The 113,031-nt window shown below is 64.2% G+C and carries 107 protein-coding genes, 1 tRNA gene and 1 pseudogene (1 of these 109 cut by a window edge); 47 read left to right on the forward strand and 62 right to left on the reverse strand.

Translation table 11 applies throughout. The features are described from left to right. Positions 1-32 precede the first annotated feature (32 nt). The 5 genes from IVB31_RS11075 to recO all read right to left on the reverse strand — a co-directional run bounded on the left by IVB31_RS11075 (position 33) and on the right by recO (position 7,001). The gene (locus tag IVB31_RS11075) at positions 33-1,577 is read right to left on the reverse strand and encodes a GMC family oxidoreductase N-terminal domain-containing protein (RefSeq protein WP_247321729.1); all 1,545 of its coding nucleotides are present in this window, start codon (positions 1,575-1,577) and stop codon (positions 33-35) included. Positions 1,578-1,581: 4 nt separating this feature from the next. Further along, positions 1,582-3,132 (reverse strand): ABC transporter substrate-binding protein, encoded by a 1,551-nt coding sequence (locus tag IVB31_RS11080; RefSeq protein WP_247321730.1) that lies wholly within the window; start codon positions 3,130-3,132, stop codon positions 1,582-1,584. Between the two features lie 407 nt (positions 3,133-3,539). After that, a complete protein-coding gene (parC, locus tag IVB31_RS11085) occupies positions 3,540-5,798 on the reverse strand; it encodes a DNA topoisomerase IV subunit A (RefSeq protein WP_247321731.1) in 2,259 nt (752 codons plus the stop codon). Between the two features lie 69 nt (positions 5,799-5,867). Beyond that, a complete protein-coding gene (locus IVB31_RS11090) occupies positions 5,868-6,146 on the reverse strand; it encodes a hypothetical protein (protein WP_247321732.1) in 279 nt (92 codons plus the stop codon). Positions 6,147-6,248: 102 nt separating this feature from the next. Continuing rightward, positions 6,249-7,001 carry a DNA repair protein RecO gene (gene recO / locus IVB31_RS11095; RefSeq protein ID WP_247321733.1) on the reverse strand — a complete coding sequence of 251 codons (753 nt, stop codon included), beginning with the start codon at positions 6,999-7,001 and terminating at the stop codon, positions 6,249-6,251. Positions 7,002-7,058: 57 nt separating this feature from the next. Here recO and IVB31_RS11100 point away from each other — a divergent pair, with 57 nt between their 5' ends. After that, complete coding sequence (locus tag IVB31_RS11100; protein WP_247321734.1) at positions 7,059-7,373, forward strand: hypothetical protein; 315 nt, start codon at positions 7,059-7,061, stop codon at positions 7,371-7,373. Between the two features lie 59 nt (positions 7,374-7,432). Here the strand turns inward: IVB31_RS11100 and IVB31_RS11105 are convergent, their stop codons facing one another. The 8 genes from IVB31_RS11105 to rpoZ form a co-directional block, all read right to left on the reverse strand. Then, a complete protein-coding gene (locus tag IVB31_RS11105) occupies positions 7,433-7,813 on the reverse strand; it encodes a hypothetical protein (protein WP_247321736.1) in 381 nt (126 codons plus the stop codon). 21 nt (positions 7,814-7,834) lie between these two features. After that, positions 7,835-8,761, reverse strand: a complete 927-nt coding sequence (gene era / locus IVB31_RS11110) for a GTPase Era (RefSeq protein WP_247321738.1) — start codon at positions 8,759-8,761, stop codon at positions 7,835-7,837. Further along, the gene (gene rnc, locus IVB31_RS11115; protein ID WP_247321739.1) at positions 8,751-9,647 is read right to left on the reverse strand and encodes a ribonuclease III; all 897 of its coding nucleotides are present in this window, start codon (positions 9,645-9,647) and stop codon (positions 8,751-8,753) included. The genes era and rnc overlap by 11 nt, the downstream gene beginning before the upstream one ends. After that, the gene (lepB, locus tag IVB31_RS11120) at positions 9,644-10,408 is read right to left on the reverse strand and encodes a signal peptidase I (protein ID WP_247321740.1); all 765 of its coding nucleotides are present in this window, start codon (positions 10,406-10,408) and stop codon (positions 9,644-9,646) included. Before lepB ends, rnc begins: the two co-directional genes overlap by 4 nt. Before the next feature lie 245 nt (positions 10,409-10,653). Further along, positions 10,654-11,073 (reverse strand): holo-ACP synthase, encoded by a 420-nt coding sequence (gene acpS / locus IVB31_RS11125; RefSeq protein WP_247321741.1) that lies wholly within the window; start codon positions 11,071-11,073, stop codon positions 10,654-10,656. Beyond that, positions 11,070-11,822 (reverse strand): pyridoxine 5'-phosphate synthase, encoded by a 753-nt coding sequence (locus tag IVB31_RS11130; RefSeq protein ID WP_247321742.1) that lies wholly within the window; start codon positions 11,820-11,822, stop codon positions 11,070-11,072. The genes acpS and IVB31_RS11130 overlap by 4 nt, the downstream gene beginning before the upstream one ends. 45 nt (positions 11,823-11,867) lie before the next feature. Continuing rightward, the gene (locus IVB31_RS11135) at positions 11,868-14,153 is read right to left on the reverse strand and encodes a bifunctional (p)ppGpp synthetase/guanosine-3',5'-bis(diphosphate) 3'-pyrophosphohydrolase (RefSeq protein ID WP_247321743.1); all 2,286 of its coding nucleotides are present in this window, start codon (positions 14,151-14,153) and stop codon (positions 11,868-11,870) included. 208 nt (positions 14,154-14,361) lie between these two features. Then, the gene (gene rpoZ, locus IVB31_RS11140) at positions 14,362-14,754 is read right to left on the reverse strand and encodes a DNA-directed RNA polymerase subunit omega (protein WP_007603391.1); all 393 of its coding nucleotides are present in this window, start codon (positions 14,752-14,754) and stop codon (positions 14,362-14,364) included. Positions 14,755-15,083: 329 nt separating this feature from the next. Here rpoZ and IVB31_RS11145 point away from each other — a divergent pair, with 329 nt between their 5' ends. Then, entirely contained in the window at positions 15,084-15,731 is a 648-nt protein-coding gene (locus tag IVB31_RS11145) for an NYN domain-containing protein (RefSeq protein ID WP_247321744.1), read from the forward strand. Beyond that, complete coding sequence (locus tag IVB31_RS11150; RefSeq protein WP_247321752.1) at positions 15,712-16,386, forward strand: uracil-DNA glycosylase; 675 nt, start codon at positions 15,712-15,714, stop codon at positions 16,384-16,386. The genes IVB31_RS11145 and IVB31_RS11150 overlap by 20 nt, the downstream gene beginning before the upstream one ends. A gap of 123 nt (positions 16,387-16,509) precedes the next feature. Here IVB31_RS11150 and IVB31_RS11155 read toward each other — a convergent pair whose 3' ends face one another. From IVB31_RS11155 to dapA, 4 genes are read right to left on the reverse strand one after another with little or no spacing between them, the layout of a single operon-like run. Beyond that, complete coding sequence (locus tag IVB31_RS11155; RefSeq protein ID WP_247321754.1) at positions 16,510-17,091, reverse strand: peroxiredoxin; 582 nt, start codon at positions 17,089-17,091, stop codon at positions 16,510-16,512. An 18-nt stretch (positions 17,092-17,109) separates the two neighbouring features. Continuing rightward, positions 17,110-17,583: an SsrA-binding protein SmpB gene (gene smpB, locus IVB31_RS11160; RefSeq protein ID WP_247321757.1), complete on the reverse strand. Its 474-nt coding sequence runs from the start codon at positions 17,581-17,583 to the stop codon at positions 17,110-17,112. 60 nt (positions 17,584-17,643) lie between these two features. Further along, positions 17,644-18,057: a large conductance mechanosensitive channel protein MscL gene (gene mscL, locus IVB31_RS11165; RefSeq protein ID WP_247322119.1), complete on the reverse strand. Its 414-nt coding sequence runs from the start codon at positions 18,055-18,057 to the stop codon at positions 17,644-17,646. Between the two features lie 53 nt (positions 18,058-18,110). After that, positions 18,111-19,001, reverse strand: a complete 891-nt coding sequence (gene dapA, locus IVB31_RS11170) for a 4-hydroxy-tetrahydrodipicolinate synthase (protein ID WP_247321759.1) — start codon at positions 18,999-19,001, stop codon at positions 18,111-18,113. A gap of 241 nt (positions 19,002-19,242) precedes the next feature. Here dapA and IVB31_RS11175 point away from each other — a divergent pair, with 241 nt between their 5' ends. Next, complete coding sequence (locus tag IVB31_RS11175; protein WP_247321761.1) at positions 19,243-21,741, forward strand: transglycosylase SLT domain-containing protein; 2,499 nt, start codon at positions 19,243-19,245, stop codon at positions 21,739-21,741. 591 nt (positions 21,742-22,332) lie between these two features. On the opposite strand, the gene IVB31_RS11180 is transcribed toward IVB31_RS11175, so the two are convergent. After that, entirely contained in the window at positions 22,333-23,943 is a 1,611-nt protein-coding gene (locus IVB31_RS11180; protein ID WP_247321764.1) for a porin, read from the reverse strand. Between the two features lie 596 nt (positions 23,944-24,539). Continuing rightward, positions 24,540-27,152: a tetratricopeptide repeat protein gene (locus IVB31_RS11185; protein ID WP_247321775.1), complete on the reverse strand. Its 2,613-nt coding sequence runs from the start codon at positions 27,150-27,152 to the stop codon at positions 24,540-24,542. 359 nt (positions 27,153-27,511) lie between these two features. On the opposite strand from IVB31_RS11185, the gene IVB31_RS11190 reads away from it, so the two are divergent. After that, positions 27,512-27,604: transfer RNA gene (locus tag IVB31_RS11190), tRNA-Ser, on the forward strand. 292 nt (positions 27,605-27,896) lie between these two features. On the opposite strand, the gene IVB31_RS11195 is transcribed toward IVB31_RS11190, so the two are convergent. The 10 genes from IVB31_RS11195 to IVB31_RS11240 all read right to left on the reverse strand — a co-directional run bounded on the left by IVB31_RS11195 (position 27,897) and on the right by IVB31_RS11240 (position 37,431). Further along, positions 27,897-28,163: a hypothetical protein gene (locus tag IVB31_RS11195; protein ID WP_247321777.1), complete on the reverse strand. Its 267-nt coding sequence runs from the start codon at positions 28,161-28,163 to the stop codon at positions 27,897-27,899. Between the two features lie 312 nt (positions 28,164-28,475). Then, positions 28,476-29,372, reverse strand: a complete 897-nt coding sequence (locus tag IVB31_RS11200; protein WP_247321779.1) for an ankyrin repeat domain-containing protein — start codon at positions 29,370-29,372, stop codon at positions 28,476-28,478. A gap of 1,201 nt (positions 29,373-30,573) precedes the next feature. After that, the gene (gene gatB, locus IVB31_RS11205; protein WP_247321783.1) at positions 30,574-32,058 is read right to left on the reverse strand and encodes an Asp-tRNA(Asn)/Glu-tRNA(Gln) amidotransferase subunit GatB; all 1,485 of its coding nucleotides are present in this window, start codon (positions 32,056-32,058) and stop codon (positions 30,574-30,576) included. Continuing rightward, on the reverse strand, positions 32,055-32,939 hold the full coding sequence (locus IVB31_RS11210; protein WP_247321784.1) for an FkbM family methyltransferase: 885 nt from the start codon (positions 32,937-32,939) through the stop codon (positions 32,055-32,057). Before IVB31_RS11210 ends, gatB begins: the two co-directional genes overlap by 4 nt. Next, a complete protein-coding gene (locus IVB31_RS11215; RefSeq protein WP_247321785.1) occupies positions 32,936-33,229 on the reverse strand; it encodes a hypothetical protein in 294 nt (97 codons plus the stop codon). Before IVB31_RS11215 ends, IVB31_RS11210 begins: the two co-directional genes overlap by 4 nt. A 2-nt stretch (positions 33,230-33,231) precedes the next feature. Next, positions 33,232-34,707: an Asp-tRNA(Asn)/Glu-tRNA(Gln) amidotransferase subunit GatA gene (gene gatA, locus IVB31_RS11220; RefSeq protein WP_247321786.1), complete on the reverse strand. Its 1,476-nt coding sequence runs from the start codon at positions 34,705-34,707 to the stop codon at positions 33,232-33,234. After that, positions 34,704-34,916, reverse strand: a complete 213-nt coding sequence (locus tag IVB31_RS11225; RefSeq protein WP_247321788.1) for a hypothetical protein — start codon at positions 34,914-34,916, stop codon at positions 34,704-34,706. Before IVB31_RS11225 ends, gatA begins: the two co-directional genes overlap by 4 nt. Positions 34,917-34,998: 82 nt before the next feature. Then, positions 34,999-35,286 (reverse strand): Asp-tRNA(Asn)/Glu-tRNA(Gln) amidotransferase subunit GatC, encoded by a 288-nt coding sequence (gene gatC, locus IVB31_RS11230; RefSeq protein ID WP_247321791.1) that lies wholly within the window; start codon positions 35,284-35,286, stop codon positions 34,999-35,001. Between the two features lie 78 nt (positions 35,287-35,364). Beyond that, positions 35,365-36,441: a nitronate monooxygenase family protein gene (locus IVB31_RS11235; protein WP_247321793.1), complete on the reverse strand. Its 1,077-nt coding sequence runs from the start codon at positions 36,439-36,441 to the stop codon at positions 35,365-35,367. 18 nt (positions 36,442-36,459) lie between these two features. Continuing rightward, a complete protein-coding gene (locus IVB31_RS11240) occupies positions 36,460-37,431 on the reverse strand; it encodes a nitronate monooxygenase (RefSeq protein WP_247321795.1) in 972 nt (323 codons plus the stop codon). A 97-nt stretch (positions 37,432-37,528) separates the two neighbouring features. On the opposite strand from IVB31_RS11240, the gene IVB31_RS11245 reads away from it, so the two are divergent. Then, on the forward strand, positions 37,529-38,419 hold the full coding sequence (locus tag IVB31_RS11245; protein WP_247321797.1) for a LysR family transcriptional regulator: 891 nt from the start codon (positions 37,529-37,531) through the stop codon (positions 38,417-38,419). 216 nt (positions 38,420-38,635) lie between these two features. Continuing rightward, a complete protein-coding gene (locus IVB31_RS11250; protein ID WP_247321799.1) occupies positions 38,636-39,571 on the forward strand; it encodes a cyclase family protein in 936 nt (311 codons plus the stop codon). 50 nt (positions 39,572-39,621) lie between these two features. Here the strand turns inward: IVB31_RS11250 and IVB31_RS11255 are convergent, their stop codons facing one another. After that, positions 39,622-39,840, reverse strand: a complete 219-nt coding sequence (locus tag IVB31_RS11255) for a hypothetical protein (RefSeq protein ID WP_247321800.1) — start codon at positions 39,838-39,840, stop codon at positions 39,622-39,624. A gap of 47 nt (positions 39,841-39,887) precedes the next feature. Between IVB31_RS11255 and ruvX the strand changes: the two genes are divergently transcribed. Beyond that, entirely contained in the window at positions 39,888-40,379 is a 492-nt protein-coding gene (gene ruvX / locus IVB31_RS11260) for a Holliday junction resolvase RuvX (protein ID WP_247321801.1), read from the forward strand. Positions 40,380-40,382: 3 nt separating this feature from the next. Continuing rightward, positions 40,383-41,306, forward strand: a complete 924-nt coding sequence (locus IVB31_RS11265) for an AEC family transporter (protein ID WP_247321802.1) — start codon at positions 40,383-40,385, stop codon at positions 41,304-41,306. Here the strand turns inward: IVB31_RS11265 and IVB31_RS11270 are convergent. Together IVB31_RS11270 and IVB31_RS11275 are read right to left on the reverse strand one after the other, a co-directional pair. Continuing rightward, a complete protein-coding gene (locus IVB31_RS11270) occupies positions 41,303-42,067 on the reverse strand; it encodes a type II CAAX endopeptidase family protein (protein WP_247321804.1) in 765 nt (254 codons plus the stop codon). The genes IVB31_RS11265 and IVB31_RS11270 overlap by 4 nt on opposite strands. Positions 42,068-42,105: 38 nt before the next feature. Further along, a complete protein-coding gene (locus IVB31_RS11275; protein WP_247321806.1) occupies positions 42,106-42,861 on the reverse strand; it encodes a M15 family metallopeptidase in 756 nt (251 codons plus the stop codon). Positions 42,862-42,993: 132 nt separating this feature from the next. Here IVB31_RS11275 and IVB31_RS11280 point away from each other — a divergent pair, with 132 nt between their 5' ends. From IVB31_RS11280 to IVB31_RS11295, 4 genes are all read left to right on the forward strand, one after another. Then, positions 42,994-43,941: an aspartate carbamoyltransferase catalytic subunit gene (locus tag IVB31_RS11280; protein WP_247321808.1), complete on the forward strand. Its 948-nt coding sequence runs from the start codon at positions 42,994-42,996 to the stop codon at positions 43,939-43,941. A 5-nt stretch (positions 43,942-43,946) separates the two neighbouring features. Further along, positions 43,947-45,248, forward strand: a complete 1,302-nt coding sequence (locus tag IVB31_RS11285; RefSeq protein ID WP_247322122.1) for a dihydroorotase — start codon at positions 43,947-43,949, stop codon at positions 45,246-45,248. A 98-nt stretch (positions 45,249-45,346) separates the two neighbouring features. Further along, complete coding sequence (gene plsY, locus IVB31_RS11290) at positions 45,347-45,943, forward strand: glycerol-3-phosphate 1-O-acyltransferase PlsY (protein WP_247321809.1); 597 nt, start codon at positions 45,347-45,349, stop codon at positions 45,941-45,943. Between the two features lie 145 nt (positions 45,944-46,088). Continuing rightward, positions 46,089-47,291 carry a patatin-like phospholipase family protein gene (locus tag IVB31_RS11295; protein WP_247321810.1) on the forward strand — a complete coding sequence of 401 codons (1,203 nt, stop codon included), beginning with the start codon at positions 46,089-46,091 and terminating at the stop codon, positions 47,289-47,291. On the opposite strand, the gene IVB31_RS11300 is transcribed toward IVB31_RS11295, so the two are convergent. Next, the gene (locus tag IVB31_RS11300; RefSeq protein WP_247321811.1) at positions 47,283-48,527 is read right to left on the reverse strand and encodes an amidase; all 1,245 of its coding nucleotides are present in this window, start codon (positions 48,525-48,527) and stop codon (positions 47,283-47,285) included. The genes IVB31_RS11295 and IVB31_RS11300 overlap by 9 nt on opposite strands. A 182-nt stretch (positions 48,528-48,709) precedes the next feature. Between IVB31_RS11300 and IVB31_RS11305 the strand changes: the two genes are divergently transcribed. After that, a complete protein-coding gene (locus IVB31_RS11305; protein WP_247321812.1) occupies positions 48,710-49,681 on the forward strand; it encodes an ABC transporter substrate-binding protein in 972 nt (323 codons plus the stop codon). Between the two features lie 214 nt (positions 49,682-49,895). Then, a complete protein-coding gene (dprA, locus tag IVB31_RS11310; RefSeq protein ID WP_247321813.1) occupies positions 49,896-51,038 on the forward strand; it encodes a DNA-processing protein DprA in 1,143 nt (380 codons plus the stop codon). On the opposite strand, the gene IVB31_RS11315 is transcribed toward dprA, so the two are convergent. Then, complete coding sequence (locus IVB31_RS11315; RefSeq protein WP_247321814.1) at positions 51,035-51,448, reverse strand: helix-turn-helix domain-containing protein; 414 nt, start codon at positions 51,446-51,448, stop codon at positions 51,035-51,037. The genes dprA and IVB31_RS11315 overlap by 4 nt on opposite strands. An 83-nt stretch (positions 51,449-51,531) precedes the next feature. Here IVB31_RS11315 and IVB31_RS11320 point away from each other — a divergent pair, with 83 nt between their 5' ends. Then, positions 51,532-52,140, forward strand: a complete 609-nt coding sequence (locus tag IVB31_RS11320) for an NAD(P)H-dependent oxidoreductase (RefSeq protein WP_247321815.1) — start codon at positions 51,532-51,534, stop codon at positions 52,138-52,140. A 66-nt stretch (positions 52,141-52,206) separates the two neighbouring features. Here the strand turns inward: IVB31_RS11320 and IVB31_RS11325 are convergent, their stop codons facing one another. Both IVB31_RS11325 and IVB31_RS11330 read right to left on the reverse strand, forming a co-directional pair. Next, on the reverse strand, positions 52,207-52,389 hold the full coding sequence (locus tag IVB31_RS11325) for a hypothetical protein (RefSeq protein WP_247321816.1): 183 nt from the start codon (positions 52,387-52,389) through the stop codon (positions 52,207-52,209). A 177-nt stretch (positions 52,390-52,566) separates the two neighbouring features. Then, positions 52,567-53,340 carry an SDR family oxidoreductase gene (locus IVB31_RS11330; RefSeq protein WP_247321818.1) on the reverse strand — a complete coding sequence of 258 codons (774 nt, stop codon included), beginning with the start codon at positions 53,338-53,340 and terminating at the stop codon, positions 52,567-52,569. 121 nt (positions 53,341-53,461) lie between these two features. Between IVB31_RS11330 and IVB31_RS11335 the strand changes: the two genes are divergently transcribed. After that, positions 53,462-53,959 (forward strand): helix-turn-helix domain-containing protein, encoded by a 498-nt coding sequence (locus tag IVB31_RS11335; protein WP_247321820.1) that lies wholly within the window; start codon positions 53,462-53,464, stop codon positions 53,957-53,959. A 123-nt stretch (positions 53,960-54,082) separates the two neighbouring features. Here IVB31_RS11335 and IVB31_RS11340 read toward each other — a convergent pair whose 3' ends face one another. Next, positions 54,083-54,238 carry a hypothetical protein gene (locus IVB31_RS11340; protein ID WP_247321822.1) on the reverse strand — a complete coding sequence of 52 codons (156 nt, stop codon included), beginning with the start codon at positions 54,236-54,238 and terminating at the stop codon, positions 54,083-54,085. A 310-nt stretch (positions 54,239-54,548) separates the two neighbouring features. Here IVB31_RS11340 and topA point away from each other — a divergent pair, with 310 nt between their 5' ends. The 4 genes from topA to IVB31_RS11360 are packed head-to-tail and all read left to right on the forward strand — an operon-like array spanning position 54,549 to position 60,901. Further along, entirely contained in the window at positions 54,549-57,308 is a 2,760-nt protein-coding gene (topA, locus tag IVB31_RS11345) for a type I DNA topoisomerase (protein ID WP_247321833.1), read from the forward strand. A 7-nt stretch (positions 57,309-57,315) separates the two neighbouring features. Further along, entirely contained in the window at positions 57,316-59,685 is a 2,370-nt protein-coding gene (gene rnr, locus IVB31_RS11350) for a ribonuclease R (RefSeq protein WP_247321846.1), read from the forward strand. Continuing rightward, positions 59,679-60,119: a DUF983 domain-containing protein gene (locus tag IVB31_RS11355; RefSeq protein WP_247321857.1), complete on the forward strand. Its 441-nt coding sequence runs from the start codon at positions 59,679-59,681 to the stop codon at positions 60,117-60,119. Before rnr ends, IVB31_RS11355 begins: the two co-directional genes overlap by 7 nt. Positions 60,120-60,151: 32 nt before the next feature. Beyond that, positions 60,152-60,901, forward strand: a complete 750-nt coding sequence (locus IVB31_RS11360; protein WP_247321858.1) for an NUDIX hydrolase — start codon at positions 60,152-60,154, stop codon at positions 60,899-60,901. Positions 60,902-60,911: 10 nt separating this feature from the next. Here IVB31_RS11360 and IVB31_RS11365 read toward each other — a convergent pair whose 3' ends face one another. Continuing rightward, positions 60,912-61,454, reverse strand: a complete 543-nt coding sequence (locus IVB31_RS11365; RefSeq protein ID WP_247321859.1) for a hypothetical protein — start codon at positions 61,452-61,454, stop codon at positions 60,912-60,914. 152 nt (positions 61,455-61,606) lie between these two features. Between IVB31_RS11365 and IVB31_RS11370 the strand changes: the two genes are divergently transcribed. From IVB31_RS11370 to rpmG, 3 genes are all read left to right on the forward strand, one after another. Next, positions 61,607-62,944: an amidohydrolase gene (locus IVB31_RS11370; RefSeq protein WP_247321860.1), complete on the forward strand. Its 1,338-nt coding sequence runs from the start codon at positions 61,607-61,609 to the stop codon at positions 62,942-62,944. A 181-nt stretch (positions 62,945-63,125) separates the two neighbouring features. Further along, the gene (locus IVB31_RS11375) at positions 63,126-64,451 is read left to right on the forward strand and encodes an LLM class flavin-dependent oxidoreductase (RefSeq protein WP_247321862.1); all 1,326 of its coding nucleotides are present in this window, start codon (positions 63,126-63,128) and stop codon (positions 64,449-64,451) included. A 207-nt stretch (positions 64,452-64,658) separates the two neighbouring features. Next, positions 64,659-64,826 carry a 50S ribosomal protein L33 gene (gene rpmG, locus IVB31_RS11380; protein WP_247321864.1) on the forward strand — a complete coding sequence of 56 codons (168 nt, stop codon included), beginning with the start codon at positions 64,659-64,661 and terminating at the stop codon, positions 64,824-64,826. A gap of 155 nt (positions 64,827-64,981) precedes the next feature. On the opposite strand, the gene IVB31_RS11385 is transcribed toward rpmG, so the two are convergent. Then, positions 64,982-66,865, reverse strand: coding sequence for a caspase family protein (locus IVB31_RS11385; protein WP_247321867.1), 1,884 nt, complete (start codon positions 66,863-66,865; stop codon positions 64,982-64,984). A gap of 1,327 nt (positions 66,866-68,192) precedes the next feature. On the opposite strand from IVB31_RS11385, the gene IVB31_RS11390 reads away from it, so the two are divergent. Then, entirely contained in the window at positions 68,193-69,425 is a 1,233-nt protein-coding gene (locus IVB31_RS11390) for an acyltransferase (RefSeq protein ID WP_247321878.1), read from the forward strand. 21 nt (positions 69,426-69,446) lie between these two features. Here the strand turns inward: IVB31_RS11390 and IVB31_RS11395 are convergent, their stop codons facing one another. Then, positions 69,447-70,685 (reverse strand): MFS transporter, encoded by a 1,239-nt coding sequence (locus tag IVB31_RS11395; protein ID WP_247321879.1) that lies wholly within the window; start codon positions 70,683-70,685, stop codon positions 69,447-69,449. A gap of 141 nt (positions 70,686-70,826) precedes the next feature. Between IVB31_RS11395 and IVB31_RS11400 the strand changes: the two genes are divergently transcribed. Then, complete coding sequence (locus tag IVB31_RS11400; protein ID WP_247321880.1) at positions 70,827-71,429, forward strand: TetR/AcrR family transcriptional regulator; 603 nt, start codon at positions 70,827-70,829, stop codon at positions 71,427-71,429. A gap of 345 nt (positions 71,430-71,774) precedes the next feature. On the opposite strand, the gene IVB31_RS11405 is transcribed toward IVB31_RS11400, so the two are convergent. Together IVB31_RS11405 and IVB31_RS11410 are read right to left on the reverse strand one after the other, a co-directional pair. Continuing rightward, on the reverse strand, positions 71,775-73,148 hold the full coding sequence (locus tag IVB31_RS11405) for a PleD family two-component system response regulator (RefSeq protein WP_247321881.1): 1,374 nt from the start codon (positions 73,146-73,148) through the stop codon (positions 71,775-71,777). A gap of 13 nt (positions 73,149-73,161) precedes the next feature. Continuing rightward, complete coding sequence (locus IVB31_RS11410; protein WP_008130064.1) at positions 73,162-73,527, reverse strand: response regulator; 366 nt, start codon at positions 73,525-73,527, stop codon at positions 73,162-73,164. 278 nt (positions 73,528-73,805) lie between these two features. On the opposite strand from IVB31_RS11410, the gene IVB31_RS11415 reads away from it, so the two are divergent. From IVB31_RS11415 to IVB31_RS11425, 3 genes are read left to right on the forward strand one after another with little or no spacing between them, the layout of a single operon-like run. Next, the gene (locus tag IVB31_RS11415) at positions 73,806-74,117 is read left to right on the forward strand and encodes a DUF3572 domain-containing protein (RefSeq protein WP_247321882.1); all 312 of its coding nucleotides are present in this window, start codon (positions 73,806-73,808) and stop codon (positions 74,115-74,117) included. Further along, positions 74,114-75,418, forward strand: coding sequence for a DNA polymerase IV (locus tag IVB31_RS11420; RefSeq protein WP_247321883.1), 1,305 nt, complete (start codon positions 74,114-74,116; stop codon positions 75,416-75,418). Before IVB31_RS11415 ends, IVB31_RS11420 begins: the two co-directional genes overlap by 4 nt. After that, positions 75,418-75,828: an ACT domain-containing protein gene (locus IVB31_RS11425; RefSeq protein WP_247321884.1), complete on the forward strand. Its 411-nt coding sequence runs from the start codon at positions 75,418-75,420 to the stop codon at positions 75,826-75,828. Before IVB31_RS11420 ends, IVB31_RS11425 begins: the two co-directional genes overlap by 1 nt. Before the next feature lie 34 nt (positions 75,829-75,862). On the opposite strand, the gene IVB31_RS11430 is transcribed toward IVB31_RS11425, so the two are convergent. Both IVB31_RS11430 and IVB31_RS11435 read right to left on the reverse strand, forming a co-directional pair. Next, positions 75,863-76,264 (reverse strand): RidA family protein, encoded by a 402-nt coding sequence (locus tag IVB31_RS11430; protein WP_247321885.1) that lies wholly within the window; start codon positions 76,262-76,264, stop codon positions 75,863-75,865. Positions 76,265-76,467: 203 nt separating this feature from the next. Continuing rightward, positions 76,468-77,313 carry a cell envelope integrity EipB family protein gene (locus IVB31_RS11435; RefSeq protein ID WP_247321886.1) on the reverse strand — a complete coding sequence of 282 codons (846 nt, stop codon included), beginning with the start codon at positions 77,311-77,313 and terminating at the stop codon, positions 76,468-76,470. Positions 77,314-77,549: 236 nt separating this feature from the next. Here IVB31_RS11435 and IVB31_RS11440 point away from each other — a divergent pair, with 236 nt between their 5' ends. The 5 genes from IVB31_RS11440 to IVB31_RS11460 all read left to right on the forward strand — a co-directional run bounded on the left by IVB31_RS11440 (position 77,550) and on the right by IVB31_RS11460 (position 82,988). Then, positions 77,550-78,017: a RidA family protein gene (locus IVB31_RS11440; RefSeq protein WP_247321888.1), complete on the forward strand. Its 468-nt coding sequence runs from the start codon at positions 77,550-77,552 to the stop codon at positions 78,015-78,017. Between the two features lie 16 nt (positions 78,018-78,033). Further along, on the forward strand, positions 78,034-78,780 hold the full coding sequence (locus tag IVB31_RS11445; protein ID WP_247321889.1) for a glycerophosphodiester phosphodiesterase: 747 nt from the start codon (positions 78,034-78,036) through the stop codon (positions 78,778-78,780). Between the two features lie 117 nt (positions 78,781-78,897). After that, on the forward strand, positions 78,898-80,139 hold the full coding sequence (locus IVB31_RS11450) for a GNAT family N-acetyltransferase (protein ID WP_247321891.1): 1,242 nt from the start codon (positions 78,898-78,900) through the stop codon (positions 80,137-80,139). Positions 80,140-80,217: 78 nt separating this feature from the next. After that, entirely contained in the window at positions 80,218-80,646 is a 429-nt protein-coding gene (locus IVB31_RS11455) for an HIT family protein (RefSeq protein WP_247321892.1), read from the forward strand. Between the two features lie 152 nt (positions 80,647-80,798). Further along, positions 80,799-82,988 (forward strand): hypothetical protein, encoded by a 2,190-nt coding sequence (locus tag IVB31_RS11460; RefSeq protein WP_247321893.1) that lies wholly within the window; start codon positions 80,799-80,801, stop codon positions 82,986-82,988. Between the two features lie 13 nt (positions 82,989-83,001). On the opposite strand, the gene tsaA is transcribed toward IVB31_RS11460, so the two are convergent. The 4 genes from tsaA to IVB31_RS11480 all read right to left on the reverse strand — a co-directional run bounded on the left by tsaA (position 83,002) and on the right by IVB31_RS11480 (position 85,664). Continuing rightward, on the reverse strand, positions 83,002-83,493 hold the full coding sequence (tsaA, locus tag IVB31_RS11465; protein ID WP_247321894.1) for a tRNA (N6-threonylcarbamoyladenosine(37)-N6)-methyltransferase TrmO: 492 nt from the start codon (positions 83,491-83,493) through the stop codon (positions 83,002-83,004). Positions 83,494-83,523: 30 nt separating this feature from the next. After that, positions 83,524-83,874, reverse strand: coding sequence for an AzlD domain-containing protein (locus IVB31_RS11470; RefSeq protein ID WP_247321895.1), 351 nt, complete (start codon positions 83,872-83,874; stop codon positions 83,524-83,526). Then, positions 83,871-84,611, reverse strand: coding sequence for an AzlC family ABC transporter permease (locus IVB31_RS11475; RefSeq protein ID WP_247321896.1), 741 nt, complete (start codon positions 84,609-84,611; stop codon positions 83,871-83,873). Before IVB31_RS11475 ends, IVB31_RS11470 begins: the two co-directional genes overlap by 4 nt. Before the next feature lie 102 nt (positions 84,612-84,713). Next, positions 84,714-85,664, reverse strand: coding sequence for a lytic transglycosylase domain-containing protein (locus tag IVB31_RS11480; protein ID WP_247321897.1), 951 nt, complete (start codon positions 85,662-85,664; stop codon positions 84,714-84,716). Between the two features lie 108 nt (positions 85,665-85,772). Between IVB31_RS11480 and IVB31_RS11485 the strand changes: the two genes are divergently transcribed. Together IVB31_RS11485 and IVB31_RS11490 are read left to right on the forward strand one after the other, a co-directional pair. After that, positions 85,773-86,837, forward strand: coding sequence for a TRAP transporter substrate-binding protein (locus tag IVB31_RS11485; RefSeq protein ID WP_247321898.1), 1,065 nt, complete (start codon positions 85,773-85,775; stop codon positions 86,835-86,837). An 82-nt stretch (positions 86,838-86,919) separates the two neighbouring features. Then, positions 86,920-87,558: an HAD family hydrolase gene (locus IVB31_RS11490; RefSeq protein ID WP_247321899.1), complete on the forward strand. Its 639-nt coding sequence runs from the start codon at positions 86,920-86,922 to the stop codon at positions 87,556-87,558. Positions 87,559-87,585: 27 nt separating this feature from the next. Here the strand turns inward: IVB31_RS11490 and IVB31_RS11495 are convergent. Next, positions 87,586-87,751: pseudogene (locus tag IVB31_RS11495) on the reverse strand (transposase); the annotation flags it as partial. A 67-nt stretch (positions 87,752-87,818) separates the two neighbouring features. Here IVB31_RS11495 and IVB31_RS11500 point away from each other — a divergent pair. Further along, entirely contained in the window at positions 87,819-88,403 is a 585-nt protein-coding gene (locus tag IVB31_RS11500; RefSeq protein ID WP_247321900.1) for a DUF1349 domain-containing protein, read from the forward strand. A gap of 91 nt (positions 88,404-88,494) precedes the next feature. Here the strand turns inward: IVB31_RS11500 and IVB31_RS11505 are convergent, their stop codons facing one another. Together IVB31_RS11505 and IVB31_RS11510 are read right to left on the reverse strand one after the other, a co-directional pair. Beyond that, positions 88,495-89,535 (reverse strand): phenylacetaldoxime dehydratase family protein, encoded by a 1,041-nt coding sequence (locus IVB31_RS11505; protein ID WP_247321903.1) that lies wholly within the window; start codon positions 89,533-89,535, stop codon positions 88,495-88,497. 28 nt (positions 89,536-89,563) lie between these two features. Further along, positions 89,564-90,580 (reverse strand): carbon-nitrogen hydrolase family protein, encoded by a 1,017-nt coding sequence (locus IVB31_RS11510; RefSeq protein WP_247321905.1) that lies wholly within the window; start codon positions 90,578-90,580, stop codon positions 89,564-89,566. 210 nt (positions 90,581-90,790) lie between these two features. On the opposite strand from IVB31_RS11510, the gene IVB31_RS11515 reads away from it, so the two are divergent. Together IVB31_RS11515 and IVB31_RS11520 are read left to right on the forward strand one after the other, a co-directional pair. Next, on the forward strand, positions 90,791-91,747 hold the full coding sequence (locus tag IVB31_RS11515; RefSeq protein WP_247321907.1) for a helix-turn-helix domain-containing protein: 957 nt from the start codon (positions 90,791-90,793) through the stop codon (positions 91,745-91,747). A 102-nt stretch (positions 91,748-91,849) separates the two neighbouring features. Next, positions 91,850-92,083, forward strand: a complete 234-nt coding sequence (locus tag IVB31_RS11520; RefSeq protein ID WP_247321909.1) for a hypothetical protein — start codon at positions 91,850-91,852, stop codon at positions 92,081-92,083. Here the strand turns inward: IVB31_RS11520 and IVB31_RS11525 are convergent. Together IVB31_RS11525 and IVB31_RS11530 are read right to left on the reverse strand one after the other, a co-directional pair. Beyond that, on the reverse strand, positions 92,080-92,982 hold the full coding sequence (locus tag IVB31_RS11525; RefSeq protein ID WP_247321910.1) for an amino acid ABC transporter substrate-binding protein: 903 nt from the start codon (positions 92,980-92,982) through the stop codon (positions 92,080-92,082). The genes IVB31_RS11520 and IVB31_RS11525 overlap by 4 nt on opposite strands. Positions 92,983-93,002: 20 nt before the next feature. Beyond that, on the reverse strand, positions 93,003-94,325 hold the full coding sequence (locus IVB31_RS11530) for an aspartate aminotransferase family protein (RefSeq protein WP_247321911.1): 1,323 nt from the start codon (positions 94,323-94,325) through the stop codon (positions 93,003-93,005). A gap of 225 nt (positions 94,326-94,550) precedes the next feature. Between IVB31_RS11530 and gcvA the strand changes: the two genes are divergently transcribed. From gcvA to IVB31_RS11550, 4 genes are all read left to right on the forward strand, one after another. Continuing rightward, positions 94,551-95,453 (forward strand): transcriptional regulator GcvA, encoded by a 903-nt coding sequence (gene gcvA, locus IVB31_RS11535; protein ID WP_247321913.1) that lies wholly within the window; start codon positions 94,551-94,553, stop codon positions 95,451-95,453. Positions 95,454-95,574: 121 nt separating this feature from the next. Then, positions 95,575-96,600, forward strand: coding sequence for an aldo/keto reductase (locus tag IVB31_RS11540; protein ID WP_247321915.1), 1,026 nt, complete (start codon positions 95,575-95,577; stop codon positions 96,598-96,600). A gap of 177 nt (positions 96,601-96,777) precedes the next feature. Then, on the forward strand, positions 96,778-98,199 hold the full coding sequence (locus IVB31_RS11545) for an MFS transporter (protein WP_247322124.1): 1,422 nt from the start codon (positions 96,778-96,780) through the stop codon (positions 98,197-98,199). 127 nt (positions 98,200-98,326) lie between these two features. After that, on the forward strand, positions 98,327-98,785 hold the full coding sequence (locus IVB31_RS11550) for a PEGA domain-containing protein (protein WP_247321926.1): 459 nt from the start codon (positions 98,327-98,329) through the stop codon (positions 98,783-98,785). A 73-nt stretch (positions 98,786-98,858) separates the two neighbouring features. On the opposite strand, the gene clpA is transcribed toward IVB31_RS11550, so the two are convergent. Then, on the reverse strand, positions 98,859-101,267 hold the full coding sequence (clpA, locus tag IVB31_RS11555; RefSeq protein ID WP_247321929.1) for an ATP-dependent Clp protease ATP-binding subunit ClpA: 2,409 nt from the start codon (positions 101,265-101,267) through the stop codon (positions 98,859-98,861). A gap of 289 nt (positions 101,268-101,556) precedes the next feature. Continuing rightward, entirely contained in the window at positions 101,557-101,889 is a 333-nt protein-coding gene (gene clpS / locus IVB31_RS11560) for an ATP-dependent Clp protease adapter ClpS (RefSeq protein ID WP_018455182.1), read from the reverse strand. 482 nt (positions 101,890-102,371) lie between these two features. Between clpS and IVB31_RS11565 the strand changes: the two genes are divergently transcribed. Beyond that, complete coding sequence (locus IVB31_RS11565; protein ID WP_247321931.1) at positions 102,372-103,709, forward strand: pilus assembly protein; 1,338 nt, start codon at positions 102,372-102,374, stop codon at positions 103,707-103,709. 77 nt (positions 103,710-103,786) lie between these two features. Here the strand turns inward: IVB31_RS11565 and IVB31_RS11570 are convergent, their stop codons facing one another. Further along, positions 103,787-104,125, reverse strand: coding sequence for a phasin family protein (locus tag IVB31_RS11570; RefSeq protein ID WP_247321932.1), 339 nt, complete (start codon positions 104,123-104,125; stop codon positions 103,787-103,789). 387 nt (positions 104,126-104,512) lie between these two features. Between IVB31_RS11570 and IVB31_RS11575 the strand changes: the two genes are divergently transcribed. Next, positions 104,513-106,363, forward strand: coding sequence for a D-alanyl-D-alanine carboxypeptidase (locus tag IVB31_RS11575; protein WP_247321934.1), 1,851 nt, complete (start codon positions 104,513-104,515; stop codon positions 106,361-106,363). Positions 106,364-106,582: 219 nt separating this feature from the next. Here the strand turns inward: IVB31_RS11575 and IVB31_RS11580 are convergent, their stop codons facing one another. The 4 genes from IVB31_RS11580 to IVB31_RS11595 all read right to left on the reverse strand — a co-directional run bounded on the left by IVB31_RS11580 (position 106,583) and on the right by IVB31_RS11595 (position 110,391). Then, positions 106,583-107,308: a DnaJ domain-containing protein gene (locus IVB31_RS11580; RefSeq protein ID WP_247321937.1), complete on the reverse strand. Its 726-nt coding sequence runs from the start codon at positions 107,306-107,308 to the stop codon at positions 106,583-106,585. Positions 107,309-107,377: 69 nt separating this feature from the next. Continuing rightward, positions 107,378-108,127, reverse strand: coding sequence for a VWA domain-containing protein (locus IVB31_RS11585; RefSeq protein WP_247321938.1), 750 nt, complete (start codon positions 108,125-108,127; stop codon positions 107,378-107,380). A gap of 136 nt (positions 108,128-108,263) precedes the next feature. Further along, positions 108,264-109,124: an alpha/beta fold hydrolase gene (locus tag IVB31_RS11590; RefSeq protein ID WP_247321940.1), complete on the reverse strand. Its 861-nt coding sequence runs from the start codon at positions 109,122-109,124 to the stop codon at positions 108,264-108,266. A gap of 343 nt (positions 109,125-109,467) precedes the next feature. After that, positions 109,468-110,391 (reverse strand): division plane positioning ATPase MipZ, encoded by a 924-nt coding sequence (locus tag IVB31_RS11595; protein ID WP_247321942.1) that lies wholly within the window; start codon positions 110,389-110,391, stop codon positions 109,468-109,470. Positions 110,392-110,675: 284 nt separating this feature from the next. On the opposite strand from IVB31_RS11595, the gene panC reads away from it, so the two are divergent. Continuing rightward, on the forward strand, positions 110,676-111,527 hold the full coding sequence (panC, locus tag IVB31_RS11600) for a pantoate--beta-alanine ligase (protein ID WP_247321945.1): 852 nt from the start codon (positions 110,676-110,678) through the stop codon (positions 111,525-111,527). A 75-nt stretch (positions 111,528-111,602) separates the two neighbouring features. Beyond that, on the forward strand, positions 111,603-112,355 hold the full coding sequence (locus IVB31_RS11605) for a hypothetical protein (RefSeq protein ID WP_247321947.1): 753 nt from the start codon (positions 111,603-111,605) through the stop codon (positions 112,353-112,355). Between the two features lie 3 nt (positions 112,356-112,358). On the opposite strand, the gene IVB31_RS11610 is transcribed toward IVB31_RS11605, so the two are convergent. Together IVB31_RS11610 and IVB31_RS11615 are read right to left on the reverse strand one after the other, a co-directional pair. After that, positions 112,359-112,799, reverse strand: a complete 441-nt coding sequence (locus IVB31_RS11610) for a DUF1489 domain-containing protein (RefSeq protein WP_247321949.1) — start codon at positions 112,797-112,799, stop codon at positions 112,359-112,361. Positions 112,800-112,841: 42 nt separating this feature from the next. After that, on the reverse strand, positions 112,842-113,031 hold the 3' end of the coding sequence (locus IVB31_RS11615) for a hypothetical protein (protein WP_247321951.1). The gene runs 800 nt beyond the window's last position; 190 of the gene's 990 nt are visible here — the last part of the coding sequence; its start codon lies off the right edge, out of view; its stop codon occupies positions 112,842-112,844.

The raw sequence follows: 113,031 nt of genomic DNA on the forward strand, positions 1-113,031 counted from the left end.
GGTCGAGCCGGGGCATGACACCATTGTGGAAACTACCGCATCATCATCCGCGCGATCGCTTCCCCGATCACCACCGTCGTGAAGTGGGTGTTGGCGCGACAGTCGGACGGCATGATCGAGGCATCGGCGACGCGCAGGCCGGCGATGCCCTTCACCGTGCCGTCAGGGTTGACCACGCCATTGGCATCCCCAGCACCGCTCATGCGGCAGCTCCCGGCGGCATGCTGGATGTCGCCGGTGTCACGGCGCAGCAGCGCATCGAGCTCATGATCCGGCAGCGCTGCAGCCTGCGGCAACGTGAGATCGGTGTCGGTGAGCCGGATCCAGTCGGCGATGCCCGATAGCGCCGGCTGGGAGGTGATGACGGCGAGCCGTCTCACCGCATCCATCATGCGCAGCATGTCGCGGGGATCGGCCAGCATGTTCTCTTCGACGACCGGATCAATCGCGGGGTCGGCCGAGGCCAATTTAAGCGAGCCACGCGAAAACGCGTTGAACAGCCCGGCGCCGATCGCTCCGGGGACGCCGATACCGCGATGGTTGAAGGCGATCAGGATCATGTCGCGCTTGCCGCCGTCGGCGAGACCCGAGGAATAGGTCACGCAGCAATTGGTGTGGCGGGTATCCGGGTCGGTCGGCCGCAGCTTTTCCTGGAGCTGGATGGTGGCACGAAACAGCGGGTGGTCGAAGAAATGCCGGCCGACCGGCAGGTCGCGCTCGACCGCGATCCCCATCGCCTGCAACTCATCGGCCGGCCCGATGCCGGACCGCAGCAGGATCGCCGGACTGTGGATGGCGCCGGCGCAAAGCACGATCTGGCGCGCGCTGATCTCGTGGGTGCCCTGCCCCTCGATGTGAACACGAAGGCCGGTCGCCCGGCCGTCGCTGATCAGCACGCGATCGACCAGCGCATGCCCGCGAATCTCCAGATTGGCACGGCTGCGCGCAGGCTCCAGATAACCTTCATTGGTGGTGATGCGGCGGCTGTTGCGGCTGTTGATCGGGTAACAAGCCACCCCCTCGCCATCAGGCCCATTGACGTCAGCGCACCAGGAATAGCCGCTCGCCAGCGCCGCATCGCGCAAGCCGCGATCGATCGGACCCCATTTTTCCGGCGGCGCGCGATAGACCGGCAACGGTCCGCCGCGGCCGTGGCCTGCGGCATCGCCGAACTCAAAATCGTCCTCGATCACCGAGAACAACGGCATCACATCCCTGGCCGACCAGCCGGTGCAGCCATTGGCGGCCCATTCGTCGAACGCATCGGCGACGCCGCGGATGGCGATCTGGCCGTTCATCATCGATGAGCCGCCGAGCCCCTTGCCACGCCAGTAGAAGCGCGGCTCCTGCCCCGCCACCCGGCGCGTCAGAAGATCAGGCCACTGCCATTTTTCCTGGTACTCGCGCTTGTGGATGATGGGAATCGGATTTGGCGTCATCACTTCCCAGGGCGCCTCGTCGGCGCGCCAGTCCAGACCCGCTTCGAGCAGCAGGACGCGCCGTGCCGAGTCTTCCGAGAGCCGTGCTGCAACAGCCGCGCCGGCTGAGCCGCCGCCGACAACAATGACATCGTACATCGCGTTACTTCTCAACGTTCCAGAAAACCGGGATGGCGGACGGTATCAGACCGCGCAAGCCGGTGCGATAGGCGGCCGGCTGGGCGAACTGGCCCCACGGGATCGCGGGCGCCTGATCGTACATGACGGTCTGGATCTCGCCTGCGATCTTCTTGCGATCCTCCTCGGCCGGCGCCTTGGCGAAAGCCTCCATCAGCGGCGTGATGCGTGCGTCGCATTGCCAGCCGGTGAAGTCGGCGCAATTGAAGGCGACCATGACATTGGTCAGCGGCGAGCCGAGATCGAAACCGCCGGCGTGAACGCCATAGACGCTCCAACCCTCCTTCTTGGCGCGGCGCGCCAGCACGCTCGCCCAGTCCATCACCTGGAGATCGACGTTGAACCCCGCCTGCTTCAGGCGTTCGGCCAGCACCTGCGCCGAGACGCGCGGGGCTTCGAGATCGTTGGCCTCCATCACGACGACAGGCTCGCCGGCATATTTCGTTGCCTTCAGCGCGGCCTTCGCCGCCTCGATCGACGGCTTGGCGGCGGCCTCGGTCCCGGCCTTGCTGTCATAAGTGGTGCCGCAGGTGAAGTAGGTCGCGCAAGGAGCGGCGTATTTGGCGTCGAGGCCGAGCGCATCCAGCACCTCGCGCTGATCGACCAGCTTCCACAGCACGCGCCGGATGGCGGGATCGTCGAACGGTTTCGATGCGGCGTTGAGGCGATAGGCGCCCGCGAACATGTTGCCGCCGGTGAAATTGACGAGCTTGACGCGGGCGTTCTTCTCCATTGTCGGCAGCAGATCGAACGGCGCGTATTGCATAAAGTCGATCTCGCCGGCCTGTAGCGCGGAAGCGGCGGTCGAACCATCGGGGATCACGCGGATCTCGAGCGTATCGACATTGACGCGCTTGCCGCCGGCGAGGAAGTCGGCCGGCTCGGCCCGAGGCACATAGTCGGCGAATTTCTTCAGGATCATGCGGTCGCCGGTGCGGTGATCGGCCTTGCTGTAGACGAACGGGCCGGAGCCGACGATCTCGGTGATGCGCTGGTCGCCCGGCGTCTTGGCAATACGCTCCGGCATCATGAAGGCGACGGGGCTGACGGGATTTGCGAGCGCGTCGATGACGAGACCGGACGGCTCCTTCAGCGTCAGCACGAAGGTTTTTGCGTCGGTCGGCTCGAGCGAGGCCGTGATCGCGAAGATGCGGCGGCCGAGCGCGCTGCGGGTGCCCCAGCGGCGCAGCGAGGCGACGCAATCGGCGGCCGTGACCGGTTGGCCGTCATGCCACTTCAAACCGTCGCGCAGCGTGAAACTGTAGGTCAGGCCATCGGCCGAGACTTTCCAGTCCTGCACCATCTGCGGCTTGATCTCGCCCTTGGAATCCTTCGCAAACAGCGTGTCGAAGACCATGTAGCCGAACGTGCGCGAAATATAGGCCGTGGAGAAATGCGGATCGAGCGTGACAATCTCCGCCTCCAGCACCGCGACGAGATTGCCCGCCGCATGCGCCGGCGCCACAACCAGCGCGAGCCCGAGCAGCGCCGGAATGAGAGTCTTCAGTTTGGACATGGGTGTGTTTTTGCCTTTTGACGCGTCTTTGCACTCGCCAGAAAAAAGCAATGTTCGTGCCCATACGGCCGGACAACGTATGCGCTCACGACTATCTGCCGCGCGTTTGCGGGGTGCACACTTTGAGTTGGAGAGCGACGCTATCGCATCCCGTCATTGCGAGCGGAGCGAAGCAATCCAGACTGCCGCCGCAGGAAGACTCTGGATTGCTTCGTTCCGCTCGCAATGACGGTGGGGAGGCAGATGTGCGCTACACCCGCTCTCGTGCCCCGGACGCAGTGCAGCGCTACTTCAGCGGTGCGCTGCTGAGCCGGGGCCCAGGTTTCCAAGCCATCCGTGGGGCGTGGGTCCCGGCTCTGCGCAGCAACGCGAAGAGCGTTGCAGCGCGTCCGGGACACGAGACTGCCCTACCGGATCACCCGTCCGAACTTGTTCGACTTCGGGAAACCCTTCGGCGGCAGACGGCCGGCGTCACCGCGGTTGCCGCGCCACTCGGCGAGTTCCTTCATGGTCGCAGAGAATTCGCGGCCAGCGGAGTCCTTCCAGGTCAGGCCCGCCTTGGCGTCGAACACGGCGACGTCGGAAAGCCCGCCGTCCTTGTATTTCTGCAGGCGCGCACCACGGCCACGCGGCATCTCCTGCACCTGGTCGAGCGGGAAAAGCAGCATCTTGCGGTTCTCGCCGATGACCGCGACGGTGTCGCCGAGCACCTCGGTGACCGTGCGCGCCTCGTTCGGCATGTCGACGTTGAGGACCTGCTTGCCCTTCTTGGTGGTGCCGACGCAATCGTCCTCGTTGACGACAAAGCCCTGGCCCTCGTGGCTCGCGACCAGGAATTTGCGTCCGCCCTTGTTGACGAACAGCGCGACGGGAGCGGCCTCCTGCTCGAGGTCGATGAACAGGCGGATCGGCTCGCCATGGCCGCGACCGCCCGGAAGTTTTGCGACGTCGAGCGAATAGAACTTGCCGTTGGTGGCGAACAACAGCAGCTTCGAGGTCGTCTCCGCAAAGAAGGCGAGACCGAGCTTGTCGTCCTGCTTGAAGGTCAGGCCCGAGAGATCCTCGACATGGCCCTTCATGGTGCGGATCCAGCCCTTGTCGGAGACGACGACGGTCACGGGCTCGCGCTCGACCAAGGCCTCCTCCATGGCGGCCAGATCATGCTCGGGCGCATCCGCAAAGGTGGTGCGGCGCTTGCCGAGCGGCGTCTTGGGTCCGAACATGTCGCGGACCTTGCCGACCTGCTCGCCGACCTTCTTCCACTGCTCCGGTTCGGACGCGAGGATCGCGTTGATGCCCTTGAGCTCGCTGCGAAGGTTCTTGTCCTCGGTGCGGATTTCCATCTCTTCGAGCTTGCGCAAGCGTCGCAGCCGCATGTCGAGGATGGCCTCGGCCTGCACCTCGGTCAGCTTGAATGCCTTCATCAGAACCGGCTTCGGTTCGTCTTCGGTGCGGATGATCCGGATCACCTCGTCGATATTGAGGAAGGCGATCAGATAGCCGCCGAGCACCTCGAGCCGGTTCTCGATCTGCGTCTTGCGGTAATTGCTGCGGCGGATCAGGACGTCGCGCAAATGGTCGAGCCATTCGCGCAGGCACTCCGCGAGCCCCACCACCTTGGGGACGCGGCCCTTGATCAGGACGTTGAGGTTCAGCGGAATCTTGTTTTCGAGCTCGGTGAGCCGGAACAGCGATTCCATCATCAGCGCCGGATCGACGTTCTTCGACTTCGGCTCGATCACGATACGGACGTCTTCGGCCGACTCGTCCCTGATGTCACCGACCAGCGGCAGTTTCTTCTGATCCAGCAGCTCGGCGATTTTCTCGATCAGGCGCGACTTCTGCACCAGAAAGGGGATCTCGGTGACGACCACGACCCAGGTGCCGCGTGCGCCCTCTTCCTGCTCCCATCGGGAGCGGACGCGGAACGAGCCGCGGCCGGTGGTGTAGGCCTCAGCGATCGCCTGCTTGGAATCGACGCAGATGCCGCCGGTTGGGAAATCGGGCCCCTTGACCCACTTCATGAGCGCCCTGGATTTCGCGTCGGGCTTCTCGATCAGATGCAGTGCGGCGTCGCAAAGCTCGGCGGCGTTGTGCGGCGGGATCGAGGTCGCCATGCCGACCGCAATGCCTTGCGCACCGTTGGCGAGCAGGTTCGGGAATCCGCCGGGCAGCACGACCGGCTCCTTCGACTGGCCGTCGTAATTGGGACGGAATTCGACCCCGTCCTCGTCGATGCCCTCGAGCAGAAGCCGCGCGACATCGGTCATGCGCGCTTCGGTGTAGCGGTAGGCGGCGGGATTATCGCCGTCGATATTGCCAAAATTGCCCTGGCCGTCGACCAGCGGGTAGCGCGAGGAGAAATCCTGCGCCAGGCGCACCATAGCGTCATAGATTGCCTGGTCGCCGTGCGGATGGAACGAGCCCATCACGTCGCCGACGATTTTTGCGGATTTCTTGAAGCTGGTGCCGGGGTCGAGCCGAAGCAGGCGCATGCCGTAGAGGATGCGCCGGTGCACCGGCTTCAGGCCGTCGCGCGCGTCCGGCAGCGCGCGATGCATGATGGTGGAGAGCGCGTAGGCGAGATAGCGCTCTTCGAGCGCCTCGCGCAGCGGCACTTCGTGAATTTCGGCCGGTTCCTCCGGCGGAATCAATCGTTTTCCCATGCCGCCCGGTTAAACCGTGGAAGCGAATCGGGCAAGGATCGATTGGTTCCCTGTGGGCGGCCTACTGGCCTACTGGCCTGCCCAGCCGGCTGTCACAGTCTGCTGGGTCTTGGTCTGCGCGGTCACCGGAGCATTGGCCAGGCAGTGGCGGGCTGCCTCGATCTCCGCCTCCGTTGCCCCCTTGGACCTCGCCCATGTCTCTGCGGCGGCAGCAGAATATTTCGCCACATAGTACCGGACGACGGTGCAGGATGCCCGGCGAAACACCCCGGGTTGCGGCTCACCGGCCATGGCATCAGGCGCAAACGCGAGCAGCGCCGCGGACAAGGCAAATCCCTTGATCAACATTTAGGCTGTCCCCCGTTGTGGAACCTGGGAGGCCAATTCCGCTACACCGACTTTTGTTCCGCAGAAGCTCTCTGTGGATCAGCCGGGCGGTGGCCGGTCGGTTCATGGCGGAGGGAGAGCCACCCTGTTCTGCTGCCGCGTGAGCGCGTTAATGAACCCGGCGCGCGCATCGGAATGCCCCTGCCCGCGCGGCTCCAGCACGTGACGCAGCAGGAACAGCCCGGTGAGCCGAAAGCCGTCCTGGAGATCCTCATCGGTGAGGTCGCCCTGCACCTCGCGCTGGCGCAGGAACTGGGGCAGGCGCAGCAGGCGGTCGCGCCATGGCTCGCCGGCGCCGCGCGACACCGCGCCGCCGGATTTCGGCGAGACATAGATCAGGTCCGTGGTCTCGCCGGTGACCGCGCAATTCTCCAGCGCCAGCCCGAAACCGAGCTCGGCCAGCATCGCCAGCTCGAAATGGATCACGTGCACGGCGGCGCTGCCGATGTCGTCGAAATCGTCGAGCGAATGTTCGAGCAGCGCAAAAATGCCCTCGTGCGGATCGCGTTCGGGAAGGAGCCGGGCAACCGAGGCCAGATGGGTGATGCCGTACACGCCGTGAGAGGATGTCAGCAGCGTCGCCGCCCGCAGCTTGAGCCCCTCGATGGCGTAGGTGCCGAGATGTTCGTCGAGCCGTGCCCGCCACACCGCGCTGACGCTGTTGCCCGGCTGCAGCAGCGGCCGCATCCGCGAGCCGGCGCCGCCGCGGACGAGACCGAGATGGCGGCCGTGCGCGCGGGTCAACAGCTCGACGATGGCGCTACTCTCGCCATGCCGCCGCACGCCCAGCACGATGCCTTCGTCGGTCCATTCCATATGCTACATATAGCGCTCTATGCCTTGACGCAGAAGATCGAGACACCCTGGATTATAATGGACGTCATTGCCGGTTTGATTGTCTCAACTCTCGAGTTGGTAGTCTGGCTGCTCTGGTGGGCAATCTTCGATGCCTTGCCGGCCGTTTTCTGGTTCACAGCGCTCGCTTTGTTGTTCGCGGCCACGCTCGGGAAGGTCACCGTCGAATTTCCGGAACGTCGGACCCGCATTGGCTGGACGGGCCTCTTGCAGGTAAAGCGGCCCGGCGAAGGCAAGGTGATCCTGTCTCCGGCACTCGGCGTCATTGCGGGCTTCGTCATCTGGGCCGTCATCGTGAGCGCGGTGATCATTGTCCACGCCTACCAATCGTAGCCAATCGCATGTCACCGTAAAAATGGTGGCTTCGCTAATCTAATCCACCCTACGCACCGTCAAGCGTTGAACCAGCCCTGCGCGTCGCCGCTGAAGGAAAAATACAGGCCCATCGCCGTCAGCACGCAGGAGACGATCTCGATGGCGCTGTCGAGCTCAATGCCCTTCTCGCCGATGATCTGGCCGAGCGAGATCACCGACAGCACGAGCGCCGCCGCCAGAACCCAGCGCGGCCAGTTCTTGCGCCAGTGCGCGGCGAGCCAGACGAAATAGACCAGCAGCAGGATCATGCCGCCGGCGAGCAGCGCCCCCGTCATGATCATCTGCTCGGTCATCTCGGCATTGGGCGTGCGGTCCTGCACCGCGACCGACAGGGCATCCAGCATCAACGATGCATAGAGCAGCGCTTCGAAGCGCCGGACGTGGCTGGGTACGCTCATCGCTGACCGATCTTTTCTTGGTTATTCTTTGGGAAATTCCAGGCCCATCTCGCGATAGCGATCGGGATCGTCGCCCCAGTTCTCGCGCACCTTGACGAACAGGAACAGATGCACCGGCACGCCGATGATCTCGGCGAGTTCCTTGCGCGAATCCGCGCCGATCGACTTGATGGTGGCGCCGCCCGCGCCAAGCACGATCTTGCGCTGGCTTTCGCGCTCGACGAAGATGGTCTGCTCGATGCGCACCGACTTGTCCTTGCGCTCCTCCCACTTCTCGGTCTCGACCGTGGACTGGTAGGGCAATTCCTGGTGCAGCTTGCGAAAGATCTTCTCGCGCGTGATCTCGGCCGCAAGCTGCCGCATCGGCGCGTCCGACATCTGGTCCTCGGGATAGAGGAACGGACCCGGCGGCACGATCTCGGCCAGTGTATGCCTGAGGTCGTCGACGCCGTCGCCGGAGATCGCCGCGATCATGAAGGTCTGTGCGAAGGCCATGCGCTCGTTGGCGGCCTGCGCCAGCGCCAGCAGCTTCTCGCGCTGGACCAAATCGACCTTGTTGATGACCAAAATCTTCTCGTGCTTGACGCTGGCGACCTTGGTGAGGATCGCCTCGGCCTCCTCGTCGATGCCGGCCTTGGCGTCGAGCAGCACGCAGACGAGATCGGCGTCATGCGCCCCGCTCCAGGCGGTCGAGACCATGGCGCGGTCGAGCCGGCGCTTGGGCAGGAAGATGCCGGGCGTGTCGACCAGGATGATCTGCGCGTTGTTCTCGATGACGATGCCGCGGATCAGCGCCCGCGTGGTCTGCACCTTGCGCGAGACGATCGTGACCTTGGCGCCGACCAGCGCATTGACCAGCGTAGACTTGCCGACATTCGGCGCGCCGATGAGCGCAACGAAGCCGCAGCGCGTAGCCGTGGGCGCCTCGCCGCTTGTTTCAGCCGTCATTGCCGCCGCCAACGCCTTCCCGTTCGATCATCACTGATGCTGCTACTTTCTCTGCCGCGCGCTTGCTGCCGCCGATACCTTCGGCCGGCGCCAATCCAGGCAAATCCACCGCGACGCGGAATTGCGGATCGTGATGCGGGCCGGTGCGCTCGACCTCGCGGTAGACCGGCGTCGGCAGTCCCTTGCCTTGGGCCCATTCCTGCAGAACGGTCTTGGGATCGCGCAAGGGACGCCGCGGCTTGTGCATGCGCTCGGTCCAGTTGCGCTTGACGAATTCGGACGCCGCCGCGTAGCCGCCGTCGAGGAAGACGGCGCCGATCACGGCCTCGCAGATGTCGCCGAGCACACTCTTGCGCAGGCGCGCGTCGGCGCTGGGGCCGACCGAGCCGAGCTTGATGTCGTCGAGCAGACCGAGCGACTTGGCGACATCGGCGCAGCTCTCCTTGCGCACCAGTTCGGCAAGTCGCTTGGACAGCTCGCCTTCGTCGGCGTTCGGGAAGGCGTGATAGAGCATGTCGGAGACGACGAGCCCGAGCACGTGGTCGCCCAGGAATTCCAGCCTCTGATAGCTGTCGCCGCGCTTGCGCCCGGACTTCAGCGCCGAGACATGCGTGATTCCCTGCATCAAGAGGTTCGGATCGGCAAAGCTGTGGCCGATGCGCGCCTCGAGCGCCGCGTTCGCATCCGTGCCCTTGGCCTTGCTGCTCCGCACCCGCTTCTTCTTCGCAGGCGGCTTGACCTCAAGGGCCTTGGTCTCAAGGGCCTTGGTCTCAAGGGTCTTGGTCTCAAGGGTCTTGGTCTCAAGGGTCTTGGTCGCAGCTTCGCCGTCGGGGCCCGCTTGCGCCTCGGTCGGTTGGGCCGCGATGTCCTTGGCTTCGTCTTTCATCGGACAATTTTGAAGAAACGATTCCAGCGCACCGCCCACGGCCAGCGCCAGAACATCCAGGCATGCTCGCCTTCGGCGATCGAGAAGAAGATCATCTGGGCGCGCCCGATCAAGTTCTCCTGCGGCACGTAGCCGACCTGGCCGAGGAAGCGGCTGTCGGTGGAATTGTCGCGGTTATCGCCCATCATGAAGAAGTGGCCGGTCGGCACGGTGTAGACGTTGGTGTTGTCCACGTAGCCGTTGTCGGCGCAGTCCAGCGTCTCATAGGACACGCCGTTCGGCAGCGTTTCCTTCCAGCGCTTCACCCGGGAGACGCCGCTGCCTTCGGAGCCGCAGGGGTCCTCGCCGACAAATTCGCTCATCCGCTGCCGCTCGACCGGCGTGTCGTTGATGTAGAGCAGCCCGTCACGCATCTGGATGCGGTCGCCCGGAAGCCCGATCACCCGCTTGATGTAATCGGTGGAGTCGTCCTTCGGCAGGCGGAATACGGCGATGTCGCCGCGGTTCGGGTCCGAGGCCCAGATCCGCCCCGAGAACAGTGGCGGCGAGAACGGGATCGAGTAGTGGCTATAGCCGTAGGAATATTTCGAGACGAACAGATAGTCGCCGACCAGCAGCGTCGCCTTCATCGAGCCGGACGGGATGTTGAACGGCTGGAACAGGAAGGTGCGGATCACCAGCGCGATCAGGAGAGCGTGGATCACGACCCGGATCGTCTCGCCGACGCCGCTCTCAGTTTTCGTTCCTGAAGTCACGCTCATTGCTCTCTCAATTCCGGCCGGCAGTCACGGCGCGCCCCCCTCCCGCGAACAGCGGGTTCGCGGCCCAAGGAGATTGTCCTGATTCTGATAATGAGGGCCAATTCCGGCGTAAAGCCGAATTCGCCCAAGCTGATTTGCGTCCGCGGACTTTTAGACGGTTGTCGGAGGCCACGCAATCAAGGAACGCATCAAAACTGCATAAGCATTTGATTTTTAACAAGAATTATAAAATAATCAGAGATCGGTCAGGGTTTGGCCCGCGGCACGGCGGAAATGATGACGAAGGCCTGTGCCAATGGCCAGTCATCGGTGATCGAGAGGTCGATCTGCGCCTCGAACCCCTCCGGGGTCAGGGCCTGGAGCCGGGCCAGCGCCCCGCCCGTCAATTGCATGGTTGGCCGCCCCCCCGGCAGGTTGACCACCCCCATGTCGCGCCACCACACGCCGCGTCTTATGCCCGTGCCGAGCGCCTTGGAGCAGGCCTCCTTGGCGGCGAAGCGCTTGGCGTAGGTCGCAACCACCATCTTCTCGTTCTTGGCGCGCCGCTCCGCCTTGGCCCGCTCGGCCGTGGTGAAGATGCGATCGAGGAAGCGCTCGCCATGGCGCTCGATCACCTTGGCCACGCGGGTGATGTCGATCAGATCGGAGCCGATGCCGATGATCATGCCCGGCTCCGGCCGCGGTCCATCGCCGCGCGCATGCTGCGCACCGTCTCGGCGAGACCGACGAACAGCGCTTCGCCGATCATGTAGTAGCCGATGTTGAGCTCCATGATCTCCGGCAAGCCTGCGATCGTCTCCGCCGTCGCATAGTCGAGCCCGTGCCCGGCGTGAACTTCCAGTCCCGCCGCCTTCGCCAGCTTCACGCCCGCCACGATCCGCCGCCACTCGGCCTCGGCCTTGTCGGCATGGCCGTCGACGACGGCGTCGCACCAGGCGCCGGTATGGATCTCGATCACGGGCGCGCGCAGCCGCGCCGCCATCTCGATCTGGGCAGGGTCGGCGGCGATGAACAGCGACACCCGGATGCCGGCATCGTTCAGCCGCGCGATATACGGCGCCAGCGCATTGTGCTGGCCGACCACGTCGAGCCCGCCTTCGGTCGTCACCTCCTGACGCCGCTCCGGCACGAGGCACACCGCATGCGGCCTGGTGGCGAGCGAGATGCGCATCATGTCGTCGGTCGCCGCCATCTCGAAATTGAGCGGCTTGGAGATCTCGGCCTTCAGCCGCGCCATGTCCTCGTCGCGGATGTGCCGGCGATCCTCGCGCAAGTGAGCGGTGATGCCGTCGGCGCCGGCCTCGATCGCCAGCAACGCGGCGCGCACCGGGTCGGGATGGCGGCCGCCGCGGGCGTTACGGACGGTTGCAACGTGATCGACATTGACGCCGAGGCGGAGCGGAGAAGCGGGCATTTCAGGACTCACGAGATCAGGGAGACAGACCCATACGACAGGCGCCTATCCATTAACACGTTCGACGCGGGCGACGACGGCCTTGGCGCGCAGCTGGGCCAGGATCGCGCTCAGATGCTTGAGATCGTAGACTTCGAGATCGATCGTCGTCTCCGTGAAATCAGGCGAGCGGCGCTGCATGCTGATGTTGTCGATGTTGCCGTCGTGCTCGGCGATCACGGTCGCAATCTGCGCGAGCGCGCCGGGCTCATTGACGTTCTCGACCCTGATACGGGCCGGGAAGCGCTGCGGCGCGGAGTCCTCGATGTCCCAGCGCACGTCGAGCCAGCGCTCCGGCTCTTCCTCGAAATCCTTCAGGGCCGGCGCCTGGATCGGGTAGATCGTGATGCCCTCGCCCGGCGTGACGATGCCGACGATGCGATCGCCTGGCACGGCACCGCCGTTCGGCGCGAACTTCACCGGCAGGTCGGAATTGATGCCGCGGATCGGGATCGCGACCGGGCTGCGCGGCGGTTCCGACGACTTCTCCTTGAGCTTGCCGGCAAGCCCCTTTTTGATGCCGTAGCGCGCGATGCGCTCCTCCTTGTAGTCGGGATACATCGCGCGCGCGACGTGGGAGGCCTTGATCTCGCCGCGGCCGACCGCCGCCATGACGTCCTCGATCGAGGTGCGCGCGAGCCGCGGCAGCGCGCCCTTGAGCTTGTCGTCGGCGTACTCGATCTTGGCGCGCTCGAACAGGCGCTCGACGATACGCCGGCCGAGACCGGCATATTGATCGCGCACGGCGGTGCGCGTCGCGCGACGGATGGCGGCGCGCGCCTTGCCGGTGACCGCGAGCGTCTCCCAGGCCGAAGGCGGTGCCGATTGCGCTTCCGAGGTCAGCACCTCGACCTCGTCGCCGTTCTGAAGCTCCGAGGACAGTGGGGCAAACTGGCCGTTGATCTTGCAGCCCACCGCGCTGTTGCCGACGTCGGTATGCACGGCATAGGCGAAGTCGATCACGTTGGCATGGCGCGGCAGCGCGATCAGCTTGCCCTTCGGGGTGAAGCAGAACACCTGGTCGTGGAACAGCTCGAGCTTGGTATGCTCGAGGAATTCCTCCGGGTTCGCACTCTCGGAGAGGATGCCGATGGTGTGGCGCAGCCAGGCAAACGCGTTGGACTCGCGCTTCAGGAATTCGGTCGGCGAGCCCACGCCTTCCTTATAGAAGACGTGCGCGGCGATGCCGCGCTCGGCGATCTGGTCCATCGCTTCGGTGCGGATCTGGAGCTCGACGCGCTGGTTGCCCGGACCGATCACCGTGGTGTGGATCGAGCGGTAGTCGTTCTGCTTCGGCGTCGAGATGTAGTCCTTGAAGCGTCCCGGCACGACCGGCCAGGTGGTGTGGACGATGCCGAGCGCGCGGTAGCAGGACTCGATGTCGTTGACGACGACGCGGAAGCCGAAGATGTCGGACAATTGCTCGAAGCCGACCGACTTGCGCTCCATCTTGGTCCAGATCGAGAATGGCTTCTTGCGGCGGCCATAGACCCGCGCCCCCAGGCCCCGGTGGCGCAGATTGTTGGAGAGCTGATCCTCGATTTCGCCGATCAGATTGCGGTTGCGCTCGGCGAGCGCATCGAGCCGCTGCATCACCACCGAATAGGCCTCGGGATCGAGGGTGCGGAAGGACAGATCCTCCAGCTCCTCGCGCATCTCCTGCATGCCCATGCGTCCGGCCAGCGGCGCATAGATATCGAGCGTCTCCTCGGCGATGCGCCGGCGCGATTCCGGCGGCACGAAGTCCAGCGTGCGCATGTTGTGCAGGCGGTCGGCGAGCTTCACCAGAAGCACACGGACGTCGTCGGCAATGGCCAGCAACAATTTGCGCAGGTTCTCGGCCTGCTTGGCCTCCCGCGACACCAGCTCCAGCCGCTTCAGCTTGGTCAGGCCCTCGACCAGCGCGCCGATCTCGGGCCCGAAGATCTGGTCGATCTCGGCCCGCGTCGATTCGGTGTCCTCGATCGTGTCGTGCAGCAGCGCGGCCACGATGGTGGCGTCGTCGAGCTTCAGGTCGGTGAGAATTGCCGCCACTTCGAGCGGGTGCGAGAAATACGGATCGCCCGAGGCGCGGGTCTGCGAGCCGTGCGCCTTCATGGCGTAGACATAGGCGCGGTTCAGCAGGTCTTCGTTGGTGTTGGGATTGTAGGACCTGACGCGCTCGACGAGGTCATACTGACGCATCATGCGGGCGCGCGGCTTCGCCGGGCGTGCCACCGGCGCAGTCGGGGCCACGGCAACCGATTCGGTTGCGGCCTGCATCTGCGTTGGTGTGCGGCGTCGATATACCATGCCGTCCTGCCTTCAAACGGACCACGAGACAGCCCGTTGTATACATCTTAGCTCCGATCGCGCGCGTGTCCGATCAATTCAGTGACAGGACCAGGCGCGAAACGACAACGCTATGGTAACCACGAAAACGCCAACAAAAGCAAAGGCCCGAACAACGGTTCGGGCCTTTGATGAGATCACAAGAAGTCGACGATCGCGACGGGACGATTTATTCGTCCTCCTCGGGCTGCTCCTCGGGGGGCGCGAGGCCTTCGAGACCCTTCAGGAGCTCTTCTTCCGTCATACGCTCAACGGCAACTTCGGTATCGTCCGCATCCACGCTCGCACCCGCGGAACCGATCAGCGGCACAGTGTCCGGCTCCGGCTCGTCGACCTCGACGAACTTCTGCAGCGAGTGCACCAGCTCCTCGCGAAGGTCCTCCGGCGAAATGGTCGTCTCAGCAATTTCACGCAAAGACACAACAGGGTTCTTGTCGTTATCGCGGTCAACCGTTAGTTGTGAACCTGACGAAATCATGCGGGCCCGGTGGGCGGCCAGCAGGACCAGGTCAAACCGGTTGTCGACCTTGTCGATACAATCTTCTACGGTGACGCGAGCCATGGACTGTCGCTCCGTTGTGGGTGGGACGAAATATGTGGATGATTGAGGCTAGTTATAGGGGCTGGGACGGTTTCGCAAGGCCAATTTGTGATTTGGCCTCGCCAAACGGCTCTGCTACCCCCACATTGGGGCTGGGATGGGTGGTTTCCGGGGCTGCCATTGAGGGCGGCACCGCATGTGTACAAGTCCGTCATAACTATACCTTGATTGCCCCGACTTCTCCGGATTTGCGGTTTCGACGGGTTTCGGCGGGACTTTAGAACTGCGCGGCTTGCTGTCGCCGCGCCAACAATAAACGATCAATCACAAACACTACGCGAGCAAACTGAATGTCACCTTCCTCTTCCGACAAGATCGCGCTCTTCATCGATGGAGCCAATCTCTACGCGACGGCGAAAACTCTCGGCTTCGACATCGATTACAAGCGCCTGCTGAAGGAATTTCAGAGTCGCGGGACCCTGACGCGGGCGTTCTACTACACCGCGATCATCGAGGATCAGGAGTATTCCTCGATCCGCCCCCTGATCGACTGGCTCGACTACAACGGCTACACCGTCGTCACCAAAGCGACGAAGGAATTCATCGACGCCTCCGGCCGCCGCAAGGTCAAGGGCAACATGGACATCGAGCTCGCCGTGAACGCCATGGAGCTCGCCGAGCACATCGACCAGATGGTGCTGTTCTCGGGTGACGGCGACTTCCGCTCCCTGGTCGAGGCCGTTCAGCGCCGCGGCGTGCGGGTCACCGTGATTTCCACGATCGCGAGCCAGCCGCCGATGATCGCCGACGAGCTGCGCCGCCAGGCCGACGTCTTCACCGACCTCGTCGAGCTGCAGTCCAAGCTCGGCCGCGATCCGTCCGAACGCCCCGCCCCGCGTGACCGCGGCGACCGCGAGGCGCGCCACCACGCCCCGCAGTTCCTCCAGCGCGCAACGACGATGGCGCCGGCGAGGGGCGATGACGACTTCGAGGAGTGAGGCGGCCCGGTCAAGCCGCCAGCCTCTCAGCCTCGTCCCCGACCGTGACTGTCCGCTCTGCCCGCGCCTGGTCGCCTTTCGCGAGGCGAACCGCGCGCGCGAGCCATTGTGGCACAATGCACCGGTTGCGCCTTTCGGCGACATCAAGGCGCGCCTGCTGATCGTCGGCCTTGCGCCGGGGATGCAGGGCGCCAACCGCACCGGCCGTCCCTTCACCGGCGACTATGCCGGCGACCTGCTCTACGCCACACTGCTCGAATACGGCTTCGCCAAGGGCCAATATCAGGCACGTCCCGACGACGGAATGAAGCTGGTCGACTGCCGGATCGCCAATGCGGTGCATTGCGTGCCGCCGCAGAACAAGCCGCTGCCGGTCGAGATCAACACCTGCCGCCAGTTTCTCGCGGCGAATCTCGCGACGATGCCGAACCTGCGCGCGATCGTCGCGCTCGGACGGATTGCGCACGACACCGTGCTCAAGCCGCTAAATCTGAAAGGCTCGCAAGCCCCCTTCGGCCATGGCGCGGTGCACCAGGCCGGCGCGTTCAGGCTCTATGACAGCTATCACTGCTCGCGCTACAACACGAACACCCGCGTGCTGACGCCGGACATGTTCCGCTCCGTGTTCGCGCAGGTGAAGGCCGACCTCGACTAAAGCGCGATGAGATCAGGATGAATCGTCATCGCGCTTTAGGTTATTGTTTGAGCATGATCTCCGCGCAAACGCGTTCCGCGTTTGTCGCGACGGAAAACCGCTGCACCTTTTCCGGATCATGCTCTAGTTTGTGGCAGGATTTGCCTTCAGCCAGTCCAGCACGTCGCCGGCGTTCCGGTCGGGTGGGAACACCGGGTAGAACACGTGCGTGATGCGCGCGTCGTCGACGATCAGCGCGAGGCGCTTGATCAGGGTCAGGCCTGCGACCTCCATGGTCGGCAAATTCAGGGCGCGCGTGAGCGCCAGCTTTTCGTCCGAGAGCACCGGGAACGGCAGATGCAGCCGCGAGGCCATCTCGGTCTGGTATTCGTTGCTCTGGGTCGAGAGACCGAACACCTGCGAGGCGCCCGCCGCCTTGAGCTCGGCGAACAGATCGCGAAACGCACAGGTCTGCGGCGTGCAACCGCGCGCCCCCGGAATCATGTCCCAATCGTCGACCAGCGAAATCTTGCCGGGCTCGCCGGTGCGCGGATAGGCGAACACGACCGTGCGCCCGGACAGCGCCGACAGCTTCACTGACGTATCGTCGGTCGCGAGCAGGCTGATCGCAGGCAGCGTGATGCCCTTGAGGTGCGCGGCGCCGCCGTCGTCGGCGGGTGCGGGAATCTTGCTCCAATCGACCTCGAGCAGGTTTTTCTGATTCATCTCGCTATCCCCTCGCCGCTATCCCCTCGCCCGCAGCAGGCGGCCTTTCTCGCGGCTCCAATCGCGCTTCTTCTCGGTCTCGCGCTTGTCGTGCAGCTTCTTGCCCTTTGCAACCGCGAGCTGCAGCTTGGCGCGGCCGCGCTCGTTGAAGTAGAGCTTGAGCGGGATCAGCGTCATGCCCTCGCGGTCGACCGCGCCCATCAGCTTGTTGATCTGCTTGCGATGCAAAAGCAGTTTTCGCGGCCGTTTGGGCTCGTGATTGAAGCGGTTGCCCTGGAGATATTCGGGAATGGTGGCGTTGATCAGCCAGATCTCGCCGTCCTTGGAATCGGCGTAGGATTCCGCGATCGTGCTCTTGCCGCTGCGGATCGATTTGACCTCGGTGCCGGTCAGCGCGATGCCCGCCTCGACCGTATCCTCGATGGCATAGTTGAAGCGGGCCTTGCGATTTTCCGCCATGACCTTGATAGGACGTTCGTTCTTATCGGCCATAGCAGACAAACCTGATCGAGATTGCGCAAAGACGCTAACAGTTCGGGTGAAGCGCGCGCGTCACTTCTTGAGGAGATCGCGGATCTCGGTCAAGAGCTCGACCTCCGCCGACGGTTTTGACGGCGCGGCGGGCGCAGCCTCTTCCTTGCGCTTCAGAGTATTGATGCCGCGGATCACCAGGAACAGCACGAAGGCGACGATCATGAAGTTGATCGTCAGTGTGAGGAAACTACCCCAAGCGAGCACGGCACCTTGCTTTTTCGCGTCGGCTAAGTTGGTGGCGGTGACCGCCTTCGACAAGGGGGTGAAGTAGTTCGAGAAGTCGAGGCCGCCGGTGATCGCGCCGATGATCGGCATGATGACGTCGCCGACCAGCGACGTGACAATGGCGCCAAAGGCGGCGCCGATGATGACGCCGACCGCGAGATCGACCACGTTGCCCTTGACGGCAAACTCGCGGAACTCCCTGAGCATCCGCGTGCCTCTTTCTTCGACTCCCATGACAAGCTCCCCGACTGGCTGGCGCCTCAGTTGATCAGGCCGGCGTGCACCATGGCGCTGCGCACGGCAACGCGGGTCGGCTCGGTGACCGGCACCATCGGCAGCCGCAGCGTCTCGTCCAGCTTGCCGAGCAGCGACAGCGCATACTTGATCGGCGCCGGATTGCTCTCGATGAAGAGGTTGTTGTGCAGCGGCATCAGCTTGTCGTGCAGCTTCAGCGCGGTGGCATGATCGCCCTTCGCCCAGGCGGCCTGGAACTCCGAGCACAGGCGCGGCGCCACGTTCGAGGTCACCGAGATGCAGCCGTGGCCGCCATGGGCCATGTAGCCGAGGATGGTCGCATCCTCGCCCGAGAGCTGGTTGAAGTCCTCGCCCATCGCCGCGCGCTGCTGCGAGACACGGACCATGCTGGCGGTGGCGTCCTTGACGCCGGCGATGTTCTTCAACTCCCACAGCCGCGCCATGGTGTCGACCGACATGTCGATCACCGAGCGCGGCGGGATGTTGTAGATGATGATCGGAATCCCGATTGCATCGTTGATCGCCTTGAAGTGCTGGTACATGCCTTCCTGGGTCGGCTTGTTGTAGTAAGGCGTCACGACCAGCACGGCGTCCGCGCCCGCCTTCTCGGCGTGCTGGGAGAGCTCGATCGCTTCCTTGGTGGAGTTGGAGCCGGCGCCGGCGACGACGGGCACGCGGCCCTTGGCTTCAGCGATGCACCATTCGACGACCTTCTTGTGCTCGTCGTGGCTGAGCGTCGGGCTCTCGCCGGTGGTGCCGACGGGGACCAGGCCGTTGGTGCCCTCTGAAATCTGCCAGTTGACCAGGGCGCGGAACGCTGCCTCGTCGAGCGAGCCGTTCTTGAAGGGCGTGACCAAGGCGGTGAACGATCCCCGGAATTTCGTCTTGGCTGCCATGGACTTCCTCCGTACGCGGCGATCTCGAGAGCAAGCCGCATTCATATCGGGTCTATCCCGCCGGTAAAAGACCCGCTTCCGTGCCACGCACCGTTTAGGCCGCGATTTTGCCGCGGTGATGGTGCAAACCCGGCAAAGGTAAGCGGCTGTTGGTATTTTGTCCGCATATTCAATCAAATACAGCCAGATCTTGTACAGATAGGTCTTGAGCCAATTGACTGATTCGGGGCGACGAAACGCCGTGACCTCCTTTCCGCGTGCCGCATGGCGATTGACCGGTCTGGCCGTCTGCCTGATCGCGGGGTTGTCGGTCGGCTGCGCCGCCTTGGCCAAGTCCAATGAGACGACCGCGGAAGGGGCCAAGGACACCAAGGACACTGCAAAGCCAGCCGCAAAGGACACTGCGAAGGGGCCGGCCAAGGGGCCGGCCAAGGGGTCGGTCAAGGGGTCGGTCAAGGGAACCGGCAAGGAGACTGCGAAGGACGCAGCCAAGGACGCGAGCAAGGGTGCGGCCAGCGCCCCCGCCAAGGATGCTGCGAAGAAGCCTGCCAAGGATGCAGGAAAGGACGCTGGAAAGGACCCCGGCAAAAACGCAGGCAAGGAATCCGCGAAGGACAAGCCCAAGGCGGCGACAGCGGCCCCCGCGCCAAAATCAACGCCGACCGCCCACGGCTCGCCCGCCAAACCAGCACCCGCGCCGGCCGCGACGGCCACCGTCAGACCGACCGCCCCGGCCGTCGTCAGACCGGCCGCAGCTCCCGTACTGGCTCCGGCGACCCGCCAGCATGCCGCACCGCGCAAGCCGGTCACGCCGGCCGCGGTGGCCGCGACCTCGTCGACGCCGCAAGCCGACAAGGACACGCTGGAAACCGTCATCGAGCTCGTGCGCAAGCGCAAGTCGGCCGACGCCACCAATTACGCGGCCTCGATCTCGGATCCCGTCGCGCGAAAGCTCGCGGAATGGATCATCCTGCGCAGCGAGGACAATGGCGCGACCGTGGAACGCTACCGCGCCTTCCTCTCCGCCAATCCGAGCTGGCCGTCGCAGACCTTCCTGCGCCGGCGCCTGGAGGCCGCGATGTGGGACGACAGACGCGACGATTCGGTCGCGTGGTCGTGGTTCGAGAATGAATCCCCCGTGTCGGCCAAGGGTCGCTTCACGCTCGCCAAGGCGATGCTGGCGCGCGGCGACCGCGCCAATGCCGAGCGTCTGGTGCGCGAGGCCTGGCGCAGCGATCCGATGTCGGAGGACACCGAGAACAACGCGCTCGACCAGTTCGGTGCGCTGCTGACGCCGGGCGACCAGAAGGCGCGGATGGACACGCTGCTCTACGGCAGCGAGAACGAGGCCGCGCTGCGCGCCGCAAAACGTCTCGGCGCCGGCTATGTCGCGCTCGCCAAGGCGCGCATCGCCTCCCTCAAGAAGGCACCGAACGCGCGTGCGCTACTCGAGGAAGTGCCGCGCGAGCTGCACAGCGATCCCGGCTTCATCTTCAGCAAGATCCAGCTTTTGCGCCGCGAGGAGAAGTTTGCGGAAGCCGCCCAGCTGATGCTATCGGCGCCGAAGGATCCGAACCGGCTCTACAATCTCGACGAATGGTGGATCGAGCGGCGCCTGCTGGCGCGCAAGATGATCGACACCGAGGAATTCCGCAGCGCCTATCTGATCGCGCGCGACGCGGCCCTGCCCTCGCGCGACATCTACAAGACCGAGCAGGAATTCACCGCCGGCTGGATCGCGCTGCGCTTCCTCAACGATCCCGCGTCCGCCACCCAGCATTTCGCCCGCATCGGCGTCGGCAGCGTCAATCCGACCACGCTGGCGCGCGCCGGCTATTGGCAGGGCCGCGCGGCGGAAGCGGCGGGCCGCCAGCAGGAGGCACGCAACGCCTACGCGCGGGCGGCCGAGCAATCCACCAGCTATTACGGCCAGCTCGCACGCGCAAAGCTCGGCCTGCCGCAGATCGAGCTCAACAGCCAGCCGCGCAGCCGTGGCGCCGAACGCCTTGAGATCGTGCGCGCCGCGCAACTGCTCTACGAGCTCGACGAGCGTGAGATGGCGATCCCTGTTCTCGCCGACATGGGCGAGAACGGCGATCCCGAGGCGCTGGCCGGCCTCGGTGAGCTCAGCCAGCGCCACAGCGACGCGCGCGGCATGCTGCTGCTCGGCAAGGCTGCGCTCAATCGCGGCCTGCCGTTCGACTTCTATGCCTACCCCGTCAACGGCATTCCGCAGTTCACGGCGATCGGCCCCGAGGTCGAGCGCAGCATCGTCTATGCGATCGCGCGGCAGGAGAGCGCCTTCAATCCCTCGGTCGTGTCGCCGGCGCAGGCCTATGGCCTGATGCAGGTGACGCCGGACGCCGCGCGCTATGTCTGCAAGCGGCATGGCGCGACCTACGATCTGGGGCGGCTGAAGAACGATTCGGTCTACAACGCCACGCTCGGCTCGGCCGAGCTCGGCGGGCTGCTCGAGGATTATCGCGGCTCCTACATCATGACCTTTGCCGCCTACAATGCCGGCCGCGGCAGCGTGAAGAAGTGGGTCGATCGCTACGGCGACCCGCGCGATCCCAAGGTCGATGCTGTCGACTGGGTCGAGCTGATCCCGTTCTCCGAGACGCGCAACTATGTGCAGCGGATCATGGAGAATCTTCAGGTCTACCGCGCCCGCTTCGGCGGCGGCACGCGGTTGCAGATCGAGGCCGATTTGCGCCGCGGCGCCGGCAGCGTCGAGTAGCGGCGGCTCCTCTCGAGCGGAAGCATGTCCCCTCGATCACCCTGACATACCTGATTGAGGGAGGTGCTTTACGCGCGCTCTGGTGGCGTTTGTTTTGGGGATAGGCATCTGCTGTCCCGGGTCAACAAAACGAGGAAAGCCATGAAGACCTTAGCAATGTCTGCTTTTGCTCCTGTCGCTATGTCGATTGCGCCGGTGATTGCCGGCCCCATCAAAGTCGCCGCCCAAACTAGCAACGGCGCCGAGTCCAATGCCCCCTGTCCAGTGGTGTGGGTCACAACTGCGGAAACGTTCTCAACTTCAAAACCTTTTACGAGTGCCAAACCAACACGATGGAGAGGGGCTGAACCAGCGTTGAGAGCTCCAACTACTGCCGGACCCTGGAAGTGAAATAGCGATGGTTTCGATCTGGACCCCAGGAGGCCGCCCTGGTTGGCGGCCTATTTGGTTCGATGGCCAGCACCGAGACGGTCTTGGCGCCTTGCCGGCGACCACGCTCGCCTTTGACTGCCAAGGACAAGCCACCAACGGCAAAAGAAAAAGCCCCGGCGGTTTCCCGCCGGGGCTCTCTGTCAGGTCGTTAGACCTAGCTTACCAGTTGCGCTGAGCGCGGAGGAGCAGAACGACCGTGTCCTGATCCTTGAGGTCGTAGGCCGCAGCCGGCTTCGCCGGGACAGCGAGCGTAGCCGCCGGGGTCACCACACCAGCGTACTTCTGGTCGAGGTGGGTCCAGGCAACGTCAGCCGAGAACGTCAGGTTCTTGACCGGGGTCCAGCGGGTGATGATACCCACCTGGCCGATCGCGAAGTCCGGGTTACAGGACGTCACGCCAGCGAACCCAGCACCGAACACGCCACCACCAGCACCACCAGCGCCGCAGAGCGTGGTCTTTGCCAGGGTGCCGAACTGCGCCTGAGCGTAAGCACCGTAGATCGCGGTGTTCCAGTAGGGATCCCAGTTATGGGTGTAGGCACCGCGGAAGCCCCAGGTCTTGATCGTCTCCTGCTGGCTGCCCGTGATGTACACGGTATCGGGAGCGGTGGCGAAGCCGACGCTGCCGTAGTTACCGGTGTTCGTGGTTCCCCACATCGAGTAGGTGCCGCTCGCCAGGTTCTGGAAGTTGTAGCGGGTCGCACCGTCGGTGTAGACGCCCGAAATGTTGATCACGTCACCCGCACCAGTCGGGATGTTCTTGATCGACAGAGCGAGCTGAACCGCCCAACCCCATTTGTCGTCGGGGTGGCCAGTGACTTCGGACGGGCCGTAGTAACCGACGTGGTTGTCATGCGCAGCGACCGACGCCTGGAAGAGACCCCAGGCCTGGTCGACACGCACCATCGCAACGAGGTTCGGCGAACGGGTGCCGCCGATGGCGTTGGAGCCGTAGGCGCCGCCGAGCATGCCGGACGCAGTCGCGCCGGTCATGTTCAGGTTGCCGGCCTGATAGTACGAGGAGACGTCTTCAGCCGAGAACGACGCCGTCACGCCCTGACCGAAATCAGCGGTGTAGGTGAACTGGTTGACACCAGTGACCGTGCCGCTGCCGCCGACGAGGCTGTCGAAGTTGTTGCCGGGATAGTTGGTCCAGGGCGCGTCGAACTGCGACACGGCCTTACCCATCGTGAAGCCGGCGAACTGGATGAAGGCGTAGTACACGCCGAGCGAACCGCCCGAGGTGTTGCTGTCGGTGCTGTTGACGCCGCCGGAGCCCGAACCGAACAGGCCCGTGGTGGTTGCGCCGGGGTTGGTCGCCGCAGCCAGCGAGCCGCTGTAGGCGGTGGTGCCGGTCGCGCTGCCGGTGCCGACGTAGTTGCCGGACGTCCAGGAGAACACGCCGTCGAAGAAGGTACGGACGACGCCGTACTCGGTCGCGGTGCGCGTGTCGATGTTGAGGTCTTCACGAGCGCGCATCGTGTAGTAGTTCGTCAGACGGTTGCGGGAACCGTTGGCGCCCTGGCTCGAAATGTTGAGACCGCCGCCGAAGTCCGAGTTGGTGCCCAGCGCGACTTCAGCGCGCAAGTAACCACCCAGCTTGATGCAGGTGTCGGTGCCCGGGATGTAGTAGAAACCCGCACCGTACAGGGAGCAGATCTTCACGTATTCGACCGCTTTGGCCTTCACGGGGAGATCGGCTGCCTGCGCTCCGCCAACGGCAATGAGACCTGCCGCTGAACCGAGCAAAAGGCTCTTAACCAACTTCATGTTAAACCTCCAAGTTTGCTCTAAAGGGTAGGTTCCGGATCCGCTGGGTGAAACACCCTAGGTTGGTTCCCTTGTCCCTTAACTCACCGCTTAGTCGCTTCGCGCCTTCGGACACACCCGCTGAACGCGAGGGACTTAAGCGAACCACCTAAAACGGGACGACCTCGGGATGCCCCCCTCCGTCGCTCAGTCACAATTACCGAACGTCTTTGCACACACAACAAGAGAACGCTTCAGAACGGGCCTATGGAGCGTGTTTTCCGGCAGGTGTTGCACAAATAACACGCAGATGTGATCGGAGCGAACCCGTAACTATTTGAATATATTCAAATTTTTTAACGGGTTCCATTTGATGCCAAAAGTTACGGCGACTTCCGCACATCCGCAGAGAAGCTCGGCCATGGCTCTGATGCGTGCGAATCGTAGAATCGCCCAAGGGCTCGGCGCCACCCACTCGGAAGTTGGCTGGCCTGACGCGGACGCGAACGACTGCGTGTGGAGGCCACGACGTATCAATACGTGGTGGAACGTCCTTTATCCGCCGGTCGCTGGTCCGGCCCCCCATTTGGCCAAAGACGTCGCGCGACGGACGTCTCTCATCCGCGCGCTTGAACTTCGATATGATCTGGCGGCAAGCCGGCCTGATGTCGTTGATACATAGCCGCGTAGGCCGTCTCCAGCCGCCGGGTATAGAGCGCCGCATCAAACAGTGACGCGGTCAGGCGGCTTTCTTGCAGCCTGCCGCGCATGTCCGCCAGCTTCTGTCTATCAAGCGCCAGATCGATCGCGAGCGCTTCGTAATCCGCACGCGTTCGCGTGATCAGCTCAGGCAGGCCGACCGCGTCAAGCAGGCTCGCCGCCACGCGGCCCGCGAAACTAGTCCCGACATGGGTCACCACCGGCAGGCCCGCCCACAACGCATCACTCGCCGTCGTATGTGCGTTGTAGGGCAGCGTATCCAGGAAGAGGTCCGCGAGGCGATGGCGCGCCAGATGTTCGGATGACGACGCAACGCGCCTTGCAAACACAAGGCGATCCGGATCGACGCCCAGGCCCCTGGCTTCCTCCCGCAGATTCGATTTTGCGATCTCCCCCACGTCGGACAACCACAAGACCGACTGATCCACGCCTTTCAAGATATTCATCCAGCTGCCAAAGATAGCCGGATTGATCTTGTAGGCATTGTTGAAGCAGCAAAACACCGTCCATTCCGGGCGCAAACCGTGGTCGGCCCGATCGGGCGCAGCTTCCTCGAATGTTTCAATTTGATTATCGCGCGGCATGAAGCTGCCGGGCAAACGAACGACCTTCTCGTCGAAGAACTGGCTGTTTTGATCCGGCAGCACGACGTCATCGGCAATGATGTAATCGTACAGCTCGCTTCCCAGCGTTCCCGCAAAGCCGAGATAGTTGACGACGATCGGAGCCGGACTGGACGCGAACAACGACAGCCTGGCATTCTGCGTATGGCCTGCAAGATCGACAAGAATATCGATCTGCGCATCGTCGATCGCTTTCAGGACTTCACTGTCGATCTTGTGCTGACAATCAACAAAGCGATGAAACGACCTTTCCAGCCGCCGGCGCAAATCGCTGTTGTCATCAGGACCAATTGAAAACGCATACGTCTCGAAGCGGTCGGGATCGTGGCTCTCGAAGATCCCGGCGGTGAGATACCCGACCGGATGCTGACCAAAATCAGGTGAAACATATCCGACACGGATCTTGTCGTGGCTGCGGAGCTCGCCCCTTGTCCTCGGCTTGGCGAAATGCGGGAGCTTCGCCCTCACCCAGGTCCTGGCGCAGCGGAGCTGATCATCGGGAGAATCCGTCAAGGACAGCAGCGCAAAGGGAGAGCTGTTGGCCTTCCCGAACCGTATTGCCGCCGTCAACCGGCCGATCTCTTCGTCCAGATTGTCCCAATTGCACAGGTTCATCTTGGCAAGAAGGCGCAGACCGTCGATGCCCTCCAGGTCAGGCCTGATCGACAACGCCTTGTCATAGGCGATCAAGGCGTCGTCATAGCGCCTGAGCTCGGTAAAGACGTTGCCCCGGCCAATCCAGGCCCCCTCGGTGTCCGGCTTGATCGCGAGCGCCTTGTCATAGGCGGCAAGAGCCTCCTCGAAGCGCTTCAGCTCCCACACCACATTGCCGCGACCAAGCCATGCCTCGGCGAGATCAGGCTTGATCGACAGCGCCCGGTCGTACGCGGCGAGTGCATCGTCACGGCGCTTGAGCTCGGTGAGAACATTGCCGCGGCCAAGCCAGGCTTCCGCCAGATCGGGGCGGATCGACAACGCCCTGTCATAGGCAGCGAACGCTTCGTCAAGGCGTTTGAGATCGAAGGACACATTGCCCCGACCAAGCCACGCGTTCTCCAGGTCGGATTTGATCGAGAGCGCCTTGTCGTAGGCTGCCGACGCTTCGTCGTAGCGCTTCAGGCTCCAGAAAACGTGTCCCCGGGCGACCCACGCACTCTCGAGATCGGGCTTGATCGACGTCGCCTTGTCGTACGCGGCAAGCGCCTCGTCATGGCGCTTGAGATCGGTGAAAACCTCACCTCGGCCAACCCACGCATTCGCGAAATCGGGCCTGGCCGACAGCGCCTTGTCGTAGGTGGCTAATGCGTCGTCGTAGCGCCCGAGATTCCGGAGTGCATTGCCGCGACCAAGCCATGCGGTCTCGAGGTCGGGCCTGATCGACAACGCCTTGTCGTAGGCGACGAGGGCGTCCTCGTGGCGCCTGAGCTTTTCAAGGCAGCCGCCCTTGCTGGCGTAGGCATCGGCAAAGTTCGGATTGTAGAAGATCGCCTTGTCGAATTGATCGATCGCCTCCCCGTAGCTTCTCGCGGATTCGGCGAGGATCGAACCTCTGTTGTGATATGAGAGAGGATTGCGCGGATTCACCGCCAATGCGCGCGTGAAATAGGCCAGAGCCTCCTGAGGCCTGCCCAGGGATTTGAGCGCATATCCATAATTGCTGAGCGCTTCGTCGCTGCTTCCGTTCAGGGCCACGGCCGCCCTGAGATGCACCTCGGCCTCGGCAAATCGACCTTGGACGAGCTTCACCACACCCAGGAGGTGCTCCACTTCGAAGACGGCCCTGGACGATTTTGCGATCTGCTGCAGTATTCTTTCCGCTTTGACCAAATCGCGGGCTTGAAAGGCTTCGACAGCACGTCGAAATTTGGTCTGCAGTTCACCCGCCAAGCCCATTCCTCCCGCAAGGATAACCCGGCCAATCATACCATCGGCCCCGACATTGCAAGATGGCGCCGGAGTGGCATGGCCCGGCGGTTGCGCAGCGAACGAGCCTGCCGGCCCGGCCCCCTTCCCCGCTTTGATCTCCAGGGCGCCGCTACGCCCCAAAGAGCAATCGGCGCCAGGATAGCTGCGACAAACCGCAGAAATATACAACTAAATCAATAGTTTGATTGAATTTTGCGGAGGCAGCGGGATTCGCTTCGAGGGCAAACCGCTTTGTTTTGAAAATCGCTGGGAATATTCGAGCGAAAACACACGCTTCCAAATTGACCAGCCCGCGTAATTAGATGCATAAGGCTCGCACCGGAGAGGTGGCCGAGTGGCTGAAGGCAACGCTTTGCTAAAGCGTCATACGGTCTCAAGCTGTATCGAGGGTTCGAATCCCTCCCTCTCCGCCACCCAATCCCGATAACCGATTGCCTGACCAGGACCACAAGAGCTGTTGGCTGGGCTGACGGAGTGCGGACGCCAGCCGCAGGCGGCAGAAACAAGGTCGGTGCGACTCTTTCACCTGAAAGCCCACCGTCGAACAGCAGCACAAGCCTCGCGCAAGGATACGCGCGGCACGAGAAGCCTGCGATTCGCGCTGTCCTTATATATGCGTGTCCGCACCTCGCGGAACCACCGCCGGATCCGCCACTATGGAACCAGGTGCCCCCGTGAAACGCGGAGCCCGATGCGAGTCTCCGCTCAGTGAGCGGAGACCCACGCCCTCGCCTCGCGCTGCGCGGCCGAGATCTCAGCGTCCGACATCTGCCCGGCGACTTCCTGGCGCAGCGTCACAGCGTCCTTGCGGCCCTTGAGGGCGGCGAGGTTGAACCATTTATGCGCGGCGACGAGATCGACGAGACCGGAGCGTCCGCTCGCCCAATAGATCCCGCGCTCGAACAGCACATCCGACAGCGCGCCAGCGTCGATCGGCGTTGCGGTCTCCAGATCGAAAGTACCCTGAAACATAACGCATCCCCTATTTTCTTGTGCCGCCTCGTCCCCCGAGCGCGGCTCCCGTCCAAAACTGTTCAACTCATCCCCGAGGCTTTTTTGCCCCTGCCGTTTGCCGGCTTGTTGGAGGTAATGATGGCGGGCAAATTTGAATGGCAGTTTAAGTATCGCGATGAAGCAGAGGTAAACGCGAGCGCAGGCCGCCTGCGCGCGGAATTCAAGAAGTCCCTGATTTGCAGGCACTTCTGCGATTCGTCAGATTCGGTTTACCGTGGGATTTTGGGAGATCGATAACCATCGCGCACGGTGACAGGCCACCCCCGAGCCTCATCGGAGGTGCTGCCCACTTCCCTTCAGGAGTGGAACAAGCTCCTTGTGATCAGCTTCCGCAATATCGAGCGGCGTCTTGCCGCTAGCATCCTTGGCATCTGCCCTTGCGCCGTGGTTCAACAGCTCATGCACCGTCTCCGCGTCTCCCCGCGAGACAGCCCTGTGCAGGGCTGATTGGTCTTCTCGCGTCGGCCCATTCACATTCGCCCCCTTCGAAATCAGCAGCTTCACGGCATCGAGCGACGAGGATGATGCGGCGGCGATTGGAGACACGCCCGGCGAGCTGGCGCTTGCAAGAGACCGCAAATCGGGATCGGCGCCGGCGTTGATCAGCAACATCATCATCTCGACGTTGTGTGCTTGAATCGCTCCAAGCAGTGGCGTCGCCGATCGGCTTGCCCCTCCGAGAGGCGCATCCGGGCCGTTCGGCGGAGCGCCTGCCTCGAGCAGCGCGCGGACGCAAGCCATGCTGCCATCCAGGGCCGAAGCAACCAAAGCGTTCGCCAGGCTTTGAGGATCCGTCAGGGCCCGCTCCGCCAATTCGGGCGGCAGGCTGGCAAACAACGGCATGCACGTCTTCAGAGACAGTGACTTCGGCTGACTCGGCATCGCCGCCGTGACATTGATCGTCGGGCTGATGGTCGGACTAATCGTAGGACTGATGGTCGGGCTGATCGTGGGACTGATGTTCGGGCTGATCGTGGGACTGACGGCGGGACCGACAATTGCGGCGGCCGGTCCTGCGTGGTTGTCGGGCCTTGAACCAAACAGCCTGTCCCAATTGCTCAGGACGCCCGTCCCCAATACGCCTACGACGCCGATAATCGCCACAATGACTGTCTTATCCGGCTGCTTGTTAGCCTGCGCCGGTGCGCGCCCTTGCTCTTCTCCCATCCGAGCCTCCGAAATCGCATAAAGCAATGTTGGAAGCAGACCATTCCAAGGCTGGCCTTTCAATCTAAACTTGTTGAAATCAGCCGCACCGCACTGCACGAGACGTATGCCGGCTGGTGAGTTGCCGGAAAAGAAGATCGCCGGTCGATCTGCCGTGGCAAGGCGCGCGATCTGTGAGATCGCGTACGTCCCGCCTCGACAACGTCGCGGTCAGATCAGCAATGTCGGGGATAAGGGAATGCCGGCAATACCCCGGCCTCAAGAGAACGAGGGCGTCGGCGAACACGTCAGGACCAGATTCCACCTTGACCGCAAGGCCACTCGTGAAATTGCAGAACCGGCGAACCGGACCCGCACCGAACGAAGAAAACTTGTTTCTTCTGCCGGACCAGACTTTGGCGAGCGAACCCGCGAAAGAGAACGATCCGACCGTTGACCTGATGTCTCGCCGACACCCTCTATCGTCGACCAGAACCTTTTGAGAGGCGCTGATGACGTGCCGGCTCTCTAGGAGCCGGCAACTTCAAAAAGCGAAGTTACTTCTTCTTGGCGACCTTGCGGGTCTTCTTCGCAGTCTTCTTCACTGCGCTCTTCGCCTTCTTCGCCTTCTTTGCCTTCTTAGCTTTCTTGGCCATGTTGCCCTCCGATGTGTGAGATGGCTTAATCGCTGCATGCAGTCGGGGATCGAGTGCACACTCATCCCGAATACACCAACACAACGAAAAAAACAGCGTCTCGCTTAAAGAAGTGTTGACGGCGAAACGCGCCTGCGCTGGCGAACGCGATGCAAACGGGCTGCATGAGGTGTGCTTGCGATCGCAGAGAGTGCCCGCAGCATCGACGTTTGCAAAAGATGCGATTGTAGAAAAACACTATGCAGCAAGTATTTTTTTGCACGCGTGCATCGCGCGCGATCGCTGCAATGATGCATCATGCCGATCGCGCGAGCGCCTCGTGAGGGTGCTTCGCGGACTCTGAGTCGCGGATTTTGGCAACGAAAATATTTTCATGATTAACGGCGCGAGCGCTCGTCTGAGCGTGTTCAAGCCGCCGTTTTGCGCGAATCGCGTGGCGCCGATTCGGTCGCAGCATCGCTCTCGATCGGGATGAAGTTTGCCGTTGTCGGTGCGCGCGAGCGTCGCATGGCGAACCGGAAGCGAGGTGACGACGCGCGTCCGTCACCTCGTTCTAACGCGTAAGGCTAGACGCCGAGCTTGGACTTGAGCAGGTCGTTGACGCTCTGCGGGTTGGCCTTGCCGCCGGACGCCTTCATCACCTGGCCGACGAACCAGCCGAGCGACTGCGGCTTGTCCTTGACCTGCGCCGCCTTGTCGGAATTGGCCGCGATGATGTCGTCGACAACCTTTTCGATCGCCGAAAGATCCGTGACCTGCTTCATGCCGCGGCTTTCGACGAGCGCGCGGGGATCGCCGCCCTCCTGCCAGACGATCTCGAACAGATCCTTGGCGATCTTGCCCGAGATCGTGCCCTCGCCGATCAGGTCGATGATCGCAGCCAACTGCTCGGCGCCAACCGGAGAGCCCGTAATATCCCGCCCCTCCTTGTTGAGACGGCCGAACAGCTCGTTGATGATCCAGTTCGCCGCGACCTTGCCGTCGCGCGCGCGGTCGGCGAGCTTCTCCAGCAGCGTCTCGTAGAACACCGCGCTCTCGCGCTCGGCGACCAGCACGCTCGCATCATAGGCCGACAGGCCGAAATCGGCGACGAAGCGCGTCTTCTTCTGGTCCGGCAGCTCGGGCAGCTCCGTCTTCAGCTCGTCGACGAAGGCTTGCGAGAACTCCAGCGGCAGCAGATCAGGATCGGGGAAGTAGCGGTAGTCATGCGCCTCTTCCTTTGAGCGCATCGACCGCGTCTCGCCCTTGTTGGGATCATAGAGCCGCGTTTCCTGGTCGATCTGGCCGCCGTCCTCGAGGATTTCGATCTGGCGCCGTGCCTCGTACTCGATCGCCTGGCCGATGAAGGTGATCGAGTTCATGTTCTTGATCTCGCAGCGGGTGCCGAGCGGCGCGCCCGGCTTGCGCACGGAGACGTTGACGTCGGCGCGCAAGGACCCCTTCTCCATGTCGCCGTCGCAGGTGCCGAGATAGCGCAGGATCGAGCGCAGCTTCGTGACGTAAGCCTTGGCCTGCTCGGCGTCGCGGATGTCCGGTTTCGAGACAATCTCCATCAACGCCACGCCGCAGCGGTTGAGATCGACAAAGGACAGCGACGGCGATTGGTCGTGCAGCAACTTGCCGGCGTCCTGCTCCAGATGCAGCCGCTCGATGCCGATCGCGGCAGTCCTTCCGCCGTCGAGCTCGACGATCACCTCGCCCTCACCGACGATCGGCGACTTGTACTGGCTGATCTGATAGCCCTGCGGCGAGTCCGGATAGAAATAGTTCTTGCGATCGAACACCGAGCGCAGATTGATCTTTGCGTTGAGGCCGAGCCCGGTCCGGACAGCCTGCCTGACGCACTCCTCGTTGATCACGGGCAGCATCCCCGGCATCGCCGCGTCGACCAGCGACACATGCGAGTTCGGATCGCCGCCGAATGCGGTGGAGGCGCCCGAGAACAGCTTTGAGTTCGACGTGACCTGGGCGTGGACCTCCAGGCCGATGACCATCTCCCAATCGCCGGTGGCGCCTTTGAGAAGCTTGTGGGGTGCGGCAGGTGCGTTCATGGCTTTACTGGTCCCTTGGCTGCCCGCCCTTCACCCGCTTCGAGAAGCCCGTTGAGCGACCGAAGCACTTCGGCCGGCTGGCGCAGCGCGATCTCGGGGCGGCCCATCATCTTGATCCCTCCGAAAAGCGCGTCAACCTCCGGCGAGGAGGCGAACACGAAGCCGTCGAAAGACGTGCTCTGGTTCTCGAAATCGCTGGAGATCTCGACGCGGTATCCCTGCGCCTTGAGACGATCGACGACCCCGCGATGGAGATCCTGCGAATGGGTTGCGATGAAGAGATAATCGACGCGGCGCTTGCTGAGCACGCCCTCCGCGCCCTGCAGCATCTCGACCTCGAAAGCCTGGATATCAGCATGCAATATGTCGAGATGCTTGATCTTCCTGTCCCGGAAGAAGGCGTCGACCTCGAATTTGCCGTTGCCGACAAAGGCCTTGATGAACTCGCCCTTCAGTCCGTTGCGCGCGAAATTATCCTGACCGGCCTTCAGGCAGGCCGGGTCCGGCTCGACCAGGATGACCTCTGCCTTGGGCCGCGTCTTCTTGAGCCACATGGAATAGTGGCCCCAATAGGCGCCGAGCTCGATCATCGAGGGCGCCTCGCCGAGCCGCTTCAGCAGTTCCTGGAAGACATACTCTTCCAGCGGCTCGTGGACGCCGCGATTGATGATGAGCACACTGCTGAAGGGGCCGTAATAGGCTCCGGGCCCGATGCCCGGAACCTTCAGGCCGTTATGCAGAAAGACCTGATCGCCTTCGACGAGGCCTGCCATCGGGACGCGTTCGATCAGGAGGTTGAGGGGATCGGAAACGATCTCGCGAAAACGGCCGAATAGATCCTCCGGCTTCGCCTTCGGCCCCGTGAAAGCAGGCTCGCTCATGCGGATGCACTCCCACCCAGCGTATCAGCGATGCGCTGCCATTCTGCTTCAAGCGAATCCGTTGCCACCGGCTGGCCAGCCTGGCGGTACCAATAGCCGGCATTGCCGAGATCGCCCTCGACGCGGTGCAGATAGGCGTGCACCCAGGCGGCCTCGCGGCTGCTCTCCTCCTGGACGATCTTGTGCGCCTGGTCCCAGTCGCCTTTGGCGGCCCACCACAGGCCGGCGAGCGGCGCGCTGAGATCCGGCGCCGGCGCGGCGCCGTCGAGGCTGGCGATATACGCCGCCATGCTCACCACCACCTCGCGGGCGTGAAGCGGCCGGCCGCCTGCTCGATCACCTCGCCGAGCGAGAACAGCGTCTCCTCGTCGAAGGGACGGCCGATCAGTTGCAGCCCCAGCGGCAGACCCTGCGCGTCCTTGCCGGCCGGCACGGCGATGCCGGGCAGCCCCGCCATGTTCACGGTCACCGTAAAAATGTCGTTGAGATACATCTCGACGGGGTCGGCACCGCCCTTCTCGCCGATGCCGAAGGCGGCCGACGGCGTTGCCGGCGTCAGAATCGCGTCGACGCCCTGGGCGAAGCAATCCTCGAAATCCTTCTTGATCAGCGTGCGCACCTTCTGGGCGCGCAGATAATAGGCATCGTAATAGCCGGCCGAGAGCACATAGGTGCCGATCATGATGCGGCGGCGCACCTCTGCGCCAAAGCCTTCCGCACGGGTGTTCTCGTAGAGCTCGTTGATGTTCCTGCCCTGCTCGCGCAGGCCGTAGCGGACGCCGTCATAGCGCGCGAGATTGGAGGAGGCCTCCGCCGGCGCCACGATGTAATAGGCCGGCAGCGCATATTTGGTGTGCGGCAGGGACACCTCGACGAGCTCGGCGCCGGCCGCCTTCAGCCATGCGGCGCCCTCGCTCCAGAGCTTTTCGATCTCGGCCGGCATGCCGTCGAGGCGATATTCCTTGGGAATGCCGATCTTGATGCCCTTCACGGACTTGCCGATCGCGGCCTCGTAGTCCGGCACGGGCATGTCGACCGAAGTCGTGTCCTTCGGATCGTGGCCGGCCATCGAGCGCAGCAGCATCGCGCTATCGCGCACGCTGCGCGCAATGGGGCCTGCCTGGTCCAGCGAGGAGGCAAAGGCGACGATGCCCCAGCGCGAGCAGCGGCCATAGGTCGGCTTGATGCCGACGGTCGCGGTGAACGCGGCCGGCTGGCGGATCGAGCCGCCGGTGTCGGTGGCGGTCGCACCCATGCAGAGCAGTGCCGCCACGGCCGAGGCCGAGCCGCCGGACGAGCCGCCCGGCACCAGCGTGGTGTTGCTTCCGTCGCGCCGCCAGGGATTGCCGACGGGTCCGAAGCACGAGGTCTCGTTCGCCGAGCCCATTGCGAACTCGTCATTGTTGAGCTTGCCGAGCATGACGGCGCCGTCGCGCCAGAGCTGCGAGGTGATGGTGGACTCATAGGTCGGCACGAAATTGCCGAGGATTTTTGAGCAGGCCGTAGTGCGCACGCCCTTGGTGGCAAAGAGATCCTTGATGCCGAGCGGGATGCCGGCGAGCGGGCCGCCCTCCCCCTTGGCGATCTTCTCGTCCACGGTCTTCGCCATGTCGCGCGCGCGATCGGGCGTCTCCATCACGAAGGCGTTGAGCACGCGCGCGGCTTCGATCGCGTTCAGATGCGCGTCGGTCAGCTCGAGTGACGTGAAAGTCTTGGCCGCGAGGCCCTTGCGGGCCTCGGCGAGCGTCAGCGATGTCAAATCGGTCATTTATTGATCGGGCTGCAGAAGAACGGAGACAGGGTTTTGTCGTTGGCCGGGTCGTCTTTTTTGGCGGCGACTTTCGCAGCCGCCTCGATCTCGTCGAGCACGGCATTGACGGCGACGTTGGGGTCGGCAGCCTTGCCCTGCCGCTCCATCTTGTCGAGATAGTTCATATAGGCCTGATAGGCCTTCTCATCGTCGCAAAGCATGCACATCGGACTTGGTCCCAAGAGTCTTTACTTTGACGCGTTTTCTTGACGCGAACCGGCTTCCACTTCGCTCGAAACGCTAAGCCAATTACTCGACCACCTTCGGCACCAGGAAGAAGTGACCTTCGGTCGCGGGCGCGTTGGCAACGATATCGTCGGCGATCCCGCCGTCATTGACGACATCCTGGCGCTTCTTCATCTGCATCGGCGTGACCGAGGTCATCGGCTCCACGCCCTCGACATTGACCTCCGAGAGCTGCTCGACAAAGGCGAGCATGGCGTTGAGCTCGCCCTGCAGATGCGGAACTTCGCCCTCGGAAACCGCAATGCGCGCCAGATGCGCGATGCGGCGGACGGTAGCGGCGTCGACGGACATTATATACGGCCTCTCACGGCAAAAACCTATGTGCCGTATAGCAGAGGCCGGTTTTGCGCCGCAACCGGGGCGGCTAGCCTAGCCGGCCAGCGCTTTCATGCGGGCCAACGCGGATTTGGCGAGATCCCGGGTCAATTCAGCCGCGGGAAGCTCCCGGCCCAAGGCAATCGCCTGCCCGGCCCACAGATTGGTGAAGTCCGCACGGCCTTGCTTCTCCGCGGCCACCTTCAGGGGCGCCAGCGCCGTGGCGGCATGGGGAAATGGCGGCGCATCCGGCGAGATCGGGCCGGCTTCGCGCATCAGGCGGTTCTGGACGCCCCGCGCCGGCCGTCCGGTCATGACATTGGTGATGACGGTGGAATCATCGCGTCCCTCGGCCAGCGCGGCGCGCCCCGCCGCGGTCACCTTGGATTCCGGACAGCGCAGGTAAGCGCTGCCGATCTGCACACCGGAGGCGCCGAGCGCGAAAGCCGCCGCAATGGCGCGGCCGTCGGCGATGCCGCCGGCTGCAATGACCGGCACCTTCACGGCATCGACGATCTGGGGCACCAGCGCAAGATTGCCGGGCTGCTCGCTGATCTTCTCCGTCAGGAACATTCCGCGATGGCCGCCGGCCTCCGCGCCTTGCGCGATCACCGCATCGACGCCGTGCTGCTCCAGCCAGACCGCTTCCTTGACGGTGGTCGCCGAGGCAATCACGAGGCAGCCCGCCGCCCTGACGCGCGCGAGCAACCCTTGCTCCGGCAGGCCGAAATGGAAGCTGACGACTTCCGGCTTAACCTCTTCCACGACGGCGCATGCCGCCGCATCGAACGGCGCCCTGTTGGCAGCATTGACCGGTGCGGCCGGATCGAGGCCATGCTCCCCGTAATAGCCCGCGAGACGCTGCTTCCAGCGCGCCTCCGCCTCGGCCGTGAACTCGACCGGCGTGTGGCAGAAGAAGTTGAGATTGACCGGCGCGGTGACGCCCTTGCGAATGATGCCGACCTGCTCGCGGATCTTCTCCGCTGACAGCATCGCGCATGGCAGCGACCCCAGCGCCCCGCCTTGCGCCGCCGCGATCACCAGCTCCGCATCCATTACACCGGCCATCGGCGCCAGCACGATCGGGAATTCGGTCTTGAAGAGGTCGATCAGTCGACGGTCAGGCCACATGGTTGTTCCCTCTTGTCTTCAGGCGATGGAGTTGCGTCGGCCGGCGAGCATCTGCTCCGCCTCGGTCACGATCCGCTCGACGATCTCGGCGGCGGGTGGAATATCATGGATCAGGCCGACGGCCTCGCCCGCGATCACGGCGGCGACGTCGAAATTGCCGGCCGCCTTCGCCGCCGCATAGTCTGTCGCGACCGCGGCGATATTCTGCATCATCTCGACCTCGCGGCCGATCCAGCGCCTGGCGTGGTCGTTGATCAGACAGCGGCCGGTGAACGGCGCCGGCCAGACATTGTTGCGCGAGAGGTCGAAGATGATGCCGCGTACGGTGGAACCGCTGCTTGCCGCGCCGATGCGCCGCTTCGCCTCATCGGCGCCGTCGGCCTCCGCGCTCGCAAAAAATCGCGTGCCGAGCAGCACCCCGCTCGCGCCGAGCATCATCATGGCGGCGAGCCCGCGCCCGTCTGCGATGCCGCCGGCCGCGACCACCGGCACACGGCCCGCCGCGAGATCGACCACCGCGGGCACGAGATCGAGGGTGGTGCGGGAGGCACCGTGACCGCCCGCCTCCGTCCCCTGCGCGACCAGGATGTCAGCACCGGCTTCGAGCGCCTGCCGCGCCATGGATTCATCCTGCACCTGGCAGATCAGGCGCGCCCCGGCAGACTTGATGCTCGGCGCGAACGGCGCGGGATCGCCGAATGACAACATGATCGCGGACGGTTTTGTGGCGAGCGCAATATCGAGAAGCTCGGGCCGCTTGGCCAGGCTCCAGGTGATGAAGCCGATCCCGAACGGCGCCGAAAGGCCTGCGAGCTTCGCGGCCTCCCGCTCCAGCCAGGCCCTCTCGCCATAGCCGCCGCCCAAAATGCCGAAGCCGCCGGCGCGGCTGACGGCCGTCACCAGACGGCTGCCGGCGACGATATCCATCGGCGCCAACAGAATGGGATGCTTGATCTCCAGCAGCGTGGTCAGCGACGTCGCAATCGGCATGGCTTCTCTCCGACCTGGACAGCGAGCCTAGGCGCGACTAGCATTCTCGAAAAATGAATTGTTGCGAACGCTGCCATCTCGAAAGCGAAACGACGCCATGGAACTCAGCGATATCCAGACCTTCGCCGCCGTCGCCCGCACCGGCGGCATCACCCGTGCCGCAGAAGAGCTGAACACCGTGCAGTCCAATGTCACCCAGCGCGTGAAGACGCTGGAAGCAGAGATCGGCACGCCGCTGTTCGAACGTCACAGCCGCGGCATGACGCTCACCGGCGCCGGCAAGCGCCTTTTGCCTTACGCGCAACGGATGGCCGCATTATCGCGCGAGGCCATGCTTGCCGCCCGCGACGATGGCGAGCCGAAGGGACCGCTCGCGATCGGCTCGATGGAAACCACCGCAGCGGTACGGCTTCCGCCACTGCTGGCCGATTTCCACCGCCGCTTTCCCGCCGTGCGGCTCAGCCTGCGCACGGCGCCCACGGCCGACCTTGTCGCTTGCGTGCTCGACGGCACGCTGGACGGCGCCTTCGTCGCAGGTCCGATCGCGCATGCCGACCTCTCCGTGACAAGTGCGTTTCGTGAGGAACTCGTGCTGGTCAGCGCGCGGCGCTGGAGCTCGCTGGCCGAGCTGCGCGCCGGCACGCCGGAGTCGGGCCCGACCGCGCTGGTGTTCCGCACCGGCTGCACCTACCGCCAGCGTCTCGAACAGGTTTTCGTCGAGTTCGGCTGGCCGTCGGCCGCACGCTTCGAGCTCGGCACGCTCGACGGCATGATCGGTTGTGTCGCCGCCGACATGGGCGTGACGCTGCTGCCGCGCGCCGTCGTCGAACGCAGCGCGATAAACGGCAGCGTGACGATCCACGCGCTCGGCGCCTCGCATGCGCGCGTCGAGACCCTCTTCATCCAGCGTTGCGCCGGGCATCAAACCAGCGCGCTGAACGGTTTTGCCGCCTGCCTCAAGAAAGACGACGACGTCATCGCGGCCTGACCTTCGCGCGCGTTCCACCGCGCGAAATTCACTGTCACAAAACTGTCGTACTTGTTTCGATCGACGCCGCGCGTAGCGAATGCTGCGTTCAGCCGCCGCAGCATCGCATCTCGAAAAGTTTTGAAGCCTGCGACTTTTCTACGTTAGGATGAGCGACTGGCCAGCGCGAAACATAACGAAGCCAAAACATCGGCAAAAACATCGGGAGGACTATCGATGCGCAATACGCTCGTGTTGTGCTGCGTCGCTGCATTGTCGGCGATATCAGGAACTGCAAGCGCACAGGACTGGACCAAATCGAAATGGGGGCCGAACGACGAGATCGGGGCCGCCAACTACATGACGCCCGAGCTCGTGCTGAAAGCCGCCTCGCTGGTGAAGACCGGAAAGACCTATGCCCTCGGCATTCCCGTCTCGCCGCAGACGCCCGCCTATCCGCCGCGCGCGTTCAAGCTCACCATCGTGCAACCCGGACAGGCCGGCATCCCCGGCCTCGGACCGAACAAGGCGACCTATAACGACGACATCCTGGACACCTGGGTCGGCATCGGTAGCCAGATCGACGGGCTCGGCCATCTCGGCGTCGAGCACGTCTATTACAACGGCAACAAGCTCGCCGACTTCGCCGATCCGAACGGGCTGAAGAAGCTCGGCATCGAAAAGGTGCCGCCGATCGTCACCCGCGGCGTGCTGCTCGACATGGCGGCCTATTACAAGACGGACATCGTGAAGGAAGGCACCGCCTTCAACGTCAAGGAGATCGACGACGTCGCCAAGGCGCAGGGCGTCGAGATCCGCCAGGGCGACGTCGTCATCTTCCACACCGGCTGGCTCAGCCTGATCGGCAAGGACGACAAGCGCTATTCGGCGGGCGAGCCCGGTCTCGGCGTCGAAGGCGCAAAATACCTGACGAGCAAGGGCGTCGTCGCGATCGGCGCCGACACCTGGGCGCTCGAGGTGCTGCCGTTCGAGTCCAAGAACATCTTCGAGGTTCACCAGATCCTGCTCGCCATGAACGGGACCTACATCCTCGAGAACATGGACACGGCCGCGCTCGCCAGGGACAAGGGCTATGAATTCCTGTTCGTACTGGGGCAGCCGCGCTGGACCGGCGGCGTGCAGGCGATGATCAACCCGATCGCGATCCGCTGATCTGATACCGGGCGAGGATCGCCTGCTGTACGCAGACGCCCTCGCCCGGCCTATCTCTCCGGCCTGAGATGCCAGCGCCGCAACGCAACCAAAGCCCAGATCGCCTCGACCACACCGAACGGCCAGGCGCCTTGCAGAAAACCGTAGGCCGAGCCGAGCGCGCAGGACATGGCGAACAGCACCACGAACCAAGGGCTGCGATCCTCGAAGGCATAGCAGACCAGCATCGCGGTGACGGCAAACAGGCCGAATAATGTCAGCGCATCCATTGTTCCGGGTTCACTCCGCAGCGCGACGCGTGATATGCGCTAGTCCCATGCCGGCTCTTATCCTGCCTCTCGTCGATGCTGCAACCCACTGGCCCGAGCGCGGCGGGTTGGTCGGCCTTGATCTCGGCACAAAAACCATCGGCGTTGCCGTCTCCAATCCGGACCGGCGGCTCGCGACCGGTGTCGAGACCATCCAGCGCAAGGCGTTCAAGCAGGACGCGGCGCGCTTGCTCGCGATCGCGGCCGAGCGCAAGGCGGTCGGCTTCGTGCTCGGCCTGCCCATCAACATGGACGGCAGCGAGGGTCCGCGCGCGCAATCGACCCGCGCCTTCGCCCGTAACCTCGCCGGGCTGACAGCGCTGCCGATCGGCCTCTGGGACGAACGCCTCTCGACCGCGGCGGTCGAGCGCGAGCTGATCGGCATGGACGTCAGCCGCGCCAAGCGCGCCGAAGTGATCGACGAGCACGCCGCGATCTTCATCCTGCAGGGCGCGCTCGACCGTCTCGCCAATCTTCGGGCAGCCCCGGGGACAGGCTGATCCATGGCCGTCGTGATCGCGGCACTGCTGCCGGTCTTCATTCTCATCGTGCTCGGCGTGGTGCTGAAGCGCAGCCTGATGCGGCTCGACAGCCAATGGCACGGGCTGGAGCGGCTGACCTATTTCGTGCTGTTCCCGATGCTTCTGATCCAGACGCTGGTGAAGGCGGACCTGTCCAGGGTGCCGGTCGCGGGCGTCGGCGGCGCGCTGCTGCTCTCGGCGCTCGCGATGTCGCTGCTGTGCCTTGCGCTGCGCCCGGCGCTGGCGCGGCTCGACATCGACGGTCCCGCCTTCTCCTCGATCTTCCAGGGCGCGATCCGCTGGCAGACCTATGTGGGGCTGTCGGTGTCCGCCAACATGTTCGGCGAAGTCGGGCTGGCGCTCGCCTCGGTCGCGATGGTGGCGATCATTCCGCTGGTCAACGTGCTCAGCGTCGCCGTGCTCGCGCACTACGCCGCGCCGGAAAAGCAGTCCGCGCGCGCGATCGTCATGACGGTGATCCGTAACCCCCTGATCTGGGCCTGCGTGATCGGCCTCGTCATCAACGTCGTCCACCTGCCGCTGCCAAAAATCTGGCATGAGGTGGCCGATGCGCTCGGCCGCTCCTCGCTCGCGATCGGCCTGCTCGTCACCGGCGCCGGCTTGCAGCTCAAGGGCCTGCTCCGTCCAAGCGTGGGCGCCGCTGTTGGTGTGGTGTTCAAGCTGGTGCTGATGCCCGTCGTCGCGCTCGTTCTCGCCAAATGGTTCGGGCTCTCCGGCGACAGCCTCACGATCGTCGCGATCTGCGCCGCGGTGCCGACCTCGACCAGCGCCTATGTGCTGGCCCGCCAGATGGGCGGCGATGCACCATTGCTGGCGCAGATCATCACGCTGCAAACGATCTTGGCGGCAATCACGATGCCGATCGCGATCACGCTGGTGGCCTAGCTTCCCAGCCACATCGTCAGCACCACCGCGGTGAGATTGTTCAGCGCATGCAGCACGATCGTGAGCCAGAGCGAGTTGGCGCGATGGCGCATGTAGCCGAACCACACGCCGATGGTGAAGACCTCGGCGAGGAAGTACATGTCGTACTGAAGATGCACGACCGTCCACACCAGCGACGAGAGGAAGATCGCACCCGGCACGCGCAGGAAGCTCGCCGACCAGCCGCGGAAGAGGAAGCCTCGCGCGAGAACCTCTTCCGACATCGGCGCCGCCACGCTGAAGGCGAACAGCAGCAAGAACGCGGCGCCCTTGTCGCGGCCCGACTTCAATAGATCGGTCATGAAGCCCGGCGTCGCCTCGCGACCGAGGCTCCGCGAGATTGTTTCCCAGGCCAGCACGAGCAGGATGAGGCCGACGGCGCCGAACAGGAGCTGCTTCCACGACGGCCAGCGCAACGCGAGATAGTCGACGAAGGATGCCTTCTTGATGCGGACGGCGAGCCACACCGCGGCAAGCGTCGTGGGCAGACCCATGATCACCGACAGCGCCAGCGCCTGCGGCTCGCGGCCGACGAGCTGGATCGAGGCCATGTCCAGCGGGAGCCCGCGCAACGCCACCAACAGAAGTATGGCGCCGATCTGCCCGACGAACATCGCGACGAAGATCAGGATGCCCCACAGCGCCGTGCCCCAGAACATCCAGACCCGCGGCGTCGCAGGCGTCACGGTCAGCGGCGGGTGTTCGGGATTGAGGGAATCCATCAAGAGGCTTTCGTGAGGTGCGGGAAACCGTCGGGCATTCAAGGCCGCGGCGGAATCGGGAAATCATAGGCCGCCCCGCCCGCTCCCGGCAGGGAAAAATGCCACCACTCCTTCGAATAGTTCACAAAGCCTTGCTTCGCCATCGCAGCCACCAGTCGCCTGCGCCAGGCGCGCTGGTCGGCCGTGATGGATGATGCCGCGGTGTGGCCTTTCGTGTCGGTGCAATCATAGCCCGTACCCATGTCGACGCTGCCTTCCGGCAGCCGCGCCTCGACCGGCGCGGTGCAATCGGCGTAAGCCTTCGATGGCTCATACTTGCCCGAATTGTCAGCTCTGAGATCGACCAGAGTGAGATCGAGCGCCGCGCCCGTCGAATGCTGCGAGCGGCTTGCGATGTAGCCGAGGCGGAACAGCTCCGTCTTGGGAATTTTGGGATTGTAGCGCCGCTCGGCCGCCGTCTCGTGGCCGTTCTGCGACCACCTGACCATGTCGAGCGAGGCCCGCGCCGGCCGGTAGCAGTCGAACATCTTGAGCGACAGGTTTTGCGCCGCCAGCTCCTGCTGAACCGCCTTCAGCCGCAGCCCCACCTCGCGCTTCACCACGCATTCACCGGCGCCATAGCCGGCGAGCGGACGGCCGACGAAATTGTTCGAGGTCGCATAGCGGATGTCCTGAACGATCGTGGGGTCGATGTCGCGCAGATAGACGAAACCGCCGGGAAGCGATTGGGCGTGGGCGGACGAGATTGACCCGATCGTTAAAAGTGCAATCAAAATTGGGCTGGCGGAGCGCATTGAACTTCCCTCGTTCCGGGCTCGATGCTTCGCATCGCCCCGGAATGACGGCAAGACAGATCAGGGGATAACTCCCCGCCCCGGCATTGGCCCTTGCCCCCCCAGCCATCCACGCCTATAGCTCTCGCTTTAATGACATCGAAATCGACCTTCGTCCTCGGCCACCGGCATTTGCTGGGCATCGAGGGCCTTTCCGCGGCCGACATCACCGGCCTCCTCGACCTGTCCGAAGAATATGTCGAGCTCAACCGCCAGGTTGACAAGAAGCGCACCGTCCTGCGTGGACGGACGCAGGTGAACCTTTTCTTCGAGGCGTCCACCCGGACCCAATCCTCGTTCGAGCTCGCCGGCAAGCGGCTGGGCGCCGACGTCATGAACATGTCGGTGTCCTCCTCGTCCATCAAAAAGGGCGAGACACTGGTCGACACCGCGATGACGCTGAACGCGATGCACCCGGATATCCTGGTGGTGCGTCATCACGCCTCCGGCGCGGTGGAACTGCTGGCCCGCAAGGTTGACGGTTCCGTGATCAATGCCGGCGACGGCGCGCATGAGCATCCGACGCAGGCCCTGCTCGATGCGCTGACCATTCGCCGCAACAAGGGCCGCATCGAGGGCCTCGTGGTCGCGATCTGCGGCGACGTGCTGCACTCGCGCGTCGCCCGCTCCAACATCATCCTGCTCAACGCCATGGGCGCCCGCGTTCGCGTCGTCGGCCCCTCCACGCTGCTGCCGCCCGGCATCGAGCGGATGGGCGTCGAGGTCGCGCGTGACATGCGCGAGGGGCTCAATGGGGCTGACATCGTCATGATGCTGCGGCTCCAGCGCGAGCGCATGAACGGCTCGTTCGTGCCGTCGACCTCCGAATATTTCCATTATTTCGGGCTGGACCAGAAGAAGCTCGCCTACGCCAAACCCGATGCGCTGGTGATGCATCCCGGCCCGATGAACCGCGGCGTCGAGATCGACACCGCGGTCGCCGACGGCGCGCAATCGCTGATCCGCGAGCAGGTGGAGATGGGCGTGGCCGTACGCATGGCCGTGCTCGAAGCGCTCGCCCGCAACCTGCCGAACGCGTGATGCCGATGCTGACTGACCGCCGCCCCATCCTGCTTGCCAACGCCCGCGTCGTCGATCCCTCGCGCGATTTCGACGGCCCCGGCGATGTCCTGATCGCCGACGGCATCATCCGCGAGACTCGCCGCGGCATTGGCGCTGCCGGCGTTCCCGAGGGCACCGACGTCGTCAACTGTTCCGGCAAGATCGTGGCGCCCGGCCTGATCGACATGCGCGCCTTCGTCGGCGAGCCCGGCTTCAGCCATCGCGAGACCTTTGCCTCGGCGAGCCAGGCGGCTGCGACCGGCGGCGTCACCACGATCATCTGCCAGCCCGAGACCGAGCCCGTCATCGACAATTCCGCGACCGTCGACTTCGTGATGCGCCGTGCCCGCGACACCGCGATCGTCAACATCCTGCCGATGGCCGCGCTGACCAAGGGCATGCGCGGCGCGGAGATGACCGAATTCGGCCTGTTGAAGGCCGCGGGCGCTGTCGCTTTCAGCGACGGCGACAGAAGCGTCACCAACGCCCAAGTGATGCGCCGCGCGCTGACCTACGCCCGCGATTTCGACGCGCTGATCGTGCATCACACGGAAGATCCCGATCTCGTCGGCGAAGGCGTGATGAACGAGGGCGAGTTCGCGAGCCGGCTCGGCCTCATGGGCATCCCGAACACCGCGGAGGCCGTGATGCTGGAGCGCGACATGCGCCTGGTCGCGCTGACCGGCGGGCGCTATCATGCGGCCTCGCTGTCCTGCACCGACTCCCTCGACATCCTCAAGCGCGCCCGCGATGCCGGCCTTGCCGTCAGCGCCTCGGTCTCGATCAATCATCTGGCGCTGAACGAGAACGACATCGGCCCCTACCGTTCCTTCCTGAAGCTGTCGCCGCCGCTACGCACCGAGGACGACCGCCGGGCGCTGGTTGCGGCGGTCGCCTCCGGCCTCCTCGACGTCATCATGTCCGACCACAATCCGCAGGACGTCGAGGTCAAGCGCCTGCCGTTCGCCGAAGCCGCACCGGGCGCCATCGGGCTCGAGACCATGCTGCCCGCGGGCTTGCGGCTCGTGCACAATGGCGAGCTGGACCTGAAGACGCTGATCCGGGCGATGTCGACCCGACCGGCGGAGATCCTCGGGCTATCCGGTGGGACTCTGCGCGCAGGCAGCCCCGCGGATGTCATCGTGATCGACCCCGATGTCCCGTGGGTCGTCGACCCCGCCGAGCTCAAATCGCCCTGCAAGAACACCCCGTTCGACGAGGCCCGCTTTACAGGCCGCGTGGCGCGCACCATTGTCGGCGGACGGACGGTGTACGAGCATGTCTAGGATGCCGTTTTCCGTCGATGCAGGCCTCGTCTCGCGCCGCGACAACATTTCGGGACCTGATCATGGGCGCTGGCTATGTCGGACATGGAGATACCGCCATGGGACTTGAAGCGTTCCTGCCGGTGGCGTTCGTCATCGGCTATTTGCTCGGCTCGATTCCGTTCGGGCTGGTCCTGACGAAGCTCGCGGGCACGCAGGATCTGCGCTCGATCGGCTCCGGCAGTATCGGCGCCACCAACGTGCTGCGCACGGGACGCAAGGGCCTCGCGGCCGGCACCCTGCTGTTCGATGCGCTCAAGGGCACCGCCGCAGTGGTGGTCTCCGGTTACATCGCAGGGCCCAATGCCGCGATGGTCGCCGGGCTCGGCGCGTTCCTTGGCCACCTCTTTCCGGTCTGGCTGAAGTTCAAAGGTGGCAAGGGCGTCGCCGTCTATATCGGCATCCTGCTCGGCCTGTTCTGGCCGGCTGCACTCGTATTTTGCCTGCTCTGGCTGGCGACCGCCTTCACCACCCGCTACTCCTCCCTCTCGGCGCTGGTGGCGTCGTTCATCACCCCGCTGTTCCTGTGGTGGTTCGGCCACCTCGCCTTGTCTGCGCTATCGGCGGTGTTGACCCTCCTGCTGTTCTACGCGCACCGCGAGAACATCAAGCGCCTGCAATCAGGAAAAGAAAGCCGTATCGGCGAGAAGGCCTGAGCCGGGCATCTACGGATACCGCCGCACCACCTCCGCATTATATGCCAAATCCTGTTCGCAACTTGCGGCCGAATCACGGCTGTATGGTCGAACGGGTTCCAGGCCTGTCTCCTGACAGCGGAATGGCGTGAGGCGGTTGCTCAGAATGAGCGAGAAGATTGTCGGCGCGCATGACGATTGCGGCTTGCAGGGCACTGCGGCAAGCCGGCTGCTCTCGACGACCGATATCTGGTCCAATGCGCCCTCGCCGCCTCCTGCTCCCAAACCCGTTCCCGTTTCACTACCAGCGCCGCAGCGCGCTCGCATCGCGCAAGCTCCTCTGATCGAGGCAATGATCACGGCCGCAGCTGTTACGCCCGCGCAGCCGCGCGCCAAGCCATGGCGGCCGCGAAAATTGTCGCTGGCGCTCCAGGGCGGCGGCACCTTTGCCGCCTTCACCTGGGGCGTGCTGGAGCGTCTGCTCGAAGAGCCCTCCATCGAGATCGACACCATCAGCGGCGCCAGTGCCGGCGCCATCAACGCGCTGCTGCTCGCCTCTGGCTTTGCCGAGGGCGGGCGTGAAGGCGCCCGCTCGCGGCTGAACCGGTTCTGGATCCGGTTGATGCACGAGGCCTCGTTCCGATCGCTGATGCTGATCGGCGGCTTTTCGCCGGCGGGAAGCTCGGTCGCGTTTGGTCCGACGCTGCGCTCCGGCCAGTTCGATCCGTTCGATCTCGATCCGCTGCGGCAGGCGTTGTCGCGCGACATCAACTTTTCGGCCCTGCGCGACGCGCGGTGCCCAAAACTGCTGATCGCGGCGACGCGGATTCGCGACGGCCAGCAGCAGATCTTCCGCAACGATTCCGTCACCGCCGACGTGGCACTGGCCTCGACCTGTCCACCCCTGGTTCACTGCGCCGTGGAGATCGACGGCGAGGCCTATTGGGACGGCGGCCTTGGTGGCAATCCGCCCTTGCTGCGGCTGGCGCAGGATACGACGAGCTCCGATGTCCTGCTGGTCCAGGTCACGCCGGCGCGCGACAGCTACGTGCCGATCACGCTCGCCGCGATCGACCGCCGGCTCGACCAGATCGCGGCCAATGCCGCCCTCAATGCCGAGATCGCGGCCATCGAATGGACGCAGGCGCACGCGGCATCTCCGCTGCGGCTCTCCAGGATCGCCGCGGAAGACTTCGTTGACGGGCTGGCACAGCGCTCATCCACCGATCTCGGCCGCGGCTTCATTCGTACGCTGCACCGGAGCGGTCGCGAGGCCGCCGAGCGCTGGCTGAAGCAAGGTGCAGATAATGGCGCAGCACCGGCTGCATTCCGCCCGCACGTCGTTGCCGCGGAGTCCGCGCTAGCCTGATTTCGCCAGCGCGTTCTCCAGGAACCACGCGGCAGCAAGTGCGCCGGGATCGTTGCCGAAGCGCGCGATCACCTGCACGCCGATTGGAAGGCCGCCGACCTTGTGCACCGGCACATTGACGCAAGGATTGCCCATCAGCGTCCAGAGCCGGTTGTAGCGGGGGTCGCCGGTCGAGGCGAGCTCCTTGGCCGGCGGCGTGCCCGGCGCCGAATAGGTCAGCAGCACGTCGACGCCTTCGAACAGCTCGCCAAGCTCGCGGCGGCCACGCCGGCTGATCCGGCGTGCATCGTCATAGTCTTTTGGCGTCAGCCCCACCGTCGCATCGAGACTGGCGCGCAGCATCGGCGCGATCTCGTCGTGACGTTCCGAAAACTCCCAGGCGAGCGCGCGATGTGCTTCAAAATCCTGGATGACCGGATGGATGCGCCAGGCCTCCTGCACTGCCTCGGGCAGATCGATGGTCTGCACGCTGGCGCCGGCGCGCGTTGCCGCCTTGATCGCCGCTTGCAGCCCGTCTTCGGCGGCCGGCTCCACGGTGCCGGCGAACTCCTGCCTGACCACGCCGATGCGCGGCGCCTTCGCCGCGACGATGCCGGAGAATTCGGCACGGCCCGTCATCGCGAGCAGTCCGCGCGCAAGATCCTCCGCGCGGGCGCCGAACAGGCCGACCGTATCGAGCGCCCACGAATAGCATTTGACTCCGACCGTCGGCAGCATCCGGAACGACGGCTTGATCGCGGCAGCTCCGCAATAGGCCGCGGGCCGGATCACCGAGCCGCCGGTCTGGGTCCCCAGCGCCAGCGGGATCATGCCGGCACCGACGGCCGCCGCCGACCCCGAGGAGGAGCCGCCCGGCGTATGGCCGAGATTGTGCGGATTGAGCGTCGGCGTCGGATCGCGCGAGGCGAACGCCGTGGTCGTGGTCTTGCCGATGATGGTGGCGCCCGCCCGCTTCAGCATCATCACCACAGGCGCGTCGCTGCGCGGCTGCCAGCCGCGATAGATTTCGGAGCCCATCTCGGTCGGCATATTGGCGGTGTCGATGATGTCCTTGATCCCGACCGCGATGCCGCGCAACGGCCCCGAGGCTTGCGCCTTCGCGGATCTGTCGTGGCGGACGAAAGCGCGGATGTCCTTCTCTTTGGCCTCGATCGCCGCGTGCGATTGCGCGATGGCGTCCTCTGGCGAAAGCTCCCCCGCTTCGATGCGGCGCTGGAGGTCGGCGAGTGAGATCATGGCAATACCCTTCTTATTGGGATCGCTTTTAGCATCGGGGCAAGGTCGCGCAAGCGGATGGCTCATGCATTGCGCCTTCTGACCCAACCTGGTCATTGACCTGGTTGGGTCAATGTCGAATATGCCGACTTTCCGGCCCCGAGCATAAGCGATCAAACATAGCCATTAAGCGATCAAAACATATGAAACGACGCGAATTCATTACTTTGGCAGGCGGGGCACTGGTGTGGGCCAATGCGGCACGCGCTCAGCAAGAGAAGCGCATCTCGCGGATCGGCCTTTTTCTCCCCCCACCGCGCAATTCCGAGGTCGATGCGTTCCTCGTGGCGCTTCGCGGTCTCGGTTGGATCGAGGGCAAGAACGTCCACGTTGAATATCGCGACGCCGATGGCGACGACACCCGGCTGCCGGCGCTGGCCGCTGAACTGGTCGCCCTCGACGTCGACGTGCTCGTGACAGCCACATTTCCCGGGGTTCTTGCCGCGCGCCGTGCAACGACCACGATTCCAACCGTGATCATCGTGGGCCCCGATCTGGTGACCCTGGGCGTCGCCGCCAGCATGGCTCATCCCGGCGGCAACATCACGGGACAGACCTTCTTCCTCACAGAACTGGCCGCGAAGCGGTTAGAGGTTCTGGCGAGCATCGCTCCTGCGATGACCCGCGTAGGCGTGCTCCTGCAACGAGGCAACCCCCTGAACGACGGCACGATGAGTGCGTTGACGAAGGCCGCGGTTGCGCTGAAGGTGGAACTGCGACCGATCGAGGTCGATATTCCCGGCGACCTCGACAACGCGCTCTCGAGCGTCGGCTCCGCGGCCATGGACGGTCTCGTGATCACGGACGCCAATGCGTTCGTCACCAATTCGTCGTTGGTTGCGGCGATCGTCGACAAGTGCCGTGTGCCCTCGATTGCCGCACCCGTCGTCGCGTCCCGGGGAGGCGCGCTCGTCGGGTACGGGGTGGACTTCACCTCCATGTTTCGCCGCGCCGCAGTTTTCGTCGACAAGATCTTGAAGGGCGCGAACCCGGCCGACATCCCGATCGAGCAGCCGACGCAGTTCAAGACGGTCATCAACATGAAGACCGCCAAGGCGCTCGGCTTCGAGGTACCTCAGTCCTTGCAGGTGCGCGCGGACGAGGTCATCGAATAGGAGCCCGCGCCGTGGGCTGATTGGACTTCTGAGTAAATGCCCCAGCAGCGTCATCTGGACTTGGACCTCGGTCTTCAGGCCGGGTTTGTCCGGCCGGTCTGACCGGTCCGGCCGAAGCCTTGAAGAATGAGCGGCGCGCTGCTCTACCCTCCCCGCCTTGGTCCGGGCGGCAGCAAGAAGCACGGGACTGTTGCCCACGCCCTCAGGTTGTTCCATGCTGCGCCTGCAAGGAGACGCCGTGGACGCCATCAACCCAAGCGTGGAGCTGACCGAGGCTGAGCGGATCGACCGTTTGCGGCTGATCCGCTCCGACAATGTCGGGCCGCGCACCTTCCGCTCGCTGGTCAATCACTTTGGCAGCCCGCGCGCGGCGCTGGAACGGCTGCCGGATCTCGCACGCCGCGGCGGTGCGCAGCGATCGGGGCGCATCTGCAGCGCCGACGAGGCGAAGGCCGAGCTTGCCGCAAGCCGCAAGTTCGGCATCGCCTGGCTCGCGCCCGGTGAAGACGGCTATCCGGTCCGGCTCGCCACGCTCGACGATGCGCCGCCGCTGCTCGCCGTACGCGGCGACAATGCAACGTTGACGCGGCCGATCATCGCGATCGTTGGCTCGCGCAACGCCTCCGGCGCCGGCTTGAAATTCGCAGGGCTGCTCGCGCGTGAGCTTGGCGAGGCCGGTTTCATCGTCATCTCCGGGCTTGCCCGCGGCGTCGACCAGGCCGCGCATCGCGCGAGCGTGGGAAGCGGCACGATCGCGGTGCTCGCCGGCGGACATGATTGCATCTACCCGCCCGAGCATGGCGATTTGCTCGCCGCGATCCTCGATCACCAGGGTGCTGCGATCTCCGAGATGCCGCTCGGCCATGAGCCGCGCGCCCGCGACTTTCCCCGCCGCAACCGGCTGATCTCGGGCGCCGCACTCGGCGTAGTCGTGGTGGAGGCGGCGCATCGCTCGGGCTCGCTGATCACCGCGCGCATGGCGGCCGAACAGGGCCGCGAGGTGTTCGCGGTGCCGGGATCGCCGCTCGACCCGCGCGCCGCCGGCACCAACGATCTGATCAAGCAGGGCGCGACGCTGGTCACGGAAGCTGCCGACATCGTCAATGCCGTCGCACCGATCATGGAGCGGCCGCTTGTGCGCACCGCCAGCGAGCCCGACAGCGAACCGTTCGAGCGCGATCCGCAAGGCCACGACCGCGACCAGATCACCGGCCTGCTCGGCCCTACGCCAATCGGAATCGACGATCTCGTGCGGATGTCCGGGGCCTCGCCCGCGATCGTGCGGACGGTGCTGCTGGAGCTCGAGCTTGCGGGGCGGCTCGAGCGTCATGGCGGTGGATTGGTGTCGCTGCTCTAAGTTTGGTTGCGCCCGTCGAACCGGGTCCGCGCCACCGCGATCTGCTCCTGATGCTCGATCGCCCATTGTCCGAGCGCCATCACCGGCTGCTGCAGCCCGCGGCCAAGATCGGTCAGCTCATAATCCACGCGCGGCGGAATGGTCGGAAAGATCGTGCGCGTGACAAGCCCGTCGCGCTCCAGTCCGCGCAGCGTCAAGGTCAGCATCCGCTGCGAGATGCCGCTGATCATGCGCTTCAGCTCATTGAAACGCTTCGGCCCATTGCTGAGCATCATGATCACGAACACGCTCCATTTGTCGCCGACGCGCGCGAGGATCGAGGCGACACCACGGCAGTCGGAGTGGTTGGGGTCCGGCCGCGGGGGTACGGCAGGCAAATCGGTGTGTGTCGGTTCCAAAACTGTGCCCATGGCTCAAAAAAGTGCGTTCTTGCGGGGATTTTGATAGTCACTCATGTAGCTCTGGTTACAAACATATACCAAGGTGATCCCAAATGAAACTCCTCCATCTCGACTCCAGCGTGCTCGGCCCCCACTCCGTCTCCCGGCAGGTCTCCGCCGCCATCGTCGACCGGCTGCGGCAGACGACGCCGTCGCTCGACATCGTCTATCGCGACCTGACCCAGATCCCGCTCGCCCATCTCTCCGGCTCGCACCTCGCAGCCGCGCAAGGCGCACCTGCGCCGGCCGAACTCGGCCCCGACCTCGCCGCGAGCGCGGCCGCGCTGGACGAGTTTTTGGCCGCCGACATCGTCGTGATCGGCGCGCCCATGTACAATTTTACGATCCCCAGCCAGCTTAAGGCCTGGATTGATCGTATCCTCGTGGCAGGGAAGACGTTCAGCTACGGAGCCAACGGACCGCAGGGCCTAGCCGGTGGCAAGCGCGTGATCGTCGCGATCTCGCGCGGAGGCTATTATGGCGCGGGCACGCCCGCTGCGGTCGGCGAGCATCTCGAAACGTATTTGCGCTGGGTGTTCGGCTTCATCGGCGTCACCAACCCCGAATTCATCTTTGCCGATGGCATCCAGGTCGGTCCGGAGCATCGCGAGAAGTCGATCGCCAGCGCGCTTCAGGCGGCAACCAGCCTGCGCGCGGCCTGAGGCCACGCCGACATCATCAGCCGCCGCCATTGCGGTGGCTGATGGACCGGTGCGCGATCGACGTCGCTAAAACCAGGCGCCCTGAATGCCCAGGATGACGGCGACGAGCGAAACGAACAAGCCGATGCCGGAGAAAAGAGCCACCCCGATGAACTCGGAGGTGTCGGAACGCTTTGCGGGAATGGCGGAACGTTCGGCGTAAATACGCGGTGCTGAAATCGGTGAAATAATGCGAGCTGCCTTTGGCATATCGGGCTCCCTTGAAATGAGTCTTTGTGACCCCCTGCCCGTAAAAGTGTCTTGGCAACGCAAGCGAAGGTTCAACGCCTCACGCAAAGGTTCAGCAAATACGTCACACAGGACGAGGGAACCAGCCGGCGCAACCGCTTGTGCTGCGCCGACCGATTCAAATTACGCCAAAATTGATCAGCCGCGATAGATCGGCGCGCCGCTCGGAGAGGCGACCGCGCCGCCGTCGACGAAGATTTCCTGGCCCTGCACGTGCGCGGAATCATCGGAGGCCAGGAACAGCACCGTCTTCGCAACGTGATCTGTTTCACCAATGCGCCCGAGCGGCGTCGAGAGCGCGATCCGTTTCTCGAACGCCTTCTCGGCTTCAGGTGTCGCGGTCGCAGGCCCCCAGATCGGCGTGCGGATCGCGCCGGGCGCGACCACGTTGACGCGGATGCCGCGCGGTGACAGTTCGGATGCCATGATCCGCGCCATCGCGCGCACGCCCGCCTTCGCGGCGCCGTAAGCCGAGTAGCCGGGAATCCCGAGCACCGAGATCACCGAGCCGTTGAGGATGATCGAGGAATTGTCGTTGAGGTGAGGCAGCGCCGACTGAACGGTGAAGAACACGCCGGTGAGGTTGGTGCTGATGACCTTCTCGAAAATCTCGAGCGTCGCGGAGCCGAGTGGCGTGCCGCCCGCGATGCCGGCATTGGCGAACACGATGTCGAACTTGCCGAATTTCTCGGCGCCCTGCTTGATCGCGGCTTCGGTCGCGGCGATGTCGGTCGCATCGGCAACGACGGCGAGCGCGTTTGGCCCGAGTTCCTTCGCGGCCGCCTCCAGCGTCTCCTTGTTGCGACCGGTGATCACCACCTTGGCGCCCTCGGCCACGAACAGTTTTGCCGTCGCCAATCCAATGCCGCTATTGCCGCCGGTGATCAGGGCCGTCTTGTTCTTCAGTCTCACGCTCGCCTCCAGTGGTTGCATCATAAAACCAGATTGCCATCTAGGGCATATGGTTTTATAATGCAACCACACAAGCGCGTGATCCGCGCCGAAATCGGGCGAATGCGATAGGACGAAGGCGATGGTGAAACGAACGAGCTTCGAGGGCGATGCCTGCCCGATCGCACGATCGCTGGACGCGATTGGCGATGGGTGGTCGCTGCTGATCATCCGCGAGGCGCTGTTCGGCCTGCGCCGCTTCGGCGAGTTCCAGAACAAGCTCGGCATGGCCAAGAACATTTTGTCGGCGCGCCTGCGCGCGCTGGTCGACCACGGCATTCTAGCCACCGCACCCGCCTCCGACGGCAGCGCCTATCAGGAGTACGTGCTGACGCCGAAGGGCCACGGCGCCTTCCCGATCCTGGTGGCGCTGCGGCAATGGAGCGAGGAGTTCGACGATCGGCCTTCGGAAATCGCGACCATCTTGGTGGATAAGGACAAAGGCCGCCCAGTGCGGAAGCTCGAATTGCGCGCGCAAGACGGGCGGCTGCTCAGCCAGCCCGATACCCTGGTGAAACCGCGGCCAGCGCCGCGGCGGCGGTCGACTACAGCACGCTCAAATCTCTCACCCTCATCCTGAGGTGGCCGCTTCTTCAGCGGCCCTCGAAGGGCGACGGCCCGGCTGGATCAGCGGGTCCGTTCATCCTTCGAGGCTCCCGGCACGATGCCGCGCATCACGCCGCTCGCGCCTCAGGATGACGGATCACGATAGCTTCCGCTTGCTCCGCAGCCGCAGATGTTCGTCGGCCTCGAGCTTGGTCATCCCCAAGAGATAATGCAGCACATCGAGCTTGTGCCGCTCGGCGAGCTTGCGCAAAGCCCCGACCTGCTCGGCGATGAAGGCAACCGCCTCCTCCACGCCGCCCTCCCCCGGTTCCTCGTGACGCGAGCCTCCCGGCGCGCCTGATGCGGCGCGCGCCCGTTTCTTTGCCGGCCTAGTCACAAGTCCCCACCCGAATCCATGCCCGCGGAAACATTACGCCGACATCGGCCGCAACTCCAAGGTGGTATTTTGCAACTTTTTCGATATGAAACTTTTCCCATCCGGGCGGCTTTCAACACCCTTCGATTTGACAGCGAGGGCCTCACCACCCATGTTCGGGTCGAAAGGGCCGACCCGAATCCTTTCGTATCGGGCCCAAGATTTCCCCATAAGTTACTGGAACTACATGAATATCGTCATTGTGGAGTCGCCGGCGAAAGCCAAGACGATCAACAAATATTTGGGCTCGTCCTACGAGGTTCTGGCCTCGTTCGGCCATGTCCGCGACCTCCCCGCGAAGAACGGCTCCGTCGATCCCGACGCAAATTTCAAGATGATCTGGGAGGTCGACCCCAAGGCGGCCGGCCGGCTCAACGACATCGCGAAGTCCCTGAAGAATGCCGACCGCCTGATTCTGGCCACCGACCCTGATCGCGAGGGCGAGGCCATCTCCTGGCACGTGCTGGAGGTGTTGAAGGAAAAGCGCGCGCTCAAGGACCACAAGATCGAGCGCGTGGTGTTCAACGCCATCACCAAGCAGGCCGTCACGGACGCGATGAAGAATCCGCGCCAGATCGACGGCGCGCTGGTCGACGCCTACATGGCGCGCCGTGCCCTGGACTATCTCGTCGGCTTCACCCTCTCCCCCGTGCTGTGGCGCAAGCTGCCGGGCGCCCGCTCGGCCGGACGCGTGCAGTCGGTGGCGCTGCGGCTGGTCTGCGACCGCGAGCTCGAAATCGAGAAGTTCGTCGCCCGCGAATACTGGTCGCTGATCGCGACCCTGCTGACGCCGCGCGGCGATGCCTTCGAGGCCCGCCTCGTCGGCGCCGACGGCAAGAAGATCCAGCGCCTCGACATCGGCACCGGCGCGGAAGCGGAAGACTTCAAGAAGGCGCTGGAAACGGCAGCCTATGCCGTGACCTCGGTCGACGCCAAGCCCGCCCGGCGCAATCCGCAGGCGCCCTTCACCACCTCGACGCTGCAGCAGGAAGCCAGCCGCAAATACGGCTTTGCGCCCGCGCACACGATGCGCATCGCGCAGCGGCTCTATGAGGGCATCGACATCGGCGGCGAGACCACGGGACTCATTACTTATATGCGTACCGACGGCGTGCAGATCGACCCGTCCGCGATCACGCAGGCGCGCAAGGTGATCGGCGAGGATTACGGCAACGCCTATGTGCCGGAGGCTCCCCGCCAGTACCAGGCCAAGGCCAAGAACGCCCAGGAAGCCCACGAAGCGATCCGCCCGACCGATCTCTCGCGCCGTCCCGACAGCATGAGCCGCAAGCTCGATGCGGATCAGGCCAAGCTGTACGAATTGATCTGGAAGCGCACCATCGCGAGCCAGATGGAATCGGCCGAACTCGAGCGCACCACGGTCGATATCGCGGCGAAAGCCGGCGGCCGCACCCTGGAGCTGCGTGCCACCGGCCAGGTCGTCAAATTCGACGGTTTTCTGGCGCTCTATCAGGAAGGCCGCGACGACGAGGAGGACGAGGACTCCCGCCGCCTGCCCGCGATGAGCGCAAACGACGCGCTGAAGCGGCAGTCGCTTGCCGTCACCCAGCATTTCACCGAGCCGCCGCCGCGTTTCTCCGAGGCCTCGCTGGTCAAGCGCATGGAGGAGCTCGGCATCGGCCGTCCCTCGACCTATGCCTCGATTCTCCAGGTCCTGAGGGACCGCGGCTACGTCAAGCTCGAGAAAAAGCGCCTGCACGGCGAGGACAAGGGCCGCGTCGTGGTCGCCTTCCTCGAAAGCTTCTTCGCACGCTACGTCGAATACGACTTCACCGCCAATCTGGAAGAGCAGCTCGACCGCATCTCGAACAACGAGATTTCCTGGCAGCAGGTGCTGAAGGATTTCTGGACCGGCTTCATCGGCGCCGTCGACGAGATCAAGGATCTGCGCGTCGCGCAGGTGCTGGACGTGCTCGACGACATGCTGGGACAGCACATCTATCCGCCCCGGCCCGACGGCGGCGACATCAGGCAGTGCCCAAGCTGCGGCAACGGCCGGCTGAATCTGAAGGCCGGCAAGTTCGGCGCCTTCGTCGGCTGCTCGAACTATCCGGAATGCCGCTACACCCGTCAGCTTGCCGCCGACGGCGAGGCGACTGCCGACCGCTCGCTCGGCCAGGATCCCGAGACGGGCCGGGACGTCTGGGTCAAGGCCGGTCGGTTCGGCCCCTATATCCAGCTCGGCGAGCAGAAGGATTATGCCGAAGGCGAGAAGCCGAAGCGCGCGGGCATCCCGAAGGGCACCTCGCCTGGCGATGTCGAACTCGAGCTCGCGCTCAAGCTATTGTCGCTGCCGCGCGAAATCGGCAAGCATCCGGAAACCGGGCAGCCGATCACGGCCGGTCTCGGCCGCTTCGGGCCGTTCGTGAAGCACGAGAAGACCTATGCCAGCCTGGAGGCCGGCGATGAAGTCTTCGACATCGGCATCAACCGCGCGGTGACGCTGATCGCGGAAAAGATCGCCAAGGGCCCGAGCCGCCGCTTCGGCGCCGATCCCGGCAAGGCGATCGGCGACCATCCGACGCTCGGCACCGTCACGGTGAAGGGCGGCCGCTACGGCGCCTATGTCACCGCCGGCGGCGTCAACGCGACGATCCCGAGCGACATCGAGCAAGACGCCATCACGCTGCCGCAGGCAATCGCGTTGATCGACGAGCGCGCGGCCAAGGGTGGCGGCAAGAAGCCCAAGAAGGCGGCGAAGCCGGCCAAGGCCAAGAAGGCTGCGGAGAAGGCCGCCGGCGGCGATGACGCCGCGCCAAAAGCCAAAAAGCCGGCCGCGAAGAAGGCGGCCAAAACCAAATCCGAATCCACCAGCAAGGCGCGCGCAGCCGTGTCGTCGTCCGCCAAGACTTCAGCAGTCAAGACGTCGCCGACCAAGGCCCCTGGCGCCAAGGCTCCGGCCAAGAAGAGTGCCGGCACCAATTAGAGGTTAAGTGAAACGCAACAATGACCGTGGCTTTCCCGACAGGGCAGCCATCGTCGCCTTCATCAAGGCAAACCCCGGAAAGGTCGGGACCCGCGAGATTGCGCGCGAGTTCGGCCTGAAGAACGCCGATCGGGTCGAGCTCAAGCGCATGCTGCGCGAGCTCGCCGACGACGGACTCGTCAAGAAAAAACGCCACACGATCTCGGAGCCCGACAGCCTGCCGCCGACGCTGGTCGCGGACATCACCGGCCGCGACGCCGACGGCGAACTGGTCGCCGCCCCCACCGAATGGGACGAGGTCGAAAGCGGCGAACCGCCAAAAATCCTCATCACGATGCCGCGCCGGCCAAAGCCCGGCACCGCGGCCGGCGTCGGCGACCGCGCGCTGCTGCGCGTCGAACGCACGGACGAGACCGAAGGCCCGGCCTATCGCGGCCACATCATCAAGGTGTTCGACAAGGCGAAGACCCGCATCCTCGGTGTCTTCCGCAGCCTGCCCGAAGGTGGCGGACGGCTGATCCCGGTCGACAAGAAGTCCGCCGATCGCGAGCTGAACATCGCCCCGACCGAGATGCATGGCGCGCAGGATGGCGATCTCGTCAGCGTCGACATCGTCCGCTCGCGCGGCTTTGGACTGGCATCGGGCCGCGTCAAGGAGAAGCTCGGCTCGGTCAAGTCGGAGAAGGCGATCAGCCTGATCGCGATCTACGCGCACGACATCCCGCTGCAATTCCGCCCCGCGGCAGAGCGCGAAGCGGAAGCGGCAGAGCCCGCCAATTTGAAGGGGCGCGAGGATTGGCGCGACGTCCCGCTCGTCACCATCGATCCGCCTGACGCCAAGGATCACGACGACGCGGTGCACGCGCAGCCGGATGACGATCCCAACAACAGAGGCGGCTTCATCGTCGACGTCGCCATTGCCGATGTGAGCTTCTACGTGCAGCCGGGCACCGCGCTCGACCGCGACGCGCTCGACCGCGGCAATTCGGTCTATTTCCCCGACCGCGTCGTGCCGATGCTGCCCGAGCGCATCTCCAACAATCTGTGCTCGCTGGTGCCGGGCGAGCCGCGCGGCGCGCTCGCGGTGCGGATGGTGATCGGCCCGGACGGCCGCAAGCGCTCGCACAGCTTTCACCGTATCCTGATGCGCTCGGCCGCCAAGCTGAGCTACGCGCAGGCGCAGGCCGCGATCGACGGACGGCCGGACGACACCACCGGCCCCCTGCTCGATCCGATCCTGAGGCCGCTCTACGCCGCCTATGCCTGCGTCAAGCGTGCCCGCGACGAGCGCGCTCCGCTCAATCTCGACCTGCCCGAGCGCAAGATCCTGCTCAAGAGCGACGGCACCGTCGACCGCGTCGTCGTGCCTGACAGGCTGGACGCGCACAAATTGATCGAGGAGTTCATGATCCTCGCCAACGTCGCAGCCGCCGAAATGCTGGAGAAGAAATCGCTGCCGCTGATCTACCGCGTGCATGACGAGCCGACGCTGGAGAAGGTTCACGCGCTCGCGGAGTTCTTGAAAACGCTCGATGTGCCCTTCGCGAAGAGCGGCGCGTTACAGCCGGCCCTGTTCAACCGCGTGCTGGCGCAGCTCGAAGGCCACGACCATTTTCCGCTGGTGAGCGAGGTCGTGCTGCGCGCCCAGGCGCAGGCGGAATATTCCTCGGAGAATTACGGTCATTTCGGCCTGAACCTGCGCCGCTATGCGCATTTCACCTCGCCGATCCGCCGCTATGCCGACCTCGTCGTGCACCGCGCGCTGGTCCGCGCGCTCGGCCTCGGCGAAGGCGCGCTGCCCGACAGCGAGACGCCGGAAAGTCTCGGCGAGGTCGCGGCCCACATCTCGGTGACCGAACGGCGCGCGATGAAGGCGGAGCGCGAGACCGTCGACCGCCTGATCGCCCATCACCTCGCCGACCGCATCGGCGCAACCTTCCAGGGCCGCGTCTCGGGCGTCACGCGCGCCGGACTGTTTGTCAAGCTCGCCGAGACCGGCGCGGACGGCCTGATCCCGATCCGATCCCTCGGCACGGAATATTTCAACTATGACGAGGGCCGCCATGCCCTGGTCGGCACGCGCAGCCGTACCATGTATCAGCTCGGTGACGTCGTCGACGTCCGCCTGATCGAAGCCGCCCCCATCGCAGGCGCGCTGCGTTTCGAGCTGCTGTCGTCGAGCGGTGAGACCGCGCCGCGCGACCGCAGGTCATCCGGCCCACAACGCCGCCCCTCGTTCAAGGCGCATCCCGGACGCAGTGCGGAGACAAAACGCGAGCCGGCGAAGCAGAAATCCGGCAAGGCGACGAAGGGCAAAGGAAAGAACAAGGGAAAGAACAAGGGCAAAGCCGGGGGCCAGAAGGGCAAGGCATGGTGACGACGAGCACAGCCCCGAAGATCTGGACGCGCGAGGCGGGCTTGGTCGAGAAGCGCGACGTCTGGACGGCGATGAAGCGCGGCTTCCGCAGCCGCTGTCCGCGCTGCGGCGAAGGCAACCTGTTCCGCGCCTTCCTGAAGACGGCGGACAATTGCTCGGCCTGCGGCCTCGACTTCACGCCGCATCGTGCTGACGATCTGCCCGCCTATCTCGTGATCGTCATCGTCGGCCACATCACAGTGCCGGCCATTTTGTGGATCGAGACCAATTACACCACGCCGGTCTGGATCAGCTTCGCCGCCTATCTGCCCTTCACCTTCGTCGCCTCGCTCGGGCTGTTGCAGCCGGTGAAGGGAGCCGTGGTCGGCTTGCAATGGGCTCTGCGCATGCACGGCTTTGACGACAGCCCTCCGGATGGTATTCCGCCGGTCTAAGCAAATAATCAAAAAGCGGTTTGGGTGAGGACATGACGGATACGTCGCAGGCAGCCGAGAAGGCCAAGATCCACGAGGGCAAGGAAGCCGACCACCATCCTTATTTCCGGCCCCGGGATGCGGCGACGCTGATCCTGGTCGATCGCAGCGCCACCACAGCAAAAGTCCTGGTCGGCAAGCGCCACGACAAAGTGGTGTTCATGCCCGGAAAGTTCGTCTTCCCCGGCGGCCGTGTCGACAAGGACGATTATCGCGTGCCGTGTGCTGCGCCCATCACATCCGAGCTGGAAGCCAATCTCGCCAAGGGCAGCCCGAAGACGCCGCCCTCGCGCGCGAAGTCGCTCGCTATCGCCGCGATCCGCGAGGCCTGCGAGGAGACCGGCCTCTGCCTCGGGCGCAAAGCGGACGTCAAGGCAAAGCTCGAAGGCGCCTGGAAGCCGTTCGCGGATGCGGGCTTGCTGCCCGATCCCTCCAGCCTGTTCCTGATCGCGCGCGCGATCACCCCGCCCGGTCGCGTCAAGCGCTTCGACACGCGCTTCTTCACGGCGGACGCCTCCGCGATCACCCATCGCGTCGAGGGCGTGATCCATGCCGATGCCGAGCTGGTCGAGTTGGTCTGGGTCGAGCTCGGCTCAAAACCGCTCGCCGATCTGCATCCAATGACGCGCAACGTGCTCAACGAGCTCGACATGCGCCTTGCCACCGGCCCGCTGCGCCACGACGCGCCGGTGCCGTTCTTCCATTTCTACGGCGGCAAGATGCAGAAGGATATTTTGGGCTGAACCCTGCGGATCAATCCGCGTTCGGCTCGGTGCCGACATAGTCGCGCGCCGGAAGTTTCAGCGCGCGTCCGAGCTCGCCTGCGAGCTGGCTGGCTTCCTCGCGCTTGGTGAAGCTCATCAGCGCGATCGGCTCGGTCCCCCTGTTGCCGCAGAGATTGACGTCGTAGGTCGTCAGCTCCGGATCGTAGTCGTCGGTGATGCTGATGAAATGATAGTCGGCGAGGTCACGATGCCTGCGAATATTCAGCGGGCCGAACTGCCTGGTGATGACGATCTGGCGCAGCGTCTCGTTGAGCACGACGAAAGTGCGGAACGTCAGCAGGATGATTCCGGGAATCCCGACCAGCAGCCCGAGCCCCGTGAACACCAGCACCGGCACGAGATCATCGGCGAGCCGGCCGAAGCCGGAGAAATCCTGGCGCAGGCCGAGCGCGACATTCCACAGCAGGTAGAAACTCGCCGCCAGCAGCGGCAGCGACAGCAGCCGCCCGATCCAGGGCATGGGCCGGTCGATACGGACGATGCTGCCATCCACGCTCATTGCGCCGGCCATGTCGGGTCTCCTCACGAGGTCATGGCTTGGTCGGAGCGAAGGGCGGATTGGTTCGAAGAGACGCCCCGGTACCGTTCTTCCATTTTTACGGCGGAAAAATGCGACCCGATGTGCTAGGTGAAGGAAAGGGCGCTGAACAATTGGAGGATCGGATGACGCGGTTCGTAAGGCCTCTGCTTGCTTCCGTCGCATTGTGCGGCCTGCTCTCGCCGCCTGCCCATGCGGAGCTCGACGTCGCCAGATTGAAGCAAACCATCGAGACCTCCTTCGAGAGCGAATATCCGAAGCTCGACGCGCTCTACAAGGACATCCACGCCCATCCGGAGGTCGCCTTTCAGGAAGAAAAGACCGCGGCGAAGCTCGCCGCCGAGATGCGCGCGATCGGTTTTGAGGCCACCGAGCACGTGGGCAAGACCGGCCTCGTTGCCATCTACAGGAACGGCGACGGTCCCACCATCATGGTTCGCACCGAGCTCGATGCGCTGCCGATGGAGGAGAAGACCGGCCTGCCCTATGCCAGCCGCGACAAGCAGATCTGGCAGGGCCGCGAGACATTCGTCGCCCATAGCTGCGGCCACGACATCCACATGGCAAGCTGGGTTGGCACGGCGAAGACCCTGGTCGGCATCAAGGACCAGTGGCACGGTACGCTGATGTTCATCGCGCAGCCCGCCGAGGAAGAGGTCGCGGGCGCAAAGGCGATGATCGACGATGGCCTGTTCACCCGCTTTCCCAAGCCCGACGCAGGATTTGCCCTGCACGACGGCAATGGAGCCTACGGCTCCGTGACCTATAGGGTCGGGGTCGGATCGTCGAATGTCCACGGTCTGTTCATCAGATTTGTTGGCCGCGGCGGCCATGGCGCGATACCGCAGGCGACCATCGATCCCGTGATGATGGCATCCCGCTTCGTCGTCGACGTGCAGAGCGTGATCAGCCGCGAGAAGGACCCGACCGAATTCGGCCTTGTCACCATCGGCGCGATCCACGCCGGCACCGCCGGCAACATCATTCCCGACGAGGCCAGGGTGATCGGCACGATCCGCAGCTTCAAACCGCAGGTGCGCGCGAGGATGCTGGCTGGGATCGAGCGGACGGCGAAGGCGGTGGCGGCGATGGCGGATGCGCCGGCGCCCGAAATCCATCTCGACGAGGGCACCAAGGCGGTGGTGAACGATGCCGCTGTCGTCGGCCAGGCCGAGCGGGTGCTGAAAGCGGCCTTCGGCGACAAGTTCAACATCAGCCCTGCGAACACGACCAGCGAAGACTATTCGGAATATGTCAACGCCGGCGTGCCTTCGATGTTCTTCAACATCGGCGTCTATGAGCCCGACCGCGTCGCCGCCGCGCGTAACGGCAGCGGTCCGCTGCTTCCCGGCAACCACTCGCCGCAATTCGCCCCGGTGCCGAAACCGACCATCCAGACCGGAGTCACCGCGATGACGCTCGCCGTGCTGAGCGCCTTCGATCAAAGGGCGCGGGGGCAGTAGCCCCTCTCGCGTCGGTGTCTGCGGCTTGATGGCGTCCGGGCTCGCTGCGCGCACCCCGGAATGACGCGATTGTGCTGAGCGCACATCGAAAAACAAAATAATCTTCCCGCCTCCTCCCGATGGCGGAGTTCCCCGGCGTGCCTATGTCTTTCCCAACGACACCAAGAACGGACACCGCGCGATGGCACAACGGCAACTCAAGCTCGGCGCGTTCATGCGCCCGGTCAGCATCCATACCGGCGCCTGGCGCTATCCCGGGGCCTGGCCGGACGCCAATTTCAATTTCGGCCACATCAAGACGCTGATCCAGAAGCTCGAAGCCGGCAAGTTCGACGCCTTCTTCATGGCCGATCACCTCGCCGTCCTGAACATGCCGGTCAATGCGCTCAAGCGCAGCCACACGGTGACGTCGTTCGAGCCGTTCACGCTGCTGTCGGCGCTCTCGGCCGTCACCGAGCGGATCGGCCTGATCGCGACGGGCTCGACCACGTTCGACGAGCCCTATCACGTCGCGCGGCGCTTCGCCTCGCTCGACCATCTCAGCGGCGGCCGCGCGGGCTGGAACATCGTCACGACGTCGAACCCGGACGCGGCGCTGAATTTCGGCCTCGACGACCACATGGAGCATGCCGAGCGCTACAAGCGCGCCCGTGAGTTCTACGACGTCGTCACCGGCCTCTGGGATTCCTTCGCCGACGACGCCTTCGTGCGCGACGTCGAAAGCGGCATCTTCGTCGATCCCGCGAAGATGCATGTGCTCGACCACAACGGCAAATATCTGAAGGTGCGCGGCCCCCTCAACATCGCCCGCCCGGTGCAGGGCTGGCCGCTGATCGTGCAGGCCGGCGCCTCCGAGGACGGCAGGCAGCTCGCCGCCGAGACCGCGGAAGCCGTATTCACCGGCGGCGGCAGCCTCGCCGATGGGCAAAAACTCTACGCCGACATCAAGGGCCGCATGGAGACAATCGGCCGCGACCCCGAGCACCTGAAGATTCTGCCCGGCGCCTTCGTCGTGGTCGGCGACAGCGTCGACGAGGCCAAGGAGAAGCGCGCGCTGCTCGACAGCCGCGTGCATTACGACAGCGCCATCGCCTCGCTCTCGGTCATCCTCGGCACCGATGCCTCCGGCTTCGACCCCGACGGCCCACTGCCCGAAATCCCCGAGACCAACGCCAGCAAGAGCGGCCGGCAGCGCATGGTCGATCTCGCCGCGCGCGAGAAACTCACCGTGCGCCAGCTCGCCCAGCGCGTTGGCGGCTATGGCGGGCTCGCCTTCGTCGGCACGGCCAAGACCATCGCCGACCAAATGGAGGAATGGCTGGTCGGGCGCGGCTCCGACGGCTTCAACATCATGTTCCCGTTCCTGCCCGCCGGCCTCGACGATTTCGTCGACAAGGTGGTCCCGGAGCTCCAGCGCCGCGGGATTTTCCGCAAGGAGTATGAAGGGCCCACCTTGAGGGAGAATCTGGGCCTGCCGCGGCCAAAAAACCGGTTCTTCGAGGCCTGATCGGGCCGAAATGGGTGGTTCTTGGGCCCAGAGCCCCGTTCGGGGCTCTAGGTTCTTGTTTTTAACGCGTTTTCTTCACGCGAACCGGCACCCACTTCGCTTGAAAACGCTCCGAAACCTTGACATCAGGCGGTTTCTGGCTAGGTTGCCGGCCAACGCGGGCCGTTTGGCCGGCTCCAGATTCCCCTATTTCCTGAGGTTCTGAACATGGCCAAAGCGGTCACCATCAAGGTCAAGCTCGTGTCCTCGGCTGACACCGGCTTCTACTACGTCGCCAAGAAGAATTCGCGCACCATGACCGACAAGATCGTCAAGAAGAAGTACGATCCCGTCGCGCGCAAGCACGTCGAATTCCGCGAAGCCAAGATCAAGTAAGAAGATCAAGTCAGATCGCGGATACGCTGAAGACTTTTACGGGGCCCTTTCGGGCCCCGTTTTATTTTGGCCTCTCGTGTCCCGGACGCGCTGCAGCGCAGAGCGGCGGCAGGAGAGCTGGGCCAGCACACACAGTCTTTGCGAAGGCGCTGAGATCAATTCGCTGAAATGCATCGCTTCTGGCGACGAATTCCGTTACCGACAGACCCTCCGATCAGCTCCAGCACCTGTCCTCGACCACAAGCACTGCTTTGGACGATCACTCGCGCACCGGTTGGAATTGATCCATCGGGTGGCTCTCCGGGCAGTTTGCGACCGGAGGACAAATCAACGGGCGGAATCGACCGTTGCGGCTTCAAATTCGTCCCTGCGGCATCCGCCGGCGTCGATCGGGCCGTCACCTCTTTCTTGGGACGCGTGCAACTTCCGTCCTCTTGGAGCTCAAGACCGCTCTTGCAAACAATCTTCGTACAAGTATCCCCATCGGCCCTGAAACCATGATCGCAAACCAGCGGACAAACGCGGCCTGACTTGGCCTTGATCGCGTCCAGCGCATCGAAACTCGCGAGCTTGGTATCGAGTTTCGTTCCCGCATGCACGTTGAACAGTGTCAGGGAGCGCTGTGACGAAACGTTCCAGTCGCCATCCGCCGAGGCTGTCAGACAACCGACGCGGCGGAGTTCTGACTGCACCAGCCTCGTCGTTTCCTGCGGCGACATCGCTGGCACGATCGAAGAAGGTGTTACAGCCGCAATCTTCTCCACCGCAGCGGCAGAGGCTTGTTTCTCGGCGGCCTGCTTCTCGGCCGGCTCGGCAGCGGCCTTGTCGCTCGCGAGCTTATCAGCGAGCACCTTCTCGGCGGTGAGCTTGTCGGCGACCGCCTTCGCCGCTGCCGCCTCGGCCTCCTTCCTGCGCTGCTCGCCCGCAGCCGCCTTGGCTTCCTCGACCTGCTTGGCCTTCTCGGCGGCAAGCCGAGCATCCTCGGCCGCCTTGTCGGCGCCTGCCGCCTTTTCCTGTTCGGCCTTCTTGGCCCGGTCGTCGACGACTCGGACCTTCTCTTCTTCGGCGTGCCGGGCCTTCTCTGCGGCCGCAGCACGCGCATCCTCAGCCGCAATCCGATTCAGCTGGGCCTTGGCCAAGTCGGTGTAGAACCCGTTTGGATGCCGATTGAGAAAGGCGGCCCACACCTCGCGCGTGCCGAGCTGGAGCGCCAGTTCATAGTCGCGCCGGATTTCGCTGTCTGGGCTTGCCTGCGGTCCGGCAATCACCGGCTTGCCGGGGACGAGCGAGACGTCCTCGCCGCCGAGCGAGCCATAGACATAGGGCTCCTGCTTGTAGCCGGTGTTCTTCAGCACATCATCGCGGACGAAGCCGAACGCCTTGCGCAAGTCGAGGCCAGGTGTCGGCAAGCGCTCGACGAGCGCTGCGGCGAAGGGGCTGTTCCTGGCATCGCCATCCGAAGCCGTTGACCCCGCCTTCGCGGCGAACGCGATCATCGTATTCGGATTGGTTGGCTCAATCTTGGCAAGACCACGGCCGATAGCGCGCGCAGCAACAGTCCGCTTCATGGTCTTGGCAAATGGATTGTCGCGGCAGGCATCCAGAATGATGAGCCGAAGTTGCTTTGCGGGCTCAACGGCGAACAGCGCACGATCGAGCCCCACGGTTTCGTCGAGAACGTCGCTGTCGGTCTCCAGGGTCGCATCGGTCGGGATCAGGTAATTGGTCCCGTCGAGCTCGATGCCGTGACCGGCGTAGTAGATGACGGCAATCTCAGCGTCTCGCGCCCGTCCGCCGAAATCGCGCAGAGCCTTGCGCATTCCGGAGGCATTGAGATCGGTCTTGACGTCTATCCAGTCGAACCCGGCCTTCTTGAACATGCCACCGACCAGGTCAGCATCGTTCGCGGGATTGGCAAGCCTCGGCACGCTTTTATAGGCGGAGTTTCCGATCACGAGTGCGACTCGGCGGTCGGCATGTGCTGAGCCGCAGGTCAGCCCGATGAAAAGAAACAATGAAAACCAGGGAAACGTGCCCATTATAGCCCCGAGCGATATGTGCGCAGCGTATGCGGAGCCTATCGAAAAGCAAGCTTCGGCTCTGTGACGTCGATCACGCTATCATCGTCTTCATGTCACATTCCGCCGGCGACGACCAGGCCGCGCGATTTCCGCTTCAGGCGCCAACTGACGCGTGTAACAGCACGCGCGGGCCCCTCTTATGTACCGGACGCGCAGTAGCGCACCGCGGACGTGACGCTGCACAGCACCCGGAGCACGAGATTGAAGTCGACGCCCGGCTCTCTCCAGGCCGTGATTGCGAGAAGCTCCTGCGACGAAGCAATCCAGAGTCGTTCCGCAAAGGCACTCTGGATTGCTTCGCTGCGCTCGCAATGACGGAGTGTGGCCAACGGCGCTGCCCGCTCTCATATCTGCGGCGCTCTTGCAGGAGATTTATTCTCAACCCTCGGTTGCGCGCTTGGCAATGTATGTTACCGTGCACTTATCGGGACGACATTCCCGTCCCGAATGGGAGGACACGTCATGAGATTGTCGCCAACCTTTGTCGCGCCATCAGCCGTCGCTGTCTTGTCTACTATCCTGCTGTGCGCCCCGGCAGCGTCGCAAATTCCAACAGGCTCCGCCGCAACGCTTCCCCCCGTCACGGTCGACGCGCCGAAGCAGGTGGCAAGGCCACACGTGTCGGAGCGGGGAGCAAACACAATTGCGCCGCGTCGGACTGCGCCGACCGCTCGAACGTCAACCGCGCACACGCCTTCGTATGCGCCGGGTTCTGTGATGGGGAGGATTGCGGGCCTCGAGGCACGCGCCAGCAGCTGCAACGGTGGCTGTGCATCAAGCTTCCCGAGCGGCAAAGACCCCTGGGTTGGATGCAGCGAGTCGGGCGGCGGCCTGAACTATGGACCTTTCTCGCCAACGTGCCGAGACACCATCACCCATACATCCTACGGGAATTGCGTCGAGACGAAGGTGTTCCTGGGCGAGAATCGAAACAGGGCCCACTGGATTTGCAGCAGCCTGCAGGCCGGCAACAGGTTTAAGGTCGCCGATCTCAAGCGGTCGGGACGCACGCGTTAGTTCTTTCTCTCCGCAGGCCTTCTGCGGCTGAGGTCCAGCACTCTGCTCTCGTGTCACGGACGCTCAGCCGCGCACCGTCGCCGGATGATGCTTCGCACCGCCGGAGTAACGCTTGCGCTGCGCGCCGGGCACGAGAGCTGAGTTTAAGTAACCCACGCCACGATCTGCGCATTTCGCGGCAACGGAGCAAGTGTGACCCACCTCGCAGAGCCCAGTGAAAGGATCCAATATCTCCAACGGGATCGTTGCATGAATCTGGTCCACTCCCGTGAAGAGCCATTTGCCCCTGCTGGATCCCCTGCGCTTCGCCGCCGCTCTCGGCGTCGCCATTTTTCACCAGATGTTCTGGTCCTGGGCCTGGGTTTCGATTGGCGTCCCGGGCTTCGAGCGCACCGTCGCCGCCGACGTGCTCTACCCCTCCGCTGCGCCCTTCACATGGTTCGGCTGGGTCGGCGTTGAAATCTTCTTTGTCATCTCCGGCTTCGTCATCGCGAATTCGGCGAGCACATCTTCACCGGGCGAATTTCTTCTCGGCCGCGCCCTCAGGATCTATCCGGCGGTCTGGGTCTGCGCCACCGCGACCTTGCTCGTTCTCCTGCTCTTCGGCAGCGGACCGGCCTCCGAACTCATTCTGCCCTACATCCACGCCATGCTGATGGTGCCCAAGGGCGTCACAGGCCAATGGCTCGACGAGGTCTATTGGACGCTGGCAGCCGAGACGGCGTTTTATGGCCTCGTGTTTTGCGCGATGCTTACGAAGAGGATCACGCTCCGGCATCTGGCCTGGGGTCTCACCATCTACAGCGCGATCTTCAACGCTGTCGCACTGCTCGTGCTGTCGTGCACGACGCCATCCGACCTTCCTTATCTCATCATTCTGATGTTTCGGGTGCCGTGCGCAGCATTCCTGCTGAGCCATGGCTGCTTGTTTGCGCTGGGGATCTGGCTGTTCACCTCTGCGAACAGACAATTGACGGCGCTCGAACAGGTCGCAATTGCCATCACCTGTCTTTCGGGGGCCGCCGAAATCTACTTCTTTGCCTCTTTCTTTTTGACGTCCATACCCGCCATCGCGGATCAATCAGCCCTTGTGCCGGTCATGGTTTGGGCGGCCGCGGTGCTCTTCATTGGCCTTGCCGCGAACAGGAACAGGCGCTCTGCGGGCATCGCTTCTGCTGAAGCACCAACCTATTGGAAAACGCTCGGACTGATCACCTACCCGCTCTATCTCACGCATAACGTCATCGGCACGGCGATCATTCGTGCGCTGGTCGAGGCCGGCCTGGATGCGACCACGGCGGTGTGGATCGCGCTGGGCCTGCTTGTCCTGGTCTGCTGGTTCATCTGCGCGAAGATCGAGCCGGCCGTCAGGTTTGCGCTGATGCAAGCCCTCTCGTATTTCGGAAAGCTTCCGGAGAGGCAGCCGGCATCGCGTCATCAGGCGTTGGCGCGGGGGCTGCGCCCTCCGCTGCCCGTCACGGTCAAGATCGCGGCGTCCTAGCCAGCTCTGATACGCGTCCTTTTACGCCGTCCGCAACACTGGCGCCGGCGGCTGTGACGGCCGGATCAGCGCGAACGCGACCTGGATGATGCCGCCGGCCAAGCCCAGCGCCACGCCGATGCGCCAGGCCATGGTGTAGGAGCCGAGCGAATCGTAGATCAACCCGCCGCCATACGCACCGAGGAAGCTGCCGATCTGGTGGCTCATGAAGGCGAGGCCCTGGATCATCGCCTGCCAGCGCAGGCCGAACATCTCGGCGACCGCGCCCGCGACCAGCGGACCGACACCCATCCACAGGAAGCCCATGATCGCGCCGAACAGCAGCGTGGAGGCCGGCGTCGCCGGCAGCATGAAATACCAGGCCAGCGCGAGCGAGCGGAAAATGTAGATCGCCCCTAACAGCGCCAGCTTGTTCCAGCGCTGGCCGGCCCAGCCAAAGAACAGCGAGCCCAGCACGTTGAAGCCGCCGATCATGCCGAGCGTCTGCGCGCTCAGCATCGGATCGAGGCCGCAGATCGCCAGATAAGACGGCAGGTGCGTGGTGAGGAACACGAGCTGCATGCCGCAAACGAGATAGGCGCAGGTCATCACCACGAAGGACGCATTGCCGAAGGCGGTCTTCGCCGCGATCATCGCGGTGGCATCGACGATCTCGTCGGTCGCGGGCTTCGGCAGCGGGACCGCGTCGACACGCCCGGCGTACCAGGCCGCAGGGATCATCAGCACCGACATCACCACGAAGCCGGCGAGCCCGACGCGCCAGCCAAAGCCCTCGTTGAGCATCTGCCCGATCGGCGCCGACAGCAGCGCGCCGAGCGAGCCCGCGCCGGAGACGATGCCGAGCACGGTCGAGCGCACCGTTGCGGGCACCGCGCGCGCCGCAACCGACATCGCGATCGCCGCCGCGGTGCAGGCGAGCGAGGTGCCGATCAGCACGCCGGCGCCGATCATGATGGCGACGAGACCGTTCGCGGTTGCCATCAGCACAAGGCCGGCGATGTACATGAACGAGCCTGCGATCATGATGGGACGGAAGCCGTAACGCGTCGTCATCGCGCCGGCGAGCGGCTGGAGAAAGCCCCAGGCGAGGTTCTGCACCGCCAGCGCCAGCGTGAAATCCGAGATCGACAGATGGATGTCATGCGTCAGCGGCTGCATGAAGATGCCGAGGCTCTGCCGCAGCCCCATGCTCAGCGTCAGCATGATCGAGGCGCCGATCAGGATCGGCAATGTCGGACGCAGGACCTGCAACAGGGGCATTATTCTTCTCCCTCGTGGGTGCGGCGCGCGCGCCCGCGTCTGCAATTCGCATTGATTTTGGTTACACAGACCTGTGTACTTAGGCTATGGATATCAGGTGCTGTCAAGCCAAGAGACCTTCGAGAGGACGCTTTCCGCCGCATGGCTCCCCCGCCCGCCCCACAGACGATGAAAGAGCGGATCCTCGAGACCGCAGACAAGCTGTTCTATCTGCAAGGCATTCGCGCCATCGGCGTCGATACCATCGCGGCCGAGATCGGCATCTCCAAGCGCACCCTCTACAACCACTTCCCTTCCAAGGACGCGCTGATCGCGGCGTATCTGGAGCGCCGCTTCGTAGCTCAGCGCCCCTCTGACAAGCCGCCCGCCGAGCAGATTCTTGCGACGTTCGATTCGCTGGAGCGGCGGTTTTCGGCGAAAGACTTTCGCGGCTGCCCGTTCGTCAATGCGGTCGCCGAGCTCGGGCCCACCGACCGCGCCGTGAAGAAGATCGCAATCGCCTTCAAGGAAAGCCGCCGCATCTGGTTTCGCGAGCGGTTGAACGAGCTTGGCGTTGCGGATGCAGAGGCGCTGGCAACGCAGCTCGTGCTCCTGGTCGACGGCTCGATCGCGCAGGACCTCGTGCGCGACGACCCCGCGATGGCACGCGCGGCGAAGGAAGCGGCGAAGGTGCTGTTGCGGAATGCGGGGGTGGATGTGGGGGACGGCGCGGTGGCGAAGGGACACAAGCCGCGGCCACAATAAACAACGTCGTCCCGGCGAAGGCCGGGACCCATACCGCGTGATCTATCGGCGAACGTCTGTGTTAGACTCGTGAGACGGCTTCACTGCCAGTCTTCGTCAAACAGCTCGCTGTGGCTATGGGTCCCGGCCTTCGCCGGGACGACAATTGAGTGTACTGCGACAGCATTCGCACCAGTTGCGCGACCATATCAAAATGCGCCTGTTTTGCCCGACGAGTCAAACGGCGTTGCTCTCCGCATCAGCCGCTTTTGCTGCCCGCGTAACCCATTGATTCCGCTAGCATCGGCTACTGTGCATGGGGTTGTTTTCGCGCTTTTTATTTGCGCTGGCCCTGTGCAGGCACCCTCACGCCGCGTGCGACACCACGCGATTGCGGCCGTCGTGCTTGGCGCGGTACAGCGCGGTGTCGGCGCGCTTGAGGACGTCGCCGACCGGCTCGCCCTTCTGCTCCAGCGTGGTCAGGCCGATCGAGATCGTGACCTCGATGCGCTTGGTGCCCTTGTGAACGGAGAACGGCTCGCCCGCGATCGAGCGGCGCAGGCGCTCGGCGACCATGCCGGCGACGTGGAGATCGGTCTCCGGCATCACGATGACGAATTCCTCGCCGCCGTAGCGGCAGGCCAGATCAATGCCGCGGATCGACTTGCGCACCCGCACCGCGAACTCTCGCAGCACGTCGTCGCCGGCGTCGTGGCCGTAATTGTCGTTGATGGACTTGAAATAGTCGATATCCAAAATCATCAGCGCCAGTGGCTTGCCGCGGGTCGAAGCCTGCTCGGCCAGCGTCGCGAGATGGCTCTCCATGTAGCGGCGGTTGTGCAGCCCGGTGAGCGCGTCGGTGATCGCCATCTCGATCGAGTTCTGCACGTTGTCGCGCAGATGATCGGTGTAGCGGCGGCGGCGGATCTGGGTGCGGGCGCGCGCCAGCAGCTCGATCTTGTCGATGGGACGCAGCAGATAGTCGTTGACACCGATCTCGAGGCCGCGGAGCAGCCGCGTCGAGTTCTCGGGGTCCGCGATCGCCAGGATCGGTACATGGCGCGTGCGCTCCAGCGAGCGCGCCTGGCTGCACAGCCTGAGCCCGTCGAAATTGTTGAGGTCGAGCGAGACGATCAGCAGGTCGTAATTGCCCTCGGCGGCATGGAACAGCGCTTCCGTCGGGTTCGGCTCGACGTCGATGGTGTGCTCGGCGGCCAGGATCGTCGCCAGCCGCTCATAGGAGGACTGGCGGTCGTCGACCAGGAGAATGCGGCCGCCCTTGCCGGTGTCGGCCACTGCACTGCGCTCGGGCGCCTGCATGCCGATCTCGAGTGAAGTGATGGCGCGCATGCGCAGCTCATCGGTCATCATCTTCAGCCGGGTCAGCGAGCGCACGCGCGCGATCAGCACGACGTCGGAGACGGGTTTTGTGAGGAAATCGTCGGCGCCGGCTTCCAGCCCGCGATTGCGGTCGGACGGGCTGTCGAGCGCGGTGACCATCACGACGGGAATGTGATGCGTGGCTGGATCGGTCTTGAGGCGGCGGCAGACCTCGAAACCGTCCATGTCCGGCATCATGACGTCGAGCAGGATGATGTCGCATTCGGCGCGGCTGGCCAGCGCCAGCGCCTCGGTGCCGTTCGAGGCGGTCATCACGTCGAAATATTCGGCGGACAGACGGGCTTCGAGCAGCTTGACGTTGGCAGGGACGTCATCGACGACCAGGATACGCGCAGACACTGAAATACACTCCCTACCCGATGAAACGCCGGACGGTCTCGATGAATTTGCCGACCGAGATCGGCTTGGACAAATAAGCCTCGCAGCCGCCCTCGCGGATGCGCTCTTCGTCGCCCTTCATCGCGAACGCCGTAACGGCGACGACGGGAATGGAACGCAGTTCCGGATCGTCCTTGATCCAGCGCGTCACCTCGAGGCCCGAGACCTGCGGCAGTTGGATATCCATCAGCACGAGGTCGGGCCGCATCTTGCGCACGAGGTCGAGCGCCTCGTAGCCGTTGCTGGTGCCCGAGGTCTGGTAGCCGTGCGCCTCCAACAGGTCGCGGAAGAGCTTCATGTTGAGCTCGTTGTCTTCCACGATCAGGACGGTCTTAGCCATCCCGCCCTCCTGATTGGTCCGCAGACCGATACATGTGCCGCCTCAGGCGCCGCTTTCCGGCGCTTCGAAAACTGGATTCAAACTAGCCTCAGATTCGCTTGAGTTTCGTTAAACCCAAGGGCCGACTTTCTGCGATGTGGTTTCCGATTGCTTGTCGGGGGTCGCAAGACTCCGGTTGGAAGATTCCGGTTGGAAAGTTGGAAAGACTTGGGCACGAGACTCGGGCATGATGATTCCAAAGTAGACACTGAAAGTTAACGGAAAGGCAAACCGGACCCTTGAAAAAGCCTGTTCACAACCCCCGAGAAGTCGCTGAAATCGTTGCGATTCAGGCGCTGTCTTTCGTTGCCGGCGATCCCGAGCGGCTCGGCCTGTTCCTGGCCGAGACAGGGGTCGGCCCGGAGACCCTGCGCAATGCCGCCTCGGACCCTCATTTCCTCCTCAGCGTGCTCGATTTCGTGCTGCGCGATGACGCGACCGTGAAGGCCTTTGGCAGCGCATCGGAACTGCATCCGACCAATATTGCCGCGGCGCGGCAGGTGCTGGGCGAGGCGCTCGGCGACCGGACCTGGGAGCGCGACGTGCCGTGAGCGCTCCCGATCCGGCCGGACCCCGCTGCTTCTGCCGGGATTGTCTGGCCGATCTGGACATGAGCCTTCAGAACTCGGGTGTGCGGCGCTGCTCTGCCTGCGGTTCCCCCCGCCTCATCCGCCACCGCGCGCTGTCGCGCCTGACCCTCGCCCATATCGACTGCGACGCCTTCTACGCGACGGTCGAGAAGCGCGACAACCCTGACATCGCGGACAAGCCCGTCATCATCGGCGGGGGAAAGCGCGGCGTGGTGTCGGCCGCCTGCTACATCGCGCGCACCTATGGCGTCCGCTCGGCGATGCCGATGTACAAGGCACTGGAAGCCTGCCCGCATGCGACGGTGATCGGGCCGGACATGGCCAAGTACGTCCGGGTCGGACGCGAGGTCCGTCAAGCCATGCAGGCGTTGACGCCGTTGGTCGAGCCGCTCTCGATCGACGAGGCCTTTCTCGATCTCTCCGGCACCGAAAGGGTGCACGGCATGATCCCGGCCAAGGTGCTGGCGCGGTTTGCCCGCGACATCGAGCGCGACATCGGCATCAGCGTCTCGGTCGGCCTCTCCTGCAACAAGTTTCTCGCCAAGATCGCCTCCGACCTCGACAAGCCGCGCGGCTTTGCCGCGCTCGACCAGGAGGAGGCGCGCGCGATGCTGGCGGACAAGCCGGTCGGATTCATCTTCGGCGTCGGACCCGCGACACAGGAACGGCTGGTACAACGCGGCTTCCGCCTCATCGCCGATCTGCAAAAGGCCGACGAGATCGAGATGATGCGGCAGTTTCCGAGCGACGGCCGCAGGCTGTGGCGGCTCGCCCGCGGCATCGACGACCGCCGCGTCGAGCCTGATCGGGGCGCCAAGACGATTTCGAGCGAGACCACGTTCGAGACCGACATCCGGGATTTCGCGACGCTGGAGAAGATTTTGTGGCGGCTGTGCGAGAAGACATCGTCACGGCTGAAGAGCAGCGAACTGGCCGGCTCGACCGTCACGCTAAAACTGAAGACTTCCGATTTCCGCCAGCGCACCCGCTCGCAGTCGATCGCGGTCCCGACACAGCTCGCCGCAAAGATCTTCGCGATCTGCCGCGAGATGCTGGCCAAGGAGATCGACGGCACCGCCTTCCGCCTGATGGGCGCCGGCGTCAGCGCGCTGCGCGAAGGCTCAGTCGCCGACGACACCGACATGCTCGACCGCCGCGCTGCGCATGCCGAGCGCGCGGTGGACAGTCTGCGCAAGAAATTTGGTAGCGCCGCCGTGATCCGCGGCATCGCGTATGACGGGCCGGAAAAGGCGCAGGAGTGATGACAGCCGAACGCGATCTCACCGCGTTGCTGAGACACATGAAGCCGGAGCTGCGGCCAGGCATCTTCGTGTTCTGCACGACCCCGCCAAACGAAAGCCTTCCAGCGGCGATCAATCCGCTACTGACATTCCGCGAGCGGGAAGGCACCACGCTCGTGATCTTGCGCGAAGAGGCCGAAGCGGCAGGACTGCGCTATGCATTCGCCTCGCGCCTGATCACCTTGACTGTTCATTCCTCGCTGGAGGCCGTGGGGTTCTTAGCCGCAATCACTGCGGGCCTGGCCGAAGCCGGTATCAGCGTGAACGCCGTGTCGGCCTTCCACCACGATCATCTCTTCGTCCCGGCTGACCGAGCCGATGAGGCACTGGCTGCTTTGCGTGAGATGTCCGCGGCAAAGCAGGATGGGTAGAGCGAAGCGAAACCCATCCTTCGCCACTACGGCATCAATCCGCCACCGCGATCGCCTCGATCTCGATCATCCATTCCGGCGCGGCGAGCGCGGAGACGCCGACGAGGGTAGAGGCAGGCGGCTCCATGCCTTCGAAGAAGGCGGAACGGGCCTTGCCGATGATCGGGCGCAGCTCCGGCTTGTAGTTCACGACGAAGGTCGTGATCTTCACGATGTTGGAATAGCTGGCGCCGGCCGCCTTCAACGCGTGGCCGAGATTCTGCATCACCTGCGTGGTCTGCGCGGCGATATCGCCCTCGCCGACGATCCGCCCCTCCTCATCCACCGATACCTGGCCAGAGATGTAGATGGTGCGTGCGCCCGTGGCGGTGACGACGTGGGAATAGGCGGGATTGTGATGCAGGCCGCTGGGGCGGAGATGATCGAGCTTGGGCATGACTGGCTCCCCGGAGTTTGTGGTTGGCAGGGAGCGTAGCCGCAGAGCGGGCTGAGAGCTAGTCCGTCATTGCGAGGAGCTCTTGCGACGAAGCAATCCAGAATCTTTCCGCTGAGGGGTTCTGGATTGCTTCGCGGAGCCTGTCATCGGGCCGCGTCGCGCGGACCCCGTGGCTCGCAACGACGAGGAGAGAACGCGGCCCCTCAATTGCAGGGCTTGCTGTCCTTCGCGTCGAACTTGCCCATCGCGCCGGAAATCACAAAATCGTTGTAATCCAGCACGAGCTGGCGCGAGACGCCGTTTTCGTAGAGCTCGAAGGCCATCGCATAGACCGGCGTCTGCTCGCCTTCCTTCTGCTGGGCGTCGTGGTCGAAATAGCTGACGGTCACGGGCCAGCGCTTGAGCGATTTCATGTGCTCGTCCGACGTCGATGCATCAGGCGCGGCAGTGCGGTCGGCGGCGATCGGCTGGCCGATCACGGTCAGCGTGTTGTAGACCTTCTGGCCGTCGTCGGAGCCGTCATACACCGAGAGCTCGAGCAGCGACTTGCCGTCCTTGGCGGCGGCGATGATGCGCTGGATCTGCTCGGTCGGAAACACGATCTTGCCGTCGAGGGTGAAATTCTTCGGCGCCGGCAGCTTCAGCTTGACGTTGATGTGGTCGCCGTCGCGCTCGGCCGAACCGTCGACCCGGCCGGCATCGGCTTCGTTCATGCGCGTCTCGATCTTGAAGCGGTAGCTTTTTCCCGCGGCGTCCTCCCAGGAGTTGGAGCGGAGGTCGCTGAGCGTGACCTTGCCCTCGCCGCTGTCGAGCTCGGAGACCTGGCGGAATTCGGAGGTGTAGCCCTCGCACGAACTTCCGGTGAAATTGTATAGGATGCGGCCGCGCGCGCTGTTGACCGAGTTCGAGCGGGATTTGACCAGGCTCAAATCATAGAGCGCCTGATGCGCGAGGAATGGACCGTTGGCGGCCTGCGCGACGGCTCCGGGGCCAAAAGCAGCGGCCGCGAGCGCCGTCACACCGAGTGAAGTCCGGAAAAGGTGCAGCATGTCTGTTCCCTGGGGAAAGCGCAGATTCGACAGTTTAGTGACCGTTCCATTGCGTCGCAACTGAGGCCGTTTCACGTAATGTTGCGGCCCCCGCCTTGAACCTCCTGCCCTGCCTCAACAAATGCAGCCCCCTCCGGTTGCTTGCATGTGGCGGCACGATGGGCGAAACAGGGCGCGCCCCGGCAGCCGACGGACGTGCCGGGGCGGATGAATTTTCCTGGACATTGAGGTCGAACATGGCGGGCACGGTCGAGCAGAAACTGGCGGAACAGGGCATCAAGCTGCACGAGGCTCCCACCCCCGTGGCCAATTACGTGCCCTTCGTGCGCACCGGCAATTTGCTGTTCGTCTCCGGCCAGGTCTGCTTCGCCCCCGACGGCAAGCTGATCGCCAAGGGCAAGCTTGGCGCCGGCGTCTCCATAGAGGAAGGCGTTGCGGCTGCGCGCGGCTGCGCGGTCAATTTGCTGGCCCAGGTAAAGGCGGCGCTCGGCGACCTCGACAAAGTCGTGCGCGTGGTGCGTCTCGGCGGCTTCATCAACTCGGCCCCGGACTTCCTGGACGGGCCAAAGGTGCTCAACGGCGCCTCGGACCTGATGGTCGCCGCCTTCGGCGACAAGGGCCGCCACGCCCGCACCACCGTCGGCGTCGCCTCGCTGCCCGCGGATGCTGCGGTCGAGGTCGAAGGCGTGTTCGAGGTCGCCTGAGGCGGAGCTGACGGCGTTGCGCGCCCCTGATTGGCTGACAGCCCGGCCGGTTGCCCATCGCGGTCTGCATGACATCTCCCGTGGTATCGTGGAGAACATGCCGGGCGCGGTGCAGGCTGCGATCGCGGGCAATTTCTCGATCGAGGTCGATATCCAGCTCTCCGCCGACGGCGAGGCCATGGTGCATCACGACCATGCACTCGGCCGCCTCACCGAGGCCACCGGCGAACTGGTCGAGAAGACCGCAGCCGAACTGAGGGGCCTCAAGTTCAAGGAAACGGCCGAGCGGATGATGTCGCTGTCCGACCTCTGCACCATGGTCGCCGGCCGCGTGCCGCTGGTGATCGAGGTCAAGAGCCATTTTGACGGCGACCGAAAGCTGGTCACGCGGATGGCCGAGGTACTGGCATCCTATGACGGGCCCGCCGTCGGCATGTCCTTCGATCCCGACCAGGTGCTTGCGCTACGCGAGCTGTTGCCCTCCCGCCCGCGCGGCATCGTCGCCCAGCGCAGCTATGAGGACGAGTATTGGGCCTACCTGACTCAAGAGCAGCGCGACAGCATGCTGTACCTGCGTCACGGCTTCCAGACCCAGCCCCACTTCGTCGCCTTCAAGGTCGACCACCTCCCGGCCCCCGCCCCCTGGATCGCCCGCAACGTCTTCGGCTGCGCCCTGCTCGGCTGGACCGTCCGCACACCCGAGCAGCGGACGCGGGTCGGGCAATATGCGGATCAGATGATTTTTGAGGGGTTTGTGCCGTAGGCGCTATGTCGTGCTGGCGAAAGCCAGGACGACTCGCGGATAGGCGCTGTGCGTGCATTTGCAGAGGTGAGTTCCGCCCTCTTGAAGTCGCTGCCGCAATGCACGATCTTGGGCACGATGGCATCACCTGAAATCACACTTGAGGCCGTACCTTCCATCGGCGAGGTCTCTGCCGAGGATTGGGACGCTTGCGCCCATCCCGGCAAGATTTGTAACGGGCATGGCAAGGGAACCTCATCCGCCCTTCCAGGCGATTCCCTCGGCCTCTCAAAACCTGCCTATAACCCGTTCGTCTCCCACGCGTTTTTATCAGCCGTCGAGAAATCAGGTTCGGCGACGATCCGCACCGGCTGGGGCCCACGGCATCTCGTGGCCAAAGCCAATGGGTGCGTCGCCGGCGTGGTGCCCTGCTATCTGAAATCGCACTCGCAAGGCGAATACGTTTTCGATCGCGGCTGGGCCGATGCCTATGAACGTGCCGGCGGGCGGTACTATCCGAAGCTGCAGGTCTCGGTTCCCTTTACCCCGGCCACCGGACCCCGGCTACTGGTCCGCGACGGCGTCGATCGCGAGGGCATCACGGAGGCGCTGGCGAGCGGGCTGGTGGCGCTGTGCGGCGTCAGCAAGGCCTCCTCGGTGCACGTCACCTTCGCCCGGGAGGCGGAGTGGAAGCTGCTCGCCAAGCACGGCTTCCTCCAGCGCACCGACCAGCAGTTCCACTGGCACAACGAAGGTTTTTCCACCTTCGACGACTTCCTCGCCACCCTGAACTCACGCCACCGCAAGTCGATCAAGCGCGAGCGGCGTGACGCGCTCGCCGCAGGCATCACGATCCACTGCCTCACCGGCAAAGACATCACCGAGGACGCGTGGGACGCGTTCTTCATGTTCTACATGGAGACCGGCTCGCGCAAATGGGGTCGGCCTTATCTCACCCGCGAATTCTTCTCGCTGATCGGCGAGACCATGAGCCAGGACGTGCTGCTGGTGATGGCTCGCCGCAACGACCGCTGGATTGCCGGCGCGATCAACTTCATCGGCTCGGACACGCTGTTCGGCCGCAACTGGGGCGCGGTCGAGCATCATCCGTTCTTGCATTTCGAGGTCTGCTACTATCAGGCGATCGACTTCGCCATCAACCGCGGCCTCACCTATGTCGAGGCCGGCGCGCAGGGCGAGCACAAGATCGCGCGCGGCTACCTGCCGCGGACCACCCACTCCGCCCACTTCATCGCCGATCCCGGCCTGCGCCGCGCCATCGACGATTACCTCGAGCGCGAGCGCGCCTATGTCGCGGAAGCCGGACGGGAGCTCGCCGAGCTCGGCCCGTTCCGCAAAGGCGCCAACGAGGCGTCTTGACGGTTTGCCGTGGCTGATGACAGTAAGCGCAAAATCTAAGCGCAAAATTCTAAGCGCAAAGTTTTGGGAGCCGCCGCCATGACCGCCTATGACACCAACAATATCTTCGCAAAAATCCTGCGCGGCGAATTCCCCTGCCACAAAGTTTACGAGGACGAGCACGTGCTCGCCTTCCTTGACATCATGCCGCGCGTGCCGGGCCACACGCTGGTGATCCCAAAAGCCCCCGCCCGCAACATCCTCGACATCAAGTCCGACGACTACGCCCATGTCGCCCGCGGCGCGCACAAGATCGCCGCTGCCGCGATGACGGCATTCAAGGCCGACGGCATCACCGTGCAGCAGTTCAACGAGGCGGCTGGCGGACAGGTGGTATTTCATCTCCACATGCACGTGATGCCGCGCCACGACGGCGTGGCGATGCTGCCCCCCGCCAGCCGCAAGGAAGATGTCAAAGTGCTGGAAGAGAACGCGACCAGGCTGATCGCGGCGCTGAAGGGGGGCTAGTCGACCGCCCCCTCTGGTCGATCTCCGCTCTGCCGCAACGCAACATCGCGGGCTGACCCACGACTCAATGAAAGGCTAATCTGAAGCACCTTGTGACGCCCGCCATCGTCAACTAAAACGTGTGCCTTTGATTTAAGTCATTTGGGGCACGGATGGCCAAGAAGATCTTTGGGACGAAGGAAACACTTCAGGAATTGAAGGATTGGGTCCGGCAGGATTTCGAGGAGTGGTACGATAGCGCCGATCACATTATTTCCGCGGTCGAGCGCAAAGTTCACAGGGACCTGACGATATTTGCTGACCAACTGCATAGCCATCAATTGGTCAAGCTCTCCGTGAGACGGAAGGCAAGAGAAAGCTTCGTCAACAAGATCTGGAACAAGCTCCACGGGCAGAAAGTCGCCGAGCTCGACAAGGCCCATCTGGGCCGCAGGATTGGTCCCGAGGATCTGGTGCAAGACCTCGTCGGCGCTCGCTTCATCATGTACGCCGGCCGCGACCAATTGCTCCCAATTGGCTTCCTGTCGTTCTGGCAAGAACTGCGCGTCGAGGAGCTGAGGATCTATTCCATTTTCCCGGAGGGATCGCCGTTCTTTCCGGCTGAACTATACGATCAGATGAACCGGCTTTTCGACAAGGTCACCGGCGTTCAGCAAAAGGATAGCGGATACGAATCGATTCACGCAATCGCACGCATCGACACCGAGTATGCGAAGGTGCGCCTGAAGACCATCGCTCCATCTTCCATGGCTCCAGGTCGCCGAAAGCAGGTCTCGACCGAACAACTGGATACGCTGAAGTTCGTGACCGACCGAACGTGGGACAGCCTCAAGGCGCTCGACGCTGGTTCGGGAAACGGAAAGGCAGGCGCGGTCGCCAAAATCGAGCGAGCGTTGTTCGATGCGGAGATGGCGGCCCTTGAACATCTCGGCAAGATCAACTTCGAAGTCCAAATCCGTACGGCGCTCCAAGACAACTGGGCGCAGATCGAGCATCAGGTTCGATACGGCATCGAGAAAGCCGCGGGCCCTGCGCCTTCGGCGTCAGCAAGATCGACCAACAGCCGAGACTTGCTGCACCAGGTATTCAAAACGCAGACCATCCTGACCAGCGCCCTCGAGCAAAGCCAAAGGCTGGTCCCCTTAATCATCGGCTACGACAACGACCAGCTGGACCTCAAATCTCTAACTCTTGGGAAGCGCCGACATTTCTTCGACGATCCCGCCCTGGATCCGCTGCTCAAGCAAGTGGATGAACTGAACAGGCAATTGGAGGAGCGGCTCACGCGCCCAATCGTGAATGACAACACACTGGAACAGCTGCTCAAGCACATAGAGCAATTGAGCATCTCGTCGGTGTTGGACTTTCGGACATTCAAGATCGACGACAAGCCGGAGGATTGGGGCCGGCGGCGGTATATCCTCCTCATGCTTGGCTATGTGCTACTCAAGGGAAATGCCGAGCAAAGAATGCGCGTCGTTCAATGGTTCAAGCTGGGTAAGAAAAATGCGCGGATGCCCCAGGATCCATATTGGGCCGCGACCTATATCTATGACCACATGAGGTTTGTGGACACTCACTTTCGGACCAATACGTCAAAACTTAGGAGCCATTTTTGCGACCCCTTGCTCGCGTATCGCGTCGCCGGACTGGCCGTTCAGCGAGGAGAATTTCACAAGGCCATCAACGAACTGGATGTCGCAATGAAGCATGACTTCTTGGAGACATTCCGGGAGAACGAACCGAGCAATCTGAAAACTCTCAACCGCGCTCGCTTCGAGCGGAGGTGCGCGCAATATCATTGGTGGACCTATCTTTCGAACAGGACCGAAAACGCGGGTGAGCTTTTCCAGGCGATAAGTCGCATGCAGAAGGTGTTGGCAATGACGGAAGCTGATATCGCGGCGTACGATATTCCGGGTTTCACTTCCGATGATCGTGCCGATATCCTGAAGCGTGAGCAACGGTCAGCAGTTCTGGCGTTTATCCTTTACAGCTTTCATCGATATGTATTGCGGCGTCCGGAGCTGCCCAATTGGCCGGGCTTCAACGAGGCACACGAAAGTGTCGCTCGGAACCTTATACAGCTGTTCGGCACGGCCCCACCGCTTCACTTGGCCGACTTGAAGGCTTATCCAGGGCCGCTCTACGGCGAGAGGCTTTTGGTGGATGCTATTTTGTCTGCGCAGGAAAGCTACGCAGATGCCATTGCTACCATTCACCGCGCCGTCGCCGATTTCGAGAAATGGCCCGGAAAGACGGATCTCCACGGCGACCGCATCGCCCTCGCGAGGGAGATCGAGGACTTCCTGTCTTCTCTGTCTCGTGCGTACCAAGGGTAGGCAGCCACTTGTTCTACTCCGTCTGGAAATCCCCGGCCTGCGGCGCGGCCAGTGGCGTGAACTCGCAACGGTCGGGCTTGATGTCGATCAGCGGCGTGTTGTCGATGCAATCGAGGCCGCGCACTAGAATCGCATTTCCCTCGATACCGACGAGCTTCACGATCGACGTGCCGATCGGGTTGGGGCGCACCGGCGAGCGCAGCGAGAAGGTGCCCCGGGTCTTCTCGTTGTTCTTCGGGCTCTGCAAAACTATGTCGCGGCGCGACCTGTCGAGCCAGTACAGCACTTCGAGATTGCTGTAGAAATCGACGCCCTTGATCGCCGGCACGAACGGCTCGAAGATCTCGAGGCGGCATACCGGGCCGTCATGACGCCCCTGCCGCGGCGTCTCCATCCGCGAGGTCCAGGGCGTGCGGATACGGCCGATGAAGACGAGGCCGGCGTCCCGTGTCGGCGGCAGCTCGATGGAGACCTCGCCCTCGCGGAGCTCGTTTTCGCGAACCATATTTCCAGTTCCCTGCTGTTCGCGAAGGGTTTAGCCCAACCACCACGTGCCGGCCAGCAGGAAGACCTCACCAGCGACCACGCCGGCGAAAATGGAGCGGCGGGTCAGCAGAAAGACGACGAGGCCGGCGCCGACCGCACCGTAGCGCAGGACATCAGGCACGCTTGCCAACGCGCCCGGCGGCTCGACTACGATCTGGGCGATGACGCCGGCCAGGATCGCGGTGGCAACTGCCCTCACCCACACCAGCAGCTCAGAGCCCTCGTCGATACCGCCGCCGAACCACAGGCCCAGCATGCGCCAGATCTGGTTGGGAACGACGCCGGCGACGAACAGCACCGCCAGCGCGTGCCAGTCGCCAATGAGCTGCGCAAAGCTCATGCGCGCACCTCCCGCCACCAATGCACGCCGTAGGCAATCGTGCCCGCTGCGAGGCCGCTGACGAGGATGTCGAGGCCGGAGTTCATCTTCGCGGCCAACGGGTAGAGCAAGATCCCGAGCGCCAGCGCGACGACATCGGCGACCTCGCGGCTGTTGCGCGCGGTCGAGAACAGGAACGACAGCGGGGTCAGCAGCAGGATCGCAGCGCCCAACGTCTGCGTGAGATTGGCGGCAAGGAAATAGCCGACCGTGTTGGCGGTGAGACACACCGAGACCAGCCCGCAGCCGAGCCCGTGGACGAAGGCGATGCGCCGCTCGCGCGGCACCTGCGGCAGGAAGCGGTGGCATTCGACCCACAGCGTCACCGCGGTGAGATGTGCGGCAAAGATCATCTCGCGCCGCTTGGTCGTCGGCGTGCGCATCAGCGGCAGCACCGAGACCACCATCGGAAACAGGCGGATCGCACTCACGGTGACCGCGATCGCGGACTGGATGACGGTCGCGCCGGAACCAAGCGTGGTGATGAGGATGATCTGCGCTGGACCTGCCCAGACGAATAGCGTCGAGCAGAGCGCCCAGAGCAGGCTGAAATGGCTGTCATGCGCGAGCGCGCCGATGCCCAGATAAGTCACGAACAGCACGACGGTGAGGATCGTCTGCGTGATCGAGCGCAGGCCCCACGCAAAAGCACGCCCGGGGCTTTGCCATTGAGGTGAATCGAGCGGAGGAAGCGCCACGGGAATTTTGGCCGGCTGAGGAATCGTGCCCGCATAACGGGCAATGCGGTGCCTCGCGTCAAGGAAGCACGCGGCGGGGCTGGCATGCGCGAAGACACGCCCCTACCCGCTCACACCCCGGTTCTTCAGCACGAAGCAGGCCCCGCCCGCCTTGCGGATGCGACCGCAGAGTTCATCCGCCTCGCTCCGCGTATCGGCGCCGATGCGCACCTGATAGAAAGCCCGCGTGCCGCGGCTGCGCATCACCGAGCTCAGCAGGCTCGGATCGCGCTCGCCGATCGCCGCGCTCAGCCGCGTCACCGCGCGGGAATACATCGCCAGCGCCCTGCTCCGGTCGAATCCGGCGGCGAGCTGCACGCCCCAGATCTTTGCGGCGGCAAGCTCGACATGCTGCTCGAGCTCGGCGACGAAGGCGTTCGGCGCGCGCTTCAAGAGCGCCATCAGATCGCGGCAGCTGGTCGGCGGCGAGCTCGGCGGCCCCTTGCCTGTCGCTCCCGCCTTGGCCCATGCATCGACGCTGGTACCTGTAATGGCGTAGACATAGTTGCGGGTCTGCTCCGGCATGCCGCCGGTGCCGGCCAGCCATTCCTGCACCCGGCGCGGCCCGGCATTGTAGGCGGCGGCAGCCAGGCCGAGATTGCCGAACTGGTTGCGCAGCTCGTTCAGGAACTCCGCCGACTTCGGCAGCGCCTGCACCGGATTGAAGGGATTGAGCAGCCCGCGCTCGCTCGCGGTGCCCGGCATGAATTGCGCGATCCCCTGCGCATGTTCGCCGCTGCGCGTCGTGGGCCCGACGGCATCAGCCTGGAAGCGGCTTTCCTGCCAGATCACGCGGGCGAAGAATTCCAGCGGCAAACTGGCATCGCGCGCGGCGGCCTCCACGATCAGGCAGATCGACTCCCGCGTGTCGCTCTCGCGCGCATCCGGCTTTTCCGGAGGCGGCGCCGGCTCTTCGACGCTGGGGACGGCGACATCGGGCTTTGCGGGCGAGTTTTCAAGCGCCGCGGCCTGTGACGCCGAGACGAGCAGCGCGATGCTCATACCCAATGCCATCTGCCGCCATCGCGGGCAGGCATGGTGGTGGCGCGCGCCGGCGCGGCATGCAACAAGATGAATTGCCATGTCGTGGCATCGTGCCATGGTTCGACGAGTTGCCAATATATGCTGCCTGACCTGCTTCTCCCAATGCGTTACCCCGCCAAACGGATCCGCGTGATCCTTGCCCTCGCTGCATTCATCCTGAGCGTCGTGCCAGCCACCGCGCAGGTGACGGCTCAAGTCACCCCTCAGGTCACGTCTCAAGTCAATTCTCAGGTCACTTGGCGGATGACCACGGAATACCCGGAGAATAACATCTCCGGGATCGGGCTCACGACCTTCGCCAGCCGCGTCTCCGAGCGCACCCACGGTTTCGTGACCGTGACGAACGCCTTCGACAACGAGCTCAAGATCAACTCGGGCCAGATGCCGCGCGCGGCGCTGGACGGCCGGATCGCGGGCGGTGATGCCTTCGCGGGCGCGCTATCGGGCCTCGACCCTGTCCTCGGATTGTCCACCCTGCCCTTTCTCGTGCAATCGGTCGAGGTCGCCCGCGCCAGCAATTCGCGGGCGCGCCCGCTCTATGAGAAGGCGCTCGCGGCGCGCGGCCTCAAACTGCTCTATGTGACGATCTGGCCGGCCACGGGCCTCTGGTCGGAACGGTCGCTCGACGGCGGCGATGATTTGCCGAAACTGAACTTGCGGGCGTATGACACCAATTCCAGCGAGGTCATGCGTGCGGCCGGCGCGAACGCACAATTCCTCCCGATGGACGCGGCGCTCGCCGGATTGAAGGAGCATCGTCTAAACGCGTTCCTTACCTCCGGCGACGGCGGCGCGGGACGCAAACTGTGGGACTTCCTGCCGCATTTCACCGCCATCAACTACGCGATGCCTATCTCGATTGCCTTCGTCCGCAGCGACGCCTTTGCCCAGCTCGCCGAGCCGATGCAGCGCGAGGTGCTTGCCGCCGCGGCCGAGACGGAGCAGAGCCAGTTCGCGCTATTGGCCCATCGCACCTCCGAAAATTATGCGCGCATGCGCGACAATGGCGTCCGCATCGCCGAGCCGGCGCCGCCGTCCCTTGTCGCCGCGCTGCGCAAGGCGGCGACGCCCGCGATCGCCGCCTGGGAGACGCAGGCAGGTCCGGATGCTGCTGCGATCGTCGAATGGGCCCGGCAGCAGTGATGTATCTGCACTTGACTTGAAGGCCGATCCCACTAGCAACGGGGCGATATCAACGCAGGCCAGACAACTCAGATTTGCCCGGATGCAAACGATCTATTTCGATCTCGACGGCACGCTGACCAACCCGAAGCCCGGGATTACGCGCTCGATTCAGTATGCCCTGGAGCGGCTGAACGTCGCCGTGCCGAGCGAGGACGAACTGACCTGGTGCATTGGCCCGCCGCTGCATGCCAGCCTGCAAAAGCTCACCGGCAGCGCGGAACTCGCCGACCGGGCGCTGCTGCTCTATCGCGAGCGCTTCAGTGATGTGGGCCTGTTCGAGAACGAGGCCTATGCCGGCATCATCGACACTCTGACGACGCTTGCCGCGACGACACCGCGCATGTTCGTGGCCACCAGCAAGCCCGCGGTCTACGCCACCCGCATCGTCGAGCATTTTGGACTAAAACCGTATTTCGAGCGGGTGTTCGGCTCCGAGCTCGACGGCACCCGCGTCGACAAGCGTGACCTGCTGCGTTACGCGCTCGACGAAGCCAAGGTCGATGCGAGCAAAGCGATCATGATCGGCGACCGCAGCCACGACGTGATCGGTGCCCGCACCAACGGCATGACCGCGATCGGCGTGCTCTATGGTTATGGCAGCGAGACCGAGCTGCGGGACGCCGGCGCGCATCATATCTGCGCCGCGCATCCCGAGCTGCTGGGCCATTGCGTGATCTAGGCACGGACTCATTACGGCAGCCAGCCAGATGCGGCCCCAGACTCCAGCGCGCCGCCAACGAACGAAGCGGTTGTAGCAAGTAGTGTACGGGCCAAATGTCCCCGGTAGATCGCAAGACCCGGAAGATCTCATTGAGAACATGACGATCGTCAACCCGAGGAATGCCACGCGGCTTGCAAGCGGCTGCGGCCACGTTGCCTTCTCAATCTCAATGCACGATGCTGTGCTTGTTGGTTGACAGACCACGATCGAGGTCAAAAATGATACTTCGCAGAAGTGACGGTGTGTGGCTGAATGAACCTGAACGATGGACGGCAGAGGATGACGATCTGCAGATCTTCACGGACAAGGCAACCGATTTCTGGCGCGAAACCCATTACGGCTTCAACCGCGACAGCGGGCATTTCCTGGGCTTTCCGACGAGCGAAGCATTCACCGCCGATTTGCATGTTCAGGGCGATTTCCGTGCGCTTTACGATCAGGCGGGCATCATGGTGCGCGTCGACGCGCATCACTGGGTCAAGGCCGGGATTGAACTCTCGGATGGCCGCCCCATGCTCGCGAGTGTATTGACCAACGAGCAGTCAGACTGGGCGACAGCCCCCTATGAGCATAATGCCAACGACTTCTGGATCCGCGCAACCGTCGTCAACGGTGTCCTCCGACTGCAAATTTCGGCCGACGGCAAGTCCTGGCCTCTCATGCGGCTGGCGACCTTTCCGAAAGCAAACTCTTACCTTGTGGGACCGATGGCCTGCACGCCCGAACGAGCGGGGCTTGAAGTCGTTTTCTCGACGTTTCGTCTGACACCACCGCTCGGAAAAGACCTGCACGACTTGAGCTGAGCATTTTCCTCGCAGGGGGTGCATGTCTCCTTCTGATTGGAGCGTTGGCCCCTGTGCGGCAGCGGCGTTTATAGGTACACGGCCTGGTCTATCAGGCGCTGACGGTGTCCACCGCCGCCAGCATGCCGGTCTTGGGGTGACAGTTCAGATATTCGAAGAACTGCTCGTCGACCGCGGCCACCGTGACCTCGTGATAGAGCCGCAGCTTCGCTGACGGCCCGAGCGTGGAAAGATATTTCATCGCCGCGCCAAAAATCTTGACGTGGGTCGGATGCGACTCTGCCCACCGCTCCAGCGCAGCCAGGCTCTTCCACCAGCTTTGACCGTAGGACTTTTCGCTCGCGCCTCCGTCAGTTGCAAGCACGCGCATGTAACGGTTGGCGTAGCAGCCGATGCCAAGCCCATCGTCGCGCAGAAAATCCATGCCCTCGCGCAGCACCGGTTCGACGTCGTTGAGATAGAGCTTTCGCTCCGACGCCTGGGTATCGCTCCAATCCTGTCCTGATCGGATCAGGCAGAGATTGTCATGCGCCTTCACGCGCAGACGTGCGCCATCGCGGATCAGTTCCGGAGCGCCGCCGGGCGTCATCGCGTCGGTCTGTGACAGCGGGATACGGTCGCGCATGCCGCCCCAATAGGCGTGCTCCTGCACCTCGCCGCTCATGCCGTCGGCGAGGACGGCGATGCCCTCGGGCCGGCCGACCGAGGAGAACAGCGTCTCGTGCCGCGCCACCATGGGGCGGAGCACCTCGATGAAGGTGCCGACGCCCGCGCGCGGCGTCCCGGTCCAAGCCTCGCGCGCCGGTCCGAACCAGGCGTCGAAGCGCACGATGTCGTCCCAATAGGCCACCGAGACGACGGTCTCGTGGCCGGCCTGGTCGACATAGTGGGCGCGGTCCCAATGCGAGGGCCCGCCTTCCGTGGCAAACCGCGTCGCGATTTCGGCGAGCGCGTCCGTCGCAACCGTCGGCGCCGCGCCGCGATATTGAAGGCCGAAATAGGCCATCACCACGCGGCTCACGGCGGGCTGGTAGCGCGCCACGAAGGACGGATATGGCGGCTGGTAATCGTCCGGCACGCGCTTGTGGCGCGTGCGCGGGGTCTCGAGATGCAGAGGAATTGCAGATTCCATGATCGTGTCCCTCCTTCGATCCGGGCGATCAACTCGCCGCCGCGGCAATGTCCGTGGGCTCGACGGTGTCGACCGGCAGCGCAAACTGCTCGACGCGCTGGTAGCGCTTCTTGTTGAGCAGGAGCCGCGTCACGTCTGGCCGCGAATAGTGCCCGGCGGGATCGGCGGCGTTCTTGGCGACGCCGATGGCGCCGAGATCGATCTCGGCGATCAACAGCCCCTCCTGGTCCGGCGCGAGCTTGTCGCCGATCTGACTGCCGTCGGGGCCATAGATCGCGGCAAAGCCGCCCCCGGTATGCAGCAGTGCGTGTTTGTCGGGCCGGTCGCAGAGTTCGTCGATCATCGCCTGTGACACTGTCGCGCAAGGGGCCAGCACGAAGCAGGAGCCCTCCACCGCGTAGACGCGCGAAGCCGCGTTGTTGACCTCGGCGCCGAGCGCCGGTGCAAAGGGATCGTAGAGCGAAAAGCTTGGCCAGGCCGCGACATGCACCTGCTCGTTCTGGGCGTACATGGCATATTTCGAGAGCGGCTGGAGATGCTCCCAACAGCACAGCGCGCCGATGCGCCCGATGTCGGACCTGGCGTGGACGGCGAGGTCGCTGCCGTCGCCCTCACCATAGACCGTGCGCTCGGCATGGGTCGGCCGCAGCTTGCGGCGCTTCGCGATGGTCTCGCCATCCGGCCCGATCAGCCATTGCGCCAGGTAGAGGCTGCCGCCGTCGCGCTCGGACAGGCCGATCACGGCGGTGAGGTTCGCCTTCCGCACGGCCTCACACAGCTTCGCGGCCTGCGGACTGTCGTAGGACAACGAATTGTCGAAATAGCGCTGCACAAAGCCGCGGCCGATCGCCCAGGCCGGAGAGTCCAGCCAGATGTGCCAGGGATAGCCGGGGATGAAGGCCTCCGGAAAGGCGATCAGCTTGGCGCCCTTTTCCGCCGCCTCCCTGATCAGCGCAATCGACTTGTCGACCGAGGCGTCGAGATCGAGCCAGGCGGGCGCCGCCTGCACCACCGCGACCTTGTATTTCGGATGTTGGATGCCCATTCCCGCCTCCTCGTGCTCCACTGGGACAGGGCCGCTTTCCGGTTGATCGCGGCCCGCCCCCGATGCAGTCTATAGGGCCAGAGCGGGACGTGGCCCGCTCGACCGCCTCGGCACGAAAATTCGACTGGAATGGCGGTACGGAATTTGCCTCGATCTGTGCCGGGGCAGTGATCGCACGCGACTTTCGGGACGTGAAAGGGAGGCCAGCCCATGTCCATCCAGTTCACCACGGACGGCAGCCCCAGCCACCGGCGTCTCGCCCTCTGGCAGGACATCGTCTGCGACGTCTTCGTCGGGCTCGACTGCAAATCGGATCTTGGCAGCGCCTTTCGTGGCTCGGTCACGCAGGCCGCGCTCGGCAAGGCGGTGTGCTCCGAGGTCTCTTCCGACCGCCAGCACGTCTTCCGCACGCCCTCGCGGATCGCGCGCTCGGACCAGGATTTCGTCCTCATCGCGCTTGGCAATCGCGGCGCCGGCGGCGTCGTGCAGGACGGCCGCGAGACCGTGATCCATCCCGGCGAGTTCGCACTCTACGACACCACGCGTCCCTACGAGCTGAAGTTCAACGATACTTTCACCCAGACCATCTTCAAGGTGCCGCGGCATCTGTTGCAGCGCCGGCTCGGCAGCACCGAGACGCTCACCGCGATGTCATTCGGCGCCGATGTGCCGCTCGAACGGCTCGCCTACGATTTCATCGTCAGGCTTTGCCAGAGCGCAGACCGGCTCGCGCCGGACAATGCCGCGGCCTTGTCTGAACAGGCTGTCGATCTGCTGGCGATGGCGCTGAGCGAACGGCTCGGCAAGACATCGCTGCCGTCGTCGACCCACCGCTCTGCCCTGCTCTACAGGCTGAAAGCGCACATTCGGACGCACCTTGCCGATCCCGACCTGTCGCTGTCGGAGACCGCAGCGGCGCTCGGCATCTCCTCGCGCTATGTGAACGATCTCCTCGCCGACGAGGACGCCTCGTTCCAGCGCTACGTCCTCGGTGAGCGCCTCGCCCAATGCCGGCGCGATCTCGCCTCGGCCGTGCTCGCCCACCGCCACATCAGCGAGATCGCCTTTGCCTGGGGCTTCAACGACCTCTCGCATTTCGGCCGCGTCTTCCGCGAGCACTTCGGAATGTCGCCGCGCGACTTCCGGCACAGCCAGTTGCGGCATTGACATCCGCCCTAGCCATTGGCCCAAGCCTTCGCTTCAGGCGAAGGCAATGCTCCTGAATTCCAGATTGTCAGGTGTGCTGCCGCCGGGATCAGGCTGGCGCACATGAGGACTCACGCCACGACAAGCGGATCGGAGGTCCTGCTGGGCGTGATCGCGATCCGGCTCGCGGTGCTGGTCGTGGTGGGCTGGACCCTGACGCTGCTGCCGCGGCAGGCGCGCGATGACGACGCCGCTTGCTTTCCCTCGCCAGCAACGAGGGGCGACGCACAGGCGACGCCGACGAGCAGCCGACAAGCCAGCGATCCCGCCTTTGACGACATGCTCCGGCACGACTAGGGGACGAGCGCATCGCTGGGAGATGTGACGCGTGCCTTCATCGCTTCGCTCATGGGAAGCTGGAGGTTCTGTCCTTTCGGCGGGATTGGCGACTCGAACCATTTCGCATAGAGCTTGTCGAACGCGCCGGATGCCATTTTCTCCTTGATCGCGGTATCGACGAGAGCCTTGAATTCGGGATCCTCGCCGCGGGTCATCAGCCCGTAGTAGGACGGCGCATAGGTCGTCGCCAGCATACGGAAAGCCTTGGGATCGGAGGCGTTCGCGACGAGCCCGGCGAGCAGGATATCGTCCTCGAACCACGCCACGGCGCGGCCCGTTCCAAGCATGAGAAGCGACTCGGCGTGGTCCTTGGCCTGAACGATAGTCACATTCAGTTTCTGGTCGTCCAGAAACTTCCTGGCGACCGCGAAGTTCAGCGAGCCCTGCGTGATGACGACGGTCTGCCCGTCGATACCTTTCGGCTCCATCACCTGCGAGGAGGCAGACACCAGCCAGCGCGGCGATGCCACATACGTCGCGACGGAGAAAGAGACCTGCTTCTGCCGTTCGGCGGTGTTGGTCGTGCTGCCGCACTCGACGTCGATGGTCCCATTCTGGAGCAGCGGAATACGATTGGACGCATTCACCGGCACGTAGTCGATTTGCAGCGCAGACCTCTTTAACACTGCCTTGATCCTGTCAGCCACAGCGGAGCAGAGATCGAGCGAGAGGCCGGTCGGCTTCTGATCGGCCCCGAGATAAGCAAACGGAATTGAGGCCTCGCGGTAGCCAAACGTGACTTTTCCGACCTCCTTGATCTTTTCGAGGGTCTGGCTGGCCGCTTGCGCTGCTGGAATATCAAGCAGCGCAAGCGAGAGGGCGGCAATGGCAAGCGGCGGCGCGTGTTTGCGGATCATGTCAGCCTCCGGACTGTTGCTTAAGCGGCGGGATTTCGCGACAGCTCGTCGAGGCTTTCCCTCAAGGACCGATCCAGGATGTCGACGGCGCGGTCGATCTCCTCGATCGAGACGGTCAACGGGGGTGCGATGCGCCACACCGATCCGCGTTCGGGGCGGCGGCGGATGTTCATGCTCAGCCCGTATTCGAAGCACTTCTTCGTCGTCAGTCCGCCGAGCTGATGGGCCGCGCCCCGACTGTTGCGATCGGTGACCAGTTCGACGCCAAGCAGAAGGCCCATGCCCCTGATGTCGCCGATCTGTTCGTACTTCTGCTGGAGCCCCTCGAACCGGCCGCGCAGATAGGCGCCCATGACGTTGGCGCGTTCGACGAGCTTCTCCTCGGCGATCACACGCAGCACCGCGAGCCCGACCTCGGCGAGGAGAGGATCGGAGACGTGGCTGGTGTAGTAGGTGAAATGATCCTCGTGAAGCTTGCTTTCGATCGCCTCAGTGGTCGACACGGCCGCAAGCGGAAGCCCGCCTCCGAGCGTCTTGGACATGGTCATGATGTCAGGGACGACGCCGAAATATTCGGCTCCCGTCTTTTCGCCGATGCGCCCGAACGCCGTTTGGGCCTCGTCGAAGATCAGCAGCATGCCGCGCGCGTCGGCCGCCTTGCGCAGGGCCTCCATAAAGGCCTTCGGCGGCACCAGTACGCCGCCGGCGCTGATCACGGGCTCGGCGATGATCGCCGCACCCCGCCCGCTCGACTGCATGTCGAACATTTTTAACGCAAGCTCGAGATTGGCGAGCGCGGACGCTTCCTCGCTCCCCTTGTCGATGTAAGGCCGGTAAGCGTTGGGCTCCGGGATCACGTACACGCCGGGCGGCGGCACGCCATAGCCCTTGCGGTCGCTCGCCATCGAGACCGAGGCGGCCCCGCCGGTAATGCCGTGCCAGGAGCCGCCGAGGACGAGCACCTCGTAACCGCCGGTGTACATCTTGGCCATCCGGAGCGCGACTTCGGTCGCTTCCGAACCGGTGTTGATGAAGATCGAGCGCTTGAGGTCACCGGGCAGCCAGTCCTCAGCCAGCACCTGGGCAAGCTCGGCCACGACTTCCGGAATCATCCCGCTGAAGAGATGGAACGCCTTCTTGCCCGCCCTCTCCACCGCCGCAATGATCGCGGGATGATTGTGGCCAATGGTGGCGCACATCTGGCCGGAGGTGAAATCAAGATACTCGCGCCCGTCGCTGTCGGTGACGACGGTCCCCTTCGCGGAGGTGAAGAGGTTCGGGAATACGTCTCCGCCGTATCGGACCAGGAATTCGTCGGCGGCCTGTTTCAGCGCTGAAGTCATGCGTTCTCCTCGGCCGAGCGGCATTCGCCGCACGGCTGTGCGGCGCGGCGATGCGGATTGCGCTCGCCGGTCTTGGGGCGTTTTGGGACACGAAGCTGTTGCGTCAGGGCGTTCGCGGTACGAAAATTGCCTGATCAACACGGCAATTCGTATCGGGCAGACATGATGGGCGCCAATTCAAAAAATTCAGCAGCCGATGACGTAGAGTCAACGGACCGGCCGCGAATGCCCCCGCTCAAGGCGCTGTCGGCGTTCGAAGCGGCCTCGCGCCACGGCAGCTTCAGCCGCGCCGCCGAGGAGCTCGGCGTGACGCCCTCCGCAATCAGCCATCATATCCAGAAGCTCGAGGATTTCCTCGGCGTCCGCGTCTTTTCCCGACACGCCGGCCGCGCGGTGCTCACCAATGCAGGCCGCCTCTATGCCAGCGAGATCGAGCGCGCCTTCGGAACGATCATCGGCGCGACCAGGCTGGTGGCGCCGCAATCGCAGCGCAATCATCTCTTCATCGCGAGCGGCCCGAGCTTCGCCGCCAAATGGCTGCAGCCGCGGATCGGGAATTTCATCGGCCAGCATCCAGAGATCGGGATCAGGCTGTCGACCATCGCCGATTTGCGTGATCTCGAAACCATTCGCTTCGATCTTGCCATTGCCTATGGTCACCCTCCAACTCTCGACGGGAGGCAGGTCGAACCGCTGCTGGCCGAACGCCTGCGTCCGCTCTGCAGCCCGCAGCTGATCGAACAGCTTGGGCTTCGCGAGCCCGCTGATCTCGCCCGCGCCACCTTGATCCATTCCTCGAACGCACTGACCTGGACCGACTACTTGCGAAAGGTCGTCGGATCGACCATCAAGGCGCGCCACGAATTGTGGTTCGACCGGTCCACCATGGCCATCGACGCGGCAGCCGAAGGTCTTGGCGTCGTTCTGGAAAGCGAGATTCTCGCCGCCGAGGAGCTCGCCCGGGGCACGCTCGTTGCACCATTTCGCCAACCGGAGTTCGAAGTCGAAACGGTGTCCTATTATCTGGTGCGGTCTGCCGAAACCAAAGGCCGCAGCCATGTCGGCGCGTTCGAGACCTGGCTGCGCGCAAAGATTACAGCTGCGAATTTGCAGACGACAATGACGTAACGAGGGCTCACCTCGCAAAGCAGAGCCGCCATGTGTGCGCGCGATGGTATGACGCTCATGCTTGCGCTAATTTCGCACAAGGCCGCAGCGCTTAATCAGCGGCCAGCCGAGGAGCATATCGATGGAATACCGACGCTTGGGCCGCTCAGGCCTCATGGTGCCCGCCTTGAGTCTCGGGACCGGCACTTTCGGCGGCGTTGGCCGCCTTGCTGCGTGGGGCACGACGGACGCGACCGAGGCGCGGCGCCTTCTGGATATCTGCCTCGATGCCGGCGTCTCGATGTTCGACACCGCGAACGTCTATTCGCTCGGCGAGTCCGAGCGCGTTCTCGGCGAGGCCATCAAGGGCCGCCGCGACAAGGTGTTGGTCTCGACCAAGGTCACGTTCCGTTTCGGCGACGGCCCCAACGACATCGGATCGTCACGGCAGCATCTGCTCGCGGCCATCGACGCTTCGCTGAGCCGGCTCGGGACCGATTACATCGACCTGTTCCAGCTCCACGGCTTCGACGCCTTCACCCCGCCTGAAGAGGTGCTTGCGACCCTCGATGTGCTGGTGCGCGCCGGCAAGATCCGCTACGTCGGCGTCTCGAATTTTTCGGGTTGGCACCTGATGAAGTCGCTCACCGTCGCCGACAAGCACGGCTTTCCGCGTTACGTCGCCAATCAGACCTATTATTCCCTGATCGGGCGCGACTACGAATGGGAGCTGATGCCGCTTGGCCTCGACCAGGGACTCGGCGCCGTGGTCTGGTCGCCGCTCGGATGGGGGCGTCTCACCGGAAAGATCCGCCGCGGCCAGCCAAAGCCTGAGGTGAGCCGCCTGCCCAAGACGGCCGATTTCGGCCCGCCCGTGCCGGACGAGCACGTCTATCGTGTCGTCGACGCCATCGACGAGGTCGCGAAGGAAACGGGCAAGAGCGTCTCGCAGATCGCGCTCAACTGGCTGCTGCAGCGACCAACGGTCTCGACGCTGATCATCGGCGCGCGCAACGAGACGCAGCTGCGCGAAAATCTCGGCGCGGTCGGCTGGTCGTTGACCAAGGACCAGATCGCAAGGCTCGATGCGGCGAGCAAGGTGACGTTGCCCTATCCCTACTGGCACCAGCGGGGGACCTTCTCCGATCGCAATCCGCCGCCGGTGTAAAATCCGGTTCAATCGCTTTGAGGGCTGAGGGCCCGCGCAGGCGCTCCCGACCCATGCTTGCCGCGCCGGGCGGCCTGCCTTCCGGCCGGGAACCGTCCGTGTCCTGCCGGGTTGCGATCACTCCTGCAATTTCCTATTCGGAGACGAATCACGGCTCGAATCAAGCGCGCCTCCATGATGTCGACCGCCCCGATCGAGCATGCCGACGGCCTGCCGCAGCCGCAGCGCAACCAGGCGGTGCTGACCATTGCGCTCGGCATCATCATGGCGGTTGTCGACAGCGCCATCGCCAACGTCGCGCTGCCGACGATCGCGGCCGACCTCGACGCGAGCCCGGCGTTCTCGATCTGGATCGTCAACGGCTACCAGCTCGCGATCACGATCTCGCTCTTGCCGCTCGCTTCGCTCGGCGAGATCGTCGGCTACCGCCGCGTCTATCTGGTCGGGCTGGTGCTGTTCACGCTCGCGTCGGCCTTCTGCGCGCTGGCGCATACGCTGACGCTGCTGACGATCGCCCGCATCATCCAGGGTTTTGGCGCGGCCGGCATCATGAGCGTCAACGCGGCGTTGGTGCGCTTCACCTATCCGCGCAACCAGCTTGGCCGCGGCATCGGGCTCAACGCGCTCGTCGTCGCCTTCTCGGCCGCGGTCGGCCCAACGCTTGCCGCCGGCATCCTCGCGGCCGGAAGCTGGCCGTGGCTGTTCGCCATCAACGTGCCGCTCGGCGCGCTGACACTGGTGCTCGGCCTGCGCTGCCTGCCGCACACCAAACCCGCCAGCCATTCCTTCGACTGGCAGAGCGCGGGGCTGTCCGCGATCACCTTCGGCGTCGGCATCGCGGCCGTCGACAGCGTCGGTCATGGCGAGGCCGCGGTCACCTGCCTCGTGCAGTTCGCCATCGCCATTGCCGCCGGCGCGCTGCTGATCTGGCGCGAAACCCACATGGCCTCGCCGCTGCTGCCGGTCGATCTGTTGCGCATCCCGGTGTTCGCGCTGTCGATCGCGACCTCGATCGCCTCGTTCTGCGGGCAGATGCTGGCCTTCGTCGCCATCCCCTTCTACCTCCAGAGCCGCTTCGGCTATTCGGCGGTGCATATGGGCCTGTTGATCACGCCGTGGCCGATCGCACTGGCGTTCGCGGCGCCGCTCGCCGGCCGCCTGGTCGAGCATTATCCGGCCGGCCTGCTCGGCGGCATCGGGCTCACGCTATTTGCGTGTGGCCTCGGCGCGCTCGCCATCCTGCCGGAGGCCCCAACCCCGATCGACGTGATCTGGCGCATGGCGCTGGCCGGTGCCGGCTTCGGCCTGTTCCAGACCCCCAACAACCGGACCATGATTGCCGCTGCTCCGCGCGAACGCGCCGGCGGCGCCAGCGGCATGCTGGGCACGGCGCGGCTGCTCGGCCAGACCACGGGCGCGGCGCTGGTGGCGCTGTTCCTCGGCCGCTATCCGATCGAAGGAACCAGGATCGCGCTGCTCACCGGCGTCGGTTTCGCGCTCTGCGGCGCGGTGCTGAGCATGTTGCGGCTGTCGCCCGCGGGCGCGCGCGGCGCCGAGCAGGTCCGCGTGCAGGACGATCAGCGCCTGCGCGGCGAATAGCTAAGGACTGTCCAGGTTCCCGCTGTTCTCGTGCACAACCCGTGCGTGGCTTAACTATCCGGACCAATGACGTATTGCCCTCCCGCTCTGGTTGCGGTTCACTGGCGCGGGGAATAAGGGGCATTTCATGCGTTCATTGGGAATTGTGGCGCTCAGCGTCATGCTGGGCGGCTGCGCGTCTGTCACGCGCGGCACGACCGAAAATATCAGCATCTCATCGACACCGTCGGGCGTGGAAGCCGTCGTTAGCGGAATGGAGGTTCCGACCACCTGCACGACGCCCTGCTCGGTGGTCGTCAAGCGCAACGCCGACATCTCCATTGCCTTTCAGAAGGAAGGTTATGAGCCGCAGATCGTGCCCCTCAGCCGGGACATCCAGACCGGCGGAGCCGCCGGCTTTGCCGGCAATCTCCTGCTCGGCGGCGTCGTCGGCATGGGCGTCGATGCCGCGACGGGAGCGGCAACCGATCACAAGCCGAATCCGGTCATCGTGACGATGCAGCCGTCCGTCCCTGCCCGCGCGCGACCGCCCGCGCCGAGGAAACCGCGACAGCCTGCGGCGCCCGCACCTGACACCGGCACGTAGAACTCCGCGATTCGGACTACGCAAACAAAAAGGCCGGCTCTTCAGCCGGCCTTTTCAATTCATCGCGCCCGGGTCAAACCTTGACCAACGGACTCTTGGTCGGCCCCTTCGAACCGCCCGAGCCACCGCCCGGCTTGGACTTGCCCGGCGGACGCTTGCGGGCGCCAGGCAGCTTCTCCTGCTTCGGCGTGATCGGGCCGTCGAGGAACTCGAAGCCAATTTTGTCCTTGGTCTCGTCGGCCTCGTCCTTGACGAGGACGACACGGACGTGGCCGCCGCCCTTCAGCTTGCCGAACAGCACCTCGTCGGCCAGCGGCTTCTTGATGTGCTCCTGGATCACGCGAGCCATGGGACGTGCGCCCATCTGCTCGTCGTAACCATGCTGGACCAGCCAGGTCTTGGCGGCCTCGGACAGCTCGATGGTGACGTCGCGATCGCCGAGCTGCGCTTCGAGCTGAAGCACGAACTTCTCGACCACCGTGCCGATCACCTCGACGCTGAGATGGCCGAACGAGACGACGGCATCCAGACGGTTACGGAATTCCGGCGCGAACTGCCGGTTGATCGCCTCGTGGTCGTCGCCTTCCCGCTTCGAGCGCGTGAAGCCGAAGGCCTGCTTGGCGAGATCGGAGGCGCCGGCATTGGTGGTCATGATCAGGATCACGTTGCGGAAATTGACCTGCTTGCCGTTGTGGTCGGTGAGCCGGCCGTGATCCATGATCTGCAGCAGCACGTTGTAGAGGTCGGGATGCGCCTTCTCGATTTCGTCGAGCAGCACCACGCAATGCGGATGCTGGTCGACGCCGTCGGTGAGCAGGCCGCCCTGGTCGAAGCCGACATAACCGGGAGGTGCGCCGATCAGGCGCGACACGGTGTGCCGCTCCATGTATTCGGACATGTCGAAGCGCAACAGCTCGACGCCGAGCGACGCCGCGAGCTGTTTGGCGACCTCGGTCTTGCCGACGCCGGTCGGGCCTGAGAACAGGTAGCAGCCGATCGGCTTCTCCGGCTCGCGCAGGCCGGCACGCGCCAGCTTGATCGATGCGGCGAGCGATTCGATCGCCTTGTCCTGACCGAACACGGTGCGCTTCAGGGTCTGCTCGAGATGCTTGAGCACCTCTGCATCGTCCTTCGACACGCTCTTCGGCGGAATCCGCGCCATCGAGGCGATCGTGGTCTCGATCTCCTTGATGCCGATGGTCTTCTTGCGCTTGTTCTCGGCGACCAGCATCTGCGCCGCACCGGATTCGTCGATCACGTCGATCGCCTTATCCGGCAGCTTGCGGTCGTGGATATAGCGCGAGGAGAGCTGCACCGCGGCCTCGATGGCCTCGTTGGTGTATTTCAGCCGGTGGTAGTCCTCGAAGTACGGCTTGAGGCCCTTGAGGATCGCGATCGCGTCCTCGACCGTCGGCTCGTTGATGTCGATCTTCTGGAAACGCCGCACCAGCGCACGGTCCTTCTCGAAGTGCTGGCGATATTCCTTGTAGGTGGTCGAGCCCATGCAGCGGATCGTGCCCGAGGCGAGCGCGGGCTTGAGCAGGTTCGAGGCATCCATCGCCCCGCCCGAGGTCGCGCCGGCGCCGATCACGGTGTGGATCTCGTCGATGAACAGGATGGCGTTGGGATGCGCCTCGAGCTCCTTCAGCACCTGCTTCAGGCGCTCCTCGAAGTCGCCGCGATAGCGCGTGCCGGCGAGCAGCGTGCCCATGTCGAGCGAGAACACGGTGGCAGCCGCCAGCACCTCCGGCACCTCGCTGTCGACGATGCGCTTGGCAAGGCCCTCCGCGATCGCGGTCTTGCCGACACCGGCCTCGCCCACGAACAGCGGATTATTCTTCTGCCGGCGGCACAGCACCTGGATCGCCCGGTTGATCTCGGAATTGCGTCCGATCACCGGATCAATCTTGCCGTCGCGCGCCTTCTTGTTGAGGTTGACGCAATAGGTCTCGAGCGCCTCGCCCTTCTTCTTGGTGTCCTCGCTGCCCTTGGTCTCGGTCTCCTCGTCGACACCGCGCACGGGCCGCGCCTCGGAGACACCCGGCCGCTTGGCGATGCCGTGGCTGATGTAGTTGACGGCGTCGTAGCGCGTCATGTCCTGCTCCTGCAGGAAATACGCGGCATGGCTCTCGCGCTCGGCGAAGATCGCGATCAGCACGTTTGCGCCGGTCACCTCTTCGCGGCCGGACGACTGCACGTGGATCACCGCGCGCTGGATGACGCGCTGGAAGCCTGCGGTCGGCTTGGCGTCGTCGGCGCCGTCCGTCACCAGATTCTCGAATTCGGTCTCAAGATAATTGACGAGGCTCGTGCGGAGCTTGTCGAGGTCGACGCTACAGGCGCGCATGACGGCGGCTGCATCGGAGTCATCGATCAGGGAGAGCAAAAGATGCTCGAGCGTCGCGTATTGGTGATGACGCTCGTTTGCGATCGCCAGTGCACGATGCAGGGATTGTTCAAGGCTTTGAGAAAAAGTCGGCATTCGCGTCCTCTATGGCCCCCACCATCATGATCGTCATCGCCCGGTCAGGCAACAACAACCTTTGTCACATATAGGTATACTGGATCGCGGCGAAAGACCGGTTCCGCGACTCAGGCGGCTGCACAGCAGCGGTATTTTTCGATGCAAGACCCGTTCCGATTTGGGCGAGATCGGCGCCGGTGCAGAATTCCGTGGTTTTGCCGGCGCAACGGACAACGCGCGCAGACATCACGCGACGATCACACTGCGACATGCACAAGAACCGGCTTCGTACGCGCCGGAAGGTGTCTTACTTCTTTTCCATCACGCATTGCAGCGGATGCTGGTGCTTGCGGGCGAAATCCATCACCTGCGTCACCTTGGTCTCGGCGATCTCGTAGGTGAACACGCCGCACTCCCCGATCCCGTGATGATGGACGTGCAGCATGATCTTGGTCGCGGCCTCGGCGTCCTTCTGGAAGAATTTCTCCAGTACGTGGACGACGAATTCCATCGGCGTGTAATCGTCGTTCAGGATCAGCACGCGGTACAGGTTCGGCCGCTTGGTCTTCGGTTTGACCTTGGTGATGACGGACGTGTTTGGCGCGGAGGGACCGCCGGAACGGTTCTCGTCGTTGCTCATCCGGGGAGCGTGGGCGGCGGCCGCCGCGGACAGGTCGAGTTTGGAAGACAGTTGCGGCATGGCTCAGGCGTTCAAATTCCCCACGGAAGCGTATGACGGTTCACCGCGCAGCCCGGCCTTCGGAGCTTCGCACAGGCGCGCCGCCTTGTTGGATCGCCGCCTCCAACCGGTCCGGTCCAGGCCAGATCGGCTTCACCGAATATGGGCCTGCCCCCGCCCCACCGCAAGCATGCCACGGCTCGACCGATGCGGCCGCGACGGTCCCGATTCCCGGTCCGGCGATCCCAGCCAAGGTTAATCAATCCGGACCGATTTGACAAAAACTTCCGGCCCGCCTGTTTAGAACGTGTTGACCAGGAACCCGGCCGTTACACGGCTGCGACGGTTTCGCGCGGGATACCTCCGGTTTTCTACGGTCCAATTTACCCGGCGTTCAATGGCGTGGCGCGAAATCCGGCAAAGTAACAGATTCGGGGATCGTCATGTTTCGCCTGCCCGTCGTCAGCCGTATAGGGCAACAGCTCGCCCGGTTTGCAGCGGCCGAACAAGGCAATATCGCCGTGATCTTCGCCATTGCGCTGGTCCCGGTATTGACCTTCGTCGGAGCCGCGGTCGATTACAGCCGCGCAGTCCAGGCCCGTACCTCGATGCAGTCGGCCCTCGATTCCACTGCGCTGATGGTCTCCAAAGACCTGTCGTCCGGCACCATCACGACGTCGCAGATCAATACCAAGGCGCAAAGCTATTTCAACGCCCTGTTCACCGCCACCAACTCCCTGCCGTCGGTCACCGTCGCGGCCACCTACACCGCGAGCACCAGCATGGGCTCAACGATCCAGGTCACCGGTACCGGCACCTACACGACCAGCTTCATGAAGATCGCCGGCTTCCCGACGCTCGACGTCGGCGCCGATTCAACCAGCGCCTGGGGCCTGGTGCGCATGCGCGTGGCCCTGGTGCTCGACAACACGGGGTCGATGGCGCAGGACGGCAAGATGGCCGCGATGCAGACGGCCGCGAAGAACCTGGTCGACCAGCTCAGCGCGCTCGCCAAGACCAGCGGCGACGTCTACATCTCGGTCGTTCCGTTTGCCAAGGACGTCAACGTCGGCGCCAGCAATTACAGCAAGTACTGGGTCGATTTCAGTGACTGGGACGCGGCCAACGGCACGTGCAACTCGCGCAACAACTGGGGACAATGCACCAGTTGGACACCGGCCAACCACAACACCTGGACAGGGTGCGTGGTCGATCGCGACCAGGATTACGACACCAAGAACACGACGCCCACGAGCGGCAATGTGGGGACGCTATTCCCCGCCGACCAGTACTCCTACTGCAACACGAGCAGTTCGTCCTATCTGCAGCCGATCATGCCGCTGAGCTACGACTGGAGCTCGCTCAAGAGCCGGATCGACGACATGAAACCCACCGGTAACACCAACCAGGGCATCGGCCTCGCCTGGGGCTGGCTGACACTGTCGGCCGGCGATCCCATGAACGCGCCGGCCAAGGACCCCAACTATACCTACAAGGAGGCCATCGTGCTGCTCTCCGACGGTCTGAACACGCAGAACCGCTGGTACAGCAATGCCTCGCAGATCGACGCGCGGCAGAAGAAGCTGTGCGACAATGCCAAGGCGGCGAACATCACGATCTATACGGTGCAGGTGAACACCGGGAGCGACCCGACCTCCGGCGTGCTGCAATATTGCGCGAGCGGCACCGACAAGTTCTATCTGGTGACGTCGGCGAGCCAGACCGTTTCGGTGTTCAAGGACATCGGCACGTCGCTGTCGAAGCTGCGCGTGGCTCGCTGAGACCTGCTCGCCGCATCCGACAAAAAAAGCCCGGCTGGTTCAGCCGGGCTTTTTCATTACAGGACGTACGGGAAAAGTTAGTTGGCAGCCGGGGTGAACTTCGACACGACGGTCTCGACCGGCTTGAACGCCTGCTTGGCGAGGTCACTGTAGAGGCCGGCGATTTTCTGCGATTCCGCAACGAAGGTCTCGTAGGCGGAGCGGGCGAACTCGGTCTGCGCTTCCACGGCCTTGTCCAGCGACTTCACGCCGGAAAGCTTCTCGACGAAGGACTTGGTGTCTTCGAAAGACTTCTTGGTGTAGTCGCCATAGGCGCTGGCGATCGCCTGCAGGCCATGCTGCACCGAGGTCGCGGAGGCAACGTACGTCTCCAAGTGCTCTTTCCCGTAGTTCTGAAAGTCTTCAACCTTGAACATTTCGGATCCTTTTCCCTGGCTCTCATCGGGAAGCTCCGGGCTCCCTGACTCTGCACACAATTAGTGCAACGCACAAAAAAGTCAAGAATTTTGTGCGCCGCACAAAATTACATTCAAGTCGCGGAGATTCCCGAGGTTTCCCGCAAGGGTTCCTTAAGCTTTTGGAAACCCCAGACCCCTACCCTGATTCCCTGGACGTGTTCAGCTTCCGCAGGCGGCCAAAGCCGTTTGAGAACATCACCTTAGCCAGAACAGCGGTTCAGGCCCAACGTCCCTCGCGGCGAACACCAGCGGAGGGACAGCCTGAACAGGTAATGATCCCGGGTCCAGTGGGCACAATTTCGCCTCACGAGCCGGTGATCAAGTCAGAAACGGGGACGGGGTTCCATGCTTCGTAACAACTTGTCTTCCTCGCGCTTGGCGCGGGTCGGCGTTTTCGGGCTGCTTACGGTCACCACCGCAGTCATGTTCACCACCGATGCTGCCGAGGCGCGGCGCCATCGGTCTCGTCACTATGCGCACCATCGGGTGCAGCGCGATGTGTCCGAGAGCTCAAGCCCGAAATTCGCGTCGATCATCGTCGACGGCAATTCCGGCGCGGTGCTTCAGTCGAACAGTCCGGACGGGATCCGTCATCCCGCCTCGCTCACCAAGATCATGACGCTCTATCTGCTGTTCGAGCGTTTGGAATCCAGCAGGATGAAGCTCGACACCGAGATGCCGGTGTCGCAGCACGCCGCTGATCAGGATCCGACCAAGCTCAACCTGCGTGCCGGCCAGACCATCCGCGTCGAGGATGCGATCAAGGGTCTCGTCACCCGCTCTGCCAACGACGCGGCCGTGGTGATTGCGGAAGCGATCGGCGGCGACGAGGACGATTTCGCCCAGATGATGACGCGCAAGGCGCGCTCGCTTGGCATGTCGAAGACGGTGTACCGCAACGCCAACGGCCTTCCCAACGACGAGCAGGTCACGACCGCGCGCGACCAGGCTACGCTCGGCCGCGCCATCCAGGAGCGCTTCCCGCGCTACTATCGCTATTTTGCGACCTCGACGTTCAACTGGCGCGGACAATCGATCCGGAACCACAATCACCTGCTCGGTAATGTCGAGGGCGTGGACGGCATCAAGACCGGCTACACCCGCGCTTCCGGCTTCAATCTGGTGACCTCGATGCGCCGCGGCAACCGCCACCTGATCGGCGTGGTGCTGGGCGGCCGCAGCGGCGGCTCGCGCGACGCCATCATGCGCAATCTGCTCGCGGAGAACCTCGACAAGGCCGCGACCACCCACACCGTCGCCGCTGTCACCGAGCGCAACGGCTCTGACGCCGCAGCCGAGGTCGCCGATGCGTCGGATACCCCGGCCCGTTCCGCTCCGCAGGTTCAGGCCGCTTCTGCCTCTGCTCCCGAAGCAGCTCCGTCGCGCCTCGCAGCGCGCCTGTCGGCGCTTGCTGCTGCGACGGCCGCAATGCCGCCGGCTCAGCCCAAATCTGACGCCAACAAGCCTGAAGTTCGGCCGACTGAATCCAAGATCGAGCCCGCGCCGCTCACCAGCGGCGTGATCTCGAGCCAGCCGCTCTCCATCATCCCCGGCTCGTCCGAGCCGATGAAGCCGGTCCGGGTCAAGACCGTTCAGGTCAAGGCCGGCGCCGTGAAGGTCGCCTCCGCCGCCCCGGCTCAGGTCGCACCGCAGGTCACGAGCACGATTGCGGCCCGCTCCGACGTCGCCGAAACCTCGGGCGCTGTCGTCGCCCGGGCGGACCTCATCAACAAGCCCGAGATCGTCAGCCAACCGGAAGCGTCGAAGGCCGAGATCGCCCGTACCGAGCTGCCACGGCAGCCGGCGGGCTTCGGCACCGGCAACGGCATCCTCGGCGTATTGCCGGCCGCAACCGCCGCTGCGCCCGCCCCGGCTGTTGCGAGGCTCGCTTCAGCCGACCCGGCGCCGCAGCCGATCCAGATGAGCGCCACCACCAGACCGGTCGTCACCCACAGCGGCTGGATCGTGCAGGTCGGCGCGCTCGAGAGCGAGAACGAAGCCCAGCAGCGCATCGACGCGGCGCGCAGCTCGGCCCGCGGCCTGCTCAGCAAGGCCGACCCGTTCACCGAGGTCGTCGCGAAAGACAATCGCAAGCTCTACCGCGCCCGCTTCGCCGGGCTCGAGCGCGACCAGGCCGAAGCCGTCTGCCGGACCCTGAAGCGCGCCGAGATCTCCTGCATCACCGTCCGCAACTGATCTTTGGTAGGACCGCAAAATGCCCGCGCCTTGCGCGGGCATTTTGTTTTTGGGGAGGCGGTGTTGACGAGGCTGTTCCACGACAACCTCTCGTCAAGGATTTACGGTTAAAACTTTACCCAAGGGATCGACCACGCCGACAATGGCGGGCATCGGGGCGACGGCAAACAGAGCGAGCGGGGCTCACACGGGACGAGCGTTTGTAGCGTGGTGCCGGAGTTAGCCGTTATGCGTACGAAGCAGAGTATCCTTGGCCTCGTTTACACGGGCAGCGAGATACGTCGAGCCCCCCTGGTCGGGATGCAGTTTCTTCATCAGGGACTTGTGAGCCCGGCTGATGTCGTCACGCCCCGCCCCCGGCTGCAAGCCAAGGATCTGATAGGCCTCCTCCGTCGTCATTTTGCCGCTCGCCACCGTGCGGCGCTGCCCCCCTGCCGCGTTGCCCTGCGCGTTCTGACGCCAAGCGGGAAACCGGCGGTCCAGATAGCTTTCAAGTAAGGCCACGCTCTCGGCGTCAAACGCCGGGACCATTGCCAGCAGGGCAGCGAGATCGAACTCGTCGAGATCGCGCCCGGCGTGAGGCCCGGCGACGATCCGGCCTCCGAGCTGACCAGACTCGTGGTCGAGCCGCATATCCAGGAACTGCGAGCGCACGCGCGAGGCCTGACCGGCCGGGCGCGTCGTACCCCCGCCGAACAGGCCGCCGATATTGCCGAAGCCGGCGTTTGCCAGCGGTGTCCAGCCCAGCAGCCCTGCGCCGAAGATCCCAAGCGGGATCGCCACCGCCAGTTCCCCCCGTAAGCCCGTGAAGGCTGCGACAGCCAGCGCCACCACGCCGCCACCGAACCTGATCGCGCGCGCCAGCACCGCCGGATTGGCGGCACGGAACATCTGGAGCAGCAGATAAAGGGTGATAATGGCGACAACGCCGGCGATCAGGGTCATGGCCGGAATATAGGCGGCCTGTCGTCAAAAAGCATGGTGTCCTTGTCGCGCGTACAGAGCGCGCCGGCGCTACTTCATCTGGCCGATCAGCCTGGCCGCGCCGCCGGTCGTCTTCGCCAGTTGCAACAGCGCCTCGCGTCCGCCGGCGGCGTAGGCGGCGGCTGCGCGCAACAATTCGCGCAACTGCGCCGCCGCGCCCGGATCGAACCGGCACCAGGCGCCGCCAGTCAGGCGCGCGATCTCGCGAAAGGCCTGCTCGGCGACGGCGTCATGGCCTTCCTGAAACACGAACACAGGCACCTTGAGCATGCCGAGCTCGCCGGCCTTGGCGCAGAGCTCGTCGACCTTCTCCTCCATGGCGTCGCCGACGAAGACAACGGCGCGCACGCCGGATGCGACCGCCTCGCGCCGCGCCTCGCTCAGCACCTTGCCGATCTGGGTGTCGCCGCCGCGGCAATCGATCTTGCTCATCAGCGTCGCAAGCCTGGCGCTGTCGGAGATCCATCCCGTGGCGCGGCACTCGTTGAAGCCGCGATAGTAAACGAGCCGGATGTCGAGACTGCCGAGCGTGGCGGTCTCGCGGAACATGTCGGCCTGAAGCGCGCAGGCCATGTCCCAGGTCGGCTGCCGGCTCAGCGTCGCATCCAGCGCGAAGATCAGCCGGCCTTTCGCACCGGGAGCATGCGGTGACAGCGCACGCGCCTTGGCGACGAAGGCGGCGATGTCCTCCGAGGTCGACGTCACCGCCTGCGGCACCGCACCGCCTGGTTTGGCCGAGACGGCATCGCGGCCGCGCGGTTTGATGGGTTCGCCCGGCATCGCTTGACCCTGCGTGAGCGGCTAATGTGGTCAGCGCGTGCAGCCCGGTCAATGTGCAAAGCCCCCCGCAGGCGGACGCTGGCAGAGGGCTTTGAAATCGGTACCGGACGATGAGGGAGACGTCAGCGAGACGACGTCAGCTTTTGGCGGGCGCCATCAGAGCGACCGGGCCGGGCTCGAGAATCTTGGGCGGGGACGATTGCGTGTCGACAGGCGCCACCTCGCTGTCAGTCGCGCTCAGGAACTTGTCGAGCATGCCCTGGATCGAGTTCTTGGCCACATCCGGACCGGTATCCCGCATGTCGTTGTGCTGGAATTCGGTCTTCACGACCTGGATGCCGGCCTTCTCGCATTCCTCGTCGGTCGGGATCACGCCCGCATCGGTCTTGAACTGCGGATCCTGGGAGCGGAAAGACAGGATCTTGAACTTGCCGGCGGTGACGAAGGGCACACGCAGATTGTCGAGCGTGACGACCTTCTTGACCTCATCCGGATATTGCTTGGCGAAATACATCGTGATGTCGCCGCCCATGGAGTGGCCGACCATCGTCACCTTGTCGTAGTCGGCGTTGGGCTGAACCTTCCTCATCTCCTGCATGGCGAGATGAATGTTGGCGACGCCACGCAGGATCTGCGGCAGCCGGCCGACATAGATCTCGCCGGGCTTGGTCACCATCGGAGGATCGGTCGGCAAATCATGCTGCGGGCTGACGACGAGATAGCCGCGCGCAGCGAAAATGTTGGCGAGGAAGCCGTACTCGGTGTTCTTGACGGTGTTGCCGTGGTTGATCACGGCGACCGGCATCGTGATCATGCCGGCATTGGCCTGCATTTCCTTGTCGCGACGGATCGCGATATCGACAGGCACCGGACGGTTGTCGCGCGAGGCGTCGTAGAAGGTGATGGTCTCGTGCCTGATCGCCCACTTGCTCGCCGTGAAATAGGCGACGCCGCAGAGGGCACTGACCGAAACCAGAACGGCAATTCCACGCTTCATTTTCGTCCTCAGCCTCAGGCTCTTGCGGCCTGAATCCCTGTTGAAAATCGTGTTCTTCCGGGGCTCTTCGGCCCCTGGTCGCCTATTCCCTAATATATGTCACAGGCGCGTGACAGGAAGGCCAAATATTGTGAACCGGCAGCCCTTTCATTGTGCGTCGCACACGTTTCTTGGGCACCCGCTTTCCTACGGCTACGTCAGGGTGCAAGTCACCATCCGACGCAACCGGTCTCCATTGGGTTCAATTTCGCAGTAAACACGGGGTGAAAACGGCCGAGCGCGGGCCCGGTTCCCGCGGGGACCGGCCGCTCTGATCGACTGGAAGTAGCGATATACCGCTGACTCAAGCGCCGAGGATGTCGTGGACCTCGAGGGGCTTGTCGACCTGATTGAACCACTCGGCGCGATTGGCCGCGCGGCGGCGGCCGCGCTCGTCGAGCGGAAGCTTGAGCTGGCGGAGCAGGCTCGTCACCTCCTCCCGCGCGGTCAGATGGCCGAGATTGGGCCGCATGCCGAGCGTGGCCTCGTCGATGTCGTCCAGCGCGGTCAGGCCGCGCGGGAAGAACTCGCGATAGACGACGCGTTCGGCGAAGCCGTCGACGTAGCGGAAGCCGAGCCGCAGCGACAGATCCTTCAATCCCTCGGCAACGAGCTGCTTGTTGCGGGAGCCGAGCATCGACAGGCGGTTGCGCACCACGATCCAGTCTGTGGTCGCGCCGTCGAGCTGACGGCGCTTGCGCCTGACATCGCGCACCATCTCGGCGTAGTGGCTCTCACCCGTCACCGCGTAGTTGGCGGGATCGACGGTACCGAGCACATCGAAATCGAGGAAGCTGTCGTTGATCGGGGTCACCAGCGTGTCCGCCATCGAGTGCGCTAGCCGCATCAAATAGCTGTCGGTGCCGGGCGTATCGATGACAATGAAGTCGAAGCTGCTCTCGACCGCCGAGACCGCTTCCATGAACTGCTGGAACTCGGAATTCTCATTCTCGGCGATCTGCATGGTCTCGCCGAGCTTGATGCAGCGATGCACCGGCAGTTCGAGGTCGAGCTTGGTGCGGCGGGCCCAAGCGGAACGGTTGTTGATGTAGTGAGTAAAGCTCTGCTGACGGCAGTCGAGGTCGATGGTAGCGACGCGCTGGCCGGCTTTCAGAAGCGCGACCGCGATGTGCAGGGCGCTGGTCGACTTACCGGAGCCCCCCTTCTCGTTGCCGAGCACGACCACATGCGCCGAGCCGGACTGGCCTTGGCTAGCTTGCACAAGCATCGCGATCCTCAACACCCCTGACGAATATCTTCGAGTTGGCCGCGTCTGCGGTCAAGTGAAATGCGTGACAGGTCACGCAAATCGCAGCGCGCCGTCCTTCATCATGAATCGCTGCGCCGCTTCACGTCTGTGATCCAGCCCACAATGTCGCGACATCCTCCGCGGCTTTGCGCGGGATGCTGTGGCGCATCCGGATGCATGGCGTCCACGGTCGCTGCTTGTTAAGGTTAGCCGGCCGGGCGCCGAGCCGCACCAGCGCCAATTCCCAACCCTGCCGAGTCCCGATGCCACGCAGCCCCTTGATCGCCCGCACCGTCCCAGCGCTCCGACGCGCCGTCGACAATCTTCGCAAGCGAAAGGCCACGATCGCGCTGGTCCCGACCATGGGGGCGCTCCATGACGGCCATGTGTCGCTGGTGCGCCTGGCCAGGCGCCGCGCGAGCCGCGTCGTGGTGTCGATCTTCGTCAACCCGACCCAGTTCGCGCCGACCGAGGATTTTGGCGCTTATCCGCGAACCTGGAAGGCCGATATCGCCAAGCTCGCAGCCGAGGACGTCGATATCGTCTGGCACCCCGGCGCCGAGGCCATGTATCCGGAGGGCTTTGCGACCCGCATCGTGCCGGAGGGACCGGCGCTGGCCGGCCTCGAGGACAGCTTCCGCCCGCATTTCTTCGGCGGCGTCGCGACCGTCGTCGGCAAGCTGTTCACGCAGTGCCGGCCGGACGTCGCGATCTTCGGCGAGAAGGATTTCCAGCAGTTGCGGGTGGTGACGCAGATGGCTGGCGATCTCGATCTCGGCGTCAAGGTGATCGGCTCGCGCACCGTGCGCGAGCGCGACGGGCTCGCGATGTCCTCGCGCAACGTCTACCTCTCGCCCGAGGAGCGGCAGACCGCGACGGTGCTCTACCGCGCCATGAAGGACAGTGCCGGCCGCATCCGCGCCGGCGAAGCGATCGCACCCGCGATGGCGCGCGGTGCCGGATTGATCACGGCGGCAGGCTTTGCGCTCGACTATTTCGAGGTGCGCCATGCCGCGACGCTGGCGCCGGTCACCTCGCGCAAGGACGGCCCCTTGCGCATCCTGGTCGCGGCCAAGCTCGGCACGACCCGGCTAATCGACAATATCGCGGTGTAACCGCCAAGGTTGAGCTTGCACGTACGCTCGCCCGGATGGATGATCGGCGCGAGGAAACGAGCCGACTGGCAGAGCATGTCATCGATCCGCAGGACGATCGTGAGCGGCGCGCTGGCGCTGGTGGCCATAGGCGCCGCGCAGGCACAGCAGCGTCCGCCGATCGGCCTCTTCGGTTCGCCGCCCGACGCCATGATCTTCTACGTCGCCCATGGTCCGGCCGATTCCTGCGGGCCAGGGTGCTCGGACTGGATCGCCGCCGAAGGGGCCGTGCAGTGGGACAGCTACAAGCGGCTGATCGCGATCGTCGACCGGCAGGCCGGACGCAAGCTGCCTGTCGTGATCCATAGCTGGGGCGTCTCCAATCTCAAGGTCGCGAGCAGCCTCGGCCGCATCCTGCGCGACCGCGGCCTCGACGCCACGGTCGGGACGACCGAGGTCGCGGCCTGTGCCGAGAAAGCGGACGCCGAATGCTTCACGCTGAAGCGTCCGGGCGGACCGCTCGATGCAAGGCTGTCGGTGTCGAACCTGATTTGCGATTTCGCCTGCGTGCTCACGCTGGCGGGGGGCGTCCATCGCAGCCTGCCGCAGGCCGCGAAGGTGGTGCTGAGCGGCCGCTCCGTCCGCAACCGGCTCGCGCCCAACATCCCGGCCGAGCAGCGCGAGAGCCTCACGGAGTATTTTGGCGAACAGCACCGGAAATATCTGAACGAGATGGGCATCGCCCCCGATCTCATCGACATCGTGGATGGCATCGGCGAAGGCGGGCGGCCGGTCGTCATACCGCCGTCCGACTGGGCGCGGCTGCACATCGTGACGCCCCAGCCGTAGCGGCTACAACAGCCCGAGATCACGCAGCTCGCGCCGCATCGGCTCCGGCATCGCCGCGATCGAGCCGGCGGCGGATTTGCCGAGGTCGGACGGCACGGAATCGTCGGCGAGATAGCGCCAGCCCTGGAACGGGCGCATCGGCCGCGGCGACACCGAGATCACCTTCGGCTGCATCACGATCCGGCAGCGTCCGATGCCGTCCTTGTCGCGGAACGGCTCGATGCCGATGATCTTTTCGCGCGCGGCGACCTCGCCCTTGATCACCCAATAGAGCGATCCGCCCGACAGGATCTCGGCGTCGCGCTTGGGAACCATGCGGGTGATGTGGATGTGGTGTTGCGGCAGACCCTTCTTCTTGGCGGTCTGCATCCGTTCGGCGATCCACCCCTTCAATTCCTTGACGGAGTCGCAGCCGACGGCGAGCTTGATCAGATGGAGTGGCATGCCCGAGCATTAGCCGGGCAGCCACGCATTTGGAATGCCGATCTATTCGTTATCCGCAGCCGCGGGAGCCGAGGCCGGCGGCGGCGCGAGCGGAACCGGTGGCGCTGCCGGGGCCCGCGCGGCCTTCGGTGCGGGCGGCTTCTTCGCAGCCGGCGCCGCGGGCGCTGCCGCCTGCGCCGAGGTCGCGGCGGGTGCGCGTGGAGCCGGCGCGGCATTGGCCGCGGGCGCCGCC

It is taken from the genome of Bradyrhizobium sp. 21, from assembly GCF_023073335.1.
Taxonomy (GTDB): Bacteria; Pseudomonadota; Alphaproteobacteria; order Rhizobiales; family Xanthobacteraceae; genus Bradyrhizobium.

Bases quoted from the DNA above. Each gene is read 5' to 3' on its own strand.
- IVB31_RS11075 (WP_247321729.1), bottom strand. From the start codon at position 1,577: ATGTACGATGTCATTGTTGTCGGCGGCGGCTCAGCCGGCGCGGCTGTT.
- IVB31_RS11080 (WP_247321730.1), bottom strand. From the start codon at position 3,132: ATGTCCAAACTGAAGACTCTCATTCCGGCGCTGCTCGGGCTCGCGCTG.
- parC (WP_247321731.1), bottom strand. From the start codon at position 5,798: ATGGGAAAACGATTGATTCCGCCGGAGGAACCGGCCGAAATTCACGAA.
- IVB31_RS11090 (WP_247321732.1), bottom strand. From the start codon at position 6,146: ATGTTGATCAAGGGATTTGCCTTGTCCGCGGCGCTGCTCGCGTTTGCG.
- recO (WP_247321733.1), bottom strand. From the start codon at position 7,001: ATGGAATGGACCGACGAAGGCATCGTGCTGGGCGTGCGGCGGCATGGC.
- IVB31_RS11100 (WP_247321734.1), top strand. From the start codon at position 7,059: ATGGACGTCATTGCCGGTTTGATTGTCTCAACTCTCGAGTTGGTAGTC.
- IVB31_RS11105 (WP_247321736.1), bottom strand. From the start codon at position 7,813: ATGAGCGTACCCAGCCACGTCCGGCGCTTCGAAGCGCTGCTCTATGCA.
- era (WP_247321738.1), bottom strand. From the start codon at position 8,761: ATGACGGCTGAAACAAGCGGCGAGGCGCCCACGGCTACGCGCTGCGGC.
- rnc (WP_247321739.1), bottom strand. From the start codon at position 9,647: ATGAAAGACGAAGCCAAGGACATCGCGGCCCAACCGACCGAGGCGCAA.
- lepB (WP_247321740.1), bottom strand. From the start codon at position 10,408: ATGAGCGTGACTTCAGGAACGAAAACTGAGAGCGGCGTCGGCGAGACG.
- acpS (WP_247321741.1), bottom strand. From the start codon at position 11,073: ATGATCATCGGCATCGGCTCCGATCTGATCGACATCACCCGCGTGGCC.
- IVB31_RS11130 (WP_247321742.1), bottom strand. From the start codon at position 11,822: ATGCCCGCTTCTCCGCTCCGCCTCGGCGTCAATGTCGATCACGTTGCA.
- IVB31_RS11135 (WP_247321743.1), bottom strand. From the start codon at position 14,153: ATGGTATATCGACGCCGCACACCAACGCAGATGCAGGCCGCAACCGAA.
- rpoZ (WP_007603391.1), bottom strand. From the start codon at position 14,754: ATGGCTCGCGTCACCGTAGAAGATTGTATCGACAAGGTCGACAACCGG.
- IVB31_RS11145 (WP_247321744.1), top strand. From the start codon at position 15,084: ATGTCACCTTCCTCTTCCGACAAGATCGCGCTCTTCATCGATGGAGCC.
- IVB31_RS11150 (WP_247321752.1), top strand. From the start codon at position 15,712: ATGACGACTTCGAGGAGTGAGGCGGCCCGGTCAAGCCGCCAGCCTCTC.
- IVB31_RS11155 (WP_247321754.1), bottom strand. From the start codon at position 17,091: ATGAATCAGAAAAACCTGCTCGAGGTCGATTGGAGCAAGATTCCCGCA.
- smpB (WP_247321757.1), bottom strand. From the start codon at position 17,583: ATGGCCGATAAGAACGAACGTCCTATCAAGGTCATGGCGGAAAATCGC.
- mscL (WP_247322119.1), bottom strand. From the start codon at position 18,057: ATGCTCAGGGAGTTCCGCGAGTTTGCCGTCAAGGGCAACGTGGTCGAT.
- dapA (WP_247321759.1), bottom strand. From the start codon at position 19,001: ATGGCAGCCAAGACGAAATTCCGGGGATCGTTCACCGCCTTGGTCACG.
- IVB31_RS11180 (WP_247321764.1), bottom strand. From the start codon at position 23,943: ATGAAGTTGGTTAAGAGCCTTTTGCTCGGTTCAGCGGCAGGTCTCATT.
- IVB31_RS11195 (WP_247321777.1), bottom strand. From the start codon at position 28,163: ATGTTTCAGGGTACTTTCGATCTGGAGACCGCAACGCCGATCGACGCT.
- IVB31_RS11200 (WP_247321779.1), bottom strand. From the start codon at position 29,372: ATGGGAGAAGAGCAAGGGCGCGCACCGGCGCAGGCTAACAAGCAGCCG.
- gatB (WP_247321783.1), bottom strand. From the start codon at position 32,058: ATGAACGCACCTGCCGCACCCCACAAGCTTCTCAAAGGCGCCACCGGC.
- IVB31_RS11210 (WP_247321784.1), bottom strand. From the start codon at position 32,939: ATGAGCGAGCCTGCTTTCACGGGGCCGAAGGCGAAGCCGGAGGATCTA.
- IVB31_RS11215 (WP_247321785.1), bottom strand. From the start codon at position 33,229: ATGGCGGCGTATATCGCCAGCCTCGACGGCGCCGCGCCGGCGCCGGAT.
- gatA (WP_247321786.1), bottom strand. From the start codon at position 34,707: ATGACCGATTTGACATCGCTGACGCTCGCCGAGGCCCGCAAGGGCCTC.
- IVB31_RS11225 (WP_247321788.1), bottom strand. From the start codon at position 34,916: ATGTGCATGCTTTGCGACGATGAGAAGGCCTATCAGGCCTATATGAAC.
- gatC (WP_247321791.1), bottom strand. From the start codon at position 35,286: ATGTCCGTCGACGCCGCTACCGTCCGCCGCATCGCGCATCTGGCGCGC.
- IVB31_RS11235 (WP_247321793.1), bottom strand. From the start codon at position 36,441: ATGTGGCCTGACCGTCGACTGATCGACCTCTTCAAGACCGAATTCCCG.
- IVB31_RS11240 (WP_247321795.1), bottom strand. From the start codon at position 37,431: ATGCCGATTGCGACGTCGCTGACCACGCTGCTGGAGATCAAGCATCCC.
- IVB31_RS11245 (WP_247321797.1), top strand. From the start codon at position 37,529: ATGGAACTCAGCGATATCCAGACCTTCGCCGCCGTCGCCCGCACCGGC.
- IVB31_RS11250 (WP_247321799.1), top strand. From the start codon at position 38,636: ATGCGCAATACGCTCGTGTTGTGCTGCGTCGCTGCATTGTCGGCGATA.
- IVB31_RS11255 (WP_247321800.1), bottom strand. From the start codon at position 39,840: ATGGATGCGCTGACATTATTCGGCCTGTTTGCCGTCACCGCGATGCTG.
- ruvX (WP_247321801.1), top strand. From the start codon at position 39,888: ATGCCGGCTCTTATCCTGCCTCTCGTCGATGCTGCAACCCACTGGCCC.
- IVB31_RS11265 (WP_247321802.1), top strand. From the start codon at position 40,383: ATGGCCGTCGTGATCGCGGCACTGCTGCCGGTCTTCATTCTCATCGTG.
- IVB31_RS11270 (WP_247321804.1), bottom strand. From the start codon at position 42,067: ATGGATTCCCTCAATCCCGAACACCCGCCGCTGACCGTGACGCCTGCG.
- IVB31_RS11275 (WP_247321806.1), bottom strand. From the start codon at position 42,861: ATGCGCTCCGCCAGCCCAATTTTGATTGCACTTTTAACGATCGGGTCA.
- IVB31_RS11280 (WP_247321808.1), top strand. From the start codon at position 42,994: ATGACATCGAAATCGACCTTCGTCCTCGGCCACCGGCATTTGCTGGGC.
- IVB31_RS11285 (WP_247322122.1), top strand. From the start codon at position 43,947: ATGCTGACTGACCGCCGCCCCATCCTGCTTGCCAACGCCCGCGTCGTC.
- plsY (WP_247321809.1), top strand. From the start codon at position 45,347: ATGGGACTTGAAGCGTTCCTGCCGGTGGCGTTCGTCATCGGCTATTTG.
- IVB31_RS11295 (WP_247321810.1), top strand. From the start codon at position 46,089: ATGAGCGAGAAGATTGTCGGCGCGCATGACGATTGCGGCTTGCAGGGC.
- IVB31_RS11300 (WP_247321811.1), bottom strand. From the start codon at position 48,527: ATGATCTCACTCGCCGACCTCCAGCGCCGCATCGAAGCGGGGGAGCTT.
- IVB31_RS11305 (WP_247321812.1), top strand. From the start codon at position 48,710: ATGAAACGACGCGAATTCATTACTTTGGCAGGCGGGGCACTGGTGTGG.
- dprA (WP_247321813.1), top strand. From the start codon at position 49,896: ATGCTGCGCCTGCAAGGAGACGCCGTGGACGCCATCAACCCAAGCGTG.
- IVB31_RS11315 (WP_247321814.1), bottom strand. From the start codon at position 51,448: ATGGGCACAGTTTTGGAACCGACACACACCGATTTGCCTGCCGTACCC.
- IVB31_RS11320 (WP_247321815.1), top strand. From the start codon at position 51,532: ATGAAACTCCTCCATCTCGACTCCAGCGTGCTCGGCCCCCACTCCGTC.
- IVB31_RS11325 (WP_247321816.1), bottom strand. From the start codon at position 52,389: ATGCCAAAGGCAGCTCGCATTATTTCACCGATTTCAGCACCGCGTATT.
- IVB31_RS11335 (WP_247321820.1), top strand. From the start codon at position 53,462: ATGGTGAAACGAACGAGCTTCGAGGGCGATGCCTGCCCGATCGCACGA.
- topA (WP_247321833.1), top strand. From the start codon at position 54,549: ATGAATATCGTCATTGTGGAGTCGCCGGCGAAAGCCAAGACGATCAAC.
- IVB31_RS11355 (WP_247321857.1), top strand. From the start codon at position 59,679: ATGGTGACGACGAGCACAGCCCCGAAGATCTGGACGCGCGAGGCGGGC.
- IVB31_RS11360 (WP_247321858.1), top strand. From the start codon at position 60,152: ATGACGGATACGTCGCAGGCAGCCGAGAAGGCCAAGATCCACGAGGGC.
- IVB31_RS11365 (WP_247321859.1), bottom strand. From the start codon at position 61,454: ATGGCCGGCGCAATGAGCGTGGATGGCAGCATCGTCCGTATCGACCGG.
- IVB31_RS11370 (WP_247321860.1), top strand. From the start codon at position 61,607: ATGACGCGGTTCGTAAGGCCTCTGCTTGCTTCCGTCGCATTGTGCGGC.
- IVB31_RS11375 (WP_247321862.1), top strand. From the start codon at position 63,126: ATGGCACAACGGCAACTCAAGCTCGGCGCGTTCATGCGCCCGGTCAGC.
- rpmG (WP_247321864.1), top strand. From the start codon at position 64,659: ATGGCCAAAGCGGTCACCATCAAGGTCAAGCTCGTGTCCTCGGCTGAC.
- IVB31_RS11385 (WP_247321867.1), bottom strand. From the start codon at position 66,865: ATGGGCACGTTTCCCTGGTTTTCATTGTTTCTTTTCATCGGGCTGACC.
- IVB31_RS11395 (WP_247321879.1), bottom strand. From the start codon at position 70,685: ATGCCCCTGTTGCAGGTCCTGCGTCCGACATTGCCGATCCTGATCGGC.
- IVB31_RS11400 (WP_247321880.1), top strand. From the start codon at position 70,827: ATGGCTCCCCCGCCCGCCCCACAGACGATGAAAGAGCGGATCCTCGAG.
- IVB31_RS11410 (WP_008130064.1), bottom strand. From the start codon at position 73,527: ATGGCTAAGACCGTCCTGATCGTGGAAGACAACGAGCTCAACATGAAG.
- IVB31_RS11425 (WP_247321884.1), top strand. From the start codon at position 75,418: ATGACAGCCGAACGCGATCTCACCGCGTTGCTGAGACACATGAAGCCG.
- IVB31_RS11430 (WP_247321885.1), bottom strand. From the start codon at position 76,264: ATGCCCAAGCTCGATCATCTCCGCCCCAGCGGCCTGCATCACAATCCC.
- IVB31_RS11435 (WP_247321886.1), bottom strand. From the start codon at position 77,313: ATGCTGCACCTTTTCCGGACTTCACTCGGTGTGACGGCGCTCGCGGCC.
- IVB31_RS11440 (WP_247321888.1), top strand. From the start codon at position 77,550: ATGGCGGGCACGGTCGAGCAGAAACTGGCGGAACAGGGCATCAAGCTG.
- IVB31_RS11450 (WP_247321891.1), top strand. From the start codon at position 78,898: ATGGCATCACCTGAAATCACACTTGAGGCCGTACCTTCCATCGGCGAG.
- IVB31_RS11455 (WP_247321892.1), top strand. From the start codon at position 80,218: ATGACCGCCTATGACACCAACAATATCTTCGCAAAAATCCTGCGCGGC.
- IVB31_RS11460 (WP_247321893.1), top strand. From the start codon at position 80,799: ATGGCCAAGAAGATCTTTGGGACGAAGGAAACACTTCAGGAATTGAAG.
- tsaA (WP_247321894.1), bottom strand. From the start codon at position 83,493: ATGGTTCGCGAAAACGAGCTCCGCGAGGGCGAGGTCTCCATCGAGCTG.
- IVB31_RS11470 (WP_247321895.1), bottom strand. From the start codon at position 83,874: ATGAGCTTTGCGCAGCTCATTGGCGACTGGCACGCGCTGGCGGTGCTG.
- IVB31_RS11480 (WP_247321897.1), bottom strand. From the start codon at position 85,664: ATGGCATTGGGTATGAGCATCGCGCTGCTCGTCTCGGCGTCACAGGCC.
- IVB31_RS11485 (WP_247321898.1), top strand. From the start codon at position 85,773: ATGCTGCCTGACCTGCTTCTCCCAATGCGTTACCCCGCCAAACGGATC.
- IVB31_RS11490 (WP_247321899.1), top strand. From the start codon at position 86,920: ATGCAAACGATCTATTTCGATCTCGACGGCACGCTGACCAACCCGAAG.
- IVB31_RS11500 (WP_247321900.1), top strand. From the start codon at position 87,819: ATGATACTTCGCAGAAGTGACGGTGTGTGGCTGAATGAACCTGAACGA.
- IVB31_RS11505 (WP_247321903.1), bottom strand. From the start codon at position 89,535: ATGGAATCTGCAATTCCTCTGCATCTCGAGACCCCGCGCACGCGCCAC.
- IVB31_RS11510 (WP_247321905.1), bottom strand. From the start codon at position 90,580: ATGGGCATCCAACATCCGAAATACAAGGTCGCGGTGGTGCAGGCGGCG.
- IVB31_RS11515 (WP_247321907.1), top strand. From the start codon at position 90,791: ATGTCCATCCAGTTCACCACGGACGGCAGCCCCAGCCACCGGCGTCTC.
- IVB31_RS11520 (WP_247321909.1), top strand. From the start codon at position 91,850: ATGAGGACTCACGCCACGACAAGCGGATCGGAGGTCCTGCTGGGCGTG.
- IVB31_RS11525 (WP_247321910.1), bottom strand. From the start codon at position 92,982: ATGATCCGCAAACACGCGCCGCCGCTTGCCATTGCCGCCCTCTCGCTT.
- IVB31_RS11530 (WP_247321911.1), bottom strand. From the start codon at position 94,325: ATGACTTCAGCGCTGAAACAGGCCGCCGACGAATTCCTGGTCCGATAC.
- gcvA (WP_247321913.1), top strand. From the start codon at position 94,551: ATGCCCCCGCTCAAGGCGCTGTCGGCGTTCGAAGCGGCCTCGCGCCAC.
- IVB31_RS11540 (WP_247321915.1), top strand. From the start codon at position 95,575: ATGGAATACCGACGCTTGGGCCGCTCAGGCCTCATGGTGCCCGCCTTG.
- IVB31_RS11545 (WP_247322124.1), top strand. From the start codon at position 96,778: ATGTCGACCGCCCCGATCGAGCATGCCGACGGCCTGCCGCAGCCGCAG.
- IVB31_RS11550 (WP_247321926.1), top strand. From the start codon at position 98,327: ATGCGTTCATTGGGAATTGTGGCGCTCAGCGTCATGCTGGGCGGCTGC.
- clpA (WP_247321929.1), bottom strand. From the start codon at position 101,267: ATGCCGACTTTTTCTCAAAGCCTTGAACAATCCCTGCATCGTGCACTG.
- clpS (WP_018455182.1), bottom strand. From the start codon at position 101,889: ATGAGCAACGACGAGAACCGTTCCGGCGGTCCCTCCGCGCCAAACACG.
- IVB31_RS11565 (WP_247321931.1), top strand. From the start codon at position 102,372: ATGTTTCGCCTGCCCGTCGTCAGCCGTATAGGGCAACAGCTCGCCCGG.
- IVB31_RS11570 (WP_247321932.1), bottom strand. From the start codon at position 104,125: ATGTTCAAGGTTGAAGACTTTCAGAACTACGGGAAAGAGCACTTGGAG.
- IVB31_RS11575 (WP_247321934.1), top strand. From the start codon at position 104,513: ATGCTTCGTAACAACTTGTCTTCCTCGCGCTTGGCGCGGGTCGGCGTT.
- IVB31_RS11580 (WP_247321937.1), bottom strand. From the start codon at position 107,308: ATGACCCTGATCGCCGGCGTTGTCGCCATTATCACCCTTTATCTGCTG.
- IVB31_RS11585 (WP_247321938.1), bottom strand. From the start codon at position 108,127: ATGCCGGGCGAACCCATCAAACCGCGCGGCCGCGATGCCGTCTCGGCC.
- IVB31_RS11590 (WP_247321940.1), bottom strand. From the start codon at position 109,124: ATGAAGCGTGGAATTGCCGTTCTGGTTTCGGTCAGTGCCCTCTGCGGC.
- IVB31_RS11595 (WP_247321942.1), bottom strand. From the start codon at position 110,391: ATGCTTGTGCAAGCTAGCCAAGGCCAGTCCGGCTCGGCGCATGTGGTC.
- panC (WP_247321945.1), top strand. From the start codon at position 110,676: ATGCCACGCAGCCCCTTGATCGCCCGCACCGTCCCAGCGCTCCGACGC.
- IVB31_RS11605 (WP_247321947.1), top strand. From the start codon at position 111,603: ATGTCATCGATCCGCAGGACGATCGTGAGCGGCGCGCTGGCGCTGGTG.
- IVB31_RS11610 (WP_247321949.1), bottom strand. From the start codon at position 112,799: ATGCCACTCCATCTGATCAAGCTCGCCGTCGGCTGCGACTCCGTCAAG.